General features: G+C 60.0%; 93 protein-coding genes, 3 tRNA genes and 3 rRNA genes (2 of these 99 running past the window's edge). 50 read left to right on the top strand and 49 right to left on the bottom strand.

The window, feature by feature from the left end; translation table 11 throughout:
* The 3 genes from pssA to ACSMDR_RS11410 all read left to right on the top strand — a co-directional run.
* Nucleotides 1-949 carry the 3' portion of a CDP-diacylglycerol--serine O-phosphatidyltransferase gene (gene pssA / locus ACSMDR_RS11420; RefSeq protein WP_436468339.1) on the top strand. The gene continues 401 nt to the left of window position 1, outside the view, so only the last 949 of its 1,350 coding nucleotides appear in the window; its start codon lies beyond the left edge, outside the window; it ends in the stop codon at nucleotides 947-949.
* A gap of 157 nt (nucleotides 950-1,106) precedes the next feature.
* Nucleotides 1,107-3,176, top strand: coding sequence for an ATP-dependent DNA helicase RecG (gene recG, locus ACSMDR_RS11415; RefSeq protein WP_436468338.1), 2,070 nt, complete (start codon nucleotides 1,107-1,109; stop codon nucleotides 3,174-3,176).
* 69 nt (nucleotides 3,177-3,245) lie between these two features.
* Nucleotides 3,246-5,309, top strand: coding sequence for an AsmA family protein (locus tag ACSMDR_RS11410; protein ID WP_436468337.1), 2,064 nt, complete (start codon nucleotides 3,246-3,248; stop codon nucleotides 5,307-5,309).
* A gap of 86 nt (nucleotides 5,310-5,395) precedes the next feature.
* Here the strand turns inward: ACSMDR_RS11410 and ACSMDR_RS11405 are convergent, their stop codons facing one another.
* Nucleotides 5,396-6,298 (bottom strand): bifunctional GNAT family N-acetyltransferase/hotdog fold thioesterase, encoded by a 903-nt coding sequence (locus ACSMDR_RS11405; RefSeq protein WP_005890772.1) that lies wholly within the window; start codon nucleotides 6,296-6,298, stop codon nucleotides 5,396-5,398.
* A gap of 51 nt (nucleotides 6,299-6,349) precedes the next feature.
* Here ACSMDR_RS11405 and ACSMDR_RS11400 point away from each other — a divergent pair, with 51 nt between their 5' ends.
* On the top strand, nucleotides 6,350-7,003 hold the full coding sequence (locus tag ACSMDR_RS11400) for a spermidine synthase (RefSeq protein WP_436468336.1): 654 nt from the start codon (nucleotides 6,350-6,352) through the stop codon (nucleotides 7,001-7,003).
* A 10-nt stretch (nucleotides 7,004-7,013) separates the two neighbouring features.
* Here the strand turns inward: ACSMDR_RS11400 and dtd are convergent, their stop codons facing one another.
* From dtd to typA, 3 genes are all read right to left on the bottom strand, one after another.
* A complete protein-coding gene (gene dtd / locus ACSMDR_RS11395) occupies nucleotides 7,014-7,451 on the bottom strand; it encodes a D-aminoacyl-tRNA deacylase (protein WP_436468335.1) in 438 nt (145 codons plus the stop codon).
* 81 nt (nucleotides 7,452-7,532) lie between these two features.
* Entirely contained in the window at nucleotides 7,533-8,405 is an 873-nt protein-coding gene (locus tag ACSMDR_RS11390; RefSeq protein WP_005890767.1) for a virulence factor BrkB family protein, read from the bottom strand.
* 264 nt (nucleotides 8,406-8,669) lie between these two features.
* Nucleotides 8,670-10,481, bottom strand: coding sequence for a translational GTPase TypA (gene typA, locus ACSMDR_RS11385; RefSeq protein ID WP_005890765.1), 1,812 nt, complete (start codon nucleotides 10,479-10,481; stop codon nucleotides 8,670-8,672).
* 349 nt (nucleotides 10,482-10,830) lie between these two features.
* Between typA and glnA the strand changes: the two genes are divergently transcribed.
* The 4 genes from glnA to glnG all read left to right on the top strand — a co-directional run bounded on the left by glnA (nucleotide 10,831) and on the right by glnG (nucleotide 15,459).
* Nucleotides 10,831-12,240 (top strand): glutamate--ammonia ligase, encoded by a 1,410-nt coding sequence (gene glnA, locus ACSMDR_RS11380; protein ID WP_005890763.1) that lies wholly within the window; start codon nucleotides 10,831-10,833, stop codon nucleotides 12,238-12,240.
* A gap of 100 nt (nucleotides 12,241-12,340) precedes the next feature.
* The gene (locus tag ACSMDR_RS11375) at nucleotides 12,341-12,895 is read left to right on the top strand and encodes a DUF4124 domain-containing protein (RefSeq protein WP_436469311.1); all 555 of its coding nucleotides are present in this window, start codon (nucleotides 12,341-12,343) and stop codon (nucleotides 12,893-12,895) included.
* Nucleotides 12,896-12,975: 80 nt separating this feature from the next.
* Nucleotides 12,976-14,031, top strand: a complete 1,056-nt coding sequence (glnL, locus tag ACSMDR_RS11370) for a nitrogen regulation protein NR(II) (RefSeq protein ID WP_436468334.1) — start codon at nucleotides 12,976-12,978, stop codon at nucleotides 14,029-14,031.
* A gap of 9 nt (nucleotides 14,032-14,040) precedes the next feature.
* On the top strand, nucleotides 14,041-15,459 hold the full coding sequence (gene glnG / locus ACSMDR_RS11365) for a nitrogen regulation protein NR(I) (RefSeq protein ID WP_005890756.1): 1,419 nt from the start codon (nucleotides 14,041-14,043) through the stop codon (nucleotides 15,457-15,459).
* Between the two features lie 636 nt (nucleotides 15,460-16,095).
* Here the strand turns inward: glnG and clpB are convergent.
* The 3 genes from clpB to rluD all read right to left on the bottom strand — a co-directional run bounded on the left by clpB (nucleotide 16,096) and on the right by rluD (nucleotide 20,773).
* The gene (clpB, locus tag ACSMDR_RS11360) at nucleotides 16,096-18,669 is read right to left on the bottom strand and encodes an ATP-dependent chaperone ClpB (protein WP_005890751.1); all 2,574 of its coding nucleotides are present in this window, start codon (nucleotides 18,667-18,669) and stop codon (nucleotides 16,096-16,098) included.
* 255 nt (nucleotides 18,670-18,924) lie between these two features.
* Nucleotides 18,925-19,677 (bottom strand): peptidoglycan editing factor PgeF, encoded by a 753-nt coding sequence (gene pgeF, locus ACSMDR_RS11355; protein ID WP_436468333.1) that lies wholly within the window; start codon nucleotides 19,675-19,677, stop codon nucleotides 18,925-18,927.
* Between the two features lie 115 nt (nucleotides 19,678-19,792).
* The gene (gene rluD, locus ACSMDR_RS11350) at nucleotides 19,793-20,773 is read right to left on the bottom strand and encodes a 23S rRNA pseudouridine(1911/1915/1917) synthase RluD (protein WP_005890746.1); all 981 of its coding nucleotides are present in this window, start codon (nucleotides 20,771-20,773) and stop codon (nucleotides 19,793-19,795) included.
* Between the two features lie 116 nt (nucleotides 20,774-20,889).
* On the opposite strand from rluD, the gene ACSMDR_RS11345 reads away from it, so the two are divergent.
* Complete coding sequence (locus ACSMDR_RS11345; protein WP_040318786.1) at nucleotides 20,890-21,645, top strand: outer membrane protein assembly factor BamD; 756 nt, start codon at nucleotides 20,890-20,892, stop codon at nucleotides 21,643-21,645.
* A 130-nt stretch (nucleotides 21,646-21,775) separates the two neighbouring features.
* On the opposite strand, the gene ACSMDR_RS11340 is transcribed toward ACSMDR_RS11345, so the two are convergent.
* The 5 genes from ACSMDR_RS11340 to ACSMDR_RS11320 form a co-directional block, all read right to left on the bottom strand.
* Entirely contained in the window at nucleotides 21,776-23,059 is a 1,284-nt protein-coding gene (locus tag ACSMDR_RS11340; protein WP_436468332.1) for an L-cysteine desulfidase family protein, read from the bottom strand.
* Nucleotides 23,060-23,432: 373 nt separating this feature from the next.
* On the bottom strand, nucleotides 23,433-24,917 hold the full coding sequence (gene pntB / locus ACSMDR_RS11335) for a Re/Si-specific NAD(P)(+) transhydrogenase subunit beta (RefSeq protein ID WP_005890738.1): 1,485 nt from the start codon (nucleotides 24,915-24,917) through the stop codon (nucleotides 23,433-23,435).
* Nucleotides 24,918-24,928: 11 nt separating this feature from the next.
* Nucleotides 24,929-26,452, bottom strand: coding sequence for a Re/Si-specific NAD(P)(+) transhydrogenase subunit alpha (locus ACSMDR_RS11330; RefSeq protein WP_436468331.1), 1,524 nt, complete (start codon nucleotides 26,450-26,452; stop codon nucleotides 24,929-24,931).
* A gap of 642 nt (nucleotides 26,453-27,094) precedes the next feature.
* Nucleotides 27,095-28,984, bottom strand: coding sequence for a methyl-accepting chemotaxis protein (locus ACSMDR_RS11325; protein ID WP_436468330.1), 1,890 nt, complete (start codon nucleotides 28,982-28,984; stop codon nucleotides 27,095-27,097).
* Between the two features lie 343 nt (nucleotides 28,985-29,327).
* Nucleotides 29,328-29,404 (bottom strand) — tRNA-Trp (locus ACSMDR_RS11320).
* Between the two features lie 202 nt (nucleotides 29,405-29,606).
* Here ACSMDR_RS11320 and ACSMDR_RS11315 point away from each other — a divergent pair.
* The 4 genes from ACSMDR_RS11315 to ACSMDR_RS11300 all read left to right on the top strand — a co-directional run bounded on the left by ACSMDR_RS11315 (nucleotide 29,607) and on the right by ACSMDR_RS11300 (nucleotide 32,625).
* On the top strand, nucleotides 29,607-30,146 hold the full coding sequence (locus ACSMDR_RS11315) for a hypothetical protein (RefSeq protein ID WP_005890733.1): 540 nt from the start codon (nucleotides 29,607-29,609) through the stop codon (nucleotides 30,144-30,146).
* 273 nt (nucleotides 30,147-30,419) lie between these two features.
* Nucleotides 30,420-31,340, top strand: coding sequence for an aspartate carbamoyltransferase (gene pyrB, locus ACSMDR_RS11310; protein ID WP_436468329.1), 921 nt, complete (start codon nucleotides 30,420-30,422; stop codon nucleotides 31,338-31,340).
* Nucleotides 31,341-31,441: 101 nt separating this feature from the next.
* Complete coding sequence (gene pyrI, locus ACSMDR_RS11305; RefSeq protein WP_005890729.1) at nucleotides 31,442-31,906, top strand: aspartate carbamoyltransferase regulatory subunit; 465 nt, start codon at nucleotides 31,442-31,444, stop codon at nucleotides 31,904-31,906.
* A 227-nt stretch (nucleotides 31,907-32,133) separates the two neighbouring features.
* Nucleotides 32,134-32,625, top strand: a complete 492-nt coding sequence (locus ACSMDR_RS11300) for an arginine repressor (RefSeq protein WP_005890727.1) — start codon at nucleotides 32,134-32,136, stop codon at nucleotides 32,623-32,625.
* A 163-nt stretch (nucleotides 32,626-32,788) separates the two neighbouring features.
* Here ACSMDR_RS11300 and ACSMDR_RS11295 read toward each other — a convergent pair whose 3' ends face one another.
* The 4 genes from ACSMDR_RS11295 to arcA form a co-directional block, all read right to left on the bottom strand.
* Nucleotides 32,789-34,192 (bottom strand): YfcC family protein, encoded by a 1,404-nt coding sequence (locus tag ACSMDR_RS11295; protein ID WP_005890725.1) that lies wholly within the window; start codon nucleotides 34,190-34,192, stop codon nucleotides 32,789-32,791.
* A gap of 120 nt (nucleotides 34,193-34,312) precedes the next feature.
* Complete coding sequence (gene argF, locus ACSMDR_RS11290) at nucleotides 34,313-35,317, bottom strand: ornithine carbamoyltransferase (RefSeq protein WP_005890722.1); 1,005 nt, start codon at nucleotides 35,315-35,317, stop codon at nucleotides 34,313-34,315.
* A 50-nt stretch (nucleotides 35,318-35,367) separates the two neighbouring features.
* On the bottom strand, nucleotides 35,368-36,294 hold the full coding sequence (gene arcC, locus ACSMDR_RS11285) for a carbamate kinase (RefSeq protein ID WP_436468328.1): 927 nt from the start codon (nucleotides 36,292-36,294) through the stop codon (nucleotides 35,368-35,370).
* A 62-nt stretch (nucleotides 36,295-36,356) separates the two neighbouring features.
* Nucleotides 36,357-37,577 carry an arginine deiminase gene (gene arcA, locus ACSMDR_RS11280; RefSeq protein WP_005890718.1) on the bottom strand — a complete coding sequence of 407 codons (1,221 nt, stop codon included), beginning with the start codon at nucleotides 37,575-37,577 and terminating at the stop codon, nucleotides 36,357-36,359.
* A gap of 775 nt (nucleotides 37,578-38,352) precedes the next feature.
* Between arcA and ACSMDR_RS11275 the strand changes: the two genes are divergently transcribed.
* Entirely contained in the window at nucleotides 38,353-38,529 is a 177-nt protein-coding gene (locus ACSMDR_RS11275; RefSeq protein ID WP_005890715.1) for a hypothetical protein, read from the top strand.
* A 951-nt stretch (nucleotides 38,530-39,480) separates the two neighbouring features.
* Here ACSMDR_RS11275 and ACSMDR_RS11270 read toward each other — a convergent pair.
* The 6 genes from ACSMDR_RS11270 to ACSMDR_RS11245 all read right to left on the bottom strand — a co-directional run bounded on the left by ACSMDR_RS11270 (nucleotide 39,481) and on the right by ACSMDR_RS11245 (nucleotide 49,452).
* Nucleotides 39,481-41,214 (bottom strand): methyl-accepting chemotaxis protein, encoded by a 1,734-nt coding sequence (locus ACSMDR_RS11270; RefSeq protein ID WP_436468327.1) that lies wholly within the window; start codon nucleotides 41,212-41,214, stop codon nucleotides 39,481-39,483.
* Nucleotides 41,215-41,269: 55 nt separating this feature from the next.
* A complete protein-coding gene (gene mglC / locus ACSMDR_RS11265) occupies nucleotides 41,270-42,280 on the bottom strand; it encodes a galactose/methyl galactoside ABC transporter permease MglC (RefSeq protein WP_005890710.1) in 1,011 nt (336 codons plus the stop codon).
* Nucleotides 42,281-42,296: 16 nt separating this feature from the next.
* On the bottom strand, nucleotides 42,297-43,817 hold the full coding sequence (gene mglA, locus ACSMDR_RS11260) for a galactose/methyl galactoside ABC transporter ATP-binding protein MglA (RefSeq protein ID WP_005890708.1): 1,521 nt from the start codon (nucleotides 43,815-43,817) through the stop codon (nucleotides 42,297-42,299).
* A 52-nt stretch (nucleotides 43,818-43,869) separates the two neighbouring features.
* Nucleotides 43,870-44,856 carry a galactose/glucose ABC transporter substrate-binding protein MglB gene (mglB, locus tag ACSMDR_RS11255; protein WP_005890705.1) on the bottom strand — a complete coding sequence of 329 codons (987 nt, stop codon included), beginning with the start codon at nucleotides 44,854-44,856 and terminating at the stop codon, nucleotides 43,870-43,872.
* A 235-nt stretch (nucleotides 44,857-45,091) separates the two neighbouring features.
* Nucleotides 45,092-48,154: a beta-galactosidase gene (locus ACSMDR_RS11250; RefSeq protein ID WP_436468326.1), complete on the bottom strand. Its 3,063-nt coding sequence runs from the start codon at nucleotides 48,152-48,154 to the stop codon at nucleotides 45,092-45,094.
* Between the two features lie 293 nt (nucleotides 48,155-48,447).
* On the bottom strand, nucleotides 48,448-49,452 hold the full coding sequence (locus ACSMDR_RS11245; protein ID WP_005890699.1) for a substrate-binding domain-containing protein: 1,005 nt from the start codon (nucleotides 49,450-49,452) through the stop codon (nucleotides 48,448-48,450).
* Between the two features lie 205 nt (nucleotides 49,453-49,657).
* Here ACSMDR_RS11245 and galE point away from each other — a divergent pair, with 205 nt between their 5' ends.
* From galE to bacA, 6 genes are all read left to right on the top strand, one after another.
* A complete protein-coding gene (galE, locus tag ACSMDR_RS11240; RefSeq protein ID WP_005890697.1) occupies nucleotides 49,658-50,671 on the top strand; it encodes a UDP-glucose 4-epimerase GalE in 1,014 nt (337 codons plus the stop codon).
* An 83-nt stretch (nucleotides 50,672-50,754) separates the two neighbouring features.
* On the top strand, nucleotides 50,755-51,801 hold the full coding sequence (locus ACSMDR_RS11235; protein ID WP_040318785.1) for a UDP-glucose--hexose-1-phosphate uridylyltransferase: 1,047 nt from the start codon (nucleotides 50,755-50,757) through the stop codon (nucleotides 51,799-51,801).
* Nucleotides 51,798-52,949, top strand: a complete 1,152-nt coding sequence (gene galK / locus ACSMDR_RS11230; RefSeq protein WP_005890691.1) for a galactokinase — start codon at nucleotides 51,798-51,800, stop codon at nucleotides 52,947-52,949. The genes ACSMDR_RS11235 and galK overlap by 4 nt, the downstream gene beginning before the upstream one ends.
* 103 nt (nucleotides 52,950-53,052) lie before the next feature.
* A complete protein-coding gene (locus tag ACSMDR_RS11225; protein WP_436468325.1) occupies nucleotides 53,053-54,036 on the top strand; it encodes a galactose-1-epimerase in 984 nt (327 codons plus the stop codon).
* A gap of 102 nt (nucleotides 54,037-54,138) precedes the next feature.
* Entirely contained in the window at nucleotides 54,139-55,134 is a 996-nt protein-coding gene (locus ACSMDR_RS11220) for an aldo/keto reductase (RefSeq protein ID WP_436468324.1), read from the top strand.
* A 115-nt stretch (nucleotides 55,135-55,249) separates the two neighbouring features.
* The gene (gene bacA / locus ACSMDR_RS11215; RefSeq protein ID WP_005890684.1) at nucleotides 55,250-56,065 is read left to right on the top strand and encodes an undecaprenyl-diphosphate phosphatase; all 816 of its coding nucleotides are present in this window, start codon (nucleotides 55,250-55,252) and stop codon (nucleotides 56,063-56,065) included.
* 96 nt (nucleotides 56,066-56,161) lie between these two features.
* On the opposite strand, the gene ACSMDR_RS11210 is transcribed toward bacA, so the two are convergent.
* The 3 genes from ACSMDR_RS11210 to ACSMDR_RS11200 all read right to left on the bottom strand — a co-directional run bounded on the left by ACSMDR_RS11210 (nucleotide 56,162) and on the right by ACSMDR_RS11200 (nucleotide 58,237).
* Entirely contained in the window at nucleotides 56,162-56,815 is a 654-nt protein-coding gene (locus ACSMDR_RS11210) for a ChrR family anti-sigma-E factor (protein WP_005890682.1), read from the bottom strand.
* A gap of 86 nt (nucleotides 56,816-56,901) precedes the next feature.
* Nucleotides 56,902-57,477 carry a sigma-70 family RNA polymerase sigma factor gene (locus ACSMDR_RS11205; protein WP_005890680.1) on the bottom strand — a complete coding sequence of 192 codons (576 nt, stop codon included), beginning with the start codon at nucleotides 57,475-57,477 and terminating at the stop codon, nucleotides 56,902-56,904.
* A gap of 193 nt (nucleotides 57,478-57,670) precedes the next feature.
* Nucleotides 57,671-58,237, bottom strand: a complete 567-nt coding sequence (locus ACSMDR_RS11200) for an LON peptidase substrate-binding domain-containing protein (protein ID WP_436468323.1) — start codon at nucleotides 58,235-58,237, stop codon at nucleotides 57,671-57,673.
* A 312-nt stretch (nucleotides 58,238-58,549) separates the two neighbouring features.
* Here ACSMDR_RS11200 and argS point away from each other — a divergent pair, with 312 nt between their 5' ends.
* The 4 genes from argS to hslU all read left to right on the top strand — a co-directional run bounded on the left by argS (nucleotide 58,550) and on the right by hslU (nucleotide 63,273).
* Nucleotides 58,550-60,295 carry an arginine--tRNA ligase gene (gene argS / locus ACSMDR_RS11195; protein WP_005890675.1) on the top strand — a complete coding sequence of 582 codons (1,746 nt, stop codon included), beginning with the start codon at nucleotides 58,550-58,552 and terminating at the stop codon, nucleotides 60,293-60,295.
* Between the two features lie 3 nt (nucleotides 60,296-60,298).
* Nucleotides 60,299-61,120, top strand: coding sequence for an SPOR domain-containing protein (locus ACSMDR_RS11190; RefSeq protein ID WP_436468322.1), 822 nt, complete (start codon nucleotides 60,299-60,301; stop codon nucleotides 61,118-61,120).
* Between the two features lie 223 nt (nucleotides 61,121-61,343).
* The gene (hslV, locus tag ACSMDR_RS11185) at nucleotides 61,344-61,877 is read left to right on the top strand and encodes an ATP-dependent protease subunit HslV (RefSeq protein WP_005890671.1); all 534 of its coding nucleotides are present in this window, start codon (nucleotides 61,344-61,346) and stop codon (nucleotides 61,875-61,877) included.
* A gap of 67 nt (nucleotides 61,878-61,944) precedes the next feature.
* A complete protein-coding gene (gene hslU / locus ACSMDR_RS11180) occupies nucleotides 61,945-63,273 on the top strand; it encodes an ATP-dependent protease ATPase subunit HslU (RefSeq protein WP_005890667.1) in 1,329 nt (442 codons plus the stop codon).
* A 68-nt stretch (nucleotides 63,274-63,341) separates the two neighbouring features.
* Here hslU and ACSMDR_RS11175 read toward each other — a convergent pair whose 3' ends face one another.
* A complete protein-coding gene (locus ACSMDR_RS11175) occupies nucleotides 63,342-64,739 on the bottom strand; it encodes an MFS transporter (protein ID WP_436468321.1) in 1,398 nt (465 codons plus the stop codon).
* A 186-nt stretch (nucleotides 64,740-64,925) separates the two neighbouring features.
* On the opposite strand from ACSMDR_RS11175, the gene ACSMDR_RS11170 reads away from it, so the two are divergent.
* The 7 genes from ACSMDR_RS11170 to ACSMDR_RS11140 all read left to right on the top strand — a co-directional run bounded on the left by ACSMDR_RS11170 (nucleotide 64,926) and on the right by ACSMDR_RS11140 (nucleotide 72,337).
* Entirely contained in the window at nucleotides 64,926-65,837 is a 912-nt protein-coding gene (locus ACSMDR_RS11170; protein ID WP_436468320.1) for a LysR family transcriptional regulator, read from the top strand.
* Nucleotides 65,838-66,140: 303 nt separating this feature from the next.
* Nucleotides 66,141-68,687: a nitrite reductase large subunit NirB gene (gene nirB / locus ACSMDR_RS11165; RefSeq protein WP_436468319.1), complete on the top strand. Its 2,547-nt coding sequence runs from the start codon at nucleotides 66,141-66,143 to the stop codon at nucleotides 68,685-68,687.
* A gap of 100 nt (nucleotides 68,688-68,787) precedes the next feature.
* On the top strand, nucleotides 68,788-69,105 hold the full coding sequence (gene nirD / locus ACSMDR_RS11160) for a nitrite reductase small subunit NirD (RefSeq protein ID WP_436468318.1): 318 nt from the start codon (nucleotides 68,788-68,790) through the stop codon (nucleotides 69,103-69,105).
* A 57-nt stretch (nucleotides 69,106-69,162) separates the two neighbouring features.
* Nucleotides 69,163-69,975, top strand: a complete 813-nt coding sequence (gene nirC / locus ACSMDR_RS11155) for a nitrite transporter NirC (protein WP_436468317.1) — start codon at nucleotides 69,163-69,165, stop codon at nucleotides 69,973-69,975.
* Between the two features lie 12 nt (nucleotides 69,976-69,987).
* Nucleotides 69,988-71,388: a siroheme synthase CysG gene (gene cysG, locus ACSMDR_RS11150; RefSeq protein WP_436468316.1), complete on the top strand. Its 1,401-nt coding sequence runs from the start codon at nucleotides 69,988-69,990 to the stop codon at nucleotides 71,386-71,388.
* A gap of 184 nt (nucleotides 71,389-71,572) precedes the next feature.
* Nucleotides 71,573-72,058 carry a ribonuclease E activity regulator RraA gene (gene rraA, locus ACSMDR_RS11145; protein ID WP_436468315.1) on the top strand — a complete coding sequence of 162 codons (486 nt, stop codon included), beginning with the start codon at nucleotides 71,573-71,575 and terminating at the stop codon, nucleotides 72,056-72,058.
* A gap of 45 nt (nucleotides 72,059-72,103) precedes the next feature.
* The gene (locus ACSMDR_RS11140) at nucleotides 72,104-72,337 is read left to right on the top strand and encodes a 50S ribosomal protein L32 (RefSeq protein ID WP_152435908.1); all 234 of its coding nucleotides are present in this window, start codon (nucleotides 72,104-72,106) and stop codon (nucleotides 72,335-72,337) included.
* Nucleotides 72,338-72,384: 47 nt separating this feature from the next.
* Here ACSMDR_RS11140 and ACSMDR_RS11135 read toward each other — a convergent pair whose 3' ends face one another.
* The 3 genes from ACSMDR_RS11135 to ACSMDR_RS11125 form a co-directional block, all read right to left on the bottom strand.
* Nucleotides 72,385-73,059, bottom strand: a complete 675-nt coding sequence (locus ACSMDR_RS11135) for a 7-cyano-7-deazaguanine/7-aminomethyl-7-deazaguanine transporter (protein WP_436468314.1) — start codon at nucleotides 73,057-73,059, stop codon at nucleotides 72,385-72,387.
* Nucleotides 73,060-73,163: 104 nt separating this feature from the next.
* The gene (locus ACSMDR_RS11130; protein WP_436468313.1) at nucleotides 73,164-73,457 is read right to left on the bottom strand and encodes a DUF3630 family protein; all 294 of its coding nucleotides are present in this window, start codon (nucleotides 73,455-73,457) and stop codon (nucleotides 73,164-73,166) included.
* A gap of 55 nt (nucleotides 73,458-73,512) precedes the next feature.
* Nucleotides 73,513-74,940 carry a protein adenylyltransferase SelO gene (locus ACSMDR_RS11125; RefSeq protein WP_436468312.1) on the bottom strand — a complete coding sequence of 476 codons (1,428 nt, stop codon included), beginning with the start codon at nucleotides 74,938-74,940 and terminating at the stop codon, nucleotides 73,513-73,515.
* 105 nt (nucleotides 74,941-75,045) lie between these two features.
* On the opposite strand from ACSMDR_RS11125, the gene ACSMDR_RS11120 reads away from it, so the two are divergent.
* Nucleotides 75,046-75,348 carry a c-type cytochrome gene (locus tag ACSMDR_RS11120; RefSeq protein ID WP_436468311.1) on the top strand — a complete coding sequence of 101 codons (303 nt, stop codon included), beginning with the start codon at nucleotides 75,046-75,048 and terminating at the stop codon, nucleotides 75,346-75,348.
* Nucleotides 75,349-75,365: 17 nt separating this feature from the next.
* On the opposite strand, the gene recQ is transcribed toward ACSMDR_RS11120, so the two are convergent.
* The gene (recQ, locus tag ACSMDR_RS11115) at nucleotides 75,366-77,201 is read right to left on the bottom strand and encodes an ATP-dependent DNA helicase RecQ (RefSeq protein ID WP_436468310.1); all 1,836 of its coding nucleotides are present in this window, start codon (nucleotides 77,199-77,201) and stop codon (nucleotides 75,366-75,368) included.
* A gap of 124 nt (nucleotides 77,202-77,325) precedes the next feature.
* On the opposite strand from recQ, the gene ACSMDR_RS11110 reads away from it, so the two are divergent.
* Together ACSMDR_RS11110 and ACSMDR_RS11105 are read left to right on the top strand one after the other, a co-directional pair.
* A complete protein-coding gene (locus tag ACSMDR_RS11110; RefSeq protein ID WP_005890632.1) occupies nucleotides 77,326-77,790 on the top strand; it encodes a thioesterase family protein in 465 nt (154 codons plus the stop codon).
* A 120-nt stretch (nucleotides 77,791-77,910) separates the two neighbouring features.
* Entirely contained in the window at nucleotides 77,911-78,438 is a 528-nt protein-coding gene (locus tag ACSMDR_RS11105; RefSeq protein WP_436468309.1) for an AbiTii domain-containing protein, read from the top strand.
* Between the two features lie 248 nt (nucleotides 78,439-78,686).
* Here the strand turns inward: ACSMDR_RS11105 and ACSMDR_RS11100 are convergent.
* The 9 genes from ACSMDR_RS11100 to ACSMDR_RS11060 form a co-directional block, all read right to left on the bottom strand.
* A tRNA-Pro gene (locus ACSMDR_RS11100) sits at nucleotides 78,687-78,763 on the bottom strand.
* A gap of 167 nt (nucleotides 78,764-78,930) precedes the next feature.
* On the bottom strand, nucleotides 78,931-79,638 hold the full coding sequence (locus ACSMDR_RS11095; RefSeq protein ID WP_436468308.1) for an MOSC domain-containing protein: 708 nt from the start codon (nucleotides 79,636-79,638) through the stop codon (nucleotides 78,931-78,933).
* A gap of 43 nt (nucleotides 79,639-79,681) precedes the next feature.
* Nucleotides 79,682-80,524: an ABC transporter permease subunit gene (locus tag ACSMDR_RS11090; RefSeq protein WP_005890628.1), complete on the bottom strand. Its 843-nt coding sequence runs from the start codon at nucleotides 80,522-80,524 to the stop codon at nucleotides 79,682-79,684.
* Nucleotides 80,521-81,426 carry an ABC transporter permease subunit gene (locus ACSMDR_RS11085; protein WP_005890627.1) on the bottom strand — a complete coding sequence of 302 codons (906 nt, stop codon included), beginning with the start codon at nucleotides 81,424-81,426 and terminating at the stop codon, nucleotides 80,521-80,523. Before ACSMDR_RS11085 ends, ACSMDR_RS11090 begins: the two co-directional genes overlap by 4 nt.
* Nucleotides 81,423-82,577 (bottom strand): polyamine ABC transporter ATP-binding protein, encoded by a 1,155-nt coding sequence (gene potA, locus ACSMDR_RS11080; protein WP_436468307.1) that lies wholly within the window; start codon nucleotides 82,575-82,577, stop codon nucleotides 81,423-81,425. The genes ACSMDR_RS11085 and potA overlap by 4 nt, the downstream gene beginning before the upstream one ends.
* Before the next feature lie 78 nt (nucleotides 82,578-82,655).
* Nucleotides 82,656-83,717, bottom strand: a complete 1,062-nt coding sequence (locus tag ACSMDR_RS11075; protein WP_436469310.1) for a polyamine ABC transporter substrate-binding protein — start codon at nucleotides 83,715-83,717, stop codon at nucleotides 82,656-82,658.
* A gap of 134 nt (nucleotides 83,718-83,851) precedes the next feature.
* Nucleotides 83,852-84,949, bottom strand: a complete 1,098-nt coding sequence (locus tag ACSMDR_RS11070) for an extracellular solute-binding protein (RefSeq protein ID WP_005890622.1) — start codon at nucleotides 84,947-84,949, stop codon at nucleotides 83,852-83,854.
* A 53-nt stretch (nucleotides 84,950-85,002) separates the two neighbouring features.
* Nucleotides 85,003-86,361, bottom strand: coding sequence for an aspartate aminotransferase family protein (locus ACSMDR_RS11065; protein ID WP_436468306.1), 1,359 nt, complete (start codon nucleotides 86,359-86,361; stop codon nucleotides 85,003-85,005).
* A gap of 67 nt (nucleotides 86,362-86,428) precedes the next feature.
* Nucleotides 86,429-87,760, bottom strand: coding sequence for a glutamine synthetase family protein (locus tag ACSMDR_RS11060; RefSeq protein WP_005890618.1), 1,332 nt, complete (start codon nucleotides 87,758-87,760; stop codon nucleotides 86,429-86,431).
* Between the two features lie 464 nt (nucleotides 87,761-88,224).
* On the opposite strand from ACSMDR_RS11060, the gene ACSMDR_RS11055 reads away from it, so the two are divergent.
* The 10 genes from ACSMDR_RS11055 to malZ all read left to right on the top strand — a co-directional run bounded on the left by ACSMDR_RS11055 (nucleotide 88,225) and on the right by malZ (nucleotide 97,502).
* Nucleotides 88,225-88,611: a TraR/DksA family transcriptional regulator gene (locus tag ACSMDR_RS11055; protein ID WP_436468305.1), complete on the top strand. Its 387-nt coding sequence runs from the start codon at nucleotides 88,225-88,227 to the stop codon at nucleotides 88,609-88,611.
* A 184-nt stretch (nucleotides 88,612-88,795) separates the two neighbouring features.
* Nucleotides 88,796-89,659 (top strand): hypothetical protein, encoded by an 864-nt coding sequence (locus ACSMDR_RS11050; RefSeq protein ID WP_436468304.1) that lies wholly within the window; start codon nucleotides 88,796-88,798, stop codon nucleotides 89,657-89,659.
* 64 nt (nucleotides 89,660-89,723) lie between these two features.
* Entirely contained in the window at nucleotides 89,724-90,164 is a 441-nt protein-coding gene (locus ACSMDR_RS11045; protein WP_436468303.1) for an Mpo1 family 2-hydroxy fatty acid dioxygenase, read from the top strand.
* A gap of 19 nt (nucleotides 90,165-90,183) precedes the next feature.
* A complete protein-coding gene (locus tag ACSMDR_RS11040; protein WP_436468302.1) occupies nucleotides 90,184-90,645 on the top strand; it encodes a CreA family protein in 462 nt (153 codons plus the stop codon).
* 68 nt (nucleotides 90,646-90,713) lie between these two features.
* Entirely contained in the window at nucleotides 90,714-91,394 is a 681-nt protein-coding gene (locus ACSMDR_RS11035; RefSeq protein ID WP_040318778.1) for an SDR family oxidoreductase, read from the top strand.
* 166 nt (nucleotides 91,395-91,560) lie between these two features.
* Nucleotides 91,561-92,553, top strand: a complete 993-nt coding sequence (locus ACSMDR_RS11030) for a 2-hydroxyacid dehydrogenase (RefSeq protein ID WP_436468301.1) — start codon at nucleotides 91,561-91,563, stop codon at nucleotides 92,551-92,553.
* A 117-nt stretch (nucleotides 92,554-92,670) separates the two neighbouring features.
* Nucleotides 92,671-94,032, top strand: coding sequence for a molecular chaperone (yegD, locus tag ACSMDR_RS11025; RefSeq protein WP_436468300.1), 1,362 nt, complete (start codon nucleotides 92,671-92,673; stop codon nucleotides 94,030-94,032).
* 237 nt (nucleotides 94,033-94,269) lie between these two features.
* A complete protein-coding gene (locus ACSMDR_RS11020) occupies nucleotides 94,270-94,689 on the top strand; it encodes an META domain-containing protein (protein ID WP_005890603.1) in 420 nt (139 codons plus the stop codon).
* Between the two features lie 142 nt (nucleotides 94,690-94,831).
* Nucleotides 94,832-95,662, top strand: a complete 831-nt coding sequence (locus tag ACSMDR_RS11015; RefSeq protein ID WP_436468299.1) for an HDOD domain-containing protein — start codon at nucleotides 94,832-94,834, stop codon at nucleotides 95,660-95,662.
* 4 nt (nucleotides 95,663-95,666) lie between these two features.
* The gene (malZ, locus tag ACSMDR_RS11010; protein WP_436468298.1) at nucleotides 95,667-97,502 is read left to right on the top strand and encodes a maltodextrin glucosidase; all 1,836 of its coding nucleotides are present in this window, start codon (nucleotides 95,667-95,669) and stop codon (nucleotides 97,500-97,502) included.
* A 107-nt stretch (nucleotides 97,503-97,609) separates the two neighbouring features.
* Here malZ and ACSMDR_RS11005 read toward each other — a convergent pair whose 3' ends face one another.
* Both ACSMDR_RS11005 and ACSMDR_RS11000 read right to left on the bottom strand, forming a co-directional pair.
* A complete protein-coding gene (locus tag ACSMDR_RS11005; RefSeq protein ID WP_436468297.1) occupies nucleotides 97,610-98,227 on the bottom strand; it encodes a cobalamin adenosyltransferase family protein in 618 nt (205 codons plus the stop codon).
* Nucleotides 98,228-98,414: 187 nt separating this feature from the next.
* Entirely contained in the window at nucleotides 98,415-99,557 is a 1,143-nt protein-coding gene (locus tag ACSMDR_RS11000) for a DUF5610 domain-containing protein (RefSeq protein WP_436469309.1), read from the bottom strand.
* Nucleotides 99,558-99,871: 314 nt separating this feature from the next.
* Here ACSMDR_RS11000 and trmA point away from each other — a divergent pair, with 314 nt between their 5' ends.
* From trmA to ACSMDR_RS10980, 4 genes are all read left to right on the top strand, one after another.
* The gene (gene trmA, locus ACSMDR_RS10995) at nucleotides 99,872-100,978 is read left to right on the top strand and encodes a tRNA (uridine(54)-C5)-methyltransferase TrmA (protein ID WP_436468296.1); all 1,107 of its coding nucleotides are present in this window, start codon (nucleotides 99,872-99,874) and stop codon (nucleotides 100,976-100,978) included.
* Between the two features lie 290 nt (nucleotides 100,979-101,268).
* Nucleotides 101,269-101,976, top strand: coding sequence for a two-component system response regulator RstA (rstA, locus tag ACSMDR_RS10990; RefSeq protein WP_005902750.1), 708 nt, complete (start codon nucleotides 101,269-101,271; stop codon nucleotides 101,974-101,976).
* Between the two features lie 117 nt (nucleotides 101,977-102,093).
* Entirely contained in the window at nucleotides 102,094-103,419 is a 1,326-nt protein-coding gene (gene rstB, locus ACSMDR_RS10985; protein ID WP_436468295.1) for a two-component system sensor histidine kinase RstB, read from the top strand.
* A 54-nt stretch (nucleotides 103,420-103,473) separates the two neighbouring features.
* Nucleotides 103,474-103,668 (top strand): hypothetical protein, encoded by a 195-nt coding sequence (locus tag ACSMDR_RS10980; RefSeq protein WP_436468294.1) that lies wholly within the window; start codon nucleotides 103,474-103,476, stop codon nucleotides 103,666-103,668.
* A gap of 83 nt (nucleotides 103,669-103,751) precedes the next feature.
* Here ACSMDR_RS10980 and ACSMDR_RS10975 read toward each other — a convergent pair whose 3' ends face one another.
* From ACSMDR_RS10975 to rpmE, 3 genes are all read right to left on the bottom strand, one after another.
* Entirely contained in the window at nucleotides 103,752-104,996 is a 1,245-nt protein-coding gene (locus ACSMDR_RS10975; protein ID WP_436468293.1) for a malic enzyme-like NAD(P)-binding protein, read from the bottom strand.
* Between the two features lie 182 nt (nucleotides 104,997-105,178).
* Complete coding sequence (locus ACSMDR_RS10970; protein ID WP_436468292.1) at nucleotides 105,179-106,612, bottom strand: DUF2867 domain-containing protein; 1,434 nt, start codon at nucleotides 106,610-106,612, stop codon at nucleotides 105,179-105,181.
* Nucleotides 106,613-106,759: 147 nt separating this feature from the next.
* The gene (rpmE, locus tag ACSMDR_RS10965) at nucleotides 106,760-106,975 is read right to left on the bottom strand and encodes a 50S ribosomal protein L31 (RefSeq protein WP_005902760.1); all 216 of its coding nucleotides are present in this window, start codon (nucleotides 106,973-106,975) and stop codon (nucleotides 106,760-106,762) included.
* 147 nt (nucleotides 106,976-107,122) lie between these two features.
* Between rpmE and priA the strand changes: the two genes are divergently transcribed.
* On the top strand, nucleotides 107,123-109,330 hold the full coding sequence (priA, locus tag ACSMDR_RS10960; RefSeq protein ID WP_436468291.1) for a primosomal protein N': 2,208 nt from the start codon (nucleotides 107,123-107,125) through the stop codon (nucleotides 109,328-109,330).
* Between the two features lie 208 nt (nucleotides 109,331-109,538).
* On the top strand, nucleotides 109,539-111,686 hold the full coding sequence (ovoA, locus tag ACSMDR_RS10955; protein WP_436468290.1) for a 5-histidylcysteine sulfoxide synthase: 2,148 nt from the start codon (nucleotides 109,539-109,541) through the stop codon (nucleotides 111,684-111,686).
* 60 nt (nucleotides 111,687-111,746) lie between these two features.
* Here ovoA and ACSMDR_RS10950 read toward each other — a convergent pair whose 3' ends face one another.
* The 5 genes from ACSMDR_RS10950 to ACSMDR_RS10930 form a co-directional block, all read right to left on the bottom strand.
* Nucleotides 111,747-112,727 carry a bile acid:sodium symporter family protein gene (locus ACSMDR_RS10950; RefSeq protein ID WP_436468289.1) on the bottom strand — a complete coding sequence of 327 codons (981 nt, stop codon included), beginning with the start codon at nucleotides 112,725-112,727 and terminating at the stop codon, nucleotides 111,747-111,749.
* Nucleotides 112,728-112,911: 184 nt separating this feature from the next.
* Nucleotides 112,912-113,026, bottom strand: a 5S ribosomal RNA gene (gene rrf, locus ACSMDR_RS10945).
* A 26-nt stretch (nucleotides 113,027-113,052) separates the two neighbouring features.
* A tRNA-Thr gene (locus tag ACSMDR_RS10940) sits at nucleotides 113,053-113,128 on the bottom strand.
* Nucleotides 113,129-113,233: 105 nt separating this feature from the next.
* Nucleotides 113,234-113,348 (bottom strand): 5S ribosomal RNA (gene rrf, locus ACSMDR_RS10935).
* 128 nt (nucleotides 113,349-113,476) lie between these two features.
* Nucleotides 113,477-115,343: ribosomal RNA gene (locus tag ACSMDR_RS10930) — 23S ribosomal RNA — on the bottom strand (it continues 1,023 nt past the right edge of the window).

Raw genomic sequence — 115,343 nt, 5'->3', positions numbered from 1 at the left:
TCTCAAGGGCTTCATCTTCGACGACACCCTGCTCTATTCCGGTGCCAGCCTGAACGACATCTATCTGCATCAGCAGGAGCGTTACCGCTTCGACCGCTATCACCAGATAGAGAGCACCGAACTGTGCCGCGCCATGGTCAACTACGTGGATGACCAGTTCGTCGCCAATCCTGCCGTACAGCGCCTCGACAGGACAGAGATCCCGACAGCCAAGCAGCTCAAGGGCCCCATCCGCCGCTTCAAGATGAGCCTGCGCCAGAGCCAGTACCGTTTCAATACCAGCAAGGCCGATGCCCAGCAGATCGCCATCACCCCGCTGACGGGCCTGGGCAAGCGCAACAACCTGCTCAACCGCACCATTCGCAATCTGGTGCGCGCCACCGAGCGGGAGATCTTTATCTGCACCCCCTATTTCAACCCGCCCAAGGAGCTGAACAAGGACATCGAGTCCCTGCTCAACCGGGGTTGCAAGGTGACCTTCGTGGTGGGTGACAAGACGGCCAACGACTTCTTCATCCCCCCGGGCGAGAAGTTCAGCACCATAGGCGGTCTGCCCTATCTGTATGAGACCAATTTGCGCAAGTTCGCCGAGCGCAATCAACATCACATCGATGCGGGCAGGCTGGACCTCATGCTGTGGCGCCACGAGCGCAACTCCTATCACCTCAAGGGCATCTTCGTCGACGAGGAGTGGGCCCTGCTCACCGGCAACAACCTCAATCCCCGCGCCTGGGCACTGGATCTCGAGAATGGCTTGCTGATCCAGGACAGGGATCATCAGCTGGCCGAGCAGTTTGCCGCCGAGAAGGCCAACATCCTGGCCAATACCAGCCGCATCGGCAACTTCAGCCAGGTGGAAGAGCCCAAGGATTACCCGGAGCAGGTGCGCAAGCTGCTGGCCCGGATCCACAGGGTCAAGGCACACCTGTTGTTGAAACGTATTATCTGATCCCCTGCCCATGCTGCGCCCAACACCAAAGGCCTGCCGTTTTCGGTAGGCCTTTGTCATGGCGGCTGGCCACTTGTCGCTGCAACGCGGCTTGCACCGAAACCTCAATAGCCCCTATCATCTGGACATATTTACAGTATTCGCGGGCATCTAATTGATGAAATTGGATAAAATTCCTCTCGATAGCCTGAAGGGTGTCGGTAGCAAGATGCAGGAGAAGTTCGAACGGCTCGGACTGGCCACCGTGCAGGATCTGCTGTTCCACCTGCCCCACCGCTACGAGGATCGCACTCAGGTGTGGCCTATCGGCGATCTCATGCCCGGCCTGCATGGCGCGGTCGAGGGTGAGATCCAGGATACCCAGCTGGTGATGGGTCGTCGCCGCATGCTGGTGTGTCGCATCAGCGACGGCACCGGCTCCCTCACCCTGCGCTTCTTCAATTTCACCGCAGCCCAGAAGAACAGCCTGGCCCAGGGCCGCCTCATCCGTTGCTTCGGCGAGACCCGCCCGGGCAAGTTCGGTCTGGAGATGACCCACCCCGAATACAAGCTGCTCGGCGAGGAACAGGCCGGTCAGACCGAAGAGGCGCTCACCCCCGTCTATCCCGCCACCGAGGGGCTGCGTCAACTCACCCTGCGCAATCTCACCGATCAGGCTTTGCTATTGCTGGCGCAACACGGGGTAGAAGAGCTGCTACCCGCCGGTCTCTACCCGCAGCAGACGGATCTGGCTGCCGCCCTGCAGCTGCTGCACAGGCCACCCCCCTCGGTCGCCCTGGATCAGCTCGACAGTGGTCAGCATCCGGCTCAGCGCCGTCTGGTACTCGAAGAGCTGCTGGCCCACAACCTGTCGATATTGAAAGTACGCGCCCAGGCCCAGACCCAGCGGGCCCACGCCCTGGCGCCAGCCCCCGAGCTGGTCAAGCAGCTGCTCGATGCCCTGCCCTTTAGCCCCACCGGTGCCCAGAGCCGGGTAGTGGCCGAGATAAGCCACGATCTGCAGCAAAGCCATCCCATGATGCGGCTGGTGCAAGGGGACGTGGGCTCGGGCAAGACGCTGGTTGCGGCCTTGGCGGCGCTGCAGGCCATCGGCAGCGGTTGCCAGGTAGGCTTGATGGCGCCAACCGAGCTGCTGGCCGAGCAACACGCCATCAACTTCAATCACTGGCTGGCCCCTCTGGGTATCCAGGTCGGCTGGCTGGCCGGCAAGCAGAAGGGCAAGGCAAGGGAGGCTCAGCTCGCCGCCATTGCCGATGGCAGTGTGCGCATGATTGTCGGCACCCACGCCATCTTCCAGCAGCAGGTGGTATTCGAGCGCCTCGGGCTGGTCATCATAGATGAACAGCACAGATTCGGGGTGCACCAGCGCCTCGCCCTGCGCGAAAAAGGGGAGCGGGAAGGAGTGCATCCCCACCAGCTGATCATGACCGCCACCCCGATACCCCGCACCCTGGCCATGACCGCCTATGCCGACCTCGATACCTCCATCATCGACGAGCTGCCGCCGGGTCGTACCCCGATCACCACGGTCGCCCTGCCGGACAGTCGCCGTGGCGACGTGATTGATCGGGTCAAGCTCGCCTGCGAGGAGGGCAAGCAGGCCTACTGGGTCTGCACCCTGATCGAGGAGTCCGAGGTCCTCGAATGCCAGGCCGCCGAGGATACAGCCACCGAGTTGCAGACGCTGCTGCCCGGCCTGCACATCGGTCTGGTACACGGCCGGATGCGTCCCGTCGAAAAACAGCGGGTCATGGAGGAGTTCAAGGCGGGCATATTGCAACTGCTGGTCGCCACCACCGTCATCGAGGTGGGGGTGGATGTACCCAATGCCAGCCTGATGATCATCGAGAACCCGGAGCGACTCGGGCTGGCCCAGCTTCATCAACTGCGGGGCCGGGTTGGCCGGGGATCGGTTGCCTCCCACTGCGTGCTGCTCTATCACGCCCCTCTCTCCAAGACGGCCCAGAGCCGGCTCGGGGTATTGCGGGAGACCAATGACGGCTTCCTCATCGCCCAGCGGGACCTCGAACTGCGCGGCCCCGGGGAGCTGCTAGGTACTCGCCAGACCGGACTGGCGGATCTCAAGATAGCCGATCTGGTACGCGACCAATCGCTCATTCCCCAGGTGCAGAAGCTGGCTCGCTATCTGATGGATCAGCATCCGGGCCATGTCGAACCCCTGATCCGCCGCTGGCTGGGCCTGCGGGATCACTACTCCAATGCCTGAACCCGGAGAGCCCCACACCAGGGGCTCCCTCTGCTGCCACTTAATCTGATGCCAAGGAGGCTGTGACTCATGAATGCCTGGTTACGCGCCCTGCTCTACTTTCTCGCTTTCCTGTTGCTGTTCGTCTGGATGGGGTTGGGGCTGTTCGATGCCCAGCGCGCCAAGGATCCCATCGCCAACTGGCTCAGCCGCCAGACCGGTGAACCCGTTGCCATCGGCAAGCTGGTATTCAACCCGCTTCATCCCTACACCCTGCTGGCGGAGCAAGTTAGCTATGGCAAGGCAGTCAAGTTTGACAAGGTCTATATCGAGGTCGATAGCATAGACTGGCTCAGCCGGGATGTGCGCCTTGCCCATCTGGACCTGATCAAGCCCAGCATTCGCTGGCCACTGCCCAACCAGCTGCCAAGCCTGCCGCTGCGCTCCCTCATTGTGCAAGACAGCAAGATAGACGGCCTCAACCTCATCAGCGATGAACTCAAGCTGCAAGGGGCCAGCGCCACCCTGAGCAACTGGCAGTTGCTCAGCCCGGGCCAACCGGTGCTGGCGGATCTCTCACTCAACATCAACCGTCTGGAGACGCCCAAGCTGACCCTGACCCGCCTGGCGCTGGCTGGCAAGCTGCAGGGTCAGGTAGTGACCACGGATCGACTGGTAACTCAGCTGTTTGAGGGTGTCGCCGAGGCTGGCGTGGTGCTGGACTGGCCCGCCCGCAGTCTGCGCCTGCAGGATCTCAAGGCCAGGGGATTGCGCATCGAGCTGGCCGATCTTGGCAACCAACCCTGGCCCCTGCGCCGGGTCAGCCTGGATCGCGGTGACTTCCAGCATGTCAGTCTCAACTCCCTGGAGGGCGAATTTTCCCTCAATGACTTCAATGGCGAACTGAGCCAGTTCGAGTGGCAGGCAGGCACCTCGCCCAGCGGCCAACTGCTCGGTAGTCTGGGGGATGCGGGGCGTGGTCTGTTCCAACTGGAGAATATCGAGGGGCAGCTAAGCTTCTCCGGCCAGCAGATCAACGCCACCCTCAAGGGGGAAGGTTATGACGGCAGCTTCGACACCATGTTCAGCCTGGATCCCGAGCGCCAGCAGCTGCGTCTGCGCCAGCTGACCCTGACCGGCATGGACATCAGCCTGCCACAGGGGTGGTGGCAAGCCTGGCAGACTGCGCGGCCGACCCGGCTCGAGATAAGCCAGCTTCATTTCGACAGGCTGAAGGTGCTCTCCTTCGATGATGCCCTGCCACTCTCCCTGAGCGGCTGGAACCTGAACCTGGAGCAGCTGGCCCTGGATGGCCGACACCCCCTGGCCCTGAACGAACAGGGGCTGCTCAACAGCGACTGGATAGAACTGGCCTGGGACGGCCTCTCGGCCCGCAACGGTCAGTTGGCCCTCAGCGCGACTCCCGGGCTCTGGCAGCTGAGCAAGCTCAGCAGCCAGCTGCCCGATGAGGGCAGCCTGACGGTAAGTGGCCAGTGGAGTACTCAGGCGCAACCCGCCTCCAGCCTCACCCTCAAGGCAGTGCAGCTGGATCTGGAACAGTGGGGCAAGTTGCTCCACAGCCCGCTCTCGTTTGCTGGCAAGGCAGATCTCGACTTGAACCTGCAAGTCAGCTTGCCAGACTGGCGCACCAGCCTGAACGGCACCCTGAGTCTGGATGCCAGGGATCCCTTCTGGGACAAGGTGAAACTGGATCCCCTGCTCGATGAGTGGCTCGCTCAAGCCGCTCCCCCGGGCCTGAGCCAGGACGCGCTTTGGCAGGCCATGCAGGGGGGGGATACTCCCTTCTACCAGGGGGTGCTGGCCGCTAACATTCAAGGTGGCAAACTGCAACTGACCCGAGGCGGCGCCTCTACCATTACCCACTTGCTCGCCTTGAGCGGCGGTCTGGATCTGGGTAGCGAGCGATGGCAACTCGACGTAGGCGTCCTCAATCGAGAGGGGTGCGCCGAGCTCATCGGCCAATGGCGCGGACCGCTCGCGGCCCCCGAGCTCGCCTGGCAGTTCAGCGCAGGCAAGGCAAGCTGCGACTGGCAGGCTGGGGTCAGCTACCCCGCTCAGGGCCGCGACACGCCAATCCATCGCCCCCCAGTGCCCTCCCCCGGCAAACCGGCCGCGGCGGGCTCAAGTGACTGATCTTTGATGCCGACTCTTCTACCATGCCCATCAATACAAAGGCCTCCCTTGGGAGGCCTTTTGACGGCTGCAACGATGGTGGCGCGCTAACTGCGCTTGGACGGCTGCACCACATAGCGGCCGAGAAACTCGGCGGCGAGCTGGCTGCCGCTGAACAGTTTGATCTTGAGGCTGAACTTGGCTGATTTCCCCTCCCGCAGCGGTTGCAGCACGGCGGGCATCCCCTCACGGGCAACTCTGGCCTCCGGCTCCTTGGTGACGGGGCGGTAATACTTGATATCACCCTCCGCCAGCACGGTATCGCCGACCAGCCCCTCTTCCTTCAGCTGCAACCAGATCAGGCCCCAGCCCGCCAGCACGCACTGGCTGTAGATACTGCCGGCGAACATGGTGTCATGGACATTGAGATTGGCGGCCAGATTGGCCTTGAGATGGAAGGTCTGGCCATCATAGTGGGTGATGTGCACACCCATCTTTTCGCTGATGGGTATACCACGCGCCCAGCGGGTGGTGAGGTCCTGGCACCATTGGGGTCTGTATTCTATGGTCTGCAGCGGGCTCAGGGATTTGATCATTTGGCGGTGAGGAATTCGACCGAAAGAGACCGGGCCCTCACCCACCTCAAGAAAACCACATCTGCGATAAAACTCTACCGCCTCCTGGCGGGCATTCATCACCAGCCGTTTGACCTTCTCTTCACAGGCGAGTTGTTCCAGATCCGCGACCATACGCATCCCCAATCCCTGACCACGGTACTCGGGCAGCATGGCCATGAAGCGGATCTGGGCCTCGTCTCCACCAACGAACAAGCGGCCCACGGCGATGGGCGTACCATCGGGGGCCAGCATCATGCGATGGATGGCGACTGAGTCATATTCGTCTCGCTCGGAACCAGGGGGGAAGTTGAAAGGCTTGCGCAGCAGTTCCCAGCGCAGCTTGTAGTAAACATCCAGCTCTGACTCTGTTTGAGGGGTTACCACCCGGTACATAGCTACATCCTTGAGTTACACTGGTCGAAAGCCATCTTGCCGTGCAATTTCATGGACTTCAATCTACAGACGTATCAGGCCGAACAGTTATTGCATCTGGGAGTCAGTCCGAGCCGCCGCATTTGCGTCCAGCAAAATAGCGAGCATCGCTGGCTGGAGATAGATGGCGTGGTGCAATCCGCCATGGTGCGTGCCGCCCCGCAACGGCTCTGTCTCCCCCACCAGCAAGCCATCGCCGACCTGCTGCCGACGAAGGCCGAGCGCATACTTGAGCTGGGCCTTGGTGGCGGCGATATCGGCCGCCACCTGCTGGCTCGCTGGCCAGAGGCGCAGCTCGACAGCGTGGATCTCGACGCCGAGGTGATAAGCCTCTATCGCGACTTCTTCATGACGACGGGAAGTGCGGAGCGCCAGTGCCTGCATCAGGCCGATGCCCTCGCTTTCCTGCTCGAACAGGGCGCTGACTACGATCTGGTCCTGGTGGATCTGTTCAGTCAGGACGGCAACCCGCCTCTGCTGTTCACTCCCCACTTCTATCAAGCCCTGGCGAGTCGACTGCGCGGTGAACTCATCATCAATCTGCTGCCCAGAACCGGGCGAGAGCTGGATCAGGTATTGCTGTTGGTCGAACGCTGGATAGGCCAGACAACGTTGAGAGGGGTGCCGGGTTGCATCAACCAGATAGTTCATGCCCGCAAGGCTTGAGCACCCGAGCCTACACCTGCAGCCAGAAGGTGACGGGGCCGTCGTTGAGCAGTGCCACCTTCATGTCCGCGGCGAACCGTCCGGTCTCGGTCCTTAGACCCGCGACTCTGGCTTGGTCGATAAAGTACTCATAGAGCCTCTTGGCCTCGTCTGGCCTGGCGCCACCCGAGAAGCTGGGCCTCATCCCCTTGCCGGTGTCCGCCGCCAGGGTGAACTGGGATACGACCAGCAGGCTGCCACCCACCTGAGCAACATTGAGATTCATCTTGCCCTGCTCGTCACCGAAGATGCGATAGCCGCTCACCTTGTGCAGCAGCTTGTCGGCCTTGCCCTCATCATCACCTTGCTCGACCCCGAGCAATACCAGCAAGCCCTGATCTATGGTGCCAACGACCTCACCCTCAACGATAACGCTGGCCTCGCTAACCCTTTGAATCAATGCAATCACCCGCGACTCCTTTGCCTGGTACAGGTTGAAATGAAACGACCGCCTCGGGGCGGTCATCCATGTTACCAACAACAGGCTGGCTCAGCCCAACTCCTCAATCACCGGCTTCTCATACTCCCCGAGACAGGCCGTGGTCTCGGCGCCGAGCAGAACAACCAGCCAGCTCAGATAGACCCAGACAAAGAGAATGGGAATAGTGGCCAGGGCACCATAGATGGCCTGATAGGAGGGGAAGTTGGTGATGTAGAGCGCGAAGCCACGCTTGGCCAGCTCGAATAACACGGCGGCCACCATGGCGCCGACCAACGCGTGGGAGAGCCGAACCTTGCAGTTGGGTACCACAGTATAAATAAGCAAAAAACCAATAACGGAGAAGAGGAAGGGCAGACCCCGCAGCAGCCAGTAACCGACCCCGAACAGCGCCTCTCCCTGGAAGATACGCAGCGAAATGATGTAGGAGGAGACGGCAATGCTGGCCCCGATGAGCACAGGGCCCAGGGTCAGTATCATCCAGTACATGGCGAATGCCTGGCCGAGCGGCCTGCCTCGGGTGGATCGCCAAATGTAGTTGAGGTTCTTGTCGATGGCCGAGATCAGCATCAGGGCCACCACCACCAACGCCCCTATCCCCACGGCGGTGGTGTTGGTGGCATTGGCTACGAAGCCATCTATGTACTGCTTGAGGGCATCCCCCGCCGTCGGCACGAAGTTGGCATAGACGAACTGCTCCATCGCCTGCTTGAGCCCTTCAAACACCGGAAACGCAGACATCATGCCGAACACCACGGCTATCATGGGCACCAGGGAGAGCAGGGTGACATAAGCCAGATAGCCTGCGGTGACCGTCAGCCTGTCTTGTTGAAAACGGCCCCAGACGAAGTGGGCGAAATGACGGCCATCGTGGCGCAAGAACGCAGAAGCGTGCGCCAGCTGCCGACGAAAGTGATGCTGCATATTAACTTCCTACGAGACAGATCCTGCCCCCTATTGTGTCAGACTCATCGCCAGATTGCCCGATCCCAGACACAATGAGTCCTGTTTCCTGCCTCACTGCGCCGCCCCTTGTGGTTGCCTGCAGGATGGCCGCCACCTCAACATCACCAGCCGGCTCCTGAAGCCATCCCCGGCATTCGCCCATAAAAAAATCCGAACACCAGGGGTGTTCGGATTTTTTATCATCCACCATCAAGCCAAGTTATCGGCCTGATGGGAGAGAGATCAGGCGCGACCGGAGCGCTTGCGATCCATCTCGGTCAACAGTTTCTTACGAACACGAATTGCCTTGGGAGTGATCTCGACCAATTCATCGTTGTCGATGAATTCGAGGGCCTGTTCCAGGGTCATGCGGATCGGCGGAGTCAGCACTTGAGCTTCATCGGTACCGGAGGCACGCATGTTGGTCAGCTGCTTGCCCTTCAGGCAGTTCACTGTCAGGTCGTTGGAACGGGAGTGAATACCGATCACCTGGCCTTCGTACACTTCGGTAGCGTGACCGATAAACAGACGACCGCGGTCTTGCAGACCAAACAGGGCGAAGGTCAGGGCCTTGCCGGTTGCGTTGGAGATCAGCACGCCATTCTGACGCTCGCCGATGCTGCCACCCTTGTGCGGACCGTAATGGTCGAAGGTGTGGTACAGCAGGCCGGTACCGGAAGTCATGGTCAGGAACTCGGTCTGGAAACCGATCAGGCCACGGCTCGGGATCATGAAGTCAAGACGGACACGACCCTTGCCATCCGGAGTCATGTTGGTCATCTCGCCCTTACGCAGGCCGAGCTGTTCCATGACAGAACCCTGGTGGGCTTCTTCCACGTCGACAGTCACAGTTTCAAACGGCTCGTGCAACACGCCATCCACGGTGCGCAGGATAACTTCCGGACGGGATACCGCCAGCTCGTAGCCTTCGCGACGCATGTTTTCAATCAGGATGGAAAGGTGCAGTTCACCACGGCCGGAAACGCGGAACTTGTCCGGATCTTCGGTCTCTTCCACGCGCAGGGCCACGTTGTGGACCAGCTCCTGGTTCAGACGCTCCATGATGTTGCGGGAGGTCACGAACTTGCCTTCTTTACCGGCGAACGGTGAGGTGTTGACCTGGAAGGTCATGTTCACGGTCGGCTCGTCGACGGAGAGTGCCGGCAGGGCTTCAACAGCATTGTTGTCACAGATGGTGTCGGAGATTTTCAGCTCGCCCAGACCGGTGATGGCAATGATGTCGCCCGCTTGCGCGTCAACAACTTCGGTACGGGACAGACCCAGGTAGCCAAGTACCTGACCGACTTTGCCGGTACGGGTCTTGCCGTTGGCACCAACGACGGTGACTTGCTGGTTGGTTTTGACGCGACCACGGCTGATACGGCCGATACCGATGACACCCACGTAGGAGTTGTAGTCCAGCTGGGAGATCTGCATCTGGAAGGCACCGGCAGGGTCACCCTTCGGCTGCTCCACGTTGTCAACGATGGCCTGGAACAGGGGTTCCATGTTGTCGGACTCAACGTTTTGGTCCATGGTGGCCCAACCGTTCAGTGCAGAGGCGTAGACAACTTTGAAGTCCAGCTGCTCATCGGTGGCACCCAGGTTGTCGAACAGATCGAAGACCTGATCCATTACCCAGTCAGGACGAGCACCCGGACGGTCAATCTTGTTGATGACGACGATCGGCTTCAGACCCTGGGCGAATGCTTTTTGGGTGACGAAACGGGTTTGCGGCATAGGGCCGTCAACGGCATCCACCAGCAGCAACACGGAGTCAACCATGGACATGACACGCTCTACTTCACCACCGAAGTCGGCGTGACCCGGAGTATCAACGATGTTGATGCGGTAGTCTTTCCAACGGATTGCAGTGTTCTTGGCGAGAATGGTAATACCACGTTCTTTTTCCAGATCGTTGGAATCCATCAGACGCTCTTGACCATCAGTGGTACGGTCGAGGGTTCCAGACTGCTGCAGCAGCTTATCAACCAGGGTAGTTTTGCCGTGGTCTACGTGCGCAATAATCGCAATATTGCGTAAATTCTCTAACATTCTCGCCTCAATCACCGGGTAAAATTGGGCGCTAATTGTACTCTCGCCTTTGTGATCTGCCTAGCAGAATCGCAGTAGATTCACGCACGGCAATGGATCTGGATCATAGACCCGAGCCAACAAGCCTGTTTAGATGGGGATCCTGCCCCCTTGCACTTGTTTGGCGCACCAAAACGATCCCCAGTAGCACCAATTTGGTGCAATGTGGCGCAGAACCAGCAGATTTTGGGACGCCAAGATGCGGCAACTGCCCTGAAATCAGGCTGTCACAAACTTGGCACGATACTCGCTTAGTGTGAAATCGATGACGAATTCACCCAAAGAGTTTTAACACCGGAGGTTACTTAGCATGTCAGCTCAGAACGTAATGGCCTTGATCCAGGAACATGAAGTCAAGTTTGTCGACCTGCGCTTTACCGACACCAAGGGTAAAGAGCAGCACGTTTCCATTCCTTCCCACCAGGTCAACGAAGAGTTCTTCGAAGACGGCAAAATGTTCGATGGTTCCTCCATCGGCGGCTGGAAAGGCATTAACGAGTCTGACATGGTGCTGATGCCGGATGCGGCCTCCGCCAAGCTGGATCCGTTCACCGAAGAGACCACTCTGAACATCGTCTGTGACATCCTGGAACCGGCCACCATGCAAGGCTACGATCGCGACCCGCGCTCCATCGCCAAACGTGCCGAAGACTTCCTGAAGTCCAGCGGCATTGCCGATACCGTCCTGTTTGGACCGGAACCCGAATTCTTCATGTTCGACAACATCACCTTCTCGAACACCATGGGCCACAGCTTCGTCAAGATCGAATCCGAAGAAGCCGCTTGGAACTCAGGCACCGCCTACGAGCACGGCAACAAGGGGCACCGTCCCTTCGTCAAGGGTGGTTACTTCCCGGTTGCACCGGTTGACTCCTCCCAGGACATCCGCGCCGCCATGTGTCTGGTGCTGGAAGAGATGGGCCAGGTGGTCGAAGCGCACCACCATGAGGTGGCTACCGCCGGTCAGAACGAGATCGCCACTCGCTTCAATACCCTCACCCTGAAGGCTGATGAAGTCCAGGTGCTGAAGTACGTGATCCACAACGTGGCCCACGCCTACAACAAGACTGTTACCTTCATGCCAAAACCCATGTTCGGTGACAACGGCTCCGGCATGCACTGCCACCAGTCCCTGGCCAAAGATGGCGTCAACCTGTTCGCTGGCGACTTGTATGGCGGCTTGTCCGAAATGGCGCTGCACTACATCGGCGGCATCATCAAGCACGCCAAGGCCATCAACGCCTTCGCCAACCCGACCACCAACTCCTACAAGCGTCTGGTACCAGGCTACGAAGCACCGGTCATGCTGGCTTACTCTGCCCGCAACCGTTCCGCTTCCATCCGTATCCCGGTCGTACCTAGCCCGAAAGCCCGCCGTATCGAAGTGCGCTTCCCGGATCCGGCCGCCAACCCTTACCTGGCCTTCGCAGCCCAGCTGATGGCCGGTCTGGACGGTATCATCAACAAGATCCACCCGGGCGATGCCATGGACAAGAACTTGTACGATCTGCCGCCGGAAGAAGCAGCAGAAGTGCCGACCGTTGCCGGCTCTCTGGACGAAGCCCTGGCTGGTCTGGACGCGGACCGCGAGTTCCTGACCCGCGGCGGCGTGTTCAGCGACGACTTCATCAACTCCTACCTGGAGCTGAAGCAGCATGAAGTGGACCGCGTACGCATGACCCCGCACCCGCTGGAGTTCGAACTGTACTACTCTGTCTAACAGATACAGTCAGAACCCAATGCATACAAAACCCGCCTCATGGCGGGTTTTTTCTCTGATAGGCTTTAAGCGGGATCCCACCAAGGAGAGATGGATGAGAATGAGCCGCTATGCCGGGTTCTTGCTGCTGGTCTGCCTGAGCGCCCAGGGTGCCAAGATCTACTCCTGGATCGACAATCGGGGGATCACTCACTACACCAGTGCCCCTCCCGCCGGCCAGCAAACCCAGGAGATCGATCTGCGAGTCGCACCTCTGGTTGGCACAACCACCCACTCGGTACAGGTCGATAATTACAACCACCTCATTGGCGCCGATATCAAGCAGGCCGAACTGGCCATCTCCCTGCTGTCCCCCGAACCAGACAGCACCCTGCGCGACAACACAGGCAACATAGTGTTTGAAGCCCAGGTCACTCCCGTCCCGCCGACCCAGTACGACTTGCGCCTGTTGCTCGATGGCAAGGAGCGGGGCCGGGCTCACAACACGCTGATGATCCGCCTGGAAAATCTGGATCGGGGCACCCATAGGGTGCAGCTCGAGCTACTGGCAAAAGACGGTACGATCCTTGCTAAATCAGATGTTGTGACTTTCTATCTGCACAGAACCAGAGCCAATCAGGCAGCCAACCCGGGCCCTGCGCCTCATAAAGGGTGATCCTCTGCACCTATGCGGGTAGACTGAATGCACTATATTGGTGCATTGCCGGTGTGTAGCACCGTTTTAGGGAGAAACCTGTGCCAGTCCGCTCGGATCAAGCCAAGACATTACTCGACAACCTGCTGACCGCCGTCATTCTGATGGACGAGCGCCTCTGCATTCAGCACGTCAATCCTGCGGCTGAGCAGTTGCTCTCCCTCAGTCAACGCCGGCTGATCGGGCTGGAACTGCCCCATCTGCTGGAGCACATCTCCCTCGACTTGCAACGCTTTCGCCAATGCCTCATCTCGGGGCAAGGCTTCACCGACAGTGAAGTGACGCTCGTCGTGGAAGGAGAGCCTCGCCTGGTCGAACTCAGTGCCAGCCCCCTGGCCGACCATGAGCAGCGCTTGATAGTGGTTGAGCTGCGCAAGATCGATCAGCAGAAGAAGATCAGTCAGGAGTTGCAGCAGCATGCCCAACAACAGGCAGCCAGGGAGTTGGTGCGCGGTTTGGCCCACGAGATCAAAAATCCGCTCGGGGGACTGCGGGGGGCCGCCCAATTGCTGCAAAAGGAGCTGCCAGACCCTGCCTTGCGCGAATATACCGGCATCATCATCGAGCAGGCTGACAGGTTGCGCTTGCTGGTCGATCGCCTGCTTGGCCCCCAGCGTCCCGGCCGCCATCAGGTTCACAACGTCCACTCGGTACTGGAACAGGTACGCCGTCTGGTGGAGTTGGAGCTGCCCGGCGGGATCCACATAGAACGGGACTATGACCCCAGCATTCCTGAATTTGAGATGGAGCCGGATCAGCTGCAGCAGGCCTTCCTCAACATAGTGCGCAACGCCGCCGAAGCACTGGTCAGCCAGACGGGCCTCATCAGCCTGCGTACCCGCACCGTGTTCCAGATCACCATCCACGGCCAGCGTTACCGGCTCGCCGCCGAGATCAAGATCATCGACAACGGCCCCGGCATCCCGGATGCCATCCGTGACACTCTCTTCTACCCCATGATTACCGGCAAGGAGGGCGGCACGGGGCTCGGACTCTCCATCGCCCAGAACCTGATCGATCAGCACAAGGGCCGCATCGACTGCATCAGTTGGCCAGGACATACCGAGTTCACCGTTTATCTACCGCTTCGCAAATAAGGGAACTTCATGACCGCAAAAGTATGGATCGTCGATGACGACAGTTCGATCCGTTGGGTGCTGGAGCGCACCCTGGGCAACGAGGGTTTCGAGTGCGAGAGTTTCGCCGATGGCGAGGCCCTGCTGCACTCCCTGGAAGCACGATCTCCCGATGTGATCCTGTCCGACATCCGCATGCCCGGCATAGATGGCCTCAGCCTGCTGGAACAGATCCATCGTCGTCAGGCGGACTTGCCCATCATCATCATGACCGCCCATTCGGATCTCGACAGTGCAGTCAACGCCTATCAGCGTGGCGCCTTCGAATACCTGCCCAAGCCGTTCGATATTGAAGAGGCGGTCACCCTGGTGCGCCGCGCAGAGAACCACCTCAAGGAGCAGCGCACCAAGCGCAAGACTCGGCCGCAGGATGCCGCCAGCAGCCCGGAGATCATCGGTGAAGCCCCCGCCATGCAGGAGGTGTTTCGCGCCATCGGCCGGCTGTCACGGTCCAGCATCTCGGTGTTGATCAACGGCCAGAGCGGCACCGGCAAGGAGCTGGTCGCCCATGCCCTGCATCGTCACAGCCCGCGCTCCCACAAGAATTTCATTGCCCTCAACATGGCAGCCATCCCGAAAGACCTGATCGAATCAGAGCTATTTGGCCATGAGAAAGGAGCCTTCACCGGGGCCAACAACATACGTCATGGCCGCTTCGAACAAGCGGATGGCGGCACCCTGTTTCTCGATGAAATAGGTGACATGCCACTGGATGTGCAGACCCGGCTGCTGCGGGTACTGGCCGATGGTCAGTTCTATCGGGTTGGCGGCCATCAGCCGGTACAGGTGGACGTGCGCATCATAGCCGCCACCCACCAGAATCTGGAGAAACGGGTCGCCGATGGCGAATTTCGGGAGGATCTGTTCCACCGCCTCAACGTCATCCGCATCCATATCCCGGCCCTCAAGGAGCGCCGTGAAGATATCCCCCAGCTGGCTCACCACTTCCTGCTGCGAGCCGCCAAGGAGCTCAACGTGGAGGCCAAGAGCCTGCACCCTGATACTCAAGTGTTCATCAGCCGACTGCCCTGGCCCGGCAACGTGCGTCAGCTGGAAAACGTCTGTCGCTGGCTGACCGTCATGGCCTCGGGACAGGAGGTATTGGTCGCCGATCTGCCCACAGAGCTGCTGACGCCGATCACCAGCGTCGCCGAACCGGGTCAACCCGCACTCGCCGGTGGCTGGCAGCAACAGCTGCGCGACTGGGTCGCCGCCAAGCTGGCTCTGGGCGAGATAGACATACTGGCCGACGCCATGCCTCAGTTCGAACGGATCATGCTGGAGACGGCGCTGGAGCATACCCATGGCCACAAGCAAGAAGCGGCGCGCTTGCTCGGCTGGGGCCGCAATACCCTCACCCGCAAACTCAAGGAGCTCGATTTTTCCTGAGTATCGGCCGGCCCCCAGCCACAAGGGGGCCCCGCCATTTACCAGCCCCCTTTGCCTACCCATTCAGGTCCCACTCACAACCATGCCAGCGCGCAACTCCCCCCATCCGGGCTGAACAACAGCACACATGAATGCGCCGTCTTTCGATGCCATTCGCAAGACGGCGCTAGATGTTGACGCGGGTCAGGCTGACGTCGGCCCTGGTGCCTCACTGACAGGGTGGATGACCCTCAGCGATAAAACATAACCCTCACCCCGCCTGAAGGTTCAATACGTCTTGTTGCCCAGCAAATGACCATCGACCGGCGACGGCAACCCGTACTGGGAGTACTTGCCATGATACGCCTTGGTGGTCTGCTCGAGGGCGCCCTTGAATCTGGGATCCTGGGGCAGCTCCTGGCTATTGATTTAGAGGGACAGATCCCAGGCTTGCTGGTCGCTCAGACTGCCTCCCTGAGAGAGCGACATGTTGCTCTTGATGAAGGCTGATGCCTTGTCAATCCTTATTAATGACATCTAAGGTCGCACTCTCCCATGGCAAGAGGCAGTCAGTCGGCCTGTGTCTCTTTGCGCCGCGCAGACATGAAAACGCCAGCCCGAGGGCTGGCGTTCTGACAACGGATGAGACCACTGGCCTCACTGCGATATGGTGAGACCATCGCTGTCTGCACCCAGGCTCAACAGCTTGCCAGGGACAACCCGGCCACTGAGCAGGGCCTGGGCCAGCGGGTTTTCCACCTTCTGCTGGATAGCCCGCTTGAGGGGGCGCGCCCCGTAGACGGGGTCGAAACCGGCATGGACCAGCTTGGTCAGCAGTTCCTCGCTCACCTCCACCTCGAAGCCCTGGGACTCCAGACGACCCATCAGGCTCTTGAGCTGGATGCGGGCGATGGACTTGATATGATCCTCGCCGAGCGGGTGGAACACCACCGTCTCGTCGATCCGGTTGATGAACTCCGGCCGGAAGCTGCGGGTCAGCAACTCCATCAGCAGGGCTTTCATCTCCTCGTAATCCTTCTCGGCATAGTGCTCCTGGATCAGATCCGAGCCGAGGTTGGAGGTCATGATGACCACGGTATTGCGGAAATCGACGGTACGACCCTGACCATCGGTCAGGCGACCATCGTCCAGCACCTGCAACAGGATGTTGAATACATCCGGATGCGCCTTCTCCACCTCGTCGAGCAGGATCACCGAGTAGGGACGACGGCGTACCGCCTCGGTCAGATAACCGCCCTCCTCGTAACCCACATAGCCAGGGGGCGCCCCCACCAGCCGGGCCACGCTGTGCTTCTCCATGAACTCGGACATATCGATGCGCACCATGGCGTCCTGGGTGTCGAACAGGAACTCGGCCAGCGCCTTGCACAGCTCGGTCTTGCCCACCCCGGTCGGCCCCAGGAACAGGAAGGAGCCGATGGGGCGATTGGGATCGGACAGCCCGGCACGGGAGCGACGGATGGCGTTGGACACGGCTTCTACCGCCTCCTCCTGGCCGATCACCCGGCTATGCAGCTTATCCTCCATCCGCAGCAGCTTGTCGCGCTCCCCTTCGAGCATCCGCGCCACCGGGATCCCGGTCCAGCGCGCCAGCACATCGGCGATCTCCACGTCGGTGACGCGATTGCGCAGCAAGCTGGTCTCCTGCATCTCGGCCTGGGTGGCGAGATCGAGCTGCTTTTCAAGCTCGGGGATGCGGCCATATTGCAGCTCTGACATCCGGGCCAAGTCACCGGCGCGACGGGCCACCTCGAGATCCTGACGGGCCTGCTCCAGCGCCGCCTTGATATGCTGAGTACCGGCCAACGCCGCCTTCTCGGCCTTCCATATCTCTTCCAGCTCGTTGTATTCGCGCTCTTTCTCGGTCAGCTCCTGACTGAGCAACTCCAACCGCTTGCGACTGGCATCATCATCCTCCTTGAGCAACGCCTGCTGCTCGAGTTTGAGCTGGATGATGCGCCGCTCCAGCCTGTCCAGGGATTCTGGCTTGGAGTCGATCTGCAGGCGGATGCTGGCCGCGGCCTCGTCGATGAGATCGATGGCCTTGTCAGGCAGCTGGCGATCGGCGATATAGCGGTGCGACAACTGGGCCGCCGCGACGATGGCCGGATCCGTGATCTGCACATGGTGGTGCAGCTCGTAGCGCTCTTTCAGACCGCGCAGGATGGCGATGGTGTCCTCCACCGAGGGCTCCTCCACCAGCACCTTCTGGAAGCGGCGCTCCAAGGCGGCATCTTTCTCCACATACTGACGGTACTCATCCAGGGTGGTTGCACCGACGCAGTGCAGTTCCCCCCGCGCCAGAGCGGGTTTAAGCATGTTGCCCGCATCCATGGCCCCTTCGCCCTTGCCGGCGCCGACCATAGTGTGCAACTCGTCGACGAAGAGGATGACGTTGCCCTCCTCCTTGGCGAGGTCGCTCAGCACCGCCTTGAGCCGTTCTTCGAACTCACCGCGATACTTGGCACCTGCTACCAGCGCCCCCATGTCCAAGGAGAGCACACGCTTGTTCTTGAGCCCTTCCGGCACCTCACCGTTGATGATGCGCTGAGCCAGTCCCTCGACGATGGCGGTCTTACCGACACCGGGGGCGCCGATCAGTACGGGATTGTTCTTGGTGCGGCGTTGCAGCACCTGGATGGTACGGCGGATCTCTTCGTCCCGCCCGATCACGGGGTCAAGCTTGCCTATCTCGGCACGCTCGGTGAGATCGATGGTGTACTTCTCCAACGCCTGGCGATTCTCCTCGGCGTTGGCATCATCTATCTTCTTGCCGCCGCGCACCTTGTCGATGGCCTGTTCAAGCTTCTCCTTGGTCAGCCCCTGGCTGCGCAGCAGCTCACCGAGGTTGCCCTTCTCATCGAGGGCAGCCAGCAGGAAGAGTTCAGACGAGATGAACTGATCCTTGCGTTGCTGGGCCAGCTTGTCGCAGACATTGAGCAGGCGACCCAGGCCGCTGGAGAGCTGAACGTCACCCTCGACACCGCTCACTTTGGGCAGGCGATCAAGCTCTTCGCCGAGGCGTGAGCGCAGGGCATTGATGTCAATCCCGCACAGCGTCAGCAAGGGACGACTAGACCCACCATCCTGATTGACCAGCGCGGTCATCAGATGGACGGGTTCGATAAATTGGTGATCACGACCCAGTGCGAGGGACTGGGCATCGGAAATAGCGACTTGGAATTTACTGGTCAGGCGATCGAGGCGCATTGCACTCCTCCCTTTGAAACAGACGCCGCCATGGCGGCAACAACAGAACTTTCTGATAAGGAAGATGAGGTCTGCGGCCACGATTTCAAGGGGAGAGGTTGTTTATTTTTTCCCCACCCCGGGTGCCAAGGCAGACCCGCCCCCTCGGCAAGAAGCGGGCCTGATCACGACGCCAGCCAGATCAGCAATGCCATGGAACCGGTTTGACCCTCGCGGCGCCAGGAGTAAACGCGCTCACTGATGGCGATGGGCGCCCTAAGCGTCACCCAGCCAGATCAGCGAGGCCATGCGGCCGGTTTGGCCATCACGGCGATAGGAGTAAAACCGTTCGCTGTCACTGAAGGTGCAGTGCTCACCCCCATAGACGGCCTTCACTCCGGAGCGGGCCAAGCGCAGCCGGGCCAGCTGGTAGATATCAGCCAGCCATTTCCCGTCGTTGGCGGATGGCATGAACGCGACAACCGCCTGGGCCTGCTGCGCCATGAAGGCATCCCGCACCTCGCTCCCCACCTCAAAGGCACTGGGCCCTATGGCCGGGCCCAACCAGGCGAGTATCTCGGCCGGATCGCAGTTCATCCCTTTGATGCTGGCCTCCAGTACGCCCCCCTGCTCATTGCCTAATAAGCCACGCCAGCCAGCATGAGCGGCCGCCACCACAGTACCGGCCCTGTCGCACAGCAGCACAGGCAGACAGTCCGCCGTCATGACGATACAGGCCAACCCGGCTTCATGGGCGCAGACGGCGTCGGCATCCGGCACAATATCGTATTGATTGCTGACCTGATGGACGGCGGTGCCATGCACCTGATTGAGCCAGTTGAGCCGACCCGGAATACCCATTTCCTGCTGCAAGCGAGCACGGTTTGCATCGACCAGCAGAGCCTCATCCCCGACATGACTCCCCAGATTGAGACCGGCAAAAACCCCTTGGCTGACCCCGCCATCCCGGGTGGTGGAAAAGGCCCGGACCCTCGGCGGGGCAGGCCAGTTCGGTATTATCGTCTCCATCACTGACTCCTTATGAATCATGCAAAAATGCCATAAAAAACGGGGCACCCACTGGATACCCCGCCCTTAACACTTCCCTGGCCCAGCCCGTATCAACCGGCTGGGCCGCCGACGCTTAGCCCCAGATCAGATCATCTGGATTGGCCAGGGTATCGGCACGCATAGCCTCCATAAGCTCCACCATGTCCTGAGGAGTGGAGGAGTGCCACTGCATGACCTCGCCCGTGATGGGGTGAGCCAGTTGCAGCATGGTGGCATGCAAGGCCTGACGGTGGAAGCCGCGCAGCGCAGCAGTCAGCTCAGGCGTACCGTTACGCAGCAGACGCATGCGACCACCATAGGCGGGATCGCCAACCAGAGGGTGCTTGATGTGCGCCATGTGTACCCGGATCTGGTGAGTACGACCGGTTTCCAGTCGCAGTCGCAGGCGGGTGTGGCCACGAAACTTCTCATGCACCCGGTAGTGGGTCACGGACTCACGGCCATTGGGAATGACTGCCATGTGGGTACGCTGGGTCGGATGACGACCTATGGGCGCATCCACGGTACCGCCCGCGGTCATGTGCCCTATGGCCACCGCTTCATATTCACGGGTGATCTGGCGGGCCTGCAGCGCCTCCACCAGATGAGTCTGCGCCGGGATCGTCTTGGCAATGACCATGAGGCCAGTGGTGTCCTTGTCCAGACGGTGAACAATGCCGGCGCGGGGCACTTCGGCTATGTCGGGATAGAGGTGCAGCAGGGCGTTGAGCACTGTGCCGTCCGGCGTGCCAGCCCCCGGATGAACTACCAGACCTGCCGGCTTGTCGATCACCAGAATATGCTCATCTTCGAACACGATGTTGAGCGCTATATTCTGGGCATCCCAGCGGGTGTCGTCTGCCAGTTCGACCGTGACATGGACCTGCTGCCCCGAGATGACTTTCTCACGCGGGGTGTTGGCAACCTGACCATCCAGGGTCACTCGGTCTTGCAGGATCCACTCCTTGATCCGGGTACGGGAGTAGTCGGGAAATATTTCTGCCAGAGCCTGATCGAGTCGCTGCCCGAATTGGTGATCCTGGAATTCGCCTGTCAATTCAATATGCTGGCTCATGTATGGTCTCTTGAGCGGGGGTTTCAATTCGAAATAATCCGGCTATTCTAGCTTTTCTTTTAGCCAAGCATAACGGATACTTTGCCAATTTCGTGGAAATGGACCGGATGTTGTTGATGGGAAAGAAGTCTCACCTGCTGATGTCACTCGCCTTGGTCGCTACCCTGATCACTGGCTGTTCCAGCACCAAACCCAAGGTACCCGACGAACCGCCGGAGACCCTGTACCAGAAAGCACGCCTCAAGCTGGATGCCGGTAACTATGTGAATGCTATCGAGTTATTGGAAGCATTAGACTCTCGTTACCCCTTTGGCGCTTACTCTAATCAAGTGCAACTCGACCTCATCTATGCCTATTACAAGCAGGATGATACCGCCCAGGCGACCGCCAATATCGACCGCTTTATCCGCCTCAATCCGGCGCACAAAAATATAGATTACGTTTTCTATATGCGTGGCCTGACCAACATGGCGGGCGATTATAATTTCTTCCAGGATCAGCTCGGCATAGCCCGGGATGACAAAGACCCCTCCTACGCCCGTCAAGCGTTCCAGGATTTCAAGACACTGCTGCAGAACTACCCGAACAGCAGCTACGCTGCCGATGCCCGGGCGCGCATGATAGGTCTGAAAAACCGCCTCGCTCGCTACGACCTGAGCGTGGCCAAGTATTATGTGAAACGCGATGCGCTGGTTGCGGCCGCCAACCGCGCCAAGCAGGTAGTTGAGACCTACCCGGATACGCCGGAGACCGAAGAGGCACTGGAGATCATGATCGAGTCCTACGACACCCTCAAGATGCCAACCCTGGCCCAGCACGCCCGTGAGGTGCTCGGCAAGAACTACCCAGAAAACCGGCACGCCAAGAGCTGATAGTCACTCTTCCAACAAAAACCGATGGCCTAGGCCATCGGTTTTTTTTCGCCCGTCGGGTCTCGGGCGACCCAACGTGGCCCTGCAAAAGCCGATCAGGCACACAGCTGATGCTCGGCTCACAACAGGGTCAGTTGCGCTGCTTGGCCCGCATGATGTTGATGATCTCTATATCGGTATCCAGCATACCCTTCTTGGAGAGCTGGCCCAGGTTGGCAATGGTCTGATCCACGTCATCCGAGACGATACCCTCACTCTGGGGCACTCGCAGGTTGTTGATCGCCATCAGGGAGGATTTGACCGCCGCTGAGGTAGAGGTCGACACCTTCATGGAGCAGGCACTGCCCGCGCCGTCGCAGATGATGCCGGAAACATCGCCAATCATGTTATTGATACAGTGGCTTATCTGTTCGAACTTGCCCCCCAGCAACCAGGTGATGGCGGCACCCGCCCCCATGGCAGCCGTGCTGGCAGCACACAGGGCAGAGAGCTTGTTCTGATACGTCTTGATGTAGATGGCCACCAGGTGGCTCATCACCAGCGCCCGGATCAGCTGCTCCTCGCTCGATGCGAGGAAGCGGGCGGCGGCGACTACCGGCATGGTGGCGGCTATGCCCTGGTTGCCCGAGCCCGAATTGGACATGGCGGGCAGCATGGCGCCGTCCATGCGCGCATCCGATGCAGCAGAGGAGAGTCGCATGGCCAGCGTCATCAGATCGTCGGAGAGTAACTTGCGCTCCACCTGATCGGTGAGCATCTTGCCGATGCTCAGGCCATAACCCTGCAACCCTTCGTCAGCCAGGGCCTGGTTCATGCTGGCCGCCTCGCCAATGAAGGTGATATCGGCCAATGGCACGTCAAGAGAGAACTCGACTATCGCCTTCAGGGTCAGGGCGGGTCTGGCCGATTTGGCTGGCTGGATCTGCACCCCGGGGGCACTGGCTTGCTCCATCAGAACCTCGCCATCCTTCTCCATCAGCACGATGCGCGTGTGATCCGTGCAGATCACTACCCGGGCACTGTGACCATCAGCCTCCGCCAGCACCTCGGCGTAGAGCACATCAGGCACATCCTTCACATCGACCTTGATGAGGGGCAGCAGCGCCTTGGCTTGCTCCACCTGCGCCGGGGTGAGGGCCTTGAGCACTTCCAGCCCCCCATCGGGGTTGCCCCCCGTGATCCCCACAGCAGCAGCCACAGGCAGGCCTATCATGCCGGTGCCGGGCACACCGACCCCCATGCCGTTCTTGAACAGATTACCACTGACCCAGACGCTCAGCCGCTGCGGCGGCTGGCCCAGCAGGCGGCGGCAGTTGGCGGCAGCCAAGGCCACCGACATGGGTTCGGTACAACCCAGGGCCGGCACGACCTCACGCTTGAGCAGGGCAATAAACTCGATCCATTGTGGCTTCATCTGCAAATGCTCCATGGTCTGGCGCGGCGCCTCTTCTATTTCTGTGAATACTAATTATTGCGGGGAAACTAAAATTTAGTTGATAAACCCCGACGTGATGGCAGGCATTATGCCCGACTTTTGAACGATTGCCACAGCCAAGCCCGGGGAATAGTGGCGGGTTAGCGTTGCAAAAACAGGCGTGAGGGCCGAGTGGCTATCAAGCCTCGCAACCCACGTTGACAAGGCCATCATGGCCGCACCGCCGCGAATCTGCCAACCCACAGGCCGATTAAACCAAGGCGGAGCAGGATCCGACATCGCAAGAAAGCCAGACAGCAGGCACAGAAAAGGGGGCCTTGGCCCCCCTTGAATACTGCTATGACGTTGAGGATCAGAGTGCCTTGAGGATAGCCTCGACGCTGGCCTTGGCATCGCCAAACAGCATCTGGGTATTGTCCTTGAAGAACAGCGGATTCTGGACACCGGCATAGCCCGTGTTCATGGAGCGCTTGAAGCCGATGACGTTCTGCGCTTTCCACACTTCCAGTACCGGCATACCGGCGATGGGGCTGCCCGGATCTTCCATGGCGGCCGGGTTGACGGTGTCGTTGGCACCAATCACCAGCACCACATCGGTGTCGTTGAAGTCGTCATTGATCTCGTCCATTTCCAGCACGATATCATAGGGGACCTTGGCTTCTGCCAGCAGCACGTTCATGTGGCCTGGCAGACGACCGGCAACCGGGTGGATACCGAAGCGCACTTTGACGCCACGATCCCGCAGCTTCTGAGTGATCTCGGCCACCGGATACTGCGCCTGTGCCACCGCCATGCCGTAGCCCGGGGTGATGATGACGGAGCTGGCATTTTTCAGCATGTCAGCCACGTCCTCGGCGTTGGTCTCACGGTATTCGCCCATCTCCTGGTCAGCTGTGGATGCCACGCCGTCGGAGCCGAAGCCACCGGCGATCACTGAGATGAAGGAGCGGTTCATCGCCTTGCACATGATGTAAGAGAGGATGGCACCGGAGGAGCCCACCAGGGCACCCACCACGATCAGCAGGTCGTTGGAGAGCATGAAGCCCGCCGCCGCCGCCGCCCAACCGGAGTAGGAGTTGAGCATGGAGACCACGACCGGCATGTCGGCGCCACCGATGGAGGCCACCAGATGCCAGCCGAACGCGAAGGCGATCAGGGTCATCAGCACCACCGCCATGGTGGAACCACCGGCGTTGACGAAGTGCACCATCAGCGCCAGCGAAACCAGCACGGCCAGCAGGTTCAGCTTGTGGCGGTGTGGCAGCATCAGCGGCTTGGAGGAGATGAGGCCACGCAGTTTGCCGAACGCCACTATGGAACCGGTGAAGGTCACGGCACCGATGAAGATACCGAGGAAGACTTCCACCAGGTGGATATTCAGCATGGCGCCGGTGAGGTGCTCAGCCTGAGCGGCACTGGCCGCCTGCTCGAACGCCGCCCGGGCCGCGGCCAGGGTCGCATCCAGGTTGGAGCCGACAGAGACCACAACGGCTGCCGGAGCGGATGGATGCAGATCGATGAAACTGTTGAAGCCCACCAATACCGCCGCCATACCGACGAAGCTGTGCAGCACGGCCACCAGCTCGGGCATCTCGGTCATCTCGACCTTGAGTGCCAGACGCACGCCGATGGCGCCGCCGATGACCATGGCCAGGATGATCCAGTGCACACCACTGGTTTCCGGGTTGAGTACGGTGGCGACGAGGGCAATGGCCATCCCCGCGATACCGAACAGGTTGCCATGCTTGGCCGTTTCTTGCTTCGACAGTCCGGCGAGACTGAGGATGAAGAGCACGGCGGCAACGATATAGGATGCTGTTACCAGTCCTTGAGACACGTTAAACCCCCTTAATCCTTACGGAACATCTTCAGCATGCGCTGAGTCACGGTGAAGCCACCGAAGATGTTGATACTGGCAATCAGCACGGCGACAAACGAGAGCGCGGTGACGAGTGTCGAACCCTGACCAATCTGCAGCAAGGCGCCGACCACGATAATGCCGGAGATGGCATTGGTGACCGACATCAGCGGCGTGTGCAAGGAGTGAGATACGTTCCACACCACGTAGTAACCGACCACACAGGCCAGGATGAATACGGTGAAGTGGGACAAGAAGGCGGCGGGTGCCACGGATGCTACCCAACCGAAGGCGGCGATGCCAAGAGCACCAAACACGAACTTCTTGTTGGATGGCTTTTTGGCTTCAGCTTTCTTGAGCGGAGCGGCGGCCGGTTTTTGCGGCGCGGCAGAGACGGCGATGGCGGGCGGCGGGAAGGTCACTTCACCGGCCTGGATCACCGTCATGTTGCGCTGAACTACGTCTTCGAAGTCGATGGCAACCTGGCCGTCCTTCTCCTTGCACATCAGCTTCATCAGGTTGACCAGGTTGGTACCGTAGAGCTGGGAGGATTGGGCAGGCAGGCGGCCGGGCAGGTCGGTGTAACCTATTACCTTGACGCCGTTGGGGGTCACGAACAGCTCGGTCGGCTTGGTGTATTCACAGTTGCCACCGGTTGCCGCAGCCAAGTCCACAATGACGGAGCCCGGCTTCATGCTGTCAACCATCTCCTTGGTGATCAGCTTCGGAGCCGGACGACCCGGGATCAGGGCTGTGGTGATGATGATGTCCACTTCCTTGGCCTGCTGGGCAAACAGCTCCATCTCGGCCTTGATGAACTCATCGGACATCACCTTGGCGTAACCGTCGCTTGAGGCACCATCTTCACCGCCGAAGTCCAGCTTGAGGAACTCCCCACCCATGGATTCGATCTGTTCGGCCACTTCCAGACGGGTATCAAAGGCGCGCACTATGGCGCCCAGGGAGCCGGCTGTACCGATGGCAGCCAAACCGGCCACACCGGCACCGATCACCAATACCTTGGCGGGTGGAACCTTGCCGGCGGCGGTGATCTGGCCGGTGAAGAAGCGACCAAACTGGTGCGCGGCTTCGACCACGGCGCGATAACCGCCGATATTCGCCATGGAAGAGAGGGCGTCAAGGGACTGGGCACGGGAGATCCGCGGCACCATGTCCATCGCCATCACATTGATGTTGCGCTCGGACAGCTTCTTGACCAGCTCGGGGTTTTGGGCTGGCCAGATGAAGCTCACCAGGGTGGCGCCATCTTTAATTTCGGCGATCTCGGCATCGGTCGGCGCATTGACCTTGAAGATAAGGTCGGCTTGCCAGACGCTCGGCACCACGCTGGCACCGGCAGCCTCGAAGGCGGCATCATCGAAGCTGGCCAGCTGACCTGCGCCAGTCTCGACCGCAACTTCGAAGCCGAGCTTTTTCAGCTGCTCAACGGTGGCCGGGGTCGCTGCGACCCGGGTCTCACCGGCGAGACTCTCTCTCGGTATTCCAATCTGCATGACTATTCCCTGATGGTTAATAAATAATCGCGTTCTAGTGTCTCATCTCTCGCGAAACAAGGCGCGGCCAAATTGCAGGCCAAGGACTCTTTGTTATGAAAATCAGCAGGCTCTTCCACAACCTCCTGTCATGGTCAGGCCCCCACTTTTCAGGTGCGAATGTGATTAGTATCAAATTTTGGAGTTTTATTACAACCGCCTTACTCCGACAGTAGGAACAGATTTCATCCTACCCCGAGTAGCGATTAAAAAAAACAAACCAAATTAGCCACTTATAACAGTAAAAAAGACCATTAAAAGTGATCCAACCAGTCAAAAAAAATGTTTTGCCCTGTCTCTAACTTAGAGCAATTTGTTCCAACAAAAACCGCGGCTCGACCCCTGCTGGCCACCAAGGGCCCAAAAACAACAATTATGCAACAGAAACCGATACCGGAACCCCATGTTGCGCCTCATCCCATCTGGCGCCAAATTGATTCTTGCGGTCGGGACCATCGCAAGATCCCATCGCGGATACAGGCTCTGGGTTGCATAACCCGCCATGCCGCCATACTTCGGATCCCGAGCCCCTGCTGGCCAGCACCTGCCGACATGGAAAGGGCTGCCATCGGCAGCCCTTTTTGCATCTTTTTACCGCATCACTCAGAGCTTGAAGCGTCCCAGCTCCTGGGCCAGCCGCTCGGTCAGCGACTTGAGCTCGGCGGCCTGGGCCGCCTCTTCGCCCGCCTGCTCGGCCAGCTCCTGAGAAACGTGGCGGATATTCTCGGTATTACGGCTGATCTCGCTGGTGACCGAGGTCTGCTCTTCCGCCGCCGCCGCTATCTGGGTTGCCATGTCGCTGATGGTTCCTATGGCCTCATTGATCCGCCCCAGGCTCTGGTTGGCAGACTCCGCATCCTCAACGCTGGTACCTGCCAGCTGGCGACTGGCTTCCATACCGCTCACCGCACGACGGGTGGTCTGCTGCAACGTCTCTATCATCTGTTGAATTTCATCGGTGGAGTCGTGAGTGCGCTTGGACAGAACCCTCACCTCGTCGGCGACCACGGCGAACCCCCTGCCCTGCTCACCCGCCCTGGCCGCCTCTATGGCGGCGTTGAGGGCCAGCAGATTGGTCTGCTCGGCGATGCCGCTGATGGTCGCCAATATGCCGCTGATCTTCTGGGCATGGGCATCGAGCTCGTGAATGATTTGACTGGCATCGGCCACCTCATCGGCCAAGCCAGTGATACTGCGCTGACTCTGGCCCACCTGGGACTGGCCAGCAATAGCCAGCTTGACTGCCTCCCCCGAGGTGGTCGCGGCAAACTCGGCATTACCGGCTATCTCCTGGGTGGCCGATGCCATTTCGGTCACGGCCGTGGCAACCATGACGATCTCGTCCTGCTGCTGACGCACCTGCTGGCTGCGGGCCTGGGCACCGGCCGCCTGACTGCGAGACTGTTCGGCCAGTTGCTGACCCACCTCCCGCAGCCGGCTGACGATACCGTGCAACCGGGCCACAAACTGGTTGAAGCTGCGGGCCAGCTGGCCAACCTCGTCCTGGCTGCGAGTCTGGATCTGGACGGTGAGATCTCCCTCGCCATGGGCGATGTCATTGAGGGCGCTCGCCACCCGGCCCAGATCCTGGAACAGGTATTTGAAGGTGCTGGTCAAAACCAGACTGAACAGCAGCAAGAGACCGCCGCCTATCATCACCAGTTGCCACAACAGGCTGTCGAGAGGCGCCAGCAGCACATCCCGTTTCATGACCATGGTCAGCAGCCAGTCGGTATGGGGAATGGCACGTACCAGCACCATGCTGGCCTGACCGTCTATCTCGACCTCCTGCAGTGACCCCTGCCGACTCATGAGCTGCAGATGGCTGACATCCAGATTGGCATCCAGATCCTGACTCCGCTTCAGGGTCAGCGCCTGGTCGGGATGGGCGACGATGAGGCCGTTCTTGTCCAGCAGCATGGCGTAACCATCTCCGTGCACCTGCATGGCCAGTACATCCTTGATCAGCTTGTCCAATGCCAGGTTGGCACCGACCACACCGGCCAGCTTGCCTTGCTGCATCACAGGCGCGGCCAGAGTGACCACCAGTTGCTGCATGGTGACGCTGACATAGGGCTCAGTGATGATGAGGCCGCCCGCCTTGACCGCATCCTGATACCAGGGTCGCTCTCTGGGGTCATAGTCCCCCTTGTTGAGGGCCGGGTCGTTGCGGGTCATCACCCCCTCGGTCGAGCCATAGTAAGCCAGCCCGAAGCCCCCGGAGCGCAAAGTCTGCTGCAGATGAGACACCAGATCCGCCGCCGGATAGCTCGCTATCACATCCACCTGAGCACTGAGGCTTTCCCGCCTGTCCTGCATCCAGTTGCCTATCCCTTCCGCGTAGGCACCGGCGTAGTTGCGTGCCTCACTATCAATGGCACTCAGTGTCTGACTTTTCAGGCTGAAGTAGACGGTCGAGCCCAGCAGGCAGACGGTCAGCACGACGACCCCCAAACTGGTCGCCAGCAACTTGCCACGCAGAGAAAGCTTCATGGAATGTCCTTAATCGCTATTCGTGTCGTGAAGAATAAAACGGCATGCTTTGTAAGGACTATATCGACGGCGATGGTGCAAGCATTAAACAAAGGACACCATTAATGAATTACATAATAAGCGGCGACCGATCCAATGACGGGGTTCAAACGGACTTTATGGTATTGGCAGGGAGGTGTGGAAATATGCGGCGAGGTGAAATCGGATTGGGGCACGGACGATGAAGGCGTGCTGATCAAGGACAGGTCAATGGGCTGGCGAGGAGAGAGGCTCGGGCTCAATCAGCCAAGAACCATATTTCAGGCGTAAAAAAACCGACTCGTGAGTCGGTTTCTTCGGAAAATGGCAGGGGCGGCAGGACTCGAACCCGCAACCATCGGTTTTGGAGACCGCTGTTCTACCAATTGGAACTACGCCCCTGCAACAAACGAGACGAATTATACAAAGCGGAGATCAAAGGTAAAGGCTTTTTTTTAGGATTATGGCGTGATTGCTCGATTGCTGTACAAGAGTGTTCATTTTAGCTCACCTGGCTGGTTAACTGCCTGTATTTACAGCCCCGTCTGGCTAGGAAAGCAGCAAAATTGGGATTAGGGTAAGAGAGTGATCAGGGAGGTAGCAAATGCTCAACTATCGACTATTACAGCAATTGGCACCGCTCAACTTCCGGGATGAGTGCAAGACAGAAGCCCTGCCCGACTATCTGGCCCGGGTCGGCCCTCTGGCTCCCTTCATTCCTGAAAATGTGCTGGCTCAGTGGTTGTATCGCCATTGGCGCGGTTTCGAGTCCAACTGGAGCTTTATCGATCTGGCCCGTCACCACTTTGAGCTGCAGAGCTGGCCCAGGGAGCGTCTGCTGCAGATCGGTTCGCGCCACATGGAGGCGATCGAACGCTGGCAGGAGCTGCTCAGCCACAACAGCTACGTGCGCCGCTCCTGGCTAGGTGACTACATGCTGCACCAGGGTAGCTGGCCCGAGCCCATCATAGTGCTGGCGACCGATGAGCAGAGCCTGTATCCGGACGGCCGAGCCATGCCTGTCCCTTATTGTCTGCTGGAGGGGCATCATCGGTTGGCCTATTTGCGGGCCATGGTCCTCGAGGGTGCGCAACTGCAACCGCTACACCAGGTCTGGCTTTGCCGCCCCATTCGCGACAGTTAAACGTTTTTCCGCCGTAAAAATGCCTAAAAAATAAATTTTTGACAATTGAAAATCCAACTCTATAATCTGTCCGGTTTTGAAAAAGGTCGGGATATGTTCACGCAGTCACACACTCAGAAAATCGCCTCGCAGCCGGGTGGAACGCACCAGCGTCGAGTCGTTGTTTTCGTCTCCCGGCCCATAGATCCCCAATTATTTTTAAAGAGAGCCCCTGTTTCAGGGGCTTTTTTTTGTGCCAGAAAAACCTCATAGATGCCAAAGGGAACGCAGACGATGACCAATCCTCTCTATAACAAACACGTCATCTCTATCTCGGATCTGACCCGCGCCGAGATGGAACTGGTGGTCGAGACCGCTCAGCGGTTGAAGGCCGAACCCAACACCCAGCTGTTGCACAACAAACTGGTCGCCAGTTGCTTCTTCGAAGCCTCGACCCGCACCCGACTGTCATTCGAGACGGCGGTGCAGCGTCTGGGCGGCAACATCATCGGTTTCGCCGATGGCGGCAACACCAGCGCCAAGAAGGGCGAGACCCTGGCCGACTCCATCAAGATCATCGGCTCCTACTCGGATGCCGTGGTAATGCGCCATCCCAAGGAAGGGGCAGCCCGCCTCGCCTCCGAGTTTTCCCGCGTGCCTGTCATCAACGGCGGTGACGGCTCCAACCAGCATCCGACCCAGACCTTGCTCGATCTCTTCTCCATCCGCGAGACCCAAGGCAAACTCGATGGCCTGAACGTGGCCTTCGTCGGCGACCTGAAGTACGGCCGCACCGTTCACTCCCTGGCCCAGGCCTTGAGCCTGTTCAACTGCCGCTTCTTCTTCATCTCCCCCGAGGCGCTGGCAATGCCGGACTACCTGTGTGAAGAGCTGGAAGAGAAAGGCATAAGGTTCAGCGTGCACGAGACCATGGAAGAGGTGATGCCGGAGCTCGACATCCTCTACATGACCCGCGTCCAGAAAGAGCGTTTCGACGAAACCGAATACAAGCACATGGCCGCCAAGTTCGTGCTGGACCTCAGTACCCTGACCGGTGCCAAGCCAGGCATGAAGATACTGCACCCCCTGCCCCGGGTTGATGAAATAGACGTTGCCGTCGACCAGACCCCCCATGCCTACTACTTCCAGCAGGCGGAGAACGGGGTCTATGCGCGCCAGGCACTGCTGGCACTGGTACTGAACGAAACCGTTTAAGGAGCACGCCTTGGCCGAGAAGAATCAACGGCCAGCGGCAATCCGTCACTCTATCGTGCGCCAGGCACTGGCGCTGAATGAATCCGCCTGAGGGGAATATCATGCCTGACAAGAATCAACTGCAAGTCGAAGCCATCCGTCACGGCTCCGTCATAGACCATGTCCCTGCCGGTCAGGGCATCAAGATCCTGAAGCTGTTCCAACTGATCGAGACCCAGGAGCGGATCACCGTCGGCTTCAACCTCAAATCCGGCGCCCTGGGCAAAAAGGACCTCATCAAGATTGAGAACACCCGGCTGACCGAGCAACAGGCCAACCAGCTGGCGCTGTTCGCCCCCAATGCGACGGTCAACATCATCGAAAACTTCAACGTGGTGAAGAAACATCAGCTGGCTCTGCCGGAGTTCATCACCGGGGTCTTCCACTGCCCCAACTCCAACTGCATCTCCCACAACGAGCCCGTGGACAGCTACTTCAGCGTGCGCGAGGTCAAGGGCGCGGTACGGATGAAGTGCAAGTACTGCGAGAAGTCCTTCACCCAGGATATTGTCAGCGAGCGTTACTGATAGCTCCGCCACCTGACGAGCGCTGAAATGGATCAGTGATTGGGCCCCAAGGGGCCCATTTTTGATACGGGTCACAGCCCACCGCTGTCGATTAGCTATAATTTACCATCTCAACCATGGTTAGCCCCATGGATCCACTAGCCGATACTTTTTTGTCAGTCGATCCCACCAGTGTCTTTGCACCCTGACAGAGATTTCGCTGATGACAAAGGCAAAGGACATCCATCTTGGTCAAGACCCATTTCCACCCGGTGGAGCAGGAAACCGACACGGCTCAGCTCGATGCCTGCCGCCGAATCATTGGCCAGCACTGCTTCAGCACCCAGGAAGAGATCCGCAACGAGCTTGCCAAGCAGGGCTTCACCGACATCAGTCAGTCCACCATCTCCCGGTTGCTGCGTCGCCTCGGCGTGGCCAAGGCCCAAAACGCCAGCGGCAAGAAGATTTATACCCTGGTAGAGGATCAGCTAGAGCCGGCCGGTTGCAGCCGTTCTGTGCACGACATGGTCCGCTCCGTCGACCATAACCGTCAGCTGGTGCTCATTCACACCACCCCGGGCGCCGCGACCGTGGTGGCTCGCCTGCTGGACCGTCATGCGAATCCCGAGATCATGGGCGCCGTCGCGGGCAACGATGTGGTGCTGGTCGCGCCCCGCCACATCAGTCGTACCCGTCAGGCCCACGAAGCCGTGCTGCGTACCCTGGCCCAGGCACGCTGACCCCTCTCTTGCCCAAGATGAAGAAGAGGCGACCTCAGGGTCGCCTCTTCTTCATCTATTCCATTGCCGGGGATCCAACCGCTGATGCGACATCTCCGTGGTTGCACAGCGCCCAAACAACAGGGAGCCCATGGGCTCCCTGTTGTGACATCAATCATCTTGCTCAGAGAGCGGCTCCCAGGCTAAGACAGGCCATGATCAGCACTGTCAATATGCCCAGCAGGGGGGCGACCCACTTCAGCCAGCGTACATAAGGCACCTTGGCAATGGCCAGGCCACCCATGACCACGGCGGAAGTCGGCGTCACTAGGTTGACGATGCCGGAAGCGGATTGGTAGGCGGTAACCACCAGATCGCGGCCCACGTTGGCAAAGTCCGCCAGGGGCGCCATGATCGGCATGGTCAGCACGGCCAGGCCAGAGGACGATGGCACCAGGAAGGAGAGCACCACTTCCAGGGCAAACATAACGTTGATGAACACCACGTTGGACAACCCAGCCACCAACCCTTCGGCGCTGTGCAGTATGGTGTGGGTGATCATCCCGTTATCCATCACCACTACTATACCGCGAGCGATACCTATGATGAGGGCCACGCCGAGCAGGTCGCGAGCACCGTCGATGAAGTTGGAGGTCAGTTCTTCCTCACTCATGCGGGCGATCAGGCCCACTATGATGGCAGCAGCCAGGAAGACGCCGGAGATCTCGGCCATCCACCAGCCCAGCACGGCCACCCCGTAGATCATCACCCCGAAGGAGGCTGCAAAGATGCCTAGCACTATTTTGCGGGTCAGGGTAAAGGTCAGCATTTCGTCACCCTTGCTACCAAGGAAGTGAGCGCGGTTCTCTTCCCACTTGTCGGCAACCACGGATTTGCTGGGATCGTTGCGCACCATCTTGGCGTAACGCATCACGTAGGCAACGCAGATGAACCAGCCCACCACCAGCATGGCGACACGCAGCCAGATACCATCGGTGAAGGAGATACCGGCGGCGTTGGCGGCAATCACGGTGGCGAACGGGTTGATGGTGGAGCCCAGGGTACCGATACCGGCACCGAGCAATACTGTCGCTGCGGCCACCAGAGGGTCGAAGCGGGCCGCCATCATCACGGGCACCAGCAAGGTGTAGAAAGGCAGAGATTCTTCAGCCATGCCGTAGATGGTCCCCCCTGCGGCGAACAGCGCCATCAGGATCGGGATCATCCACTCCTCACGGCCACGCAGCCGGTAGGTTACTCGCTCGATACCGGCATCGATGGCGCCAGTCTTGGTGACTATGCCAAGGAAGCCACCGATGATCAGAATGAAGAGGGCAACGTCGATGGCGCCCGCTTCATAGGATTGGTGATTGTAGAGACCATCGATAGGTGCCAGCAGCACGTCGACTATCCCCTGGGGATTGCCGTCGACCAGCTTGTAGGTACCGGCTACCGGCACTTCCTTGCCGAGAGCTTCATTCATGGTCATGTCATATTTGCCGGCCGGCACTATCCAGCTCAGGGCGGCAACAAAGGCGATCAGCACAAACAGTATGGTGTAGGCTGATGGGAACTTGAATTTGGTCATGGTCCAACATCCTTCTGTGGGGTGGTATCCATGCAGGCTGCGGGTAGGGGTTAGAGGTATTATTCCGCTGTCACATGGTTGAAAAACCGGGGGTTTCCCCCCGGTACCACTACCGCGACCTTAGTCGCCCAGCGTAGCAACCATCACTGCCTTGATGGTGTGCATCCGGTTTTCGGCCTCGTCGAACACGATGCTGTGCTCGGATTCGAACACGTCCTCGGTCACTTCCAGACCTTTCATTCCGTACTTGTCAGCCACTTCCTTGCCCATGGTGGTCTCATCGTTGTGGAACGCCGGCAGGCAGTGCATGAACTTCACATCCGGGTTCTTGGTGGCATTGATGACATCCATGTTGATCTGATAAGGCGTCATCAGTTTCACCCTTTGATCCCAGGCTTCCTTCGCCTCACCCATGGAGACCCAGACATCGGTGTAGAGGAAGTCGGTGCCCAGCACGCCCTCTTTCACATCTTCGGTCATGGTGATGCGGGCGCCGGTCTCTTCGGCAATCAGGCGGCACTTGGCGACCAGATCCTCTTCCGGCCAGAAGGCTTTCGGAGCGACTAGGCGGATATCCATGCCCATCTTAGCGGCGCCAACCATCAGAGAGTTGCCCATGTTGTTGCGAGCATCACCCAGGTAGGCGAACTTGATTTGATCCAGACGCTTGCCCTTGCCGTGTTCCAGCATGGTCATGAAGTCGGCCAGGATCTGGGTCGGGTGGAACTCATTGGTCAGACCGTTCCAGACAGGGACACCGGCATGGGCACCCAGCTCTTCCACGATCTCCTGGCCGTAACCACGGTATTCGATACCGTCATACATGCGGCCCAGCACGCGAGCGGTGTCCTTCATGGACTCCTTGTGACCAATCTGGGAACCACTTGGCCCAAGGTAGGAGACTTGCGCGCCCTGGTCGAAAGCTGCCACTTCAAAGGCGCAACGGGTACGGGTGGAGGTTTTCTCGAAGATCAGCGCGATATTCTTTCCGCCCAGATGCTTACGCTCGTAGCCACCATATTTGGCTTTTTTCAGGTCGATGGCCAAGTCGATCATGTATTGGATTTCGCGCGGGGTGAAGTCCAGCAGTTTCAGGAAGTTACGATTACGCAGATTGAAAGCCATGATGAGTTCTCTCTTATTTTGTTCAGACCAATAGTAGGCAGTGAAGTTGACTAGGCTGGGATGGCCAGATTGGCCACTATGCTGGTACCGGCCTCACCCTTGAGGATGGCCAGACCATCTTCCAGGCAACCTATACCGACGCGACCCTGGGTCGCTCTTACAAATTCGCAGGAAGCTTCTATCTTTGGCCCCATGGAACCTGCATCGAATGGGATACCAGCCAGATCATCAGGACTGGTGGTGCGCAGCGGATGTTGGGTCGGTTTGCCCCAATCCAGGTAGACGGCATCGGCATCGGTGAGGATCAGCAGGGTATCGGCCTTGATCTGCTTGGCCAGATAGGCGGCAGACATGTCCTTGTCGATGACGGCCTCCACCCCGGTCAGACGCTCGCCATCCCAAGTCACGGGAATACCACCACCACCGGTACAGATGATGAGGTGCCCCTGAGCGATCAGGGTCTCGATGGCATCGCCTTCAACGATGCGCTGGGGTAGCGGAGAGGGCACTACGCGGCGGAAGAACTTGCCGTCTGCCTTGACGCTCCACTGCTTCTCGGCGGCCAGGGCGCGGGCCTCGGCTTCGGAGTAGACGGGGCCGATATATTTGGTCGGATTGGCAAAGGCCGGATCCTTGGCATCGACCTGCACCTGAGTCAGCAGCGCGGTGACGTTGCGGCTCGGCATCAGATTCTTCAACTCCTGGATCAGCATGTAGCCGATCATGCCCTGAGATTCTGCACCCAGCACATCCAGGGGATAGGGAGCGACCTTGGTATAGGCGCTGTTTTGCAGAGCCAGCAGACCCACTTGCGGGCCGTTGCCATGCACCAGTACCACATTGTATTCCTGGGCTATCTGGGCGATGGTCTTGGCGGCGGTGGCAATATTCTTGCGCTGGATATCCGCTTCAAGGGGCTCACCACGACGGAGCAGGGCATTCCCCCCCAAGGCGACGACGACAGTTGGTTTTTTCATAGTGGTTAATCTCGATGCTTTATTTGTGTGGCGCCAGCCTCTGCCGGCGCCACGCCGTCCGGTTAGATGCCGTCACGTTCCATCGGGCAGCTCATGCAGCGGGCGCCACCGCGGCCACGTCCCAGCTCTTCGCCCGGGATGGACAGCACAGTGATGCCGGCCTTGTCGTATTTTTCGTTGGTGTAGGTATTGCGCTCGTAGCCGACGACCACACCAGGGCGCACGGTCAGTACGTTGTTGGCATCGTTCCACTGCTCGCGCTCGGCCTCGAAGCTGTCGCCACCGGTGGTGATGAGCTTGAGCTGATCCACACCCAATGCTTTCTCGATGGCCGTCACGAAATAACCCTCCTCCTTGATCTTCATGCCGGTATTGCCATCCGGGGTCAGACTCCAGCAGTTCACATCTTTGCGAATGACTTCCGGATAGACGGAGAAGGTATCTATGTCCATGTGGGTCATGACGGTGTCGAGGTGCATGCAGCTACGGTGTTTCGGCAGTTGCATGGCGATGACTTGCTTGGCCTGACCGTGCTTGAACAGGCTGCGGGCCAGATGCTCGACCCCTTGTGGCGTGGTGCGCTCGGACATGCCAATCAGCACGGCGCCGCGACCGATGACCAGGACGTCACCGCCTTCGATGGTGGAGTTGTCATAGTCATGATCCTCATCACCGAAGTACTTGATGAAATCCTGACCGGCGAACTGCGGATGCCAACGGTAAATGGCCTTCACATGGTTGGTCTCGCGGCGGCGAGCGGCCTTGGCCATGGGGTTGATGGAGACGCCACCGTAGACCCAGCAGGAGGTGTCACGGGTAAAGAGATGGTTGGGCAGCGGCTCTATGATGAAATCGGTCGGGGCGTGCATGCCGACTACCATGTTGACGCCATTAAACGGCATCTCTGAATAGGTGAGACCGCCGGAGAGGATCCGCGCCAGCTCGCGGTGGGGCATGTCCGACAAGAAGCAGCGGACATCATTGGCAAGGGCTGAGCCGAGGCGATAATCGGAGACCTGATGTTGCAGCAGCCAGGCTTTGGCTTCCGGCACATCCAGGGTTTCGGCCAACAGATTAGTCAGCAGGAAGACTTCGACATTCTGATCGCGCAGTACTTGGGCGAACTTGTCATGCTCTTCACCAGCCCGCTCGACAGAGAGGACATCATCGAACAGCAGGTCCTGACAGTTGGAAGGTGTCAGACGTTTGAGACTGAGATTGGGGCGATGCAACATGACACGACGCAGTTGGCCAACTTCAGAACCTACATAAAATTTGCTCATGGTTATATTCCGTCTTTCTGGGGTCCATGCGAGTGATTGAATAGACTCCTTCTATTCTTTCTCATGGCCAAGGCGGGATATTCTTTTTGTAGGGTACTTGGCTTGTGTTCTATCCTGCCTCTGCCTTTCGAGTTAGAGATTAGGTCTGTAAAAACATGAAAAACCAGACTTAGATCACATGCAACCACAACTGAATAAAATGCAGCCCATTTGTTTGATCCCATCGACATAACCAGCAATTAAGCTTCGGACCACTTAGCATAACCATTCATTATTATAGTACTTTATTCCTTTTCCCCGCCTCATGCTCGTGCTGTTAACTCATATTCCACAAGCACCAAAAAATACATTTTATAATCAAATACAATAACTTAAATTAATGCGCCATCAATAAATGGCTTTATATGCAAGTGTTTGCATTTTTCACATCGTCTTGAGGGAACATCATCGCGATAAAAAGTCATACCGCCATGATTTCATGCATAGATATTTTATTGTTCTGGATCAAGACAAGTGACTCAGGATAGTGGGGAAAGGGCTGTCAGCCCCAAGAGCCATGGGCCTGTCCGGCTGGCTATGCAATAAAAACGCATCTTGCGGCTTGTCACTCCAGTGACGTCGCCTTTCACTGTTTTGAAACTTTTTTCATTAGTTGAATTTATGAAAAATCCTTGCAGTGGGGGTTTGCTCAACTTAACTAGAAAAGTGATCCGGATCACAACGGTATCCATATGACGTTAACGCTTCCGTCATAAATGTCATCAAGGAGAGCTCCATGAACATCAAACCCCTGCTTCTGCTTGCTGCACTGGTTCTGCCCATGACGCCAACCCTGGCTCAGGCAGACGGTGCCCCCGCCATACCTATGGTGGTATGCCATGTGGACAACATGCCGCAAATGCTGGTACCCGAATACGTCTGCATCTGGCGCGGCGGCACGCAACACTACTAAGCAGCAATGCAAGGGAAGGCCCGCCTTCCCTTGCTTCTTTACCCCATCTCCCTATAGCCATGCCCGCTTCACTGACGCTTGCTCGCCCTGCCGACGGGCAGTTCACCATCCTCCCGTCTGTTACCCCTCTCCTCTTGTCACTATGGCGGCAGATAACAGAAGGGACTGCGCTGGCCAGCTTCTCCACTTTTGCAGGCAATGTCTGGGGCTGGCCTAGCTCCCCGCCCTGACAGTGCTGAGTTCGTGTCCGGGAGACAAGCTTCTCCCCCACATTCAGGGCTGCATCGGGGGCCCTCGCCGCCATGATCAGTGCCAACAGACGCGGAGCCTGCGGCTTAATCCATTCGGATGAGTTCGACTGAGACTGGTTTGAACTTCGTGTGAGATATTCGCCATTAAAGGCGTGAGCGATAAGCCAAAAACCAGACAGGCAGAGTCGGATTGACACATCTTATAAACCGCAATAAAAAACGATAGAGAATTGATTTAAAACAACAATTAACTAGAGTTGACTTGATGGAAAAGCAAGGGGGTAAAACGTTTTTCAAGATCGCGTTGTTAGCCAGTCGAAAATCCTTATAGTTACTCCTGCACGGACGCAGTCGAAGTCAATCAGGAAGATTGGCTGCCAGGGTTGGGCAAATGGACTCACCACAGGATGTGGTAAAGGACACCTCCCAGGATGGAGAAAGTGCGACGGGAATGGATGACTCGTCAGGCCATGATGGCTAAAGGACACCCCAAAGGATTGGGAAGGGGAAACCTAAAGGAAGAGGTATAGTCAGGGATTGCAGGGAGCAACTTCGTTCACGGATATGAACGATAAGACTATCGGGGGCGACGCATGTCGCCCCCATCTTTATGGGTTTTCGCCACAGATACCCAACCCCGTAGCAAGAGGCGACTTTCGCCGCCCCGCTCATCTCTGCGTAATTAAACCCACTCTGCTGGCTACGCCAGGCGAAAATGCGCCACGATCTGGCCCAACCTGTCATAGGTCTGCTTCATGGCCCCCGAACTGGCGACGGTGGCCTCACCATTGCCCTTGAGCTGACGGATCACTTCGGCGATGGCACTCATGTTGCGATTGATCTCCTCGGCGACCGCACTCTGTTGCTCAGCGGCAGTGGCGATATGAGTGATTAGGCCATTGATCTCCACCACCTCGCCCATCATCGTATCCAGAGACTCGTTTACCCGAGTCGTGTTCTCGGCCGCGCTCTGGCAACGTTGCCTTGTCATGGACATGGCCTCCACCACCCCAGTACTGCCGCGCTGCAAGCGGGCCAGCATGGCCTGTATCTCCGCCGTGCTCTGCTGGGTTCGGGCCGCCAGCGAGCGAACTTCGTCTGCCACCACGGCAAAGCCGCGCCCTTGCTCGCCGGCACGCGCCGCTTCGATGGCGGCATTGAGGGCCAGCAGGTTAGTCTGCTCGGCGATGCTACCGATAACCCCCAGGACAGAACCAATTTGCTGTACTTCTTGCTGCATCGCTTGTACCGAGCCCGATGTCGCTTCCACCTCATCTACCAGAGCCATGACGCTGCGCATAGCGGTATCCACCACCTCCCGCGAAGCCATCGCCAGTTGCTCGCTCTGGCGGGTCAAGGTGGCGGTATCTGCGGCGCTGCGGGAAACGGATACGGCGGTGGCGCTCATCTCGTTGACTGCGGTGACAACCTGCTCCGTCTCGCTGACATGGGTCGCCAACAGCCGTTGCGCGGCCAGGGTCTGCCCGGTCAGGCCGCCTATCTCGCGGTGCAGTTGACCGCTTGCCTGTCTCACCTCCAGCATCATCTCCTGCAACTGGGCGATGAAGCGATTGATGCCCGCCGATATCTGGCCGAGATCGTCTTGGCTGGCCACCTGTAAACGCCGGGTCAGATCGCCATTCCCCTCGGAGAGGGCCAGTACCAGTCCTTTCAAGGAGATAATGGGTCTATAGGCCAGATTGAACGCCAGCATGGCCAACGCCATCACCACCACGGCAACCCCGAGCAGGGCCAGGGTGATCTTGCCGTTGATGGCCTGGGTCATGGTCTGGATATAGGTCTGGTCGATGAAGCCGGTCAGTCGCCACGGCTGACCGCGAATGTCCAGTTCATGCACCTTGGGGAGGGACTCACCACCCGGTTTGTCGCTATAGAGCAGTTGCCCCTGGCTATCGGCCAGTTCGAAGTGACGGCCTTCGCCGCCCATTCTCTGCAGCAGGGCACTGAACTCGCTCATATCGAGGTAATAAATGTAGGCAGAATCATCGCCGCGCGGTACCAGGATGGAGATGGCTGGCTTGCCCTCTATCTGTTGCAAGCCGCTGACCTGGATCTGGTTACGAGCCTGTGGGATCAGCTGGCGTAGCGCCTCGACCCGGGCCGGCTCCTTGATGACACCATTGCTGTCGAAGGCCATGTCCCCAATCACCTTGACGATGTTGAGGAATCCCGTCTCCTCCAGGGTTTTCTTGACGTTGGTCACCCCGAAGTTGAGGTTGGCAGCCAGCACTATCTTCTGATTGATGTCCCCCGCCAGCTTCTCTTTGACCAGAGTGATCTGCTCATCGATGTTGTGGCTTGCCTGGTCACGGATGTAACCACTGATGAAGTGATTGACGCTCACCCAGGAGGTGGCGACCGTGATCAATATGGCCAGAAGCAGAAGTGCATATATCTTGATCTTAAAAGCCATGGTACCTCCAAAAGAAAACGCAGGCCGAACCTGCGTTTTCTAACTGCCAATGTGCTTACTTCTTCTTGGCGTATTTCATCGAATCCAGCGCCACCGCCAATATGATGATGCCGCCCTTGATGATGAACTGCCAATAAGGGCTGACGCCGATATAGGTCAGGCCGTAGTTGATCAGGGTGAAGATGAGCACCCCGGTGATCACCCCGGCGACCGTACCCACACCACCGGCAAACGACACCCCGCCCACCACACAGGCCGCGATGGCATCAAGTTCATACATGAAGCCCAGGTTGTTGGTCGCACTGCCAACTCGACCCGCTTCTAGCATGCCGCCAAAGGCATAGAAGACACCGGCCAAGGCATAGATCATGACCAGGTTGACGGCCACGTTGACGCCAGAGACCTTAGCGGCTTCAGGGTTGCCGCCGATGGCGAAGATGTTCTTGCCAAAGCGGGTCTTGTTCCACAGTACCCAGACGAAGACGCTGGCAATGGCCGCATAGAAGGTTAGGTAAGAGAGCTTGAAGCTGCCTATCCGGATAAATCCCTGTGCAAAGCTGGAGAAGCGGGGGTCAAAGCCTGCCACTGGGGAGGCTCCCACAGAATCAAAGTAGAGCGAGTTGATGCCATAAACGATGATCATGGTGCCCAAGGTGGTGATGAAGGGCGTCACGTTCAGGTAGGCAACGATCAAGCCGTTGACCAGGCCTATCAGAGCACCCACGGCGCACACCAGCAGGATCACCATGGGGATGGGCACCTCCCCCAGGGCGGGGAACACCTTGTTGACGTTGGTCAGCGACTGCAACATGGTGGCGGCGATAAGCGCCGCCAGACCGACCTGACGACCGGCCGACAAATCGGTGCCCTGGGTAATGATGATGCCCGCCACACCCAGCGCTATGATGACCCGCACCGAGGATTGGGTCAGGATGTTGCTGAGGTTGGTGAGGCTCAGGAAGGATGGTTCCTTGATCACGATGATCATGAGCAGCACCAGCAACACCACATAGATGCCGTTCTCTTTGAGCGCCTGCATCAGATTGAAATTTTTAGCCGACTCCATAAATGTCTTCCTATCTCTAGAGGTACAGAGATGCCAGGCGCAATATCTCGCTCTGGTCAGTTTCTTTGGTATTGACGATCCCGGCGACCCGGCCATTGCTCATGACCATGATGCGGTCCGTGATCCCCAGCAGCTCAGGCATCTCTGAGGAGATGATGATGATGCCCTTGTCCTTCTTGGCCAGCTCCAGGATGAGCTGGTAGATCTCGAACTTGGCACCCACGTCAATGCCTCGGGTCGGTTCATCCAGCATCAAGATTTCCGGCTGAGTCAGCAGCCAGCGGCCGATAATGACCTTCTGCTGATTGCCCCCCGACAGGGAGCCGATCTGTGTCTGCTGGGTCGGGGTCTTGACGCGCATGGAGTCGATGACCCACTGGGTATCGCTCTTCATCTTGGTGTTGCTGAGCAGCCCCATGGATCCCTTGTAGCTGTCCATGTTGGCGATCAGGGAGTTGAAGGCGATGTCGAGGCGCGAATAGATACCGGTGGAACGGCGCTCCTCCGTCACCAGGGCAAAACCATTCAAGATGGCCTCGTGGGCGGTGTGATTGGCCACGACCTTGCCATGGATCTTGATGACTCCCCCGCTGTGATCGCGGATACCGAACAGAGTCTCGACGATGTCGGTGCGCTTGGCCCCCACCAGTCCGGCGATGCCGAGGATCTCCCCCTTATGCAGGTTGAAGGTCACGTCCTGAATGGAGGGCTGGTTCTTGGCCGTCAGATGTTCAACCTCGAGGATCACCTCTTTGGGCTGATTGGTTTTTTCAGGGAAGCGCTGGGTCAATTCACGGCCAACCATCATGCCGATGATCTGGTCCATGGTCATGCCTTTGAGCGGCTGGGTCGCCACCCACTGGCCATCCCGCAATATGGTGATCTCGTCACATAGCTGGAAGATCTCCTCCATCTTGTGAGAGATGTAGACGATGCCGCAGCCCTTCTCTTTCAACTTGTTGATGATCTTGAAGAGATGGTTGACCTCTTTCTCGGTCAGGGAGGAGGTCGGCTCATCCATGATGACGATCTTGGCATCGTAGGAGAATGCCTTGGCAATCTCGATCATCTGCATCTGGGAGACGGAAAGCGTGCCCACCTTGACCCGTGGGTCTATATCAATATCCAGCTCGTCGAAGATGTGCTTGGTGTCTTCATACATCTTGCCATGGTCGACAAACCAACCCTTGGTGGGGTAGCGGCCGAGCCACATGTTGTCCATCACAGTGCGTTGCAATACCAGGTTCAGCTCCTGATGCACCATGGAAACGCCATTCTCCAACGCCTCTTTGGAGGAGGTGAAGTTGATCTCTTGTCCCTTGAAGAAGATCTTGCCCTGATCTTTCTCATAGATGCCGAACAGGCATTTGAGCAGCGTAGATTTACCTGCCCCGTTCTCGCCCATCAACGCATGCACAGAATGAGGACGGACCCGTAAATTGACATTATCGAGTGCCTTGACGCCGGGAAAGCTTTTACTGACGTCAATCATCTCCAACAGCCATTCTGATTGTTGCTGTGTTGTCATATCAGCCATCACATCTGGTTGAAAAAAGGGCAAGGGGATCTCCCTTGCCCTGGAGGAGGGATTACTCGAATTGAGACAGGTTGTCTTTATCCACACCCACATAGGCAACACGGACGACCTTGTTGTCGATATTCCACTTGGTGCCTTCACCAGCCGGTTTGCCTTCAGCCAGGTTCTTGGTCAGCTCGAAGGTGGCCTTGGCCTGGTTGGCCGCATCGTTCAGCACTGTACCCGCCATGGCACCGCTCTTGACCATGGCCAGCGCCTCGGGCAACGCATCGACACCGAATACCGGGATGGCTGACTTGCCTTGTGCCTTCAGCGACTCGACGGCACCCATCGCCATGCCATCGTTGTTGGCGATGACCACTTCAATCTTGTTGGCGTTGGGGCCGGAGATCCAGGCATCCATCTTGTCTTTCGCCATGGCGGTATCCCACATGCCGGTATCCATGTGCAGTTGATCCGTCTTGAGACCGCCATCATTCAGGGTCTTGATGACGTAGGTTGTACGGGCTTCCGCATCCGGGTGGCCCGGCTCGCCCTTGAGCAGCACGAACTGGATGACGCCATCTTTGTTCAAGTCCCACTCAGGGTGAGCTTTCCAGTGTTTGGCGATCAGCTGACCCTGGATGATGCCTGACTCCTTGGAGTCGGTGCCCACGTAGTAGGCCTTGTCATAGCTGGCCAGATCGGCAGCACTGGGTTCCTTGTTGTAGAACACCACGGGGATATCTTCGCCACGGGCCTTCTCAATCACGACAGGGGCGGCGGCCGGATCAACCAGGTTGATGGCCAATGCCTTGACACCCTTGGCCAGCAGCACGTCGATCTGGTCGTTCTGCTTGGACTGGTCATTCTGGGAGTCATTCATCAGCAGTTCCACACTCGGGGTCGCCGCCGCTTCCTTCTCGATCGCCTTGCGAACAACTGCCATGAAGTTATCGTCATACTTGTAGACGGTAACCCCGATACGGGTTTCAGCATGGGCGGTTGCGCCTGCCATCAGGCTCATCAGCACGGCGGCAACTGTCGTGATTTTTCTCATTGTTATGCTCCGGTGTGTCTATCTGTTTTGTAGGAAAGCTGTACACCAATCGAGCTGGTGTAAGTCTAATGTAATCAGGTTGTTGTCATTTAATCTGTGATCCTGACGACAAAATGAAAACGTTTACACTCTGTTACATAGTGATTTGTTTGATATAAAACAAATGGTTATATTGCGAATGGCCCTATTTGACCCTGACCACCCTTGGGGTGAATGTCATGTTCTGTCGCCGAAATTAGCTTAGTATAGAGTTCCAATAGTATCTCCCCGGTGTCAGCCAATATTCCGGTCGCACGCTCTGGCTCCAGGAGTCGTCCCCCCCGATCCCCATGTAGAAACCGTCGAGGCAAAGATGAATCCCTCCCTCGGCAGTCAGGTCTGTCTGATGGCGAGCCTCGGCCAATTGGGCCTGGCGATAGGGACTGATGCTGAAGTGAAATTCCCCCTCGACCCTGAGATCCCCCAGTTGCAGTTCACATACCTGGCTGCGCAGGCCGTTGTCGGTGGGGAAAATATAGGGGGTGTGCAGCTCGGCAATGGGCAGCTGCCAGCGGCCTAGATCGGCGCTCAGACAACGATCCGGATAATTTTCATGAGGACCACGACCTAGCCACTCGATACTGTCGACTGTCTCCGCCAACCAGAGGCTGGCACCAATTCGCGGCAAGGAGGGGAAGTCATCGCTCACCAAGGCTTCGATGGCGAGCGTCATGGCGCCGCCGGCATCGAATTCGTGACGCCAGCGGGTCAGGATCCTGAGTTGTTCGTCGACGAAGTAGCCATGCTCCACCTGCAAGCTGGCCTCCCCCACTCGCGTTATCCCCAGGCAACGGTGATTCAGCTCGCCGAGCCCGGCCTGTTGCCAGCGGGCAATCCAGGAGTGGGGATCCTGATGGTCCGCCTCACTGGTGCCGATGTCGTTATCCAGTGGCGCGCGATAGAAGTGATCGGCAAGCTCGCCCAGCAGACGCTCACGCCCGCCCTTGCGCCAGCCCGTGATGCGACCACTCGCCTTGTCCAGCCACCATTGACTCTCGCCAGCCAGTACCTGCCAGGTATCCGCCCGCTCTTCCAAACGAGCCGGTGTCCTGGGTTGAGGCAGGGCGAGGGGGGTCGGCAGAGAGAACTGCTGACGAGCCAGCTCATGATCCGCCGCAGACCAAGGGGTGGCATCCACCTGCTCGATGCAGAGATCCAGCCAGGCAAGCGTGCCCGCAGCAAAAGCAGGCAGTGTTGGCAGCAAGGTCAGCGAATGTGCCGCCTGAGGCGCCAATGTGAGTGGGCATTCACCCTCTCGCAGTACCACCCCTTGCTCGCACAGCCGCCAACGCAACCGCTCGTTGTCCGTCGCACGGAACAACAGCTCGCTCTCGATATGCACCACCAGTGGGTTGTGCGACAACAACTTGAAACGGAACGGCTGCTGGGCCCGCTTGGCCTCGAACAGCGCCGGGTGAGGAGTTCTGTCCGGGAACAACAAGCCATTGATACAGAACTGGCGATCGTTTTGCAGATCGCCAAAATCGCCGCCATAGGCCCAAAAATGGCGGCCATCCCCGGTCAGCTTGTCCAACCCCTGATCGACCCAATCCCAGACAAAGCCACCTTGCAGACGGGGATGGTCACGAAATGCCTGCCAGTAATCGGCAAAGCCGCCCAGGCTGTTACCCATGGCGTGGGCGTATTCGCACAGGATCAGGGGCCGCTGCTCGCCGGGCAGTCCTATCCACTTGGCCAGCGCCCACTTGGGCACCGCCGGGAAGGGCTGATCCTGGTGGGTGCGCGCATACATGGGACAGATGATGTCGGTGGCCGGAGTGTTGGCGCCGCCCCCCTCGTACTGCACGGGGCGGCTCGGATCCGTGCCCTTGACCCAGGCATACATGGCATCGTGCGCCGCGCCATAGCCGGACTCGTTGCCCAGGGACCAGATGATGATGCTGGGATGGTTGAAATCGCGAGCGACCAGCCGGGTGATGCGCTCCAAAAAGGCGGTGGCCCATGCGGAGTCCTGGGCCAGGCGGCCCATGGGGCTCATGCCGTGGGTCTCCAGATTCGCCTCATCCACCACATAGAGACCCAGCCTGTCACAGAGCCGGTAGAATTCGGGATGGTTGGGGTAATGGGCACAGCGCACCGCGTTGAAGTTGTGCTGCTTCATCAGGGTCAGGTCTCGCGCCATGCTGGTCACATCGATGGCATGACCCCGGGTGGGATCATGCTCGTGACGATTGGCGCCACGGATCAGCAAGGGTTGGCCATTGAGACGCAGCAGACCGCCCTGGATCTCCACCGCCCGAAAACCCACATCATGGGCCTCGCTCTCTATGGGCGCGCCCTGCTCATCGAGCAGCGTCAGGGTCAACCGATAGAGATGAGGCGCTTCGGCGCTCCACTTGGCCGGGTTGTCTACCTTCACCATCAGTTCGGCGCGATCTTCAAAGCGTCCTTTCTCATCGATGGGGGCCGTGCCCACCCCTTGCTCCAGACAGGCTACCGGATGGTCACCTTGATAGAGCACGGCTCTCAGGCTCAATCCGGCACCACCCGCCACCTGTACCGCCAGCTTGAGCTGAGCATCCCGATAGCAGGCATCGAGCTGCGGGGTGATGCGCAGATCGGCGATATGACGTTCGGGTTTATGAAGCAGGCTGACCGAGCGGAAGATGCCTGAGAGCCACCACATGTCCTGATCTTCGAGATAGGAGCCATCGGACCACCTCAGTACCAGCAGAGCTATCCGGTTCTCCCCCTCGCGCAGACAAGGAGTCAGGTCGAACTCGGCGGGCAGGCGGCTGTCCTGGGAATAACCGACCCAGTGGCCGTTGCAAAACAGATGGCAGGCGCTGCTGACTCCATCCAGGATGATGCGCGTCTGTCCAGAAGCCAGCCAATTGGCGGGTAAATGCAGATGACGAGAGTAGCACCCGGTCGGATTCTGGCTTGGCACCCGAGGAGGATCGCAGGGGAAAGGGTATTTGATATTGGTGTAGATGGGGCCATCGGTCTGAGGCCGTGTGCCCGGATAGGCACCATCTAGCTGCCAGTTGCCAGGCACCCGGATGAGGCAGGCATCAGCCAGATCCTGCTGAACCCACTGTTCGGGCACCAGCTCGGGAGTCTCGAAGAAGGAGAAGTGCCAGTCGCCGTCGAGCAGCAACCGGGAGTCGGAGGGCAGATCGGCGCGTGCCGCTTCCTCATCGCGCCAACTGGCGAGAGGCGTATGCGCCGCCAGGCGATTGACCGATGTGACGCCCTGGTTCTGCCAGTCTCGGCGCGCCAGAATCTCCCTGAGCATGTTTCCTCTCCCTGATTATTCGGAAAACAGCTGCAGTGTAGTGAAGTTTTTATGGGGAAACGGCGATCTGCCTCACAAAGATGTAAACGATTACACTTCGATGTGTGAGGCCGGGATAATGCAGGGTGAGAGCCACAATAGTCATCATGCGAGCAACACTCATGGTCCAATTGGTCGGGGGAGCTGGCCGCAGATCCCCCAACCCCCGACCCGTTGGCATGACTGACGATGCCAGAAACAGCAGACCCGCCTGATGACGGGCCTGCTGTTTCTGGCAAGGCCAAGATAAGGATTCAGCTGCGCAGGGGGGCGACCGAGTGGCGATTGATCAGGGTTGGCGTATAGATGCGACTCTGCTGCGCCTCGCCTTCGCCTGCGGCCAACTGCAACGCCAACTTGGCCGCCTGAGCCGCCATTAACTCGATGGGGTAGCGCATGGTAGATAGTTTGGGTCTCAGATATCTGGCGTAGATGATGTCGTCAAAGCCGACCACGGACACCTCCTCCGGCACCTTGAGGCCGTTATCGGCCAGCACAGAAATGGCTCCGGCGGCCATGGCATCGTTGTAAGCCACCAGGGCGGTCACCGTCAGCCCCTTGGCGAGCAGATTGAGCATGGCTCGCTCCCCCCCCTCTTCATTTGGGGTACCGCACTCCACCAGCTCGGCATCTGCCACCACTCCCGCATCGCTCAGGGCGTCGCGATAGCCCTGCAGCCGGGAGCTGGCATCTTCGATGGCGTGATCCGAGCCGAGGAAGCCAATACGGCTATGACCCAGCTCCAGCAGGTGGCGCGTGGCGGTGGCGGCGCCCAACCTGTTGTTGAGGGAGATACAGCGCCCCTTCAAGGCTGGAATATCTCTGTTAATCAATACCATGCCCGGTACTCGCATGGCGTAATCAATCAGCACCTCGTCACTGAGCACCTTGCTGTGTACCACCAGGGCCTCACAGCGTTTGCCGATCAGCAGTTCGATGGCACCCCGCTCCTGCTCCGCATTGTGAAAACCATTACCCATCAACAGGTGCAAGCCCCGCTCCACGGCGACCCCGGACACCCCCTTGATCAGGGCACCGAAGAAAGGGTCGGCCACATCGTTGACCACCACGCCCATAGTGTCACAGGTCCGGCTGACGAGGGCCCTGGCGTTGGCGTTGGGGGTGTAACCCAGCTCGGTCATGGCTTGCTGGACCAGGGCGCGCGAGGTGGCACTCGCCTTGGGAGAGTTGTTCATCACCCGTGAAACCGTTGCCACCGAGACATTGGCAAGACGGGCGACATCCTTGATGGTACTCATGCTGTTTTCACTCTTTTCACTGACCGCGACCTGGCCATTATAACCAGCAACGCCTTGGATAACAGGGGAAATAGGGCCACGGATCCAACCGGGAGTGTGCAAACAAGTGTAATCGTTTACATGATTCTGTTAACCAGTTCACAGTTTGCTCGCCAGAGGCTCAGCTAGACTCCTGATCCACACCCCCCTTTGCCGGAGACAAGGAATGAAGGTATTGGTCACAGGCGGTTGCGGCTACATAGGCAGCCACACCTGCCTCGCATTGCAGGCCGCAGGCATCACACCGCTGATCCTGGATAATCTCTGCAACAGCAAGCTGGCCGTGCTGGATCGCATCGCCACCATTTCTGGTCAGAAGCCTGTTTTTTATCAAGGGGATATCAGAGATGCCGCCCTGCTGGATCGCATCTTCACCGAGCATGAGATTGGCGCCGTCATCCACTTTGCCGCGCTCAAGGCCGTGGGAGAATCGACCCGGATCCCGCTGGCCTATTACCAGAACAATGTCGCCGGTACCCTGGATCTGCTGCAGGCCATGGCGCGGGCGCACGTTCACAACCTGGTGTTCAGCTCCTCGGCTACCGTCTATGGCGATCCGACCAGCGTGCCGATCCGCGAGGACTTCCCCCGCTCGGCTACCAATCCCTATGGCCGATCCAAGCTGATCATCGAACAGATCCTCGAGGATCTGCAGGTCGCCGAGCCCAACTGGAGCATGACACTGCTGCGTTACTTCAATCCGGTTGGTGCCCATGAATCCGGCACTATGGGGGAGGATCCCCAGGGCATCCCCAACAATCTCATGCCATTTTTGACTCAGGTTGCCATCGGTCGGCGCCCACAGCTTTCAGTGTTTGGTAACGATTACCCCACCCTGGATGGCACAGGTGTTCGCGACTATATCCATGTAATGGATCTTGCCGAAGGGCACGTCAAGGCGCTGCAACACTGCGTCGATCGCCCCGGAGTCCATGCCTATAACCTGGGAACGGGTCAGCCTCAGAGCGTGTTGCAAATGGTTCGGGCATTCGAGCAGGCATGCGGCCGACCTATCGCCTATTTGTTGGAACCAAGACGCCCGGGAGACATCGCCGAATGCTGGGCCGATCCCACCCGGGCCAGACAGGATCTGGGGTGGTTCGCCAGTCGCGATCTCGGCGCCATGTGCGCCGACAGCTGGCGTTGGCAGTCCCTCAACCCCCAGGGTTATGACCAATGAACCGCTATCTGGCCTCAGCGGCCCGTTCGCCAAGGTCGGCGCTGTAACCCCCTTTTCATGACAAACAGTCACGAGGTGTGATGATGTTCGATCCCCTGGATCACCCCCACCGCCGCTTCAATCCCTTGACCGGCCAGTATGTGCTGGTTTCCCCCCACAGGGCCAAGCGCCCTTGGCAGGGCCAGATTGAGAAGATAAGCGAGGCGCCGAGCCACGCCCATGATCCCGATTGCTTCCTCTGCGCCGGTAATACCCGGGTCAGTGGCGACAAGAACCCCGACTACAGCGACACCTTCGTCTTCACCAACGACTTTGCCGCCCTGATGCAAGACACCCCGGCAGCGCAGATGGATCAGGATCCGCTGCTGCAACTGGAGGCCGCCCGTGGCACCAGTCGTGTCATCTGCTTCTCGCCGGATCACGGCAAGACCCTGCCAGAGCTGCGCCTGCCCGAGATAGAGGCGGTGATCCAGACCTGGCGCGACCAGGTGGCCGAGCTCTCCCAGCAGTGGGAGTGGGTGCAAGTATTCGAAAACAAGGGCGCCGTCATGGGCTGCTCGAATCCTCACCCCCATGGTCAGATCTGGGGCAGCAACTTTCTTCCCAATGAGATAGCCAGAGAGCAGGAGCGCCAGCAGCGCTGGCTGGCCGAGCACGGCCGCCCCCTGCTGCTCGATTATGTGGAACGGGAGCTGGCGGACAGATCGCGCATCGTCGTGGAGACAGAGCACTGGCTGGCGGTGGTGCCCTTCTGGGCCGCTTGGCCGTTTGAGACCCTTCTCCTGCCCAAGAGCCATCTGCCCTCCCTGCTGAGCCTCACCCCCGCCTTGCAGCAGGACTTAGCCCTGGCCCTCAAGGAGCTCACCAGCCGCTACGACAACCTGTTCGAATGCAGTTTTCCCTACTCCATGGGCTGGCACTTCGCGCCGCCGCACTCGACTTGCCCCGAGGCCTGGCAGCTTCATGCCCACTTCTACCCGCCCCTGCTGCGATCTGCCACTGTGCGCAAGTTCATGGTGGGTTTCGAGATGCTGGCCGAAACCCAGCGCGATCTTACCCCGGAGCAGGCCGCCGAACGCCTGCGCGCCCTAAGCCCCGTCCACTACAAGATGCGAGGATCCACCCCATGAATCACCCCAGCCACAGGGCCAGCACCCTCTTCCAGAAGGCATTTGGCCGGGCCGCCGACCTGATGATCCGCGCTCCGGGTCGGGTCAACCTCATCGGCGAGCATACCGACTATAACGACGGCTTCGTGCTGCCTTGCGCCATCGATTACGAAACCTGCGTCGCCATCGGCCTGCGCCAAGATGCCACAGTGCGAGTCATCGCCGCCGACTACGGGGAAGAGCGCGACGAGTTCTCCCTGGATGATCCCATCGAGCACCATCCCGACCAGCGTTGGAGCGACTACATCCGTGGCGTGGTGAAATACCTGCAAGCGCGGGGTCAACCCTTGCGCGGCCTGGATCTGGTGGTCTCCGGCAATGTGCCCCAAGGGGCCGGACTCTCCTCCTCCGCCTCCCTGGAGGTGGCAATAGGCCAGGCCTTCAAGGAGGCGCTGAACCTCGACATCAGCCAGGCCGAGATAGCCCTCAACGGTCAGCAGGCGGAGAACCTGTTTGTCGGCTGCAACTGCGGCATCATGGATCAGATGATTTCGGCCTGCGCCAAGCCGGACCATGCCTTGCTACTCGATTGCCGCAGCCTGGAGAGCCGCCTGATCCCCATGCCGATGGATCTCGCTGTGCTCATCATCAACTCCAACGTGCGCCGCGGCCTGGTCGACAGCGAGTACAACCTGCGCCGCCAACAGTGTGAGACTGCGGCCCGTCACTACGGTGTCAGGGCGCTGCGCGACCTCGATGACGCCACCCTGGAGGCGAACAAGGCCGGGCTGGACGAGGCCTGCTATCGCCGTGCCCGCCACATAGTCGGCGAGAATGGCCGCACCCTGGCCGCCGCAGAGGCATTGGCCAACGGCGACCTCCCCAGGCTCGGCACCCTGATGGCAGAGTCCCACGCCGCCATGCGCGATGATTTTGAAATCACCGTGCCCCCCATCGATGGCTTGGTGGAGATCATCAAGGCAAGGATTGGCAGTGAAGGGGGAGTGCGTATGACTGGAGGTGGCTTCGGGGGGTGCGTGGTCGCCCTGCTGCGGCCGGAGCGATTGAATGAGGTGATCGCCGCCATTGAGCTGGAATATCAGGCCCGCTTCGGCCTGAAAGCCGATAGCTATGTCTGCCGTGCCAGTGCCGGGGCAGGTCGGCTATGAAGGGGCAACTGATGAATCTCACCCTCAAGGCCGGATCTCAGACCCGATTCGGCGCCAAGGCAGACAGTGCTGTCTGCCTTGCCTGCACGGGGGCAGCCAGACTATGACCCCTTTTGAACTGGAGAATGAGTACGGGCTGCGGCTGCGCGGCCTCGATTTTGGGGCCACGCTGAGCTCCCTGAGCCTGCCGGTTGGTGGCGAGAGGCGGGAGCTGCTGCTCGGCTGTACCGACGCCGACTATCCAACCCAGCAGGTGTGGCTGGGTGCGATAGCGGGACGCTTTGCCAATCGTATCGGCGGCGCAACCCTTGAGCGAAACGGCCAATGCTGGTCGCTGGATGCCAATCAGCCACCCAACTGCCTGCATGGAGGCGCGGATGGCGTTCATCGCCGCACGTGGCAGATTGACGCCCAGGAGGCCAGCCGGGTGCGGCTCAGCCTGCTCTCCCCGGACGGGGATCAGGGGTTTCCCGGCAACCTCAAGCTCGAGCTTGAATACCGGCTAGAGCAGCGGGATCTGGTGGTGGAGTGCTGGGCCAGTACGGATGCGCCGACCCCGGTCAGCCTGACCAGTCACGCCTACTTCAACCTCGATGGTGGCGGTGATGTCCGCGATCACCACCTCACCCTGAAGGCGGACCGCTTCCTGACCACAGATGCCAGCGGCTTGCCCCTGGCGCCGCAAGCGGTCGAGGGGCCCTTCGATCTGCGCGGCGGGCGGCGCCTTGGGGATGAGTGGCTGAGCCACCCCCAGCAACGTCAGGCCAAGGGCTACGATCACGCTTTCCTGCTCAAGCCCCCCCCCTCGGAGTGGGCCGCACGAGTGGTCTCGGGAGACAGGCAACTGGCGATGGAGGTCCATACCAACCAGCCTTCGTTGCAGCTCTACACCGGCAACTGGCTGGCCAAGACGCCAGGTCGAGGCGGGCAGCCTTACCAGGATTACGACGGCCTCTGCCTGGAGGCCCAGCAGCTGCCGGACAGCCCGAACAGACCCGAGTTGGGGGATCCCTGGCTACTGCCGGGGCAGCGCTATCATCACCTCACCCGCTACCGCTTCGAGCCCCTCACCCAGACTGGGGCATGACATCATGAGGATGATGCTGAATGGTCAGGGGAGGCTCCCATGCCGTCAATGACTCAGCCCGGCAGCTGAAACCTATGACACTGATGATCAAAAGGAATTTGTATGGATCAGCACTATCAGGCCAACTCGGCTCGCTACCAGCAGCAACCCTATCGCACCGTCGGTCGCCACGGCCTGCGTCTGCCCGCCATCGCCCTTGGACTCTGGCATAACTTCGGAGCAGAGGCCGCTCCCGAGCGGATGAGCGCCATGGTGCATCAGGCATTCGATCTTGGCATCACTCACTTCGATCTGGCCAACAACTACGGACCGCCGCCGGGCAGTGCCGAGACCAGCTTCGGGCGCCTGCTCAGACAGGATCTGGCCGCCCATCGCGACGAACTGATCATCAGCACCAAGGCGGGCTATGTGATGTGGGATGGCCCCTACGGCGATGGCGGCAGTGCCAAGTACCTGTTTGCCAGCCTGCACCAGAGCCTGCGCCGACTCGGCCTCGACTACGTGGATATCTTCTATCACCACAGGCCGGACTCGCGCACGCCCCTTGAAGAGACCTGTCAGGCCTTGGCGCTCATGGTGCGCCAGGGCAAGGCACTCTATGTCGGTCTCTCCAACTACCCGGCCGACCTGGCCCGTCAGGCCGCCATCAGATTGAGGGAGCTGGGAACCCCCTGTCTGGTCAATCAGCTCAAATACTCCCTGTTCCAGCGAGAGATTGAGGAACAGACCCTGCCAGCCTGCCGCGAGCAAGGCATGGGCGTCGTCGCCTTCTCCCCTCTGGCGGGAGGGTTGCTCAGCGACCGCTACCTGGCAGGCATTCCTGCCGATTCCCGTGCCGCCAGCCCTAGCCCCTTCCTCAAGCCAGATCAACTCACGGCGGAAAAGCTTGGCCAAATACGTGCCCTGCACGCTCTGGCAGAGGAGCGCGGACAGAGCCTGTCACAACTGGCGCTGCAATGGGTGCTGCGCGATGCCGTGGTCAGCAGTGCCCTCATCGGCGCCAGCAGGCCGGAGCAGATATCAAGCGCCGTTCAGGCCCTGACCCAACCCGCTCTGGGTGTGGCCTGGCAGCAACGGATCCTGGCTGCCCTCGACTGAGCCAACGGCACCGCTGCGGCAATATTCTCTGGTTGCCTGCGTGGTTTTCCGCCATCATTGGCACGCCCCCGCTTGCGGGGGCGCATCATATCCAGACAACCAAGAGATCCGATCCATGACAGAGTACTACACCCTGTTTGTCGCATTCGTGTTAGGCGTAGTGGAAGGCCTGACCGAGTTTCTGCCCGTTTCCTCCACAGGTCACCTGATCATCGTCGGCCATCTGCTGGGCTTCGAAGGTCCCAAGGCCGCCACCTTCGAGGTGGTGATCCAGCTCGGCTCCATACTGGCCGTGGTCGTGGTGTTCTGGCGCCGCCTGTTCGGCCTTATCGGCATACATTTCGGCCAGAAGCCATCCCAGGATCACGCCACCCTCTCCCTGGTGCACATCATCCTCGGCATGCTGCCCGCCGTAGTGATAGGCCTCGCCATTCACAGCTGGATAAAGGCCAACCTGTTCGGTCCCCAGACGGTGATGTATGCCCTGGTCGCCGGCGGCATCTTGCTGTTGATAGCCGAATGGAAGCGCCCCGCGGTACGCTCCGAAACCCTGGATGACATCAGCTACAAGCAGGCGTTTGGCATAGGTCTGTTCCAGTGTCTGGCACTCTGGCCCGGTTTCTCCCGCTCGGGTGCCACCATCAGTGGCGGCATGCTGATGGGTATCAGTCGTCAGGCGGCGGCCGAGTTCTCCTTCATTCTGGCGGTACCCATGATGATCGCGGCGAGTGGCCTGGATCTCTACAAGAGCCGGGATTTCCTCTCCATGGCCGACTTCCCCATGTTTGCGGTTGGTTTTGTCACCGCCTTCGTGGTGGCCATGTTCGCCATCCGCACCTTCCTGGCGCTGATCCGTCGTCTCGATTTCGTGCCTTTTGCCATCTATCGATTCGTCATCGCCTTCGCCGTCTATATGGTGTTCGTGCATTAATCCGCCGTGACGACGTCGACTGCAATATGAAAAGGGACCCGAGGGTCCCTTTTTTGATCCATTAATTGCGGGGTGCCCTTGCCGAGCCTAACCCCCTCAATAGAGATGCCCAGAGATACCGTTGAGCAGCCGCGACAATCCTTTGGTGAACTGGATAGGGGCATCCTGCACCGTGTAGCAGAGGCAGCCATCGATCGTTTGCGGACTGTGGGCATGGCGGCTATCGCGCCAGATGAAATCACCGGCCCCGTAGTGCTGCTCACCATCCTGCATGCTGCCCGCCAACAGCAAGGTCAACTCATAACCCTGATGGGTATGCTCGGGAATGGCGCCACCCGCATCTATATGTAGCAGGCTGGCACGCACCCCCAGCTCGCCGAGTGGCAGGCTATGTTGGCGCACGGGTCCAAAGTGCCGCCACTTGGGCGACTGGTAACGGGCCAGCACTCTCGGCAGACGATAGTGCTGACCGGCCACCTCGAGCTGGGGGCTGGGTTGAGGCACGGCGACAAGTTCGGGCAAGGGTTGCTGCACTATCATGGCCAGCATGGCATCGAGCCCGGGCTCAGCCTGATCCGGCAGGGGGGCGGCCTCGAGTGCCTCGGCCAGTTGTGCCTCCCACATCGTCACCCGGGCGGCACATTCGGGGCAGAGCTCGCAATGGGCCGATACCCCGACCGCCAAGGGCAGGGGGAGCTCGTTGGCCGCGAAGGCACGCAGCATCTGCTCGGTCGGATGGGATTTAATCATGATACAGCTCCATAAATATGTGCGGTCGAAACGAGGCGGCCTCCTGAGCCCTCCCCAGCAAAGGGATGACCCTTGTCATGACGAGGCTATGCATCATGGCGTTCCACCTGCTCTTTGAGCTTTTGCAGGGCCAGCCGTAGCCGGGACTTGATGGTGCCTAACGGTACGCCAAGCCGCTCGGCCAGCTCCTGCTGGGAGAGCTCTTGCAGGTAGATGCCACGCACCACTTGCTGCTGAGGCTCAGGCAACACACTGACGTAATGAGCCATCTGACGAGTCAGCACGGCATCTTCACCACCGGGCCCCTGGGGCAAATCGGCCCCAAACTCCAGCAGGGGCCAGATCTCTTCGGCGCACAGATCTTCACGACTGGCACGGCGGCGGCGCAACATGTCGAAGCACTGGTTACGCATCACTGTGTAGATCCAGGTGCTGGGTGCCCCCTTCTCCGGGTGGTAGAGCCGTGCCTTCTGCCAGACCAGCAGCATGGTCTCCTGGACCAGCTCCATGGCATTGGCTTCACTGCCAAGATGGCGCATCCCGTAGTTGCGAATGCGCGGCGCGAAGTGACGAAACAGCGCGGCAAAGGCCACCTTGTCGGCAGACTCGGCGACCCTTATCAGCTGGGTTTTAAGGTCGGGAACACCTATGACTGTGTCCATCTGGGGCGAGATCCTGCTGTGAGTCAGTTGTGACTGGCCAGTATATGCCATGGCACCTTACCTTGATTGCTACCGTGCAGGTCAATACGGCCAGGCGCAGCTCCTGGATCAGTGCCGCCGTACTCTTTCTGGGCAAGGGAAACATTCGCCCTCAGCCCGAGAAATAGCGGGAAGTGACGGGTGAACGCCTCGATCAGTGACTGGCGACCAGCAGATTGCTCAGCAGATTGAGGGCGGGGTTGTAGTCTTCACAGGCCATCAGCCACTGCTTCTGTTCGGGGGGAATCGGCAGTACTTCTATCCAGCGCTGGGCGACCCAGCAGGCATCGTCCCAGTCGGGTTCACGATAGAGAGCGGCATATTCGGGGTAGTCACTGAAAACCTCACGCAGGGCCTGGGCCAGATTGCGCTGATCCCGTGGCAGACGGCCACACTGCCAGAGCGGCAGCGGCTCCACCTCACCGACCCGCAAGCCATCCGGCTCCTGCCAGAGATGCTGGATACGCAATCGCTCCACTCCTTGCACTGTGATGCCCAGCAGGCCATCCGGTAGCCTGTCAAAATCGATGATCCGCACCCGAGTGGCGATAGGATACATGTTGCGCAATTCATCCCCCTGGCGAACATCCCACATGCAGAGCCCGAAGCCAGCGTCGCCCGCCTCGGCGATCATCCGCTGGTATCTAGGCTCGAAGATGCGCAGCGGCATGACGCCACCGGGCAGCAAATGAGCGGAGAGGGGAAAGAGTGCCAGTTTCATACTTATATCCCGTTTCGTGTGCCTTCTCCTGATACGACACCGAAAACTCGCCAGATCATTCAGACCGAGTAGGAATAAAAACCCCTATCACCATTAGGGGAAAATAGCCTGGACAAGCCGCTTCGATATGCAGTAGAAATGGATAAGTCGCAGACAACAACGCAATATCCTGTAAAGCTGCGCACCAAGCAGTGAAATATCCGCCGCCTCAGCTGTGGAGGGTCATCCCTATAGTTTTCTCGGCCCGATGCGGGTAAAATTCACGCCCTTATATATCAGTCATATTTCGACGCATAACCTCGGTGGTCAGTCATGAAAGAGCATATTCATCATCTACTTGAACAGACGGTAGCCAACCTCAAATCCGCAGGCCTGCTGCCAGCGGAGCTGGAAGCCCGAGTGCTGGTAGATCGATGCAAGGATAAGGCTCATGGTGACCTGGCCACCAACCTGGCCATGCTGCTCGCCAAACCTGCTGGCAAGAACCCGCGCGAGCTGGCGGCCGCCATCATTGAGCACCTGCCTGCCTCTGATCTGATCGCCAAGGTCGAGATTGCCGGTCCCGGCTTCATCAACTTCTTCTTCAATCAGCAGTGGCTGACCGGTCAGGTCGACGCCATGGTGGCCAGCGCCAACGCCAACGTTAAGTTGCCGACCCCGCAAACCGTGGTGGTGGACTACTCCGCCCCCAACGTGGCCAAAGAGATGGCGGTGCACCACATCCGCAGTACCGTGCTCGGTGATGTGGCGGCTCGTGCCCTGGAGTTCCTGGGCCACAAGGTGATCCGCGCCAACCACATTGGTGACTGGGGTACCCAGTTCGGCATGCTGATCGCCTATCTGGAGAAGATGGCCAACGAGCATGCCAGCGACATGGCGCTCAAGGATCTGGAAGCCTTCTACACCCAGGCCAAGCGTTGCTACGACGAAGACGAAGCCTTCGCCGAGCGTGCTCGCAACTACGTGGTCAAGCTGCAAGGTGGCGATGAGTACTGCCGCACCATGTGGAAGAAGCTGGTCGACATGACCATGGAACAGAACCAGATCAACTACGACCGCCTGAATGTCTCCCTGACCAACAAGGACATCATGGGCGAGTCCATGTACAACGACATGCTGCCCCAAATCGTCACCGACCTGAAAGCCAAAGGGCTGGCGGTCGAGAGTGAAGGCGCCACCGTTGTCTTCCTGGACGAATTCAAGAACAAAGATGGCGAGCCCATGGGCGTCATCATCCAGAAAAGCGATGGCGGTTTCCTCTACACCACCACCGACATCGCCTGCGCCAAATACCGTTATGAAACCCTGGGCGCAGATCGTGTCATGTATTTCATCGACTCCCGTCAGCACCAGCATCTGATGCAGGCCTGGACCATCACCCGCAAAGCGGGCTATGTGCCACAGGCTGTGCCCCTCGAGCACCACGCCTTCGGCATGATGCTGGGCAAGGATGGCCGTCCCTACAAGACCCGCTCCGGTGGTACCGTCAAGCTGGTTGACCTGCTCAATGAAGCGGAAGAGCGCGCCGCCGCCCTGCTGGAGAGCCGCAACAGCGACCTCTCTGCCGAAGAGAAGGCCAATGTGGTCAACGCCATCGCCATGGGCGCGGTCAAGTATGCGGATCTCTCCAAGAACCGCACCACGGACTACATCTTCGACTGGGACATGATGCTGTCGTTTGAAGGCAACACCGCACCCTATCTGCAATATGCCTACACCCGCATCCAGTCCATCTTCCGCAAGGCCGGGGTCGAAGCCGACAGCCTCAGTGGTAAGGTCGCACTCAATGAAGATGCCGAGCTGACCCTGGCCCAGAAGCTGATCCAGTTCTCTGATGCGGTCAACGGCGTGGCCGAACGCGGCATGCCGCACCTGCTCTGTACCTACCTCTATGAGCTGTCCGGCAACTTCATGACCTTCTACGAAGCCTGCCCGATCAACAAGGATGGCGTCGATCCCGACGTTCGCCAGAGCCGACTGCTGCTGTGCGCCGCCACCGCCAAGGTACTCAAACTGGGTCTGGGCGTACTGGGTATTCATACCCTGGAGCGCATGTAATTCATGGCAACAAGGGATTATGTCGGGAGTGGCTCGAGGAGACGAGCCGGTGGTCGTAACGCCAAAAAGGCGCCACCTCGCCGCCGCTTTCCGCTGATCCCCGTCCTGCTGGCGGGGGTGCTGGTTGCCGGTTTTGGAGCCTTCCTCTATCTCATCAATGGCAAGGCCGCCGATGGCCCGACCATAGAGGAGCAGGTGCGCGCCAACAAACCCAAACCCAAGGGCCATGATCTGCCTCAGGAGAAATGGAGCTATATCGAACGGCTTGAGAACAAGCAGGTCGACATAGTGGAGCCGCCACCCCAGCCCGGGGTGCTGCCCCCGCCGCCAGCGGCGACCTTGACCCTGCAGCCCGAGAAGCTGCCCAAGCCGGTGGAAACCAAGATCCCCCAGCCGGGCACCCCCATCGGCCAGGTGCAGCCTTATCAGCCCAAGCCGATCGGCGCCCCCGTGGCCAGTGCCCAGGAGCAGGTGATCGACCAGAAGGCAGAGCGTGAGCGGATGGAGCGGGAGATCCGTGCCGAACTGGAGCGGGAACGCGCCGAAGCCGCCAAGGCCAAGGCGGCGACCCAGACGGCGGCAGCCGACGGCGGTCGCTACATGATGCAGTGCGCCGCCCTGCGCTCGCAGGATTCCGCCGAATCGCTCAAGGCGCGCATCGCCTTCGGTGCCGGCCTCTCCTCCAGCCTGCAGGTGGTCAATGGCGCCAATGGCACAGTCTACAAGGTGATGGTGGGCCCCTTCAACGGCAAAGCGGCGGCCGATGCGGCCAACCGCAAGCTGCAAGGTGCTGGCATCAGTGGCTGCATCCCCAAGAAGGGCTGACGACCCACAATGAAAAATGCGGCACCGTGGCAACAGGGTGCCGCATTTTTTTGCCTGGCGCTCCCTGCCCGGATAGCCCGCCTCAACGATATACAGCCAAACCCCCTGCCAATTCACGGCCCACTCTCGAAGCCAAGTCAGGGTTGAAAAGCCGGAACGGCAACCCCATCTCTGTTTTCATGCACAGTCATGGCCGTGAAGCGGCTCAAGCGAGGTAAGTAAAGTGACGACCATAGTTTCAGTCCGCCGCAACGGCCAAGTCGTGATCGGAGGGGATGGCCAGGTATCCCTGGGCAACACCGTCATGAAGGGCAACGCCCGCAAGGTCCATCGCCTCTATAACGGCAAGGTGCTGGCGGGTTTCGCTGGCGGTACCGCCGATGCCTTCACTCTGCTTGAGCGCTTTGAAGCCAAACTGCAGGCGCATCAGGGCAATCTGGAGCGCGCCGCCGTGGCGCTGGCCAAAGATTGGCGCACCGACCGCGCCCTGCGCCGCCTCGAAGCCCTGCTGGCGGTCGCCGATGAGCACAAATCTTTCATCATTACCGGCAACGGTGATGTGGTGCAGCCAGAACATGACCTCATCGCCATCGGCTCTGGCGGAAACTTCGCCCAGTCTGCCGCCACCGCCCTGCTGGAAAATACCGATCTGGATGCCAAATCCATCGTCGAGAAGTCCCTCAAGATTGCGGGCGACATCTGCGTCTTCACCAACGGCAACCACACCATAGAAGTGCTGGACTACGCGGCCAAGTAAGGCCGCCAAACCAAGCCCCCATTTTGCAAGGGGTGGGCCTGCCCGCCCCTGATACAGGAATGCCATCATGTCCGAGATGACCCCCAGAGAAATCGTCCACGAGCTGGACAGACACATCATCGGCCAGGCCGATGCCAAGCGTGCCGTCGCCGTCGCCCTGCGCAACCGCTGGCGCCGTATGCAGCTCAGCGAAGAGATGCGCCATGAAGTGACCCCGAAAAACATCCTGATGATAGGCCCGACCGGGGTCGGCAAAACCGAAATAGCCCGTCGCCTCGCCAAGCTGGCCAATGCCCCCTTCATCAAGGTGGAAGCGACCAAGTTCACCGAAGTCGGCTATGTCGGCAAGGAAGTGGACAGCATTATCCGCGATCTCACCGATGTGGCCATCAAGCTCATCCGTGAATCCGAGATGGAGAAGAACAAATACCGCGCCGAGGAGGCCGCCGAAGAGCGCATTCTCGATGCCCTGCTGCCCAACCCGCGCAACACCTGGGGCGAAGAGGAGAAGGCGGACAACTCAAACAGCCGCCAGATCTTCCGCAAGAAACTGCGGGAAGGTCAGCTGGACGAGAAAGAGATTGAGCTGGATCTGGCCACGCAGCAGATGGGCGTCGAGATCATGGCCCCGCCCGGCATGGAGGAGATGACCAACCAGCTGCAGGGGCTGTTCCAGAACCTGGGGCAGGGTCAGAAGAAGAAGCGCAAGCTCAAGGTCAAAGAGGCCATGAAGGCGCTGATCGAAGAGGAGGCCGCTCGCCTGGTCAATCCGGAAGAGCTGAAGCAAAAAGCCATCCATGCCGTCGAGAACAACGGTATCGTCTTCCTCGACGAAATAGACAAGATCTGCAAACGTGGCGAAAGCTCGGGCCCGGATGTCTCCCGCGAGGGAGTACAGCGGGACCTGCTGCCCCTGGTCGAAGGCTGTACCGTCAATACCAAGCACGGCATGGTGAAAACCGACCATATACTGTTCGTCGCCTCCGGCGCCTTCCAGGTGGCTCGCCCGTCGGACCTCATCCCCGAACTGCAGGGCCGCCTGCCAATTCGGGTCGAGTTGACCGCACTGACCACTGGCGATTTCGAGCGCATCCTGACCGAACCGAACGCCTCCCTGACCGATCAGTACCAGGCACTGATGGCCACCGAAGGGGTCAAGATAGAGTTCACTCAAGATGGTATCCGCCGTCTGGCCGAGGCGGCCTGGCAGGTCAACGAGCGTACCGAAAACATCGGTGCCCGCCGTCTGCATACCGTGATGGAGCGATTGATGGAAGACATCTCCTATGATGCCTCCGAGAAGTCCGGCGAGACCTTCGTCATCAATGCCGACTACGTCAATGCCCACCTCGGGGCCCTGATCGAAGATGAGGATCTGAGCCGCTACATCCTGTAAGCGAGTCTCGGCACTGCACTGACGCCTCCACCATGGAGGCGTCTTTTTTCTGTCCCATGCACCTTCATTCAAACCACTATCAGTGCCTCCTCCTCCCTGCGCCCCACCAGCCATAGCGCCAACCCTATGAGCAGACCGGTCAGGGCAAAGGTAAGCTGAGTACCGAACACCAGATCGGTCGGCATGGCCATGCTCAGATTGTGCGTCCCCACCAGGGTGGCAAACAGGCCACCGAGCCCGGCCGCCCCCGCCAGCTGGCCCAGATTGCGCGACAGGGTCAACAAGCCCGCCACGGCGCCCCGTGCCTGCTCACTCGCCCCACCGACCACGGCGCTGTTGTTGGCGGTCTGGAACAATGCATAACCGGCCGTCAGCAACAGTATGGGCAGCAGATAGCCGAGCGGACCATAATAGCCAGCCGTCAGGCTAGCCAGCCCAAGGGCTGCGATCGTCATGACCATCAACCCCAGCCGAACGATCCGGCGCGAACCAAACCTGTCCACCAGCCAGCCGGCAGGCATCCCCGTCAAGGCGGCAAGCAGGGGCCCCCCCGAGATCATGAGCCCGATGGTCGCCATGTCGAGCTCGAACACGCCATGCAGGTAGAAGGGGCCGATCAGCAGGGTCACCACCATGACGCTGGCCACCAGGGCACTGGCGAGCAAGCCGCCCCTGAGTCGGGGTTCGGCCAGCAGCACCAGTGGTAACAGAGGAGAGGATTCGAGGCGCTCGCGGCGAATGAACAAGGCAGTGACAAGCAGTGCTCCCACCCCCAACTCCAGCGCCAGAGCGCCCCCCGAGGTCAGCGCCAGCCCGTAGCAGAGCAGCGCTACCACCAGCATCGACAGGCTCGCCAGATTGATCCTCTTCCTCTGTGGCAAAGCGCCATCCGGGGGCAGGCCGACCATGCCGGCGCCCAGTGCCAGCAGGCTAACGGGCACCAGCAGCAGGAAGGGGGCCTGCCAGCCAAACCCGCCGATCAGCAGGCCGCCGAACGAGGGGCCAAGGGCAGTGCCACAGGCCGACAGGGTGCCAAGCAATCCCATGCCCCAGCCACGCCGTGCTGGCGGCACCAACTGCCCCACCATGGCCAGCGCCAGGGAGAGCATGCAGGCAGCCCCGGAGCCCTGCAGGACGCGCGCCGCAATCAACCAACCTATGGTGGGTGCCAGGGCGCACAGCAGGGATGCCAGCGCAAACAGTGCCACTCCCCAGAGCAGCAAGCACCGCCGGCCAACTCCATCGCCAAGCCGGCCGGCCACCACCGTCAGACAGGTGATCCCCAGCAGATAGGCCACCAGCACCCACTGCACGCTGGCAAAGGGGACGGCAAACACCTGTCCCAGCGCAGGCAGTGCCATGTTGGCCATGCTCCCCGCCAGCATGGGCAACAGGGTGGCGAGGCCGAGTGCCAGCAGGCCTAGGCGGCGAGCGGCAGGGGTCGGGAGGGGGTTGAGTGGCGACATGATCCGATCTCCGGCAGAGGATGATGCCCACAAGGCTAGCGGGAGGCATGATCAGGCGGAAGACGCACGACTTGCAGCTTATAGCTGCGCAGCACGCCATATGAAGAACCGGATTCTCGCGTATGCTGAACGCATCAGACCACCATCAGTTGGTCACTCCGCATACCCGGCCGATGAGGCACCACCATGAGCACTCCCGATTTCAATCTGCTGCTGACCCTGGATGCGCTGCTCGATGAGGGCAGCGTGGCCGGGGCCGCCAGGCGGCTGCGCCTCAGCCCCTCTGCCATGAGCCGGGCCCTGGCCCGTCTGCGTGACACGACCGGGGATCCACTGCTGGTGCGCGCAGGCCGGGGGCTGGTGCCCACACCGCGTGCGCTGGCCCTGCGCGAGCGGGTCAGCCAGCTGGTGCAGGAGGCCGAGGCCGTGCTGCGCCCCCAGCAGGAGATAGACCCGGCCCACCTGGTGCGCACCTTTCGGCTGAGATCCAGCGACGGTTTCGTGGAGGCGGTCGGTACGGCCCTGCTGACCCGGCTCGCCGCCGAGGCACCCGGGGTACGGCTGCATTTCATGGCCAAGCCCGACAAGGAGAGCCACCTTCTGCGCGGCGGCGAGCTGGATTTTGAAACCGGCGTGATCGGCACCCATACGGCGCCCGAGCTGCATACCCAGGCGCTGTTCCAGGACAGCTTCGTCGCCGTGGTGCGACCGGGCCACCCCCTGTGCGAAGGCCCTCTGACCGCCGCCCGTTATGCTGCCGCCCGCCACATCATGGTGTCGCGGCGTAGCTTGGAGCAGGGCCCCATCGACGAGGCGCTCGCAGCCCTGAAGCTCGAGCGAACCATCGCCACCCTGGTGCCGGGCTTTGCCACTGCGCTGGCGCTGGTGCGGGGCATCGATCTGGTGGCGACCGTGCCCGCCCTGCACTGCGCCGCCCTGCACGCCGATCTGGTGACCCTGCCCCTGCCCTTCCCCTTGCCCGGGATCACCCTGGCCCTGCTCTGGCATCCACGACTGGACGCCGATCCGGCCCACCGCTGGATGCGCGCCCTCATCCGCGAAACCTGCGCCCGCGCGCCCTATCAGGCCAAGCGGTGATCTGCGCCGCCATAATCCGCTGCACCAACCAGATGCCACACAGTGAAAGCACCTCTGCCGAGGTGCTTTATTTCATGATGTCTGGCCAGAGGGGCCAGCCCCTCTTGCACCTCCTGGCCTCATGACAGCCAAAGTCCAGAATGCACCACAGGTATACCCATTTATGCATAGTGTTGAATCTAACCGGATTAACCCTTAGGGGATATATAAATAGACACTTGATTTGCATCAATAGCCTACCACTGCTCACTGGTTAGCCTTGGCTCAGATATGACGTTTTATAACTCCAAACTTGAGGCAACTATGAGCAAAGTCAGACTGGTCGTTGTGGGCAACGGCATGGTGGGGCACCGCTTCATCGAAGAGTTGATCGAGCGGGCCGACCCGGGCCGCTACGAGATCACCGTCTTCGGTGCAGAACCCCGTCCCGCCTACGATCGCGTCCATCTCTCCTCCTACTTTTCCCACCACACCAGCGAAGATCTCTCCCTCGTCAAACCCGGTTTTTACGAGAAGCACGGCATCCGCCTGCTGCTCGGCGAAGCGGTGAAAAAAATCGACAGGGCGGCCCGCGAAGTGCATTCCAACAAGGGCACTGTGGTCGGTTACGACAAGCTGGTGCTGGCCACCGGTTCCTACCCCTGGGTGCCGCCCATCCAGGGCAGTCAGCACCACGAGTGCTTCGTCTACCGCACCATCGAGGATTTGAAAGCCATCCGCAGCGCCGCCAGGAGCGGCAAGAGCGGGGTGGTGATCGGGGGCGGCCTGCTTGGCCTCGAAGCCGCCGGTGCCCTCAAGGCACTGGGTCTCGAGACCCATGTGGTGGAGTTTGCGCCGGTGCTGATGGCCGAGCAGCTCGACGGTCAGGGCGGCCAGCTGCTGCGCCGCAAGATTGAATCCATGGGCGTGCAGGTACACACCAGCAAGAGCACCAACGAGATCCTGATGCATGGCGGTGAGCAGGCGAAGCACCGCCTCGTCTTCGCCGACGGCAGCCAGCTTGAGGTGGATGTGGTGGTCTTCTCCACCGGCATCCGCCCGCAGGATACCCTGGGCCGTTACTGTGAACTGGCCATAGCCCCGCGTGGCGGCGTAGCTGTCGACGATCACTGCCTCACCTCAGACCCCGACATCTACGCCATCGGCGAGTGCGCCGCCTGGCAGGGTCGCTTCTTCGGCCTGGTGGCCCCGGGCTACAAGATGGCCCAGATCACGGTCGACCATCTGCTAGGCGGCGACAGCCGTTTCGAAGGGGCGGACATGAGCGCCAAGCTCAAGCTGCTCGGCGTCTCCGTCGGCTCCATCGGTGATGCCCACGGCCGCACCCCGGGCAGCCACAGCTATGTATTCCAGGACGATCAGGCCGGCGTCTACAAGCGTATCGTGGTGAGCGAAGACAACAGCCGCCTGCTCGGCGCCGTGCTGGTCGGTGACGTGGATGACTACGGCAACCTGCTGCAGCTGATGCTCAACGCCCTGCCGCTGCCGAGCCACCCGGACACCCTGATCCTGCCCGCCTACGCCGGCGCCAAGCCGACCCTGGGGGTGGATGCCCTGCCCGCCAGCGCCCAGATCTGCTCCTGCTTCGACGTCTCCAAGGGCGACATAGCCCAGGCGGTCGCGGAAGGGCACACCACTTTGGCCGCCATCAAGCAGCACACCAAGGCCGGTACCGGCTGCGGCGGCTGCGTACCCCTCATCAGCCAGGTGCTCAACGCCGAGCTGGTGAAGCAGGGTATCGAGGTCAACAACCACCTCTGCGCCCACTTCCCCCACTCCCGCCAGGAGCTGTTCCACCTGGTCAAGGTGGAGGGGATCAAGAGTTTCGACGAGCTGCTGGTCAAGCACGGTCACGGCCATGGCTGCGAGGTGTGCAAACCGACCGTCGGCTCCATCCTCGCCTCCTGCTGGAACGACTATGTGTTGAGCCCGCGGAGCACCCAGCTGCAGGACACCAACGACATCTTCCTCGGCAACATGCAAAAGGACGGCAGCTACTCCGTCATCCCGCGCATGGCCGGTGGCGAAGTGACCCCGGCAGGGCTGCTGGCGGTGGCCGAAGTGGCCCGCGACTACAAGCTCTACACCAAGATCACCGGCGCCCAGCGCATCGGCCTGTTCGGGGCCCAGAAGGATGATCTGCCCGCCATCTGGCGCAAGCTGCTGGCGGCGGGCTTCGAGACCGGTCAGGCCTACGCCAAGGCACTGCGCATGGCCAAGACCTGCGTCGGCAGCACCTGGTGCCGCTTCGGCGTGCAGGACAGCGTCGGCCTCGGGGTCTTCCTCGAGAACCGCTACAAGGGCATTCGCACCCCGCACAAGATGAAGTTCGGCGTCTCCGGCTGTACCCGCGAGTGTGCGGAAGCCCAGGGCAAGGATGTCGGCATCATCGCCACCGATGCGGGCTGGAACCTCTATGTGGGCGGCAACGGCGGCATGAAGCCGCGCCACGCCGACCTGCTGGCCTCCGATCTCGACCGCGAGACCCTCATCAAGCTGATCGACCGTTTCATGATGTTCTACGTCACCAGCGCCGACAAACTGCAGCGCACCTCGGTCTGGCTCGGCAACCTGGAAGGGGGCGTCGACTACCTGCGCGAGGTGATAGTCCACGACAAGCTGGGGCTGGCCGACACCCTGGAGCGCGATATCCAGCGCCTTATCGACAGCTACGAGTGCGAATGGTCGCGCACCCTCAACGAAGAGCAGGCGTTGCAGCGCTTCAGCCACTTCATCAACAGCGACAAGCGTGACCCGGACGTTCAGTTCGTCGCCGAGCGCGACCAGCACAGGCCCGCCACCCCGGCCGAGCGCATCCCCGTCTACCAGATCGAGGTGGAAACCAAATGATGAAACTTGCCTGCCAACGCAATGACATCCTGTCGGGCTGTATGGACGTTTGCGCCCTGCTCGATAGCCAGTTCATCCAACTCGATGTGGAGATTAAGCGATGAAATTAGCCTGCCAACTCAACGACATACTCCCTGGCACCGGCGTCTGTGCCCTGCTGGAAGGGCGCCAGATCGCCCTGTTCCGCCCGAGCGCGGCCGCCGAGGTGTTCGCCATCGACAACCGGGATCCCTTCTTCGCCGCCAACGTGCTGTCGCGTGGCATCGTAGGTGAACACGAGGGTGAGCTCTGGGTCGCCAGCCCGCTCAAGAAGCAGCACTTCCGTCTGCGCGACGGCCACTGCCTCGAGAACGCCACCATGTCGGTGCAAAGCTACCCCGTTGAAGTACGCGACCAGCAAGTCTGGGTCGCCGTCTAAAGCCGATTTCACTCTCTTTCGGGCTGCCCGCGGGCGGCCCTCTTGAAGGAAACAAAGATGTATACCGACACCATAAACAAGTGCGCCGCCAACGCGGCCCGCATCAATCGCTTCGAGCGCAGCGACAAGCTCGGCTTCTGGCTCAGCTCCGCCATGGCGGGGGCCTATGTGGGCCTGGGCATCATCCTCATCTTCACCCTGGGCAACCTGGTGGATCCCAGCGTGCGTCCGCTGGTGATGGGGGCCACCTTCGGCATAGCCCTGACCCTGGTCATCATCGCAGGCTCCGAGCTGTTCACCGGCCACACCATGTTCCTCACCTTCGGGGTGAAGACGGGCAAGATCACCATGGCCGACCTGCTGCGCATCCTGCCCCAGACCTGGGCCGGCAACCTGCTCGGCTCCATAGCAGTGGCGCTGATCTACTCCTACGGCGGCAGCCTGCTGCCGGACGCGGGCAGCCTGGCCCACAAGGTGGCGCTGGCCAAGACCCAGGCACCGGCCCTGACCCTGTTCATGAAGGGCGTGCTGTGCAACTGGCTGGTCTGCCTCGCCATCTGGATGGCGCTGCGCACCGAGGGTGCCGCCAGGTTCATCGCCATCTGGTGGTGCCTGCTGGCCTTTATCGCCTCCGGCTACGAGCACTCGGTCGCCAACATGACCCTGTTCGCCCTCTCCTGGTTCGGCGCCCACTCCGAGGCCTACACCCTGGGCGGCATCGGCCACAACCTGCTGTGGGTGACCCTGGGCAACACAGTCTCCGGCGCCCTCTTTATGGGCCTCGGCTACTGGTATGCCACCCCCAAGGCTGAGCGCCCGGTCGCGGTGAACGAGACCACCACCACTGCCAGCCAGACCCAAACCGCCTGATCAGGAGGCCCCATGGACTACTTGCCCATCTTTTGCCGACTCGACAACAAACCCGTGCTGCTGGTCGGCGGCGGCGAGGTGGCGGAGCGCAAGGCGCGCCTGCTGCTGGACGCCGGCGCCCGGCTGACTGTGGTCTCTCCCGTGCTCGACCCCGAGCTGGCGGAACTGGCTGACAACGGGAGCATCGAGTGGCTGGCCGATGAATTCGCGCCGGCACAACTGACGGGCAAGTGGCTGGTGGTGGCCGCTACCGATCGGCGCGAGGTGAACGCCCTGGTCTACCAGAGCGCCAATCAGGCACGGATCTTTGCCAACGTGGTGGATGACCCGACACGCTCCAGTTTCATCATGCCGTCCATCATCGACAGATCGCCGCTGATGGTGGCCATCTCCTCCGGCGGCAAGGCCCCGGTACTGGCCCGGCTGCTGCGGGAGAAGCTCGAAGCCCTGCTGCCCCAGCACCTGGGGGCCGTGGCGGCCTTTGCCGGCAGCCTGCGGGATCGGGTCAAGGCCCGCTTCGCCACCATGGGGGAGCGACGCCGCTTCTGGGAGCGGCTGCTCGGGGCGGATCGGCTCGGTCAGGCGCTGGCACGGGGTGACAAGGCCTCGGCCAACCAGCTGGCCGACGCTCTGTTTGCCGAGGATGCCGGTGCCCAAGGGGAAGTGATCCTGGTCGGTGCCGGCCCCGGCGATCCGGGCCTGCTCACCCTGCACGCCCTGCGCCACATGCAGCAGGCGGACCTGGTGGTCCATGACCGGCTGGTCTCGGACGAGGTGATGGCGCTGGTGCGCCGCGACGCCAAGCGCATCTTCGTCGGCAAGCAGGCGGGCAACCACTGCGTGCCCCAGGAGGGCATCAACCAGCTCTTGCTGGAGGAGGCGAAGAAGGGGCAGCGGGTGGTGCGGCTGAAGGGAGGTGACCCCTTCATCTTCGGCCGTGGCGGCGAGGAGCTGGAGACGCTCGTTGGTACTGGCATTGGCTTTCAGGTGGTGCCGGGGATCACCGCGGCCAGCGGCTGCGCCGCCTACGCCGGCATTCCCCTCACCCACCGGGATCATGCCCAGAGCGTGCGCTTCGTCACCGCCCACGGCAAGGGGGGCGCCCAGGATCTCGACTGGCCGCTGCTGGCCAAAGACAGGCAGACACTGGTGTTCTATATGGGGCTTTCCTCCTGCACCGTGATCCGCGAGCAACTGCTGGCCCACGGCAAGGGGGGCGACACCCCGGTGGCGCTCATCGAGCGCGGCACTCGGCCGGATCAGCGGGTCATCCGCGGCACCCTCGACCAGTTGCCGGAGCTGGCCGTCGGGGTCGAGAGTCCCGCTCTTATCATGGTGGGCTCCGTGGTAACCCTGGCCGACCAGCTCGCCTGGTTCGGGCAGCACGCCCCCGGAGAGAGGGTTTCGGCCTGAAGGTGGATGACCTCAGTTTGGATCAGGAAAAACGCGGCCAGAGTGGCCGCGTTTTATGCTGAATATCGCCCCATGGATGTCGTGATAAAAGTCGCCATTCACTTGTTGTTCAAGGAATATTCATTGAAATGCCGGGCCCAGTCCCTATACTGGATCCACCTGTTTCCAGCGGTGGACTGACACAATGGAATACAATACTTCAGAACTGTGCGACATCTATCAGGACATGGTCGATGTACTCGAACCCATGCTCTGCTCCTTCGGCGGACGCGCCTCCTTCGGTGGTGTTATCACCACAGTCAAATGCTTCGAATCCAACGGTCTGATCCGTGAGATGGTCAAGGAAAACGGCGTCGGCCGCGTGCTGCTGATCGATGGCGGTGGCTCCATGCGTCGGGCGCTGATCGACAGTGACATAGCAACCACGGCGGCAGAAAACGAGTGGGAAGGCATCGTCTGCTACGGCTGCGTGCGTGAGGTCGACGTGCTGGAAGATCTGGATATCGGCATTCAAGCCCTGGCCGCCATACCGGTCGGTGCCGACAGCAAGGATGTGGGTGAAACGGATCTGCCGGTCAACTTCGGCGGCGTGACCTTCCTGCCGGATGACCACCTCTACGCCGATACCACCGGGGTCATTCTCTCCCCCGAACCGCTGGATATCGAATAAGCGGATTCACGTTCGCAGAATGGGAGCCCATGGCTCCCATTTTTTATGGGTGAAAGCCGCGGTAAAGACCTGGAAAGTGCAGGAAAACTGGCAAAAAAAGAGGGCCAGAAGAACTGGCCCTATAACTGGAAGCAATGTGAGCAATGTCGTGCTTTCACAAGAAGTCACCATGTTGGAACTGATGGGGTCTATCCCGGAACGCAAGTTAACAATAATCATTCTCATTTGAATTGGCAACTCTTATTTCTCGATATTGCCAAAAATGTGCAAAAAAATTGACCACCCTGAGGTGGCCAATGCGGCATATCTGCTGACAAGCCTGGGTATCAGGCATTGCGCGCCTCACCCTGCAGGGCAGCAGGATTGGGATCCCCCACCAGTTTGCGGCTAAGATAGCGCAGCAACACGCCGTAGAGCGGTACGAACAAACCAAGGCTTATCAGTAGCTTGAATACATAGTCCACGGTCGCTATCTCGACCCAGTGCTCCGCCATGAAGGGATCGTCACTGCGCCAGAAGGCGATGCTGAAGAAGGCAAGGGTATCGACCAGATTGCCGATCAGGGTCGATGCCGCCGGTGCGATCCACCAGGCTTTGAGCAGCCGCAGCCGGTTGAACACTATCACGTCCATGAACTGGCCGATCAGATAGGCCATGAAGCTGGCCAAGGCAATCCTGGCCACGAACAGATTGAAGGTCGCCAGATTGGCTATGCCCTGATAACTGCCCTCGAAGAAGAGCACGGACAGCACATAGGAGACCAGCAATGCCGGCATCATCACCCTCTGTATGATCTTGCGCGCCAGACCGGCGCCGAAGATCCGTACAGTGAGATCCGTGGCCAGGAAGATGAACGGGAAGCTGAACGCTCCCCAGGTGGTGTGAAAACCGAAAATGGTGATCGGCAGTTGCACCAGGTAGTTGCTGCTGGCGATGATCAGTATGTGGAACAACGCGAGTCGCGTCAGCGCCGTCTGGTGCTGAGCAGGGGTCAGGTTCATATTGTGACCTTTTTGGTTAATGGGGTTAGGGAACCCATAGCACCACCATGGCGCTAATACGGCAGTTATCGAGGGGCGGCATTATACGCCCCCCGCGCCATAGTTCAATCCTTGTACCGTTGACTCAGCCAGCGCAGCGTTGCACGCCCCTCCTCGTCATCGGCGCTGAGCCAGCAGCCACTGTAATGCTCAAAATGCAGCCAGATACGCGTACCTTCAAAGCCAAGTTGCCAACTGTGACGATCAGCGCCGCTATCTTGCAAGAGCAGCTCCAATTCCCACTCATCCAGCAGACCGGCAGCCAGGGGCGGGAAGTTGTCCCAATCGAGATTGTGGTGGGCCAGCAACAAGGTGCCGCTCGCCTCATCCATTCCAATCAACTGCCAGTTCAATGACATAGACATTCCCAGCCATATACGCCTACCCGATCCAGGGGTCTGTTCTGGCCCGGATTTAGCTGCTGCATGAGAGCGCCTCCCCCTGATACCAGCTGGGGTGCGGCGTGGCGAGATCCTCGAATTCGCTCTGCTCGGCATAGGGATGCTGCAACGCAGCATAAAGTCGCTCGAAGGGCGCCATGTCACCGCGCTCGGCCGCATCTATCACCTGTTGGGCCAGGGCATTGCGCAGCACGTATTTGGGATTGAGCTGGTTCATGCGGGCACGGCGCGACCCACTATCCTCCCCCTCCCGGGCGAGACGTTCACGATAGCTGGTCAACCACCCTTGCCAGGATCCGGCATCGGGCAGAAGGGCCAGCAGGGGAGCGGGCCAAGGACCGCTCGGCTCGAGCAAGGCCAGGCGGCGCAGGAAGAGGTGGTAATCAACCCTGTCCGCCGCCAGCTGCTGGAACATCTGGCGGAACAGGCTGGGATCATCCTCCTCCCACTGCGTCAGCCCCAGCTTGCCGCGCATCAGCTCGGAGTAGTGCAGCATCAGATGATGTTCGTACTGACCCAGTGCCGCGGCCAGGGCCTCGCCGTCCACATGACCCGCCAGGGCCTGAGCCAGCTTCTGCAGGTTCCAGTAACCCACGGCAGGCTGCTGGCTCAAGGCATAACGGCCGCCACTGTCGGTATGATTGCAGACAAAGTCGGGCTCGTAGCCATCGATGAAACCATAGGGGCCATAGTCCAGGGTCAGCCCCAGGATCGACATGTTGTCCGTGTTCATCACGCCATGGGTAAAGCCAACCGCTTGCCACTTGGCGATCAGACGGGCGGTACGACGCACCACCTCCGCAAACAGCTCGGCGCCGCTCTCCAGTTCGGGGAAGTGATGGCGCAGCAGATAGTCGATCAGCAAGGGGATTTTCTCCCCCTGACCGCTCCAGGCGAAGTATTCGAACTGGCCGAAGCGCAGGTGGCTCGGCGCGGTGCGCAACACTGTCGCCCCCGTTTCCACCGTCTCGCGATAGACAGGCTCGTCACTGCCAACCAGCACCAGGGCGCGGGTGGTAGGAATGTCGAGGGCATGCAGCGCCTCGGAGGCCAGGTACTCGCGGATGCTGGATCGCAGCACGGCACGGCCATCACCAAAGCGGGAGAAGGGCGTCTTGCCCGCCCCCTTCAGGTGCAGATCCCAGAGCCCGCCCCCGGGAGTCCGCTGCTGGCCGAGCAACAGGGCACGACCATCGCCCAGACGCGGGCTGTAGCCGCCGAACTGATGGCCCGCATAGACCTGAGCCACGGGCTCCATGCCTGGCAAGGGGTTGGCCTCGCCGCAGCAAGCGAGCCAATCGGCATCCGTCACTCCGGCCAAGCCCAGTTCGGCGAGCAGGGGGCGATTGAGGTGTAGCAGGCGCGCGTTGGCCAGGGGCTGGGGCGCCACCGGTTCACAGGCCCAGGGCAATTCGGCGGCGAAAGTATTGATCAGCTTCATGGTGGTGCGATTCGTCCCTGCGTATGCTCGTGTCACTCTGTTATACCGCCGCCAGCCCAATCCGGCCAACGGGCGATGGCCCAATTTCATATCAAGGAAAAGAAGATGCACAAATGGATATATCTCCTGCCGCTGCTGGCCGCGGCGTGGGGACATCAGGCCAAGGCTGCCGATATCGAGGCGGGCCAGGCGAAGGCGGTGGTATGCGCCGCCTGTCATGGGGTGGCCGGCAAGGCGATGCTCCCCAACTATCCCCATCTGGCTGGCCAGCAGCCCGCCTACTTGCTGAAGCAGCTGAAAGCCTTCAAGGATGGCAGCCGTCAGGAGCCGCTGATGGCCCCCTTCATGGTACCGCTCACCGAGGCCGACATGGAGAACCTGGCAGCCTACTACTCCAGCTTGAGATAACCTGCGACGCCCAGCCCCTATCGCCGGCAATAGTCGATGATGAGGTCCATAAAGGCCTCGCCGAAGCGCTCCAGCTTGCGCTGACCGACGCCATTGACCGCCAGCAGTTCAGCCTCGGTCATCGGCATCAGCTGGGCCATTTCCACCAGCGTGGCATCGTTGAACACCACATAGGGCGGCACCTCCTCCTGCTCGGCGATCTGCTTGCGCAGGCCACGCAACTCCTTGAACAACCGCTTGTCATAGTTGGCGTTGTCGAGCAGACCATTGCGCTTCTCCTTGCGGCTGGAGATTGGCTGCAAGCGGGGCACCGCCAGCGCCAGCTTGACGTCGCCGCGCAGTACGGGGCGAGCAGCCTCGGTCAGCTGCAACACCAGGTTGCAGGTGATGTTCTGAGTCAGCAGCCCCTTGTGGATCAGCTGGCGGATAACGCTCATCCAATATTCGTGGCTCTGATCCCTGCCGATGCCATAAGTCGACAGCTTGTCATGGCCATGGTCCTTGATGCGCTGGTTGAGCGACCCTCTGAGCACCTCGACCACGTAGCCCACACCGAACGCCTGCCCCACCCGCCAGACGCAGGAGAGCGCCTTTTGGGCATCCTCGCTGCCGTCGTAGCTCTGGGGAGGATCCAGGCAGATGTCGCAGTTGCCGCACGGCTTGTCGTTGTACTCGCTGAAATAGTTGAGCAGCACCTGACGACGGCAGGTCTGGGCTTCGGCAAAAGCCGCCATCACATTGAGCTTGTATTGCTCCACCTGCAACTGCTGGGGGTTCTCGATGTTGTCGAGCAGACGACGCACCCGGCCAATGTCGGCGGGGTCATAGAGCAGCAAAGCTTCGGCCGGCGTACCATCGCGCCCGGCCCGGCCCGTCTCCTGGTAGTAGGATTCGATGTTCTTGGGCACATCGTAGTGCACCACGAAGCGCACATTCGGCTTGTCGATGCCCATGCCGAACGCCACCGTCGCCACCACTATCTCGATGTCATCCTTGAGGAAATTTTCCTGGGTGCGCTGGCGCTGTTCCAGAGGCAACCCCGCATGATAAGGCGCCGCCTTGCTGCCATGGCGAACCAGGCGTTCGGCCACCTCCTCCACCCGGTTGCGACTGGAGCAATAGACGATGCCGCAATTGCCCTTCTGACCCTGCACGTAGCGCAGCAGCTGCTCCGCCGCCTTGTATTTCTCCACCAGACTGTAACGGATGTTGGGGCGATCGAAGCTGGCGGTGTGGACGAAGGGGTCCTGCAACTCGAGGCGGTGCAATATGTCGCGCCGGGTCGCCTCATCGGCGGTGGCAGTGAGCGCCACGACGGGAACCTGAGGGAACCACTGCTTGAGACGGCCGAGGGCCGCATACTCAGGGCGAAAATCGTGACCCCACTGGGAGACGCAATGCGCCTCGTCGATGGCGAACAGCCCGAGGGGCTGCTCGGCCAGGCGGTCCATGAATTCGTGCTGCAGCAACCGCTCGGGGGAGACGTAGACTATCTTGATCTCGCCCCGGCGCATGGCGGCAAAATGCTGGATCAGCTCCTCTCGACTCAGGGCCGAGTTGATGTAGGCCGCGGCGACTCCGTTCGCTCGCAGGCTATCGACCTGATCCTTCATCAGGGAGATAAGGGGAGAGACGACCACTCCCAGACCTGGACGCAGCAACGCCGGGATCTGGTAGCAGAGGGATTTGCCACCGCCGGTCGGCTTGAGCACCAGACCGTCCCGTCCCGCGATGATTTGCTCGATGATCTCCAGCTGGCCCGGCCGAAATTGCTGGTAGCCGAATACCGCCTGCAACAGGCTGAGGGGAGTCTCTGGCGGAGAATCGGGCAAGGTATCGGCGATGGCGGTCATGGTCTCTCCTCTGGGGCCGCTATTCTAAAGCAGCGGGCCCCCACAATAAACCTGCCATTGCGGATGTTAATTCCTTGTTGCAGACTGGCTGGAGTTTTTACTCGGCTTGCTCAGGGATGGATCGATGAAAGAGATGATGAAGAAGATGGCGCTCGGTGGCATTGCCAAACTGTTTGCCCAGCAGATGCCATTCAACCAGCTGCTGGGCATCCGGGTGACCCACTACGACTTCGAACGGGTCGAGTTGCGTATCAGCATGGAGGAGAAGCTGGTCGGCAACCCCTTCCACAACATCTTGCATGGCGGCGTCACCGCCAGCCTGCTTGATGTGGCAGGGGGCATGATAGTGGCCGCTTCCTGCCTCGATGAACTGGAGGAGTTCTCCCCCAGCTATCTGAAGGAGCGCTTCTCCCGCCTCGGCACCATAGACCTGCGGGTGGACTATCTGCGCCCTGGCCGGGGCACCGAGTTTATCGCCACCGCCCACATCATCCGATCCGGCAGCAAGGTAGCCGTTGCCCGCATGGAGCTGCACAATGAAGAGGGGACTCATATCGCCTTCGGCACCGGCACTTATCTGGTTGGCTAAACGCCTTGATTGCATAAAAACAGCGCTGCTAATCCATTTTTAATCATTAGATTCCCCTCCCTCTCGTCATCATCGGGTCCATACTGGAAGTCGGGATTGTCATGCAAAAGGGAGAAGGAGATGAGTGCGAGTCTGGCAGTTGCATCACCCAGTGTCTTGTTGCAGCAACTTGAGTCCATGTGCAATGAGGTGCAGACACCCGAGTGTCGCCACTGGCTTGAACAGGAGCTTCTGGGCTATGCCCCGGATGCTCAACTGCCCTGGTACCGCATCGTCCCCTGTCGGCAACGTGGTCACTTTCTGGATCTGAACACAGGACGCTATCTGACTTGCCATATCGGCAGTCAAACGCTATGCCAACGCGATTTGGCCAATGTTCAGTTCATTTATGCCCGCGCCCCTGCCGCCCACTATTTACTGCATCCCAGTTCCGGTATAGAGCCTTGGCCCGACGATCTCAAGGAGCAATACCAAGCCTTGTTGATCCCCGGTCACCTCTGTCTGCAAGCCTGGCACGAGCCCGTTTCTTCGTTGCGGATGCGACTGATGGAAGGCATTGAACACTTCATCAGTGAGTATCCCAAACACGCGGCTCTGCAACCACAACACAGCTTCAAGGCGTTGCAGCACAGCCATTGGCATATCTGAGTGAGCGCCTGACGCGCAAGGAGGGCACCATAGACAAGACCCATAGTGAGCGAGTTAAAATCTGAAAGATCACGGGATCTACCACAGGTCTCACCCAGGGCCACCGAGCGGTGGCCCTACTTTTTCTTCACGCCAGGCAAAGATGAAGGGAGGGTCAGGGTTGCGAGTGCCATACCGAGGGCCAAGTGGAACATTGCCGAATGACAGAATGCGAAAAGGCCGCTCTATTGAGCGGCCTTTTCTAAATATGGTCGGTGTGAGAGGATTCGAACCTCCGACCCCTTCGTCCCGAACGAAGTGCGCTACCAAGCTGCGCTACACACCGATGTCTGCGGGGCAAGAATTTACCTAAAGCCCGCACTAGGCACAAGTCTTTTTTCAGTTAACGTACAAAAAAGCCATGGTTAGCTCAATGATTGCACGATGGGCGTTGTGCGTCATCACCCTGTCCAAACAGGCACATCTCGGTCAGCCGAGTCATCCCAGCAATGCTTATATCACAGGGCGAAACGCTTCCGGCCCCAGTAGACGACGGCGCCAGTCGGCGACAGTGCCATGCTCCAGCCAATGGGCCACATGCTGCCGCCAACCGGGAGACAGTGCCGGAGTCTCGGTGAGCAGCAGCAGATCATCTTCATTGCGCACCTGATTGAACAGTATGTCGGCGCAGCGCTTCACGCTTAAGGCAGGATAGGGGCGATCGACCAGGATCAACTCGGCATCCGGTACTATCACCCCCTCCTCCAACACCCGCAGCAGCCAGCCACAGCGACCACTGAGCTGCATCACCTGGGAGAGCTGGGCATAACCAAACCGCAGGTTGAGCTTGAAGCAGGGAGATCGCGGCTGGCTGATCTGAATGAGAGTCTCACCGAGCCGATAGACATCACCGATGCAGGCATCGGTTTCGGTCAAACCAACCCCGGAGATATTTTCACCGAAGGCAGCCGGTTGCCAGGGAGTATTGGGCTCGGAAAGCGCCATGGCCTGTTGCCAGGTCTGCCACCAGGAATAATGTTCGGCGGGGTAGTAGTGCAGGGCGCGCTCGATGCCGCCGTGATGGCGAGTATCGGTCTGCTCGTCGCCGCTCAGCCCCAGAAAGGAGCAAAAAACGTCGTCCATCACCGCTGACTTGTGGATTGCGCTGACAAGACCGGGAGCCAGCTCGGCACCATGACCACTGAAGAGGGAAATCCGCATTCTCATCCTCCTGATTGACGAGAGAATGCGGATCTTATCAGACTCAGGTCACCGACTGCATCTGCAGCATCTGGGAGATTTCCGCCCGGCGCCGCTTCTCGGCCCGGGCCATCACGAACCAGCTGGTGAAGGTGAAGATGGAGACGGAGAGCAATATCAGGCTCGCCACCGCGTTGATCTCCGGCTTGACCCCCAGGCGCACCGCAGAGAATACCTCCATCGGCAGCGTAGTGGAGCCAGGCCCGGAGACGAAGCTGGCGAGCACCAGGTCATCCAGCGACAGGGCGAACGACATCATGCCACCGGCGGCCAGCGAAGGAGCAATCATGGGGATGGTGATCAGGAAGAACACCTTCCAGGGCTTGGCACCCAGATCCATGGCCGCCTCCTCGATGGAGAGATCCAGCTCCCGCAACCGCGCCGACACCACCACAGCCACGTAAGCAGTACAGAAGGTGGTGTGAGCGATCCAGATGGTCATCATGCCGCGTTCGGCAGGCCAGCCAACCAGCTGGGCCATGGCCACGAACAGCAACAGCAACGACAGACCGGTGATCACTTCAGGCATGACCAGGGGGGCCGTAACCATGCCGCCAAACAGCGTACGCCCCTTGAAGTTGGCAATGCGGGTCAGCACGAAGGCGGCCAGGGTACCCAATGCCACCGCGGCGATGGCGGTGTAGAAGGCGATCTCCAGAGAGCGCATCACGGCCGTCATCAGCTGGGTATTCTCGAGCAGCCCAAAATACCACTTCAGGGACCAGCCTCCCCAGACAGTCACCAACTTGGAGGCGTTGAAGGAGTAGATCACCATGATGAGCATGGGCAGGTAGATAAACAGCAAGCCGAGCACCAGCATCAGGCTAGGAAAATTGATGCGCTTCATGCCTTGCCCTCCAGCTCTTTGGCCTGGTTACGGTTGAACAGAATGATAGGAATGATCAGCACTACCAGCATGACTACGGCCAGGGCCGAGGCTACGGGCCAGTCACGGTTGTTGAAGAACTCCTGCCACATCACCTTGCCGATCATCAGGGTCTCGGGACCGCCGAGCAGTTCGGGGATGACAAACTCGCCCACCACGGGAATGAACACCAGCATGCAGCCGGCAATGATGCCGTTCTTGGAGAGCGGCACAGTGATCTTCCAGAAGCTGTTGACGTCGCTCGAACCCAGGTCGGCAGCGGCTTCCAGCAGACTCATGTCGTGCTTCACCAGGTTGGCGTAGAGCGGCAGGATCATGAAGGGCAGATAGGAGTAAACCACGCCGATATAAACCGCCAGGTTGGTATTGAGGATCTGGATGGGTTCACTGATGAGCCCCATGTTCATCAAGAAACCGTTGAGCAGGCCATTGTTGCTAAGAATGCCCATCCAGGCATAAACCCGGATCAGGATGGCAGTCCAGGTCGGCATCATGATCAACAGCAGCAGTACCGTCTGATTCTCCTTGCTGGCCCGGGCGATGGCATACGCCATGGGGTAGCCAACCAGCAAGCAGATGAGGGTGCTGAAGAACGCCATCTTGAGCGATCCCAGATAGGCCGCCAGATAGAGATCATCATCGCCGAGCAGCACATAGTTGCCCAGATTCAGCAAGATGGTGAGCTGATCATCGGCCCAGCTCACCACGTCTGTGTAAGGAGGTATGGCCACGTCCGCTTCGGCGAAGCTTATCTTCACCACTATGATGAAGGGCAGCAGGAAGAAGAGAAACAGCCAGAAGAAGGGGATGCCGATCACCAGCTGGCGGCCCCCTAACCGCTTGAGTCGTCTCAGTGGGGTCATGATTGCAATACCACGCCGCTGTCATCTTCCCAGTAGAGGAACACCTGGTCATCCCAGGTTGGCCGCTTGCCGTGACGTTCGGCATTGGCGATGAAGGCCTGCACAATTTTGCCCGAGGGCAGCTGGATGTGATAAACGGAATGACCGCCCAGATAGGCGATGTCGTAGACCTCTCCCTTGGTCCAGTTGAAGTCGGGATGCTCGAGCTCGCTTGGCTTCTGACTGCTCATCAGCAGCTTCTCGGGGCGCAGAGCGTAGGAGACTTTCTTGTTCTCGGCGCGCGAGCTGATGCCGTGACCCACATAGATGGGTTGCTCCAGATCCGCACAGGCGATGATGGCATGGTCCTGCTCATCCGCCACCAGCAAGCCATCAAACAGATTGACGTTGCCGATGAACTCACACACCTGCCGACTGACCGGGGTCTCGTAGATGTCTTTCGGGCTGCCAATCTGCTCGATGCAGCCCAGGTGCATGATGGCGATGCGCTCGGCCATGGTCATGGCCTCTTCCTGATCATGGGTCACCATGACGCAGGTCACCCCCACCCGTTCGATGATCTCCACCAGCTCGAGCTGCATTTGAGAGCGTAACTTCTTGTCCAGTGCCCCCATAGGCTCATCGAGCAGCAGCAGCTTGGGGCGTTTTGCCAGAGAGCGGGCCAGGGCGACCCGCTGACGCTGGCCGCCCGAGAGCTGATGGGGTTTGCGCTTGGCATACTGGCTCATCTGCACCAGCTTGAGCATCTCCTCGACCCGGGCGTCAATCTCGGCCTTGGCCAGACCGTCCTGCTTGAGGCCGAAGGCGATGTTCTGGGCCACCGACATGTGCGGGAACAGGGCGTAGGACTGGAACATCATATTGATCGGACGCTCGTAGGGCGGCATGTCGGTGATGTCGACCCCATCGAGGAAGAGCCGCCCCTCAGTTGGGCGCTCGAAGCCTGCCAGCATCCGCAACAGGGTGGATTTCCCCGAGCCGGAACCGCCGAGCAGGGCAAAGATCTCGCCCTTGTTGATGGTCAGCGAGACATTGTCGACCGCCAGGGTCTCATCGAACTGCTTGCTGATCCTGTCTATTTTTACCAGCACCTCTTTGGGTTGCTGGCTGCCCTCGAGGGCTTTCTTATAGGCGCTGGAGGCTATTGCCATTACCACTCACTCCCGACTTGAAATAGTGACCAGAGGGTCAATCCATAAAAACAACTGGCGCCCAAGCGGGCGCCAAGGTTAGGTCCCGGACTTGATTTTGGTCCAACTCCGGGTCATCAGGCGCTGTACTGCGCGGGGATGTGCCTCCTGCACATAGAGCCGCTTCAGCACATCCTGAGGGGGATACACGGACGGGTTGTCACGGACGCTCTCATCCATGAAAGGTCCCGCCTTGGCATTGGGGTTGGCGTAGCCCACATAATCGCTCACCTTGGCTATCGCCTCTGGCGTAAGCAGATAATTGATCAGGGCATGGGCCTCTTTCACATTGCTGGCATCGGTGGGGATCGCCAGCATATCGAACCAGAGGTTGCCGCCCTCCTTGGGAATGCTGTAGGCGATCTTGATGCCCTTGCCCGCCTCTTCGGCCCGAGAGGCCGCCTGCAGCACATCACCCGAGAAACCGGCGGCGACACAGATGTTGCCGTTGGCAAGATCGGAGATGTACTTGGAAGAGTGGAAGTAGGTGACATAGGGACGTACCGCCAGCAACTTCTGCTCCGCCAGTTTGATGTCGGCGGACTCGTGACTGTTGGGATCCTTGCCGAGGTAGTTGAGCACGGCCGGGATCATCTCGTCGGCGGAATCGAGGAAAGCCACACCGCACTGGGTCAGCTTCTTGATGTTTTCCGGCTCGAAGAGCATCGCCCAGGAGTCTATCTTGTCGACCCCCAGTACCTGCTTCACCTTGTCGACGTTATAACCAATGCCATTGGTGCCCCACAGATAAGGGATCGCATACAGGTGACCCGGATCCGCCTTCTCAAGCTGGTGCATCAGAGTCGGTTCCAGATTGACCATGTTGGGGAGCAGGGACTTGTCCAATGTCTGGAAAGCGCCGGCCTTTATCTGTTTGGCGAGGAAATTGTTGGACGGCACCACCAGATCGTAACCGGTGCGCCCTGTCAGCAGCTTGCCTTCCAGGGTTTCGTTGGAATCAAAGACGTCATAGACGGTCTCGATATCTGTCGCCTTCTGGAAGTCACTGAGGGTGGTCTCACCGATATAGTCAGACCAGTTGTAAAAATGCACCACCGGCTGGGCCAGTGCTGCGTTTGCCAACCCCAGTGTCAGGGTCATCGTCATTATCTTGGAAATGTGCACGTCTTAACTCCTTTATGTCCTTGGAAGAGAGGTTCCGCATCCATACGGTCGTCTGCCCACCTGAGTGGGTACCCTCCCGGCCAAACGGCAGACCGGGAGGGGTATTGCGGTTACTTGCCGGACTTTATCTTGGTCCAGCTGCGGGTCATGACACGCTGCACCTTGGCGGGAAGATCCGGGAAGGTGTAGATCTTCGCCAGGGTCTCGTCGCTTGGGTAGATACCCGGATCGTTGCGGATCTCGGCGGAAACCAGGGGCACGGAGGCCTTGTTGCCGCTCGGATAGCTGACCGCATCGGAAACCTTGGCAATCACCTCGGGTTTCATCAGGTAGTTGAGGAACACATGGGCGGACTCGACGTTTTTGGCATCTGCCGGAATGGCCAGCATGTCAAAGAAGCTACCAGCCCCCTCTTTCGGGATGACATAGGTCAGATTGACGCCATTTTTGGCTTCAATCGCCCGGGACTTGGACTGTTGCAAATCACCCGAGTAGCCGACGGCCACACAGATATTGCCGTTGGCCAGATCCGAGATGTACTTGGAGGAGTGGAAATAGGCGGTATAAGGGCGAATGGAGAGGAACAGCTCCTCGGCCTTCTTCAGCTCATTCTTGTCCTGGCTGTCGGGCTTGTAGCCCAGGTATTTCAGCGCGGCTGGCAGCATCTCGGTCGGCGAATCCAAGAAGGAGACGCCGCACTCTTTCAGCTTGGCCATGTTCTCTGGCTTGAACACCAGGTCCCAGGAGTCAACCGGCGCATCCGCACCCAGCGCAGCCTTCACCTTGTCGATGTTGTAGGCGTAGCCGATGGTGCCCCACAGATAAGGGATAGAGTACTGGTTGCCCGGATCGCTCGGCTCCAGAGCCTTGAGCAAAGAGGTGTCCAGATTCTTCCAGTTCGGCAGCTTGGTCTTATCCAGCTTCTGGAATACGCCCGCCTTTATCTGCTTGGCCAGGAAAGGGTTGGACGGCACGACCACATCGTAACCGGAACTCCCTGCCAGCAGCTTGGCTTCCAGCACTTCATTACTGTCGAACACGTCATAAATGACCTTGATGCCCGTCTCTTTCTGGAAGTCTTCCAGGGTGGTAGGCCCTATGTAGTCGCTCCAGTTGTAGACGTGCAGCACCTTGTCATCGGCCATGGCACCGGCACTGAACAGACCCAGCGCCATGGAGGCGGCCAGCATTCCTGTTTTGAAAGACATCATCCTTGTCTCCTAAGCAAATGTATGCGCACGGCAATCGGGCCAGGGCTCGATTAACCTGCCAGCCTCTCTGCCGTCAGATCTAAACTGCGCCTGGCCAAATCGACCAATTCATCAACCTGTTCCTCGGTGATCACCAAGGGGGGCGATATGATCATGGTATCGCCGACAGCCCTCATCACCAAGCCATTGTTAAAGCAGAACTCTCTACAGGTCATACCCGCATTGGCCGAGGCCGGGAAGCGAGCATTTGTCCCCTTGTCCTGCACTATTTCCAGCGCGGCCACCAAGCCCTTGCCCCGGGTTTCCCCGACGATGGGATGATCAGCCAGTTCGCTCCAGCGACGCTGCAAATAGGGGCCGATACTATCATGCACCCGCTTAACTATGCTTTCACTTTGCATAAGCTGGATATTGGCAATGGCCACGGCGCAGGCAACCGGATGACCCGAGTAGGTGAAACCGTGATTGAACTCGCCGCCCTGCTCGATCAATACCTTGGCGACCCTGTCGCCGACCATGACGGCCCCCATGGGCAGGTAGCCCGAAGTGATCCCCTTGGCCAGACACATCAGGTCGGGCTTGATGCCAAATCCCTCACTGGCAAACCAATGGCCGGTCCGGCCAAAGCCGCAAATCACCTCGTCGGCGATGAGCAAGATGCCGTATTTGTCACAGATACGCTGGATCTCGGGCCAGTAGCTGTCCGGTGGAATGATGACGCCCCCGGCGCCCTGAATAGGCTCACCGATGAAGGCCGCCACCTTGTCCACCCCCAGCGCCAGGATCTTCTCTTCCAGTTGGCGAGCCCGTGCCAGCCCAAAGTCATGGGGGCTCATGCCCTGGCCTTCACCGAAGTGATAGGGCTGATCGATATGCACTATGCCCGGGATCGGCAGACCGCCCTGGGCGTGCATGCCAGACATGCCGCCCAGGCTGGCACCGGCCACAGTGGATCCGTGGTAGGCGTTATGGCGGCTGATGATCACCTGCTTGTCCGGTTGCCCCAGGCTCGCCCAATAGTGACGCACCATGCGCAGCACAGTATCGTTGCACTCGGAGCCAGACCCGGTGAAGAAGACGCGATTGAGGTGGGCCGGCGTCACCTCGGCCAGCAGGGTGGCAAGCTGCACCGCAGGCGGGTGGCTGGTCTGGAAGAAGAGGTTGTAATAAGGCAACTGCTGCATCTGCTTGGTGGCCGCGTCCACCAGTTCCTGGCGGCCATAACCCATGTTGACGCACCAGAGACCCGCCATGCCATCGAGGATCTTGTGCCCTTCGGAGTCTTCGAGATAGACCCCTTGCGCCCCGGTGATGATGCGGCTGCCTTTCTGGTTCAGGGCCTGAAAATGGGTAAAGGGGTGCAGATGGTGGCTGGCGTCTTGTTGCTGCCACGCTTTGGTATTCGACATGAATTGCTCCTCGGTTCCTTCGATATGAGCGGGGGAGACCCTGTCGGCCTCCCCTTGATGTGTGGGGTTAGACGTTCAACAGCAGGAATTCACGTTCCCAGCGACTGATCACCCCGAAGTAGGTCTCGTATTCCTTGCGCTTGACCGCAACGAAGGCCTCGACGAAGCGTTCACCCAGCATCTCCTTGATGGGATCGCAATGTTCCAGGTGGCTAAGGGCCTCCTCCAGAGTGCGCGGCAGGCTATAGGGCAAGTCATAGGCGCTGGTCTTCATCTCGGGCAGGGGCATGAGCTTCTCCTGCATGCCGAGAAAACCGCAGGCCAGGGTGGCAGCCAGAGCCAGATAAGGGTTGGCATCGGCACCGGCGAAGCGGTTCTCGACCCGACGCGCATTGGCGTCCGAGTAAGGAACCCGCAGTCCGCAGGTGCGGTTCTCCACCCCCCATTGCACGTTGCGTGGCGCACTCTCACCGAAAGTCAGGCGGCGGTAGGAGTTGACGTTCGGTGCCAGCAGCGCCGTCACGGCCGGCGTGTATTTCTGCAAGCCAGCGATGAAATGCAGGAAGAGTTCGGTGTTGCCGCCATTCTCGGTGCCAAACAGGTTGCGCCCCTCGCTATCAACCAGACTCTGGTGGATATGCATGGCCGAACCCGGCTCGTCGCTCATTGGCTTGGCCATAAAGGTGGCGTAGATGCCGTGGCGGTGCGCGGCCTCACGCATGGTGCGTTTGAACAGGAACACCTGATCGGCCAGCTCGATGGCATCCCCATGGAGGAAGTTGATCTCCATCTGGGCGGCACCGGACTCGTGAACCAGGGTATCCACCTCCAGATTCTGCGCCTCGCAGTAGTCGTACATGTCCTCGAAGATGGGATCGAATTCGTTGACCGCATCGATACTGAATGACTGGCGGGCTGTCTCCGGACGGCCATTGCGGCCAATGGGGGGCACCAGGGGATAGTCAGGATCTTCGTTGCGCTTGACCAGATAGAACTCCAGTTCGGGTGCAACCACGGGTTTCCAGCCCTGCTTGTCGAAGCAGGAGAGCACCCGGCGCAATACCGAACGTGGCGCTATGTCGATCAGGTTGCCGCTGGTGTCGAAACAGTCGTGGATCACCTGCGCGGTGGGCTCCAGCGCCCAGGGCACGAAACGTATGGTGTTGGGGTCGGGGAAGAGGTGCATGTCCCGCTCCAGCGGGTCTATCATGCTGTCGTCATCCGGGTAGTCCCCGGTCACTGTCTGGATGAAAATAACTTCGGGCAGGCGCATGCCACCCTCACGCAGAAACTTGCTGGCCGGAATTATCTTCCCCCGGGCGTTGCCGGTGAAATCCGGTATCAGACATTCCACTTCCGTGATTCGGTTGGCATCCATCCAACCCTTGATACTGTCCATGTTAAACCCCGACTTGACGGTTGCCATTGGCAGGGGTGTCTAATATATGGAACACCCCTGTTGCAGATATGTAATCTCCGACTCCATAAAAGCCCGCCGTTATGGCGTCTGTCAAGCAGCTCTGTTTAAAAAACAATAAATAACGGTCTGGATAATGACCATGTCGATACGAAATACTAAACACTCATACCAGTCAAATCCCAGGCTCTAACCTGCACCGACAAGGATCGTCGCAACGCCTCGTGCTCAGTCAGAACCCGTCTTCTCGCCACCGATTATTTGCAAAGGCGCACACTCCTCGTTCACCGGGCTTTGCTTGCTGCCGTTTTTTTGGTACAAGGCCCGCCCTGATTTACACGCTTTTCATCGACAACAGTGGTAAATCGAGGACACAGGGCTTGGACTGCGCGCAGACCGCCCCCATAACTACGGAAAATTGGGTTAGTAACTGACTGGTAAACCTTATGTGTGATTTCATGACAAAAGACCAACTGGCCTACTACAAGGGACAGATGGAGGCGCAAATTGCAGAACTCGAAGAGCGCCTCAACTCCCAGGCCAGCCAGGCCATCGCCACTGATACCAACGAGATGGCTGATGAAATTGACCGGGCCAGCATCGAAGAGGCCCGCCGCCTGGAGCTCAACCGTATCGAGCACGACAAGCTGCACCTGCGCAAGTTGAGGGCAGCCATCCGTCGCATCAACGAGGGCGACTTCGGCTACTGCGAGTCCTGCGGCGACGAGATCTCTCTCAAGCGCCTGCATGCCCGCCCGGAATCCCGTTACTGCGTCGAATGCCAGAGCACCAAGGAATTCAACGACACTCACGTCTTCCGCCGCGTCGCTTGATATATGCCCGGCCCAGGTCATGCACCGGGGCCGGGTTGTTTGCCCTCTTCCCCTCCCTGCCATCCGGTGCCCGTCGCCAGTCTCCATCCATCGCCCACCAGCCAGTTAGCGCCCCACACGAGGCGATGGCCCTTTATTCTGTTAGACTCCGGACAGTTTCCCAGACTCTTCAGGAGAGCAGACCGTGAAATGGCTCATCACCCTGTGTCTGTGCCTGCCCTTGCTGGCCCAGGCGCAAGATCTCGTGGTCAAGATCCCCAGGCGCCCCATCAACCACCTCGATGGTGACTATCAGCTCAAGCTGCTGGATATGGCCCTGCGCCACTCGGGGCAAGCATTCAAGATTGAGCAGGTCGATGTCGATCTGAACCAGTTCACCCTGCAACAGCAGCTCAAAACCGGCAAGACCATCAATGTGTTCTGGATGGGTACCTCGAGCGCCCTGGAGTCTGCTCTGCTGGCGGTGCCCGTGCCGCTGTTTCGTGGCCTGGAAGGGCTGAGGCTCTCCTTCATCCACGAGAAGGATCAGGAGAAGTTCAGCCAGATAGAGACTCTCGAGCAGCTCAAGAAAATGCGTGCGGCCCAAGGCATCGGCTGGGCCGACAACAAGATCTATCAGGCCGCTGGCATTCCCACTTACATGACCCGTTTCACCAATCTATTTCGCCTGATGAATGACGGGGGCCGGCTCGACTTCTTCCCGCGCAACCTGGTGGAGATTTTCGCCGAACAGCGAGAGCTAACGAGCCAATATCCAAATCTGGTGGTAGAGCAACACCTGTTGATCCGCTACCCCTTCGCCGAGTTCTTCTTTGTCAGCCCCCAATACCCCAAGCTGGCCAAGGCCCTGACCCGGGGGCTGGAATCCGCCTACGCCGATGGCAGCTTCATGCGCTTTTTCCGGGAGAACCCGGCCATTCGCACCGCCCTGGCCAGCGCCAATCTGGCCAATCGCACTACCATCAAGCTGGCCAACCCGGACATGACCCCCTTGCTGCGCAGCATACCTGCCCAGTATTGGGACTATCCCCCGGTCCAGGGCCAATAACGACGTCATCAGCAAACGTCCAGTATCGGGACGGGCAACGGACGACCGGCAAGGAGCCGCGCTCATGAAATCGATGGAAACCTGGTTTGCCGAATACGCCAAGCGCCACACCCAGCCGATCAATGTCGCTATTCACAAGCTGGCAGTGCATCTATCTGTGCTGCCTGGCGCTACTCTGGTCGCTGCCAAGAGGCCCTCGGCCAGCCCCCTCGATTGGGTCATGCTGGTCGCCATCCCGGTGCTGCTCTGCTGCCTGCGCCTCTTGTTGCCACTCTTTCTCGGCATGACACTGCTAACCGCCCTCGGCCTCTGGCTCTGCCAACCGGGCCCTGCACCGCTCTGGCCCTGGGCACTAGGGGGATTTGTGCTGTGCTGGCTGGCCCAATTTGTCGGCCATCGCCTCGAGGACAAGCGCCCCGCCTTTTTCACCGACTTGCAGTACCTGCTGATCGGGCCCGCCTGGCTGCCGGCGAGTCTCTATCGACGGCTGCACATCCGCTATTGATGCCGATCTGGAGAAATACATGCGTTTCCTGAACACTCTGCTGGCTACCGCCCTGCTGCTGCCCGCCCTGGCCCATGGCAAAGCAGATACCGTCGGTGAGGTGAGCACCGCCTTCAAGCTGCTCGGGCCCAATCACAAGATAGTGATCGAGGCCTTCGATGACCCGGATATCGCCGGCGTCACCTGTTACCTGGCTCGTCCCAAGACAGGCGGTGTCAAGGGAGGCCTGGGTCTGGCTGAGGATCCCTCCCACGCCTCGCTCTCTTGCCATCAGACCGGTTCCATTGCCGTGCCGGACAAGCTCAAACAGGGGGAGGAGGTATTCGACGTCAACACGTCTCTGGTGTTCAAGGAGCAGAAAGTGGTGCGTTTCTTTGACAAGAAGCGGGGCAGCCTGGTCTATCTCACCTACAGCACCAAGCTGATCGACGGCTCCTACAAGAGCGCGGTCAGCGCCGTACCCATCATGCCCTGGGGATAAGGTACTGCCTTGCCACAGGGAACTCCCCGATGCCAAACCTGATTGTTAAACAGAATATGGAGTTGCAGATGTACCAGACCATCTTGGTGACAGGCGCCACCAGCGGCATAGGCTATGCCCTGGTGGAAGAACTGACCCGGCAGGGTTACCGGGTCTTTGCCACCGGACGCAACCAGGAGGCCCTCACCCGCCTCAAGCAAGAGACTGGCTGCCTGGGGGAGACCGCGGATCTGGCCGACCCCGCCGCCCTGCTCGCCCTCTACGCCAGCGCCGAACAGGCCCTTGGCCCCATAGACGTGCTGATCAACAACGCCGGCATGAATACCCGCAAGGCCCCCCTGGTCGATACCACTCTGGAGGAGTTCGACCTGCAATACGCCATCAATCTGCGCGCCCCCTACCTGCTGGCACGGGAGGCGCTCAAGTCGATGCAGCCTCGCGGCCAGGGCTACCTGATCAACGTGGTGAGCACGGTTGCCAAGCGCAGCAGCGAAACCATGGGGGTCTATACCGCCATGAAGCAAGGCTTTGCCGGTTTGAGTCAGGTGATGATGAAGGAGGCCCAGCCCTATGGCATCAAGGTCACAACTCTCTACCCGGGTGGCACAGATACCGGCTTTCGTGCCCAGGCCAGGCCGCAATACATGCAGCCCGCCAGCGTGGCGCGCACCCTGGTCCAACTGCTCAACCTGCCGGATGATGTGGTGATGCATGAGATGACTTTCCGCCCACCGGTGGAGGTGGAGTAAGTCCGGCGTGTTGCCGCCCGGTGCAACACCTGCGAGATTGTCTGGTTAGTTTTCATCGCCATGACGACCAGCCGCTCACGAACGAGGCAAGTTGGCGCCGGTTTCAGGTGCTGCGCCCGCATCCTTGTTGTAAATTAACCACATAACCCAAGTTGGAGATTCAACGATGCGCGTCGCCCTGTTCAGTACCAAGAGTTACGACAAGGAACACTTTCACCAGGCCAACGACCAGTACGGCTTCGAACTGGAATATTTCGATGTGCGACTGGAAGCCAAGACGGCGCGCCTCGCCCATGGCTTCCCCGTGGTCTGCCTGTTCGTCAACGATGACGCCGACCGGGAAGTGCTGACCGAACTGGCCCAATATGGCACCAAGGTGATCGCCCTGCGCTGCGCCGGTTACAACAACGTCGACCTGGTCGCCGCCAAGGAGCTTGGCCTGAAAGTGGTGCGGGTACCCGCCTACTCCCCCGAGGCGGTTGCCGAGCACGCCGTCGGTCTGATGATGACCCTCAACCGCCGCATCCATAAGGCCTACCAGCGTACCCGCGATGCCAACTTCTCCCTGGAAGGGCTGGTTGGCTTCAACATGCACGGCCGTACCGCGGGCATAGTCGGCACCGGCAAGATCGGCATCGCCACCCTGCGCATCCTCAAGGGCTTTGGCATGCGCCTGCTGGTGAGCGACCCTTATCCGAATCAGGCCGCCATCGATCTGGGGGCCGAGTACGTGGACATCGACACCCTGCTGCGCCAGTCAGACGTCATCAGTCTGCACTGTCCGCTGTTCAAGGATAACTACCACCTGCTGAACAAGGAGGCCTTCGCCAAGATGAAGGACGGGGTGATGATCATCAACACCAGCCGGGGCGGCCTGCTCGACGCCAATGCCGCCATCGAGGCCCTCAAGACCTCTCGCATCGGCGCCCTGGGTCTGGATGTCTATGAAGAAGAAGAGGATCTCTTCTTCGAAGACAAATCCAACGAGGTGATCACCGATGATGTGTTCCGCCGCCTCTCCGCCTGCCACAACGTGCTCTTCACCGGCCACCAGGCCTTCCTGACCCGTGAAGCCCTGCATGCCATCGCCGACACCACGCTCGGCAATCTCCAGGCTATCGAGCAGAACGGCAGTTGCCCCAACGAGGTCGATGCCTGAACCCGGCTCGCCTCTGGCAAGCTAGCCCCGCCCTTTCTAATATCCAGCGCCGACTTGTGAGAGTCGGCGCAATTCGTTAGGCTGTCCGGCCCCTTTTTAGACAGGAGCCCGCCGCCCATGATTATCGGATTCGATTACGGCACATCCAACTGCGCCGTCGCCGTGATGGAGCAAGGCAGCCCCAGACTGTTGTCCCTCGGCGCCTCCCACTACCTGCCCTCTACCCTGCACGCTCCACACAGGGATGCCATCGCCGGTCTGCTCGCCGAAGGGCTCTCCCCGACGCAGCAACAGAGCTACCTCAAGCTGCGCGGCCCGGTGGTGCAGCGTGCCCAGTCGGTACGCCGCCAGATGCGGGACGAGGGGCTGATTGACGAACTCAGCTTCGGTGGTGCAGCCCTGGAGCGCTATCTGGAAGCCCCGGACGAGGGTTACTACATCAAGTCGCCCAAGTCCTTCCTCGGTGCCTACGGCCTCAAACCGCCTCAGATAGCTCTGTTTGAAGACATCGTCTGCGCCATGATGCTGCACGTGCGGCAAGAGGCAGAGCAGCAGCTCGGCCAGCCGGTGCGCAGCGCCGTGATAGGTCGCCCGGTCAACTTCCAGGGACTGGCAGGGGAGGAGAGCAACCGCCAGGCCATCGCCATCCTGAGCGAGGCCGCCAGACTGTCTGGCTTCGAGCAGGTGGAATTCCTCTATGAGCCCGTGGCCGCCGGCTTCGAATTCGAGGCACGCCTCAGCAAGGATGCCGTGGTACTGGTGGTGGATATCGGTGGTGGTACCACCGACTGTTCCATGCTGCGCATGGGCCCCGGCTATCGAGACAGGCTGGACCGCAGCAGCGATCTGCTCGGCCACAGTGGCCAACGCATCGGCGGCAACGACTTCGATATCCGCCTCACGGTCGAGGGCATGATGCCGCTGCTCGGCATGCACGAAACCCTCAAGACCGGCAAACCGCTGCCCCATCCCCTGTTCTGGGATGCAGCCGCCATCAATGATGTCAGCGCCCAGAGTCGCTTCTACAGCCTGGAAACGGCAAGATCCCTGCAAGAGTTGCAGCTCGACAGCAAGCCCGGCAGCAAGCTGGCACGCCTTGCCAGGCTGCGGGCCCATAAACTCAGCCACCAGCTGGTCTGGCGCGCCGAGCAGGGCAAGATCAGCCTCTCCGACCAGGAGAGCTGCCAGCAGCCGCTGACCGAGCTGGAGCGGGACTTGCACGCCGATCTGACCCGGGATCAGCTGGCAACGGCCGCAGCTCCTCTGCTGGAGAAGATAGGGGAGCTGATGGACGAAGCCATTGCCGCCGCCGGGATAGTGCCGGATCGCGTCTTCGTCACCGGAGGCAGCGCCCGCTCCCCCCTCATCAAGGCCTATATCAACGCCAAACTGCCCGCTATCCCGGTAGATGGCGGCGATGACTTCGGCTCGGTCGCATCCGGCCTAGCCCGTTACGCCGAGCGCCTGTTTGGTTCCTGACCCAACTGACGCTCAGTCCCGCAGCGGCAAAAAAGCAAGAAGAGGCGGCGACCCCGGGGTCACCGCCTCTTTTTCCAGCCAGTGGCGCCTGACTGGGCTGCTATCGACACCAATCCCGTCATGAGAGGTGCTTGCGGCGTCTCGGGGCGACAGAAGCGGTCGGGGGCGCGCCCTGTGCCCCTGCCCCCACCTGCTCGCTGACGCTATCCTTAGGGCACTCACTACCGGAGCCCTCCCATGTACAGATTTTTGCTGCTGGTGCTCGCCCTGCTACTGCTTGGCGGTTGCAGTTCGGCCCCCCAGTTGAGCCGCCAGGATCTCATGCACCACCACTGGGTGCTGGACAAACTGGATGACCAGCCCATCACAGTACCCGCCCGCAACAGACCGGATCTCGAGATAGGCGAACACTTCACCGTCAACGGCATCGCCGGTTGCAACCGCTATTTCGGCCAGGGCCGCCTCAAGGGTGATCGACTGAAGGTCAACAATCTGGGCAGCACCAGCATGGCCTGCCTGGCGCCCCTCGACACCATAGAGCAGGCGGTGCTCGACACCCTGCAACAGGGGGCCACCCTGGAAGGCGACACCCAGCGGCTGATCCTGCAGGGAAAACGGCACCGACTGGAGTACAAGTTGCGGGACTGGGTCTACTGAACGCGGCCTTCGCCACCACAGCGGCGCCCTGAACGGACACAAGGCCAGGGTATCGCCGTCGCGTAATAATGGACTGCGCATCAGGAACAAGGTCCTAGTATGTGGCACAATATGGGCAGTGCACGCAACGGAGGCGGCCCCCATGTCGATGGATCACCTGTTTGACAAGATTAAGCAACTGCCCACCATACCCCAGCTGCTTCACGAGCTGATGCAGAGCTTCGGCGATGAAAATGCCCAGATCGACAAGATAGCCGCCAAGATCGCCATGGATCAGGTGATCAGCGTCAAGGTACTTCGCCTTGCGAACTCCGCCGCCCTGTGCCGGGGCAAAGAGGTCACCTCCATCGAGCAGGCGGTGATCCGGCTCGGCTTCAACCGCCTGCGCGCCCTGGTGGTCGCATCCAGCATCATTGGCAGCTTCAAGGCCCCCCCCAGCTTCGACAAGCACCGCTTCTGGACCGAGACCTTCCAGGTCGCCACCATAGCCCGCATCCTGGCCCAGCAAGCCAAGGAGATGGATCCCGAGACCGCCTTCACCTGCGCCCTCATCCACAACATTGGTGAGCTGCTGATCCAGAGTGCCCTGCCCGAAGAGGCCGAGCTTATCCATCTGGCGGTGCAGCAGGGCAGCAGCCGGGTCGATGCCCAGCGCGAGATGCTGGGTTACGATTATGCCCAGCTCGGCGCCGAGCTGGCCCGGCGCTGGCAGCTGGCGCCCGCCTTCGTGGTCGCCATCGACCAGCAACTCGACCCCCTTGCCCATCAGCCCGTCAGCCGTGACGCCCTGCTGATCCGGCTGGCGGTGTTCATCTCCTTTGCCTGGCATGCCGGCGTTCCGGCCCAGACCATCATAGCCCGCTTCCCGACCCAGTTGGCCAAGCCCCTGGGGCTGGACGTCAGCCAACTGGCGACGCAGCTCGAAACGCTCCACGAACAGGGCAATGCCCTCGCCGAACTCCTGACCCAATGAGCCTATGACCCAAGATATCCCGTTTCTGTTTCACCCTCAGGCGGCCCCCTGGTTTCAGGAAGGATCCGACTCCCTGCTGCTGACCCTGTTCTGCGAGCAGGCTGCCCCCATTCGCGAAATCTGGCTGCGCCACGAGCCGGACAACGAGGAGTACCTGCTGGCCATGACGCCGGTCGCGACCCGGGACAGGCTGAAGATATGGCAGGTCAGACTGCCCCTGGCCCAGAGCCAGGATCTGCAGCTCTACTGCTTCAAGTGCCTGACCGACGAGGGTCAATGGTGGCTGCACGGTGCCGGCATCAGCCCCGCCGTGCCGCCCCGCGAGCAGCACTTTCGCTTCAACGTCCGCCACCAGCCCCCCAGCTGGGTGCAGGATCAGGTGTTCTACCAGATATTCCCCGACCGTTTCTGTAACGGCGACCCCTCCCTGAGCGTGCGCCATCACGAATACGAGTACGGCGGCAAGGCGGTGATCAGCAAGGCCTGGGGCGAGCCGGTCAGCCAGCAGGGGGAAGGCACCGCCAGCAGCGAGTTCTATGGCGGCGATCTGGCGGGGATAGACGGCAAGCTCCACTATTTGCAGTCCCTCGGGGTGACGGCGCTCTACCTCAACCCCATCTTCGCCTCGCCGAGCAATCACAAGTACGATACCCAGGACTACCACAGGGTCGATCCCCATCTGGGCAGCAACGAACGGCTGGCCGAGTTGACCCGCAACCTGCGTCAGCGCGGCATGCGCATCATCCTGGATGCCGTGGTCAACCACACCTCGACCCAGCACCCCTGGTTCTGTCCGCCTCAGGGGGCCATGGGCAATCCTGACTCGGCGTTTCGCAAGTTCTATACCTTCGATCAGGAGGGGGACTATGTGAGCTGGAAGGGGATCCGCAGCCTGCCCAAGCTGGATTTTGCAAGCGAGCAGGTGCAGGACGCCGTCTACCGCGCCGAGGACGCCATCTTGCGCTACTGGATGCGCCCCCCGTATCAGATAGATGGCTGGCGCTTCGACGTCATTCACATGCTGGGGGAGCGCGGCACCGCCGAGGGCAACCCCGGCCATGTACGCGCCATTCGCCACACCCTCAAGCAGGAGAACCCGGAGGCCTATGTGCTCGGCGAGCACTTCTTCGAGGCGAGCCAGTGGCTGCAGGGGGATCAGGAGGATGGCGCCATGAACTACTATGGCTTCGCCCACCCGATCCGCGCCTTTCTGGCGGGGCAGGACATCGCCTACCACCCCATACGGATCAGCGCCGCCGAGCTGGACACCTGGCTCAAACTGGCCAGGGCCCATGTCCCCTTCAAGAACCAGCTCGCCCAGTTCAACCTGCTGGACAGCCATGACACGGCGCGCTTCCTGCATCTGCTCGGCGAGGACAGATCGCGCATGATGCTGGCCGCCACCCTGCTGCTCACCTACATTGGCACGCCCAGCATTTACTATGGCGACGAGGTGGGACTGTCCGGGGGCAATGACCCCGACTGCCGCCGCTGCTTCCCCTGGGACAGCACGACCTGGGACCATGTGCTGCATGAGCACTACCGCCGCCTGACCCAGATCCGCCGTCAGCGTCCCTCCCTGCGCCGGGGCGACATCCAGACCCTGTATGCGGGTGCCCATAGTTATGTATTCGCCCGTACCCTGCAAAGCGATCAGGTAGTGGTCGCCTGCAACCGTCATCCGAGCGAGCCGCGCACCATCAGCCTGCCCCTGTGGCAGACGGCCAGCCCGGCCAGCCGCTTCACCGATGCCTTCAACGGCGACAAGTTCGAGGTGGTAAAGGGCCAGTTGCAACTGACCATACCGGCCAGCTCGGCCCGGGTACTGCTCTCCAGCTAGTCGCCGTGCTGGCCGAGCGCGCATCAACGGCACGCGACTGACCCGCGCTTGTGACAGCTACCATAAAAAAACCGGAGCTCGGGCTCCGGTTTTCTATGGTGTGCGGCTCAATAGTTGATGCTGACGTAACTCACCTCGGGGACCTGCCACTCCTGCTTGAGGAAGACTGTCAGCACGAAGAAGAAGTTGGCGAGCAAGTTGGCGAAGCGCGGCAAGATGGGATCGTACGAAACACCGCTCTCTTCCAGACGTACCAGCAGGCGCACCACCTTCTTGCTGGCGCAGCGACACAGATGCAGAGCCGGGATCGGCTGGGGGCCTCGGGGCAGCACAAAACCGGTCACCCGGCCGCGGCTGGCCTCGTTGTAGAGATCATACCGCTCCTTGAGCCAGGCCATGTCCTCCTCGAAGATGCCGAGTCTGCCGCGCACCGAACCGTTGAGGTTGTAGATAAGCCGCTGCAGCTTGTCCAGATCCGCGAACACGGCTGCCTCCCCTTCGCTAGGCGCCACGGGCAACATGGCCATGACGCCCCCGACCTGGCAGCAGAGTTCGTCGGTCGCTATCTCGTAGTCGCACTGGAACTGGGTCTCGTAGATGAAGGGGTAACAGAGCTCGCGGATGTCTTTCGGGCGCTTGTGGCTGCGTTGACGCGCAGGTTGCCGCTCTGAAGGGACAGCACTCGGCTCATCGTGGGCCGGGTTGGATTCGGACTGCTGGTCCATGGCATTCTCACTCACGGGAAAAGTCGCAGTGTGCCAGCCCGGCGCCCCCCAGGCAAACCGCGGCACCCTGGCCAGCCACCTTGCTCTCAGTTCACCCCAGAACGGCCAGCTCGGCTCACGCCCGGCAAGTGTTGGACACAAAGGCAGGTAGCCCGCCCCTGTCCATGAGGTTGCGCGCTAGCTCGACTCACGCCGTGCCGAGTAACCGATAGGCATTGAGCAAGCGCTGGTTGGTGTCGATGAAGCTGGCACCCTGGCTGGCATCGTCCCCGCGCGCAGCCAGCACGGTCGGCGTCAGCGCCTGCTGCTGACGCTCCGGCAACAGGGCATCGGCCTGCTGCTGCCAGCCCGCCAGCCGGGGCAGATAGTCGGCCAGGGGAGCCAGACTCTGCTGCAGGGCACTGCTGCCCTGATAACTCTGACTGAATCTGCTCGACTGCTTGAGGCGCAGGGAATAAGCCACCAGCTGGCTGTCATCCAGCCCGGGCAGTTGGGCCGGATCCAGACTCTGACCCAGCTTGCCGTTGAAGAAGCTATCCGCCAGGGAGTCGAGTCCTTTGACCAGATCGCCGATGGCGGCAAGTTCGCCATCCCCCAGATCGCCCTCGAGGGAGAAGCTGAAGTTCTGGCTCAACTTGAGGCTGAACTGGCTGGCATTGCCCTGCTCCTGGGACTTGAGCTGCCAGCTGTCGTTGAAGCGCAGCATCACCTTGTCCCCCTCCTTGGTCTCTATCTCCAGGGTACCCTGCTGGCGATTGGCCATCTCGGCCGCCTTCCGATCCACGTCAGAGACCTGGCCGAAGAACTGCTGCTCGAACTGATCCAGGCCGTCCTGGATCAGCTTGTAGCTCTGATCGATACCTGTCTTGATATCTTCGTTGTCGGTCGCCTTGTCACCCAGCTGCTTGCGGGCATCAGCAAAGCCCATGTTCACCCCCTTGCGAGCCTGAGCCATCATGTCGGCAAGCGCCTCGTCCGATTTGCCATCGGCCCGCGCCGCGCCAAGCCGGCCGGTCACGAATTGCAGCACGTTGTCGGCCACCGCCTGAAAGTCGAACAGGGTCTCGGGGGTGATCTCTTTTACCGGCTCGACCTTGGGTGCCTGGTATCCCTTGCCGTTGACCTGAAGATGGAACTGCAACGCCTGCTGCACCAGTCCCTGTGCCCAGCGCGGCGCCCGGTTCAGGATCACCTCGTCATCACTGAGCCTGCTGCTGGCCTCGCTCGCAGGGGCATCGGCCAAACCGGCCTTGCCATGACGCGCCTCATCGGTGCGCACCTCGCCACTCATCCGTCTGGGCTGACCCGCCCCCATGCCATCAATCTGCATCATGACTTCCTCATACATTCCCCGTTAGCAGCTTATCGGCCAGGGCGACCACTTCTTGACCAAAAAAACGCGCACTCCCCCAACTTGCCGATCCCTCGCCCACCGGACAGGCTCACCGGTCATTTTGCGACCATAGCGTCGCGCTCCCCGCAGCGATCCCCTCCTTCATCCTGTGGAATAAACTGACCGGCTACTTATTGACCATAAAAAACTGGACAATCTGCGGCTGACTTTTAAAATCAGGCCCCTTTGGGTGGTCCTGTGCCCCCCACCGCTTTCTGCCCGGCCCCATCGGCCGCATCTCGAGGTATGTCATGACCCAATCCGAGCGAACCCCGGCTGCTTATCAGGCCCAGTTAGAGGCCAAGGCCCAGCGCCTGCAGACCCTGTTTGCCGGCTTCAACCCTCCGGCCCTCGAGGTCTATGTCTCCCCGGCCGAGCACTACCGGATGCGGGCTGAGTTTCGCCTCTGGCATGAAGAGGATGACCTCTACCATGTGATGTTCGATCAAGAGAGCCGCGAACGCATCCGGGTCGATCAGTTCCCGGCCGCCAGCGCCCTGATCAACAAGGTGATGCAGCCCCTGCTCGAGGGTCTGCGTCCGGTCAAGGCGCTGCGCTTCAAGCTGTTCCAGATAGACTACCTCTCGACCCTCTCCGGTCAGCTCTGCATCAGCCTGCTCTATCACCGTCGTCTCGACGAGCACTGGCAGGTCGCCGCAGAGGGGCTGCGCGCCAGCTTGCAGGAGCAGGGCTTTGACGTGCGCATCATAGGTCGGGCCCACAAGCAGAAGGTCTGCCTGGGTGAAGAGTTCGTGGTCGAGACCCTGAAGGTGCAGGGTCGGGAGTTCATCTACCAGCAGGTAGAAAACAGCTTCACCCAGCCCAACGCCGAGATTAACCAGCTGATGCTGGGTTGGGCCCAGGACGTGACCCGGAGCAGCGAGGGGGACTTGCTGGAGCTCTATTGCGGCAACGGCAACTTCTCCATCGCCCTGGCCCAGAACTTCCGCAAGGTACTGGCCACCGAGATAGCCAAACCTAGCGTGGCTTCTGCCCAGTTCAACATCGCCGCCAACGGCGTGGACAACCTCATCATACTGCGCATGTCCGCCGAGGAGTTCACCATGGCGATGCGTGGCGAGCGTACGTTCAATCGCCTGGAGGGCATAGATCTCGGCGCCTACCAGTGCAACACCATCTTCGTCGATCCCCCCCGCGCCGGGCTGGATGACGCCACGGTCAAGCTGGTGCAGGAGTACGACAACATCCTCTACATCTCTTGCAATCCGGATACTCTGATCGACAACATGCGGGCCCTGGGCGAGACCCATGAAGTAGCCCGCCTCGCCCTGTTCGATCAGTTCCCCTGGACCCATCATATGGAAGCGGGCGTCTACCTGCGCCGCAAGGCCGGGTAAGTCGGGGACGAAAGCCATCCTGACCACAGGGCCTGCGGGCCCTGTTTGCTTGTCCATCCCGCCATAGCGCCCTGACATGACCTCAGGGCCATGTCGCTTCGACGCCGTCCTAGGCCGGATCCGTCACAGATAACAGCAAACCCTTATCCGTGTCCAGGCACTGCCTCGCACCGGCGCAATCAAGCAGGGTCTGTTTACCCCGGCTGATTAGTTATCCCACTGCACTTCCCCATCGAAATGGCTATGCTGGCGGCAGACCCCAGTATCCCTGTCGGGAAGGCCAGTTCGCCATGCCACGCATCCTGTTTGTTGAAGACGATCCCGAAATAGGCCAGCTCATCAGCAACTGGCTGGGCCGCCACGATATCGAGGTTCTGCTGGAAAGCCGGGGCGATCTGGCGCTGGCCAGAGCCCTGGCCGAGCGGCCGGATCTGGTGCTGCTCGACATCATGCTGCCGGGCCAGGACGGTCTCTCCCTGTGCCGGGACCTGCGGCCACGCTTTAGCGGTCCCATCGTCATGCTCACCTCCCTCGACAGCGACATGAACCAGATCCTCAGCCTGGAGCTGGGGGCCAACGACTACATCCTCAAGACTACGCCGCCCCCCGTGTTGCTGGCCCGCTTGCGGGTCCAGTTCCGCCAGCAAGGGCAACTGTCACCCGTGGCCGCGCCCAGCACGCCGCCCCAGCGCCTGCAATTTGGCCGCCTGCGCATCGATGGCCCGGGCCGGGATGTGCGCCTCGATGGCAGCAGCATCCCGCTCTCCACCAGCGACTTCGATCTCCTGTGGGAGCTGGCCTGTCATGCGGGCCAGATCCAGGGACGGGAGGCGCTGTTTCGCAACCTGCGCAGTCGCGACTACGATGGCCAGGACCGCAGCATGGACGTCGCCATCTCGCGCCTGCGCCGCAAGCTCGGCGATGACCCCCATAATCCGACCCGGATAAAGACGGTGCGCCAGAAGGGCTATCTGCTGGTGCCCCACGCCTGGGAATAAGCAGCCAGCGAATGATGTTGCTGCTCTCTGCCCCATTCTCCCCTGACGGGAGCAGGGTTGGCGACGAGAGGGCGAAGACGCAACGCCCGACGCAATCCAGCCAAGAAGAGGGATCCCATGCGCCGCCTGTTCATCCAGTTCTATCTGCTGCTGATCGGCTGTTTCACCCTGGCCATACTGCTGATCGGCCTGGTCTATCAGGTCAGTGCCGAACGGGCGGGTGACCGCTACCTGGAGCGGATGATGCAGGGCAGCCTCGGCCTGCTCACCGGCGAGCTGGCGCGCCTGCCACCGGCGCACTGGCCGGCGCGCATGGCGGAGCAGAGCCGTCAGCTCGCCCTGCCGCTGCAGATAGAAGCCCTCGCCAACCAGCCCCTGGCCCGGGAGGATCAGGCCTTCCTCGCAGCGGGCAACATTGTCATCGTCGAGGAGGATGACACCTTCTTGCAGCGCATCCCGGGCACCGATCAGGTGCTGATCGTCGGCCCCGTGCCCTATCTCTCCTATCTGCACGAGCTGCACTGGGTCGATGTGGGCCTGCTGCTGGCCATAGGTCTCTCCCTCGGGCTGCCCATACTGCTCTGGCTGCGCCCGCACTGGCGCGGCCTGCAACTGCTCGAACAAACGGCGCGTCGGGTCGGGGACGGGGATCTCTCCAGCCGCACCGGATTGCCTCCCGGCAGCAGTCTGGGGCAAGTCGGCCGCACCTTCGATCAGATGACGGAGCAGCTGCAGGCCATGCTGGCCAGCCGCAAACAGCTGACCGATGCCATCGCCCACGAACTGCGCACCCCGCTGGTCAGGCTGCGTTACCGGCTCGCCATGCTGGATCCACAACCGCATGAAGAAGAGCGGCAGGGGCTGGAACGCGACCTGGGGGCGCTGGATGCCCTCATCGAGGAGATGCTCACCTATGCCAGGCTCGATCGTCCCGAACTGCCCCTGCAATGCAGCGATGTCGAGCTGGGTGACTGGGCACAGAGCCGCCTCGCTGACTGGCAGGCACTCAGGCCGGAGAAGCGGCTAGAACGCCTTGTCCCCGGGGCGCGCTTGCCCTGGCGTGGTGATGTCCGGCTGCTGGACAGGGCACTGGAGAACCTCGTCGGCAACGCCCTGCGTCATGCCGGCAGTCGGGTGACTCTGCGCATGGAACTGCAACAGGCTCACTATCTGCTCACGGTGAGCGATGATGGCCCCGGCATAGATCCTGCCCTGGCACCCCAGATCTTCGAGCCTTTCGTGCGACTGGATCAGAGCCGGGATCGCCGTACCGGCGGGGCCGGACTCGGGCTTGCCATAGTGCGCCGCATCGCCCGCCACCACGGCGGCGAGGTGGCGTTGCTGCCCAGTGCCAAGGGCGCCAGCTTCTGCCTCAAACTGCCCGTACATTTGGATACAAACCGTCACCAGTCACTCACTGAAGCAGATCGGCAACAGCCGTAGGATGAAGTCATGGAGAAGAGCTCCATAGCATCAACCCGAACGAGGAACTGGAATATGAAAAAGCTGATCCCCCTGACTCTGGCCGCTGTCTTCGCCCTGACCTCCGGCTTCACCATGGCTGCCACCCCGACCAAAGCCGCCGCCCCTCACGCGACCCAAACCAAGGTGGTGAAAAAGCATCACAAGACAGCCCACACCTCCGTCGCCCCTACCAAGGCCAAGCCCGCGGCAGTGGCCCCCAAGGCCTGATAGCAACGGTTCGGCTTTACCTTAAACAAGAAGGGGCCCCATCACGGGGCCCCTTCTGTTATTTCCAACCTGGAAACCTGGACTCAATCCAGCATGTAGTCAACCGGCAGCGCGATGCGGGCCACACCGGAGGCAACGGCCGCCAGGGCCACGGCGCGGGCCACCTTGGGCAGCAGACGGGCATCCATCGGCTTGGGAATGACGTACTCCTTGCCGAAGGTCAGCGCGCTCACGCCAGCGGCGGTCAGCACCTCGGCCGGTACCGGCTCCTTGGCCAGCGCGCGAATGGCCTCCACCGCGGCAATCTTCATGGCATCGTTGATGCGGCTGGACCGCACGTCCAGCGCGCCCCGGAAGATGAAGGGGAAGCAGAGTACGTTGTTGATCTGGTTAGGATAATCCGAGCGCCCCGTCCCCATGATGATGTCATCACGCACCGAGTGGGCCAAGGACGGCTTGATCTCGGGATCCGGGTTGGAGCAGGCGAAGATCACCGGACGCGGCGCCATCAGGGCGACCGCCTCGGCGGGCAGCACGTCCGGGCCGGAGACACCGACAAACACATCAGCCCCTTCAATCACATCCATCAGGGTGCGCAGCGGGGTGTCGTTGGCGAAGCGCTGCTTGTACTGGTTCAAGTCGGTGCGACCGCTATGGATCACCCCTTGGCGATCCAGCATGAAGATGTTGTGTGGCGCAGCACCGCACTTGATCAGCAACTCCATGCAGGCGGTGGCGGCGGCTCCCGCCCCCATGCAGACAATGCGGCTCTGTTCGATGCATTTGCCCTGCACTTCCAGTGCGTTGAGCAGACCGGCGGCGGTGACGATGGCAGTGCCATGCTGGTCATCGTGGAACACCGGGATGTCGCAGCGCGCGATCAGCGCCTGCTCGATCTCGAAGCACTCGGGCGCCTTGATGTCTTCCAGGTTGATGCCACCAAAGGTATCGGCGATGGCCGCCACCGTGTCGATGAACTGCTGGCAGGTTTCGTGCTTGACCTCGATATCGATGGCATCGATCCCGGCGAAGCGCTTGAACAGCAAGGCCTTGCCCTCCATCACCGGCTTGGAGGCGAGCGGGCCCAGATTGCCCAGCCCCAGGATGGCGGTGCCGTTGGAGATGACGGCGACCAGATTTCCCTTGCCGGTATAGCGATAGGCATCGTCCGGATTCGCGGCTATCTCGCGCACCGGCTCGGCCACGCCCGGGCTGTAGGCCAGCGCCAGATCCCGCGCGGTCTCGGCCGGTTTGGTGAGAGCAATGGCAATTTTGCCAGGCACAGGTTGAGCGTGATAATCGAGCGCTTGCTGACGCAGATCGGACATGGGGACCCCGAGGCAATAGATGGATAAATAGAGAAAGAGTGACTCGCGCTGGGCGAGGGGCTCGGATCATAAAGAAAAGCCCGGGGCTTTCCCAGCAGAAAATATCGCCAACATGCTGTTAAGCCCCGACTCAACAGCAAACCATGCTAACTAAAACTACCCATTTAGTCGTAGATGTGGTTTCAGTCCATCACGGGGATACCGACCACTTCTTCTGCCTGACGTGCCAGCGCCTCCGTCATCCCCTGGAAGATGAACAGGTGGAAGGGCAGCATGGCCAGCCAGTAGGCCAGCCCCCAGGCCCCCTGAGGGTGCCAGTGCGCCGCGACCGTCAGCCGGGTCAAGCCGGAGGGTTCAGGGGTGATACTGAACTCGAGCCGCCCCACCCCGGGCGCCTTCATGTTGAACAGCAACGCCAGCCTGCTCCCCTCTTCCACGCCGATGATCTGCCAGGAGTCGAGCATGTCCCCCTTCACGAAACGGTCGGGGTTGGTGCGCCCACGGGTCAGGGCCGGGCCGCCGATGGCCGCATCCATCCACTCCCGAATGGCCCAGAGATTGTTCATGTAGAAGTAACGCTGCTCTCCTCCCAGTCCTTGCAGCACCTGCCAGAGCGCCTCAGGGGGAGCCAGAGAGAGAGCGGTGCCACTGGCTACCCTGTCATAGAAGCCGTATTCGGGATGGCGCCAGCGCAGTCCCAGAGGCGTCTCCTCCCCTTGCTGCTCGGCACCCAGCTTCTGCTCCAGCGCCAGACTCTCGGTCAGCGCCTCATCGAAGCTGAGCAGCGTCTGGGGCAGCAAGGCCCGCAGGGGGCCATCATCGGCCGGAATATCATGCTTGAGGCCACCCACCAGGGCCTTGGCCACTGGTTGCGGCACCGAGGTGGCGAACTGCAACCACCAGGCGGAGAGCCGGGGGGTCAGCAAGGGGATGGGGATGATGGGACAGCGCTTGCCGATATGAGCGGCAAACTTCTGCAACTGCTGCTGGTAGCTGAGCAGCTCCGGACCCACGGCGTTGAGCACCTCGCCATCGACCCCCTCGGCCTCCACCAGACCGCCGAGGTAGTGGAGCAGGTTGGAGAGGGCGATGGGTGGTGTGCGGGAGCGCACCCATTTGGGCGTCACCATCATCGGCAAATTGAACACCAGATCCCGCATCACTTCGAAGGCGGCGGAGCCGGGCCCTATGATGATGCCGGAACGCAGCTCCACCGTCGGCACCCCGGAGGCACGAAACAGCTCGCCACAGTGGCGGCGGGAGTTGAGGTGGCGACTGTTGCACTCTTCGGGCTGGATGGCGCCCAGATAGATGATGCGGCGCACCCCGGCGGCGCGGGCGGCGGCGGCGAAATTCTTCACCCCCTGCTGCTCCAGGCGATGGAAGTTGGCACCTGCTCCCATGGCATGCACCAGATAGAAGACGGTATCCACCCCGACCAGGGCCTCAGGCAGGCTATCGGGCTTGAGCACATCGGCAAGACGGAACTCGACTCCGGCAGGCAGGCGGCAGGGACGGCGGGCCCCGGCGATCACCCTGTACCCCGCCCCCTGCAGATAGGGCACCAAATGAGATCCGATATAACCGGCCGCTCCCATCACCAGACAACTTCTCATCCCGACACTCCTTAGATCTCAACCCGCCCCATCATGACCCTTGCCATGATCCGCACCCACCATAGGGCAATCCGGTCCAATACAGAACGCCGGGCAATAAAAAAGGCGCCCGATGGGCGCCCTTTTCAGGATTCTTCAGAAGTAAGATTACTTCTTGGCAGTCAGACCACCGAAACGCTTGTTGAACTTGTCTACGCGGCCGCCGCTAGAAACTTCTTTCTGCTTGCCGGTGTAGAACGGGTGGCAAGCGGAACATACGTCCAGGCTCAGATCTTTACCCAGGGTAGAGAAGGTATTGATGATGTTACCGCAAGAACACTTGGCGGTGATGGCGACGTACTCAGGATGGATATTAGCTTTCATGGACAACCTCAATTATCAGGCCGTGTCGCCATCCGATCTTCTGTCGGACACCACACGATTGTTGAACACAGTTTCAAAGGCTGCGAATAATATAGGAAATGCCTGATAGCAGGCAAGTGGCTTCGCAGAAAAAATAGGCAACCTTTGGTGGATTCATCGCAAACGCTTGATCTGGTTCGTGTCGCAGTGCCGGTTCCTCTTCGCCGTCATTTCGATTATCTCTCTCCCCTGCCCCTGCCAGCGCCCGGCTGCCGGGTCGAGATTCCCTTCGGTCCACAGACCCTGGTCGGGCTGGTGGTCGGCCATCCGACCGACAGCCAGGTACCCCGCGCCAAACTCAAGCCCATTAAACGGGTGCTCGACGGCGAGCCGGTGTTGGGGCCGGACATACTGGCGCTGATGGCTTGGAGCGCCAGCTACTACCAACATCCGCTGGGAGAGGTGCTGCCCCATGCTCTGCCGGTGTTGGTGCGCAAGGGGGAACCCGCCGCCTATCGGGAGCTGGAGTTCTGGTTTGCCACGCCAGCTGGGATGGATATGGACCTCAACGAGCTAAAGCGGGCCGCCAAGCAGCAACAGGCCCTCGCGCTGCTGCGCAAGGGGCCGCAGACCCCCTCCGCCCTCAGGCTTGACGAGATCCAGAGCGCGGCCCTCACCGCCCTGGAGAAAAAGGGGCTGCTGGAAAAACGCAGCCTGGAGCCGAGCCACAAGGCGGACTGGGCGACGCATTTTGACGCGGGGGAAGGGCTGCGCCTCAACGGCGAGCAGGCGCTGGCGGTATCTACCGTCACCAGTCAGAGCGACCAGTTCGGTGCCTTCCTGCTCGATGGCATCACCGGCTCAGGCAAGACCGAGGTGTACCTGAGCATTCTCGAGCCCCTGCTCCGTGCGGGCAAGCAGGCATTGGTGATGGTGCCGGAGATTGGCCTGACTCCCCAGACCATCAATCGCTTCCGCCGCCGCTTCAAGGTACCGGTAGTGGCGATGAACTCCGCCATGAACGATCGGGAGCGGCTCGATGCCTGGCTCGCCTGCCGCGACGGCGGCGCCGCCATCCTGATCGGCACCCGCTCCGCCGTCTTCACCCCGTTCAAGAACCTCGGCATCATCATCATTGACGAGGAGCACGACGGCTCCTTCAAGCAGCAGGACGGTTTTCGCTATCACGCCCGGGATCTGGCGGTGATGCGGGCCCATCGCGCGGGCATTCCCATCCTGCTCGGCTCGGCCACCCCGTCGCTTGAGACACTGCACAATGCCAGAACCGGCAAGTATCACCACCTCAGCCTGACACGCCGCGCCGGCAACGCCCAGACCGCCCGCCAGGTGATCCTGGACATCAAGAGCGTGCGGCTGCAGGCCGGGCTCTCTCCCCAGCTGGAGCAACTGATGGCGGAACACCTGGTGGCGGGCAATCAGGTGATGCTGTTTCTCAACCGCCGTGGCTATGCTCCGTCTCTTATCTGCCACCAGTGCGGCTGGAGCGCCGCCTGCGAGCGCTGCGACGCCTGGTACACCTGGCATCAGGCCGGGCGGCGCCTGCACTGCCACCACTGCGACAGCGTGCGCCCGCTACCTCACAGCTGCCCCGAGTGCGGCAGCAACGAGCTGATTGGCTCAGGAGTCGGTACCGAGCAGCTGGAGCAGCTGCTCACCACCGTATTCCCCCAATACCCCGTAGTGCGCATCGACAGAGACAACACCCGCCGCAAAGGCGAGCTGGAGGCCCACCTCGGCGACATCAAGGCGGGCAAGTACAAGATATTGATCGGCACCCAGATGCTGGCCAAGGGCCACCACTTCCCGGATGTCACTCTGGTAGGTCTGCTGGATGTGGATGGCGCCCTGTTTTCCGCCGATTTTCGCGCCGCCGAGAAGCTGGCCCAGCTCTACACCCAAGTCGCGGGCCGGGCCGGGCGCGCCAGCAAACCCGGACTAGTGGTGCTGCAGAGCCATCACCCCGAGCACGCTTTGCTGCAGGATCTGACCCAGAACGGTTACGGCCACTTCGCCGACACCGCGCTGAAAGAGCGTCGCCTGCTGGGGTTGCCACCGTTCAGCTTTCAAGGACTGTTCCGGGCCGAGGCAAATGGCCGGGACGAGGTGCAGCTGTTTCTCGGTCGTCTGGCCGATACCCTGCGCAGCGCCCGCTATCCCCATGTGCAGGTGCTGGGCCCCATCAGCGGCTTCATGGAACGCAAGGCGGGCAAATTCCGCATGCAGCTGCTGGTGCAGGGCCCGAACCGGGCTCCCCTGGCACAACTGCTGGGTTGGGCGGTGAAGGAGCTGGATGGCTGGACCGAAACCAAGAAGGTGCGCTGGAGCCTGGACATCGATCCCACCGAACTCAATTGAGCTAAGTTAAGCGGGCCCAAGGGGTTAAGGGCCGCTGGGACCAGCCCCAATCCCATATTACCAAGCAGCAAGCCCGCCTCGTCATTGGCTATGCTCAAGGACCAAATGCACGTTTTTCGCCGTGAGTCGGGTCTATTGACCCATAACTGACATCTGATGCGTATATAGCTCTCTTTCGATAACCAGAATCCAGACAAGGAGTCAGAGCGTGATCCCAGCCACTCTTAGCGTGACCACCACGGAGCTGCCCGAGCCGACCCGCACCTTGTTGCTGACCGGTCAGGATCCGGAGGTCAAACGCCGTGAAATTCTCACTTATTTTTGTCAGACCTTCGATCTCTATGACAGCCTGTTCGATTGCCTGGCCGACCCCCGAGCCTGGTTCAGCAAGGCCATCTCCCTGCGCCATCCGCTGATCTTCTATTACGGCCACACGGCCGCCTTCTTCATCAACAAGCTGCTGGCCGCCCGCCTCATCGAGGGGCGTATCGACGCCGACATAGAGGCCATGGTCGCCATAGGCGTAGACGAGATGAGCTGGGATGACCTGGACGAAAACCATTATGACTGGCCACGGGCGGAGGAGCTACGCAACTACCGTGGCAAGGTGCGGGCCCGGGTCATCGACTTCATCAATCAGATGCCCATCACTCTGCCCATCGACTGGCACAGTCCGGCCTGGGTGATCCTCATGGGCATAGAGCATGAGCGCATCCACCTCGAAACCTCGAGCGTATTGATCCGCCAGCTGCCACTGAATTGGGTGCGCAGCCAGCCCTATTGGCCCTCTTGCCCACAGGCGCGTCACCGCCTGAGTGAGGTACCAGACAATAGCTTGCTGCCGGTAGCCGGGGGCCAGATAACGCTAGGCAAACGCGATGCGACTTATGGCTGGGACAACGAATATGGCTCTCGCAATCTCGACATCGAAGCCTTCCAGGCCAGCCGCCTGCTGGTCAGCAATGGTGAGTATCTTGCCTTCGTGCAGGATGGCGGTTATCAGACGCAGGCATGGTGGGATCAAGAGGGTTGGGGCTGGCGTCAATACGCCGGGGCCCAGATGCCCAGCTTCTGGCTCGGCGAACCAGCAGACCCCGACAGGCTGCGGCTACGACTGATGACTGAAGAAGTTGCCATGCCGTGGGACTGGCCGGTAGAGGTCAACCAGCTGGAGGCTGCCGCCTTCTGTCGCTGGAAATCAGCCCAGACAGGAGTGCCCATCCAGCTCCCGAGCGAGGCGCAGTGGGCGTGGTTACGCGAGCAGTTGGCTGGCGATCAACCCGACTGGCATCAGGCTCCTGGCAATATCAATCTGGCCGGTTTTGCCTCCCCATGTCCGGTAGATATGTTCCCTCAGGGGGAGTTCTGCGATCTGGTCGGCAACGTCTGGCAGTGGACAGGCACCGCCATCGACGGCTTCGAGGGGTTCCAGGTCCATCCTCTCTACGATGATTTCTCCACCCCCACCTTCGACGGCAAGCACACGCTCATCAAGGGGGGGAGCTGGATCTCCACCGGCAACGAGGCGCTCAAATCGGCCCGTTACGCCTTTCGCCGTCACTTCTTCCAGCATGCGGGTTTCCGCTATCTGGTCTCCCGCTATCAGGAACCCGTCATAGTGAACCCTTACGAAACCGACACCCTAGTAGCTCAATATCTGGACTTCCAGTACGGTCCCAGCCACTTTGGTGTGGCCAACTACGCCAAGACCCTGGCCGATATCGCCAGCGAACTGTGTAGCAACCACCAGAGGGCGCTCGACATAGGGTGCGCCACCGGCCGTGCCAGCTTCGAGCTTGCTCGCCATTTCCAGCATGTGGACGGGGTCGATTACTCGGCCCGCTTCATCGATGTAGCCCTCTCCCTGGCAAAACAGGAGAGCTTTCGCTATGCCATGCCTCTGGAAGGGGATCTGGTGCAATATTGTGAAGCCCGCCTCACCGAGCACGATCTCGGCCCAGCCCAGGCTCGGCGTATCCACTTCAGTCAGGGAGATGCCTGCAACCTCAAGCCAAAGTATGACCATTACGATCTGGTGCTCGCCTCCAACCTCATCGATCGACTGCGCGAACCAGCCCGCTTCCTGCGTGACATCTCCCCCAGATTGCGTTCGGGCGGACTGCTGATGCTCACCAGCCCCTACACCTGGCTGGAGGAATATACCCCCAAGGCAAACTGGCTAGGCGGCATACGCGAGAACGGTGAGGCACTCAGCACTCACCAGGCGCTGCAGCGCCTGATGGCGGCAGAATTTGAAGAACTGTGCGAGCCCCGTGACATTCCCTTTGTGATTCGCGAGACGGCCCGCAAACATCAGCACACCCTTGCCCAGCTCACCATATGGCGCAAGCGCTGATCCCCCTTCGCTCACATCCGGATAACAAAAAGCCCCGCTCGAGCGGGGCTTGCTTTCTAGTCACTCGCGGCCATCGGCCAGTGCGGCATGAGCACCACTACCCTCTCGGTAGCGACGCGCCAGCACAGCGCACACCATCAACTGGATCTGGTGGAAGATCATCAGTGGCAACACCATGACTCCGACACTGGCGGCTGGGAACAGCACATTGGCCATGGGCACACCGTTTGCCAGACTCTTTTTGGAACCACAAAAGACGATGGTGATCTCATCAGCTCGGCAAAAACCAAGCCGACGACTGATCCAGACGTTCCAAGCCAGTATCAGGGCCAGCAAGAGGCAGCTCAACAGCACTATGCTGCCCAAGTCATACCAACCTACCTGATGCCAGATACCCTGCACCACAGCCTCGCTGAAGGCCGTATAGACCACCAGGAGGATGGAACTTTGATCCAGCTTGCCGATCAGTGGTCGGTGGGAGTCGATCCAAGAAGCGATCAGTGGTCGAGAGAGATGACCTACCACGAACGGTAACATCAACTGCGCCATGATGGTCTGGATGGAGTGCCATGTGTCCACCTCCGCGCCTTGCACATCGATCATCAGGCCCACCAAAATTGGGGAGAGGAAGATGCCAAGTATGCTGGACACCGAGGCACTGCACACAGCGGCCGAGACATTGCCTCCCGCCATCGAGGTGAAAGCAATCGCCGATTGCACCGTTGCAGGCAGCGCACAGAGATAAAGAAAACCGAGGTAGATGGCCGGGCTCAGCCACTGGGGAACCAGGGGGGTGAGCAACAACCCCAGTAGCGGAAACAGCAGGAAGGTACTGGCCATCACCACCAGATGCAACCGCCAGTGACCCAGGCCGGCGATGAGGTTCTGGCGTGACAACTTGGCACCATGCATAAAAAACAACAACGCCACCGCCAGCTTGGTGAGGGTGGCAAACCAGAGGGCAAGCTGACCTTCACAGGGGAAGAAAGAAGCCAGACTCACCACCAGGATGAGCAGACAGGTAAAGGGATCCAGACGCACAGACAACCTCCATCAGAGTCACCTCATCCGAAATGAGGTCAGAGAACCGGGGCTCAACGCCTCGGTGACAGGGGGATCAGCTTAACCGGATGGAGGGGGATGAGAAAGAGACGAAACAAGGTGAGGCGATTCACGCGCAGAAAGCAAAAAGGCCTCCCGCATGGGAGGCCTCTTCTAAATAGGTGCCTGACAGTGTCCTACTCTCGCATGGCGAATGCCACACTACCATCGGCGCTACCGCGTTTCACTTCTGAGTTCGGCATGGGATCAGGTGGTTCCACGGCGCTATTGCCGTCAGGCAAAAGCTGTATCACTAACTTAAAACTGGTGCTGATACCCAGAGTCGAACTGGGGACCTCATCCTTACCAAGGATGCGCTCTACCAACTGAGCCATATCAGCACACTAACCGGTAAAGAACACACTGTGTGCGTTATCTCAATCTTTTGTCCGCAACAACCTGACGTTGTTTCGCGACCAATCACATCGCTGTGACTGTAATTAGGAGCCTGGCAGTGTCCTACTCTCGCATGGCGAATGCCACACTACCATCGGCGCTACCGCGTTTCACTTCTGAGTTCGGCATGGGATCAGGTGGGTCCACGGCGCTATGGCCGCCAGGCAAAAACTTCAATCTCGGAAAGCTGACGTGAGTAACGACTTAGTGGCTGTTGCCATCGCTATCACTGAATTAGGTAGTAGTTCTTGGTTCACTTGCTACAAGCACCAGAAACACTTCTTGGGTGTTGTATGGTTAAGCCTCACGGGTAATTAGTATGGGTTAGCTCAACACGTCGCCGCGCTTACACACCCCACCTATCAACGTTGTGGTCTCCAACGGCCCTTTAGGACCCTCAAGGGGTCAGGGATGACTCATCTCAGGGCTCGCTTCCCGCTTAGATGCTTTCAGCGGTTATCGATTCCGAACTTAGCTACCGGGCAGTGCCACTGGCGTGACAACCCGAACACCAGAGGTTCGTTCACTCCGGTCCTCTCGTACTAGGAGCAACTCCCTTCAATCATCCAACGCCCACGGCAGATAGGGACCGAACTGTCTCACGACGTTCTGAACCCAGCTCGCGTACCACTTTAAATGGCGAACAGCCATACCCTTGGGACCGACTTCAGCCCCAGGATGTGATGAGCCGACATCGAGGTGCCAAACACCGCCGTCGATATGAACTCTTGGGCGGTATCAGCCTGTTATCCCCGGAGTACCTTTTATCCGTTGAGCGATGGCCCTTCCATTCAGAACCACCGGATCACTATGACCTACTTTCGTACCTGCTCGACCTGTCCGTCTCGCAGTTAAGCTGGCTTATGCCATTGCACTAACCTCCTGATGTCCGACCAGGATTAGCCAACCTTCGTGCTCCTCCGTTACTCTTTGGGAGGAGACCGCCCCAGTCAAACTACCCACCAGGCACTGTCCGCGAGCCCGATTCAGGGCCCTGCGTTAGAACATCAAACATACAAGGGTGGTATTTCAAGGACGGCTCCACGACAACTGGCGTCATCGCTTCAAAGCCTCCCACCTATCCTACACATGTAGGTTCAATGTTCAGTGCCAAGCTGTAGTAAAGGTTCACGGGGTCTTTCCGTCTAGCCGCGGGTACACCGCATCTTCACGGCGAATTCGATTTCACTGAGTCTCGGGTGGAGACAGCATGGCCATGGTTACACCATTCGTGCAGGTCGGAACTTACCCGACAAGGAATTTCGCTACCTTAGGACCGTTATAGTTACGGCCGCCGTTTACCGGGGCTTCGATCAAGAGCTTCGCTTGCGCTAACCCCATCAATTAACCTTCCGGCACCGGGCAGGTGTCACACCCTATACGTCCACTTTCGTGTTTGCAGAGTGCTGTGTTTTTGATAAACAGTCCCAGCCATCTGGTCACTGCGACTCCCAACTGCTCCATCCGCAAGGGATTTCACTGTCAAGAGCGAACCTTCTCCCGAAGTTACGGTTCTATTTTGCCTAGTTCCTTCACCCGAGTTCTCTCAAGCGCCTTGGTATTCTCTACCCGACCACCTGTGTCGGTTTGGGGTACGATGACTTGTAATCTGAAGCTTAGAGGCTTTTCCTGGAAGCATGGCATCAATGGCTTCACCACCGTAGTGGCTTCGTCTCGTGTCTCAGTGTTGTGTCTCCGGATTTGCCTAGAAACACCACCTACGCACTTTCACCAGGACAACCGTCGCCTGGCCCACCTAGCCTTCTCCGTCCCCCCATCGCAATTACAAGTCGTGCAGGAATATTAACCTGCTTCCCATCGATTACGCCTTTCGGCCTCACCTTAGGGGTCGACTCACCCTGCCCCGATTAACGTTGGACAGGAACCCTTGGTCTTCCGGCGAGGAGGCTTTTCACCCCCTTTATCGTTACTTACGTCAGCATTCGCACTTCTGATATCTCCAGCATACCTCTCGATACACCTTCGCAGACTTACAGAACGCTCCCCTACCACTCACACATAAGTGTGAATCCGCGGCTTCGGTGCCTGGTTTGAGCCCCGTTACATCTTCCGCGCAGGCCGACTCGACTAGTGAGCTATTACGCTTTCTTTAAATGATGGCTGCTTCTAAGCCAACATCCTAGCTGTCTGAGCCTTCCC

Origin of the sequence: Aeromonas molluscorum (assembly GCF_051376105.1) — a bacterium.
Taxonomy (GTDB): domain Bacteria; phylum Pseudomonadota; class Gammaproteobacteria; order Enterobacterales; family Aeromonadaceae; genus Aeromonas; species Aeromonas molluscorum.
Note: the sequence above shows the minus strand (reverse complement) of the source record. Positions and strands in the feature narration are given on the sequence as shown.

What these genes read in the sequence shown, in the direction of transcription:
- recG (WP_436468338.1), top strand. Translation starts at nt 1,107, where the DNA reads ATGAAATTGGATAAAATTCCTCTCGATAGCCTGAAGGGTGTCGGTAGC.
- ACSMDR_RS11410 (WP_436468337.1), top strand. Translation starts at nt 3,246, where the DNA reads ATGAATGCCTGGTTACGCGCCCTGCTCTACTTTCTCGCTTTCCTGTTG.
- ACSMDR_RS11405 (WP_005890772.1), bottom strand. Translation starts at nt 6,298, where the DNA reads ATGTACCGGGTGGTAACCCCTCAAACAGAGTCAGAGCTGGATGTTTAC.
- ACSMDR_RS11400 (WP_436468336.1), top strand. Translation starts at nt 6,350, where the DNA reads ATGGACTTCAATCTACAGACGTATCAGGCCGAACAGTTATTGCATCTG.
- ACSMDR_RS11390 (WP_005890767.1), bottom strand. Translation starts at nt 8,405, where the DNA reads ATGCAGCATCACTTTCGTCGGCAGCTGGCGCACGCTTCTGCGTTCTTG.
- typA (WP_005890765.1), bottom strand. Translation starts at nt 10,481, where the DNA reads ATGTTAGAGAATTTACGCAATATTGCGATTATTGCGCACGTAGACCAC.
- glnA (WP_005890763.1), top strand. Translation starts at nt 10,831, where the DNA reads ATGTCAGCTCAGAACGTAATGGCCTTGATCCAGGAACATGAAGTCAAG.
- ACSMDR_RS11375 (WP_436469311.1), top strand. Translation starts at nt 12,341, where the DNA reads ATGAGCCGCTATGCCGGGTTCTTGCTGCTGGTCTGCCTGAGCGCCCAG.
- glnG (WP_005890756.1), top strand. Translation starts at nt 14,041, where the DNA reads ATGACCGCAAAAGTATGGATCGTCGATGACGACAGTTCGATCCGTTGG.
- clpB (WP_005890751.1), bottom strand. Translation starts at nt 18,669, where the DNA reads ATGCGCCTCGATCGCCTGACCAGTAAATTCCAAGTCGCTATTTCCGAT.
- pgeF (WP_436468333.1), bottom strand. Translation starts at nt 19,677, where the DNA reads ATGGAGACGATAATACCGAACTGGCCTGCCCCGCCGAGGGTCCGGGCC.
- rluD (WP_005890746.1), bottom strand. Translation starts at nt 20,773, where the DNA reads ATGAGCCAGCATATTGAATTGACAGGCGAATTCCAGGATCACCAATTC.
- ACSMDR_RS11345 (WP_040318786.1), top strand. Translation starts at nt 20,890, where the DNA reads ATGGGAAAGAAGTCTCACCTGCTGATGTCACTCGCCTTGGTCGCTACC.
- ACSMDR_RS11340 (WP_436468332.1), bottom strand. Translation starts at nt 23,059, where the DNA reads ATGAAGCCACAATGGATCGAGTTTATTGCCCTGCTCAAGCGTGAGGTC.
- ACSMDR_RS11330 (WP_436468331.1), bottom strand. Translation starts at nt 26,452, where the DNA reads ATGCAGATTGGAATACCGAGAGAGAGTCTCGCCGGTGAGACCCGGGTC.
- ACSMDR_RS11325 (WP_436468330.1), bottom strand. Translation starts at nt 28,984, where the DNA reads ATGAAGCTTTCTCTGCGTGGCAAGTTGCTGGCGACCAGTTTGGGGGTC.
- ACSMDR_RS11315 (WP_005890733.1), top strand. Translation starts at nt 29,607, where the DNA reads ATGCTCAACTATCGACTATTACAGCAATTGGCACCGCTCAACTTCCGG.
- pyrB (WP_436468329.1), top strand. Translation starts at nt 30,420, where the DNA reads ATGACCAATCCTCTCTATAACAAACACGTCATCTCTATCTCGGATCTG.
- pyrI (WP_005890729.1), top strand. Translation starts at nt 31,442, where the DNA reads ATGCCTGACAAGAATCAACTGCAAGTCGAAGCCATCCGTCACGGCTCC.
- ACSMDR_RS11295 (WP_005890725.1), bottom strand. Translation starts at nt 34,192, where the DNA reads ATGACCAAATTCAAGTTCCCATCAGCCTACACCATACTGTTTGTGCTG.
- argF (WP_005890722.1), bottom strand. Translation starts at nt 35,317, where the DNA reads ATGGCTTTCAATCTGCGTAATCGTAACTTCCTGAAACTGCTGGACTTC.
- arcC (WP_436468328.1), bottom strand. Translation starts at nt 36,294, where the DNA reads ATGAAAAAACCAACTGTCGTCGTCGCCTTGGGGGGGAATGCCCTGCTC.
- arcA (WP_005890718.1), bottom strand. Translation starts at nt 37,577, where the DNA reads ATGAGCAAATTTTATGTAGGTTCTGAAGTTGGCCAACTGCGTCGTGTC.
- ACSMDR_RS11275 (WP_005890715.1), top strand. Translation starts at nt 38,353, where the DNA reads ATGAACATCAAACCCCTGCTTCTGCTTGCTGCACTGGTTCTGCCCATG.
- ACSMDR_RS11270 (WP_436468327.1), bottom strand. Translation starts at nt 41,214, where the DNA reads ATGGCTTTTAAGATCAAGATATATGCACTTCTGCTTCTGGCCATATTG.
- mglC (WP_005890710.1), bottom strand. Translation starts at nt 42,280, where the DNA reads ATGGAGTCGGCTAAAAATTTCAATCTGATGCAGGCGCTCAAAGAGAAC.
- mglA (WP_005890708.1), bottom strand. Translation starts at nt 43,817, where the DNA reads ATGGCTGATATGACAACACAGCAACAATCAGAATGGCTGTTGGAGATG.
- mglB (WP_005890705.1), bottom strand. Translation starts at nt 44,856, where the DNA reads ATGAGAAAAATCACGACAGTTGCCGCCGTGCTGATGAGCCTGATGGCA.
- ACSMDR_RS11250 (WP_436468326.1), bottom strand. Translation starts at nt 48,154, where the DNA reads ATGCTCAGGGAGATTCTGGCGCGCCGAGACTGGCAGAACCAGGGCGTC.
- ACSMDR_RS11245 (WP_005890699.1), bottom strand. Translation starts at nt 49,452, where the DNA reads ATGAGTACCATCAAGGATGTCGCCCGTCTTGCCAATGTCTCGGTGGCA.
- galE (WP_005890697.1), top strand. Translation starts at nt 49,658, where the DNA reads ATGAAGGTATTGGTCACAGGCGGTTGCGGCTACATAGGCAGCCACACC.
- ACSMDR_RS11235 (WP_040318785.1), top strand. Translation starts at nt 50,755, where the DNA reads ATGTTCGATCCCCTGGATCACCCCCACCGCCGCTTCAATCCCTTGACC.
- galK (WP_005890691.1), top strand. Translation starts at nt 51,798, where the DNA reads ATGAATCACCCCAGCCACAGGGCCAGCACCCTCTTCCAGAAGGCATTT.
- ACSMDR_RS11225 (WP_436468325.1), top strand. Translation starts at nt 53,053, where the DNA reads ATGACCCCTTTTGAACTGGAGAATGAGTACGGGCTGCGGCTGCGCGGC.
- ACSMDR_RS11220 (WP_436468324.1), top strand. Translation starts at nt 54,139, where the DNA reads ATGGATCAGCACTATCAGGCCAACTCGGCTCGCTACCAGCAGCAACCC.
- bacA (WP_005890684.1), top strand. Translation starts at nt 55,250, where the DNA reads ATGACAGAGTACTACACCCTGTTTGTCGCATTCGTGTTAGGCGTAGTG.
- ACSMDR_RS11210 (WP_005890682.1), bottom strand. Translation starts at nt 56,815, where the DNA reads ATGATTAAATCCCATCCGACCGAGCAGATGCTGCGTGCCTTCGCGGCC.
- ACSMDR_RS11205 (WP_005890680.1), bottom strand. Translation starts at nt 57,477, where the DNA reads ATGGACACAGTCATAGGTGTTCCCGACCTTAAAACCCAGCTGATAAGG.
- ACSMDR_RS11200 (WP_436468323.1), bottom strand. Translation starts at nt 58,237, where the DNA reads ATGAAACTGGCACTCTTTCCCCTCTCCGCTCATTTGCTGCCCGGTGGC.
- argS (WP_005890675.1), top strand. Translation starts at nt 58,550, where the DNA reads ATGAAAGAGCATATTCATCATCTACTTGAACAGACGGTAGCCAACCTC.
- ACSMDR_RS11190 (WP_436468322.1), top strand. Translation starts at nt 60,299, where the DNA reads ATGGCAACAAGGGATTATGTCGGGAGTGGCTCGAGGAGACGAGCCGGT.
- hslU (WP_005890667.1), top strand. Translation starts at nt 61,945, where the DNA reads ATGTCCGAGATGACCCCCAGAGAAATCGTCCACGAGCTGGACAGACAC.
- ACSMDR_RS11175 (WP_436468321.1), bottom strand. Translation starts at nt 64,739, where the DNA reads ATGTCGCCACTCAACCCCCTCCCGACCCCTGCCGCTCGCCGCCTAGGC.
- ACSMDR_RS11170 (WP_436468320.1), top strand. Translation starts at nt 64,926, where the DNA reads ATGAGCACTCCCGATTTCAATCTGCTGCTGACCCTGGATGCGCTGCTC.
- nirB (WP_436468319.1), top strand. Translation starts at nt 66,141, where the DNA reads ATGAGCAAAGTCAGACTGGTCGTTGTGGGCAACGGCATGGTGGGGCAC.
- nirD (WP_436468318.1), top strand. Translation starts at nt 68,788, where the DNA reads ATGAAATTAGCCTGCCAACTCAACGACATACTCCCTGGCACCGGCGTC.
- nirC (WP_436468317.1), top strand. Translation starts at nt 69,163, where the DNA reads ATGTATACCGACACCATAAACAAGTGCGCCGCCAACGCGGCCCGCATC.
- cysG (WP_436468316.1), top strand. Translation starts at nt 69,988, where the DNA reads ATGGACTACTTGCCCATCTTTTGCCGACTCGACAACAAACCCGTGCTG.
- rraA (WP_436468315.1), top strand. Translation starts at nt 71,573, where the DNA reads ATGGAATACAATACTTCAGAACTGTGCGACATCTATCAGGACATGGTC.
- ACSMDR_RS11140 (WP_152435908.1), top strand. Translation starts at nt 72,104, where the DNA reads ATGGGTGAAAGCCGCGGTAAAGACCTGGAAAGTGCAGGAAAACTGGCA.
- ACSMDR_RS11135 (WP_436468314.1), bottom strand. Translation starts at nt 73,059, where the DNA reads ATGAACCTGACCCCTGCTCAGCACCAGACGGCGCTGACGCGACTCGCG.
- ACSMDR_RS11130 (WP_436468313.1), bottom strand. Translation starts at nt 73,457, where the DNA reads ATGTCATTGAACTGGCAGTTGATTGGAATGGATGAGGCGAGCGGCACC.
- ACSMDR_RS11125 (WP_436468312.1), bottom strand. Translation starts at nt 74,940, where the DNA reads ATGAAGCTGATCAATACTTTCGCCGCCGAATTGCCCTGGGCCTGTGAA.
- ACSMDR_RS11120 (WP_436468311.1), top strand. Translation starts at nt 75,046, where the DNA reads ATGCACAAATGGATATATCTCCTGCCGCTGCTGGCCGCGGCGTGGGGA.
- recQ (WP_436468310.1), bottom strand. Translation starts at nt 77,201, where the DNA reads ATGACCGCCATCGCCGATACCTTGCCCGATTCTCCGCCAGAGACTCCC.
- ACSMDR_RS11110 (WP_005890632.1), top strand. Translation starts at nt 77,326, where the DNA reads ATGAAAGAGATGATGAAGAAGATGGCGCTCGGTGGCATTGCCAAACTG.
- ACSMDR_RS11105 (WP_436468309.1), top strand. Translation starts at nt 77,911, where the DNA reads ATGAGTGCGAGTCTGGCAGTTGCATCACCCAGTGTCTTGTTGCAGCAA.
- ACSMDR_RS11095 (WP_436468308.1), bottom strand. Translation starts at nt 79,638, where the DNA reads ATGCGGATTTCCCTCTTCAGTGGTCATGGTGCCGAGCTGGCTCCCGGT.
- ACSMDR_RS11090 (WP_005890628.1), bottom strand. Translation starts at nt 80,524, where the DNA reads ATGAAGCGCATCAATTTTCCTAGCCTGATGCTGGTGCTCGGCTTGCTG.
- ACSMDR_RS11085 (WP_005890627.1), bottom strand. Translation starts at nt 81,426, where the DNA reads ATGACCCCACTGAGACGACTCAAGCGGTTAGGGGGCCGCCAGCTGGTG.
- potA (WP_436468307.1), bottom strand. Translation starts at nt 82,577, where the DNA reads ATGGCAATAGCCTCCAGCGCCTATAAGAAAGCCCTCGAGGGCAGCCAG.
- ACSMDR_RS11075 (WP_436469310.1), bottom strand. Translation starts at nt 83,717, where the DNA reads ATGACCCTGACACTGGGGTTGGCAAACGCAGCACTGGCCCAGCCGGTG.
- ACSMDR_RS11070 (WP_005890622.1), bottom strand. Translation starts at nt 84,949, where the DNA reads ATGTCTTTCAAAACAGGAATGCTGGCCGCCTCCATGGCGCTGGGTCTG.
- ACSMDR_RS11065 (WP_436468306.1), bottom strand. Translation starts at nt 86,361, where the DNA reads ATGTCGAATACCAAAGCGTGGCAGCAACAAGACGCCAGCCACCATCTG.
- ACSMDR_RS11060 (WP_005890618.1), bottom strand. Translation starts at nt 87,760, where the DNA reads ATGGACAGTATCAAGGGTTGGATGGATGCCAACCGAATCACGGAAGTG.
- ACSMDR_RS11055 (WP_436468305.1), top strand. Translation starts at nt 88,225, where the DNA reads ATGTGTGATTTCATGACAAAAGACCAACTGGCCTACTACAAGGGACAG.
- ACSMDR_RS11045 (WP_436468303.1), top strand. Translation starts at nt 89,724, where the DNA reads ATGAAATCGATGGAAACCTGGTTTGCCGAATACGCCAAGCGCCACACC.
- ACSMDR_RS11040 (WP_436468302.1), top strand. Translation starts at nt 90,184, where the DNA reads ATGCGTTTCCTGAACACTCTGCTGGCTACCGCCCTGCTGCTGCCCGCC.
- ACSMDR_RS11035 (WP_040318778.1), top strand. Translation starts at nt 90,714, where the DNA reads ATGTACCAGACCATCTTGGTGACAGGCGCCACCAGCGGCATAGGCTAT.
- ACSMDR_RS11030 (WP_436468301.1), top strand. Translation starts at nt 91,561, where the DNA reads ATGCGCGTCGCCCTGTTCAGTACCAAGAGTTACGACAAGGAACACTTT.
- yegD (WP_436468300.1), top strand. Translation starts at nt 92,671, where the DNA reads ATGATTATCGGATTCGATTACGGCACATCCAACTGCGCCGTCGCCGTG.
- ACSMDR_RS11020 (WP_005890603.1), top strand. Translation starts at nt 94,270, where the DNA reads ATGTACAGATTTTTGCTGCTGGTGCTCGCCCTGCTACTGCTTGGCGGT.
- ACSMDR_RS11015 (WP_436468299.1), top strand. Translation starts at nt 94,832, where the DNA reads ATGTCGATGGATCACCTGTTTGACAAGATTAAGCAACTGCCCACCATA.
- malZ (WP_436468298.1), top strand. Translation starts at nt 95,667, where the DNA reads ATGACCCAAGATATCCCGTTTCTGTTTCACCCTCAGGCGGCCCCCTGG.
- ACSMDR_RS11005 (WP_436468297.1), bottom strand. Translation starts at nt 98,227, where the DNA reads ATGGACCAGCAGTCCGAATCCAACCCGGCCCACGATGAGCCGAGTGCT.
- ACSMDR_RS11000 (WP_436469309.1), bottom strand. Translation starts at nt 99,557, where the DNA reads ATGCAGATTGATGGCATGGGGGCGGGTCAGCCCAGACGGATGAGTGGC.
- trmA (WP_436468296.1), top strand. Translation starts at nt 99,872, where the DNA reads ATGACCCAATCCGAGCGAACCCCGGCTGCTTATCAGGCCCAGTTAGAG.
- rstA (WP_005902750.1), top strand. Translation starts at nt 101,269, where the DNA reads ATGCCACGCATCCTGTTTGTTGAAGACGATCCCGAAATAGGCCAGCTC.
- rstB (WP_436468295.1), top strand. Translation starts at nt 102,094, where the DNA reads ATGCGCCGCCTGTTCATCCAGTTCTATCTGCTGCTGATCGGCTGTTTC.
- ACSMDR_RS10980 (WP_436468294.1), top strand. Translation starts at nt 103,474, where the DNA reads ATGAAAAAGCTGATCCCCCTGACTCTGGCCGCTGTCTTCGCCCTGACC.
- ACSMDR_RS10975 (WP_436468293.1), bottom strand. Translation starts at nt 104,996, where the DNA reads ATGTCCGATCTGCGTCAGCAAGCGCTCGATTATCACGCTCAACCTGTG.
- ACSMDR_RS10970 (WP_436468292.1), bottom strand. Translation starts at nt 106,612, where the DNA reads ATGAGAAGTTGTCTGGTGATGGGAGCGGCCGGTTATATCGGATCTCAT.
- rpmE (WP_005902760.1), bottom strand. Translation starts at nt 106,975, where the DNA reads ATGAAAGCTAATATCCATCCTGAGTACGTCGCCATCACCGCCAAGTGT.